We start from the raw sequence: 114,724 nt of genomic DNA on the forward strand, positions 1-114,724 counted from the left end.
CTACGAATGCGCCAAAAATGGGGCTGAAGTGAAAACGGGCACTGCTACGATTTCTGGTGCCGGAGCAACTGAGATCAAGGATATTCCTGCAGACGCACAGTGTACGGTTACTGAAGATGCCAAGAGCGCAGCTGTACCCGGATACTCACTGGTCATCGATTCGCTGAAGCCGGTTACTATCACTGCTGACACAACCCAGGTTGTTGAGGTGAACAACATCTACACCAAACAAACGGGATCTTTCAGCATTGAGAAGCAACTCATCGACAAAGACGGTGTTGCCGCAGGAAAGAAATTCACCTTTGGCTACACCTGTAAAAATGACGCTTTGAATGAAACCAAGGCTGGGACTGTGGGACCGATTGGTGCAGGGGAAACGGGCACAGTTACTGATATCGCTGCGGGATCGGTGTGTACGTTCACTGAGCAAAACGCAGACATCGAAGGTGCAGACCTCAAGACTTCTGGACTTGATTCGGTAACCATCGTGGACAACGGCACGTCTAAGGTCACTGTCACCAATGAGTACTCGGCGTGGCTTGCATCATTGAAGGTGAACAAGGAAATCACCGGAAGCAATGTGAAAACGCTGCAGGACAAGCTTTTCGAAGTTAACTACAAGTGCACTCTTGATGATTACTCCAAGAAAGGCACTGTGCAGGTATCTGCCAACCAGCCAGCTCTAATCGAAGGAATCCGCTCTGGGGCAACCTGTGTCCTTGAAGAAAACACAGATAAGGCAAAGTTTGATGGTTACAACTTTGAAGTAGATAAATCCACGGTGACGGTAAACCCCAAGATTGGTGGTAAAGATACAGTCGCAACCGCCACGCTGAAGAACCACTACAGTGTTCCCCCAACCCCGACGGAGACGGTCACCCCAACCCCGACGGAGACGACTACTAGTTCTGTTCCACCTGTAACTGTAACGACAACGACCACGCGGCCTGGAGGAATTCCGATTATTGTTCCAATCGTCCCAGGATCTAGCTCCTCTGGATCGAGCGACCGTGGTCTTAGTAGTGGTGGTAACTCGAGCACGGTGGTGAAACCAACTACAAGCATGCCGCAGCCTCCAACGGGCCACAAGGAAGCGCCGCGTAGTGGCAAGCAACTTGCTCAAACCGGTGCCCAGGTAGGCGGAGTCATTGCTTTTGGTGCGGTAATCCTGCTTGTTGGTTTGGCACTAGTTAAGCGAGGCCGCCAGCAGTAATAGTTCCGGCAACGAACTCGTAAGTGGTAAGGAGACCGGGTGGTGTAAGCTGCCCGGTCTTTTTGCATGTTTCCATCCGACGCCCCTGCGTAACCCGCGCTAGGCTGGCGCCATGGAACAGATGCGCACCCCGAACGAGGCTGTCGACCGGCTGATTTCTCTCTATGACCAGGCCACCGCGCGTGGTATCGAACTTCTGCAGCACGATACTGCTGAAGGATACGAGCAGGTGGTGTACCCCAAACTGGTTATTGAGGTAACCGAGTGGCGTCCTATTGATAGGACTGAGCCGTTCGGGTACGTCGATAAGCCTGGGCGTTATGCGGCGACCTTGTCCCGCCCGCGTCTCATGCGCGCCTACCTTTTGGAGCAGCTTGAGCGCCTTGCCGGCAACTACCCATGTCGCATCTACGTCGGCCCATCTGATGAGCAAATCCCACCCGAATACATTGACGACGCGCCCGAGGTGGAGCGCTCCCCGTCCTCGCGCTTGCCTCGTCCCTCGCTCGATGCTGTCGACGATGCCATTATCGACGGCGAATGGTTTGTATTCCATGGCCCGGAGCTGCCGCTGTTCCACTTCACCGCGCAGCGTTTTGACATCGCCTGCAAACGTATCGAGCACTACACGGGGCTGCCCATCGATACGGTGCAGAAATTTATCCTGTTCACTAACTATGAGATGCACACTACGGAATTCATCCGTTTCGGTAAGGCAGCGGGTGGCAGGTACACCTCGTTGAAAGTGCCGCGCGATGGCGTCCAAATGCCCCGATATGACCTATGCACCGACTCGGGCGACGGTATCACCATGATTAACATCGGTGTCGGCCCCTCTAATGCCAAAACCATCACCGACTGTCTCGCAGTTCTGCGCCCCGAATGCTGGGTCATGATTGGCCATTGCGCCGGCCTTGACGGGCGCATGCGTATCGGCGACCTCATTCTCGGTAACGCTTACCAACGCCGTGACCACATCCTCGATGGGCACTTGTCTAACGATGTTCCTATCCCCGCCATTCCCGAAGTGCAACGAGCCCTGGAATCCGCAGTCCGCGCGATCTATGGAGATGACACCGAACTCATGCGCACCGGTACTGTTCTCTCTACTGACGACCGTAACTGGGAGTGGCACACTCCACGAGCTCTATGGTCAGCTCTTCGCGGCTCTACCGCAGTAGCCGTTGATATGGAATCTTCAACCCTAGCTGCCAACGGTTACCGTTACCGTATACCCTATGGAACCTTACTTTCCGTCTCTGACCTGCCGCTACATGCCGTCCCGAAACTGCCCGCAGCGGCGCAAACCTTTTACTCGTCTTCCAAAGAAGCGCACGTTATGTGCGCCGTACAAGCAGTAGAAGCCTTAGCTGAAGACCCATCGCGACTTCGCACCAGGAAACTCCGGCGGACCATCGGGGAGGTGCCGTTCAGATAAAGCGTGTCGGATTTGGTAATGCAAACGGTACTTTTTCGGTCTGATCCGTCAGTTTCCATTACCAAATCCGGCACGGGGGCCTCTTTCTAGCCGACACGGACTTCTCACCCAGAATCCAAAACCGAAGCGGCGCCTGAGCATTCTTCGTAATCCCAATACGCGGACCACGCACAAACGGGACCTCGGTCTTGGGCAGCACGAGCTGGACCGGCTGCGAATTATCCTCGATCCGAAGGCCCAAGGCCTTGCCTAAATTACCGGGGCCGGAAGCGAGTTTGTGGGTGGGGACAGATCCGCGTCGAGAAACTGCGAGCTCTTGGCCTGCAACAATCTCGCCCGCGCGCAGCAACACCCCGCCGGAGCCACCAGGCGGATGACACACAATGTTGCCCGCCTTATGAATCCCGTAAGAATGATAGACATACATCAGTCCGGGCGGGCCAAACAGGGCAGCATTCGCCCTGGTAAGGCCCCGAGACGCATGAGAAGCAGGATCATCCTCACCTAGGTATGCCTCCACCTCCGTGAGTCTTATCGAAACCCCGTTCCAGGTGAACACAGCACCCAGCAACTCAGGGGCAACAACGTCGGCAGGTCGGGCGAAAAAGTCCATGCTCAGACACTAGGCGTGCCGGATTTGGTAATGCAAAGTGACGTTTTGACGGCTAAAAAGTCAGTTTCCATTACCAAATTCGGCGCCGGCTTTCTCTAACTTCCTCCGCACCCGCCGCATCAGATCTTGCTCCCTCCGGAGCATCCCTTTGGTCACGCGCATGACGTGCCAGCCTTGTTCTTCAAGGTAGGCGAGGATTTCGTTGTCGCGGTCGATGTTTTTCTGGTCGCCGTGGTGTTCGCCGTCGTAATAGATCGCGACTTTGAGGTGCACCCAAGCGAAATCGACGATGGTGACCAATGTTCCGTTTTCGTAGACTTCGTGTTGCGTCGTCCACCCGGGAAGTAGCCGTTTCAGCATGAGGCGAAGAGTGGTCTCTTGGGGCGAATCCGCGTTGGGCACCGAGAGCTTCATGAGGCGTTTGAGGCGCCGTTGACATAGGCGTCGTCGAGCAGCCTTGCGGACGGCTTGCAGTGTAACGCCTGCGTATCGACGCGCAGCGTCCAAAATCTGGACCGCACGGAGTTCGGTTAACCACAATCCTGTCACCTTCGCAGTCCAGTAAGTGATGCGTTCCCGCAGGACGTAAATCATGCAATCGATCGTGGCAGTTGCAGCATCAACGCAAATGAGGTCAGGAAAAATTCGGTCAAGACCAGTAACTTCTTGGAAGCGGACCCCTTTAATTAAATGGAGATGAGGGTTTTCTCGGACCCCGCGCGCCGGAGTATGTACCGTAGCCAACGGAATATCCCACCAATACGGCACCCCATGATAAGCAAGCGCCGCGAACCCACCAATAACACCAGAAGGAAAACGCAGATGAGCGGCGCGAACTCTAAAGAGCAAATCAGGAGGGGAAGCAGGAGAAGCGTAAACACCATGGGAAAAACGGTGCACGTGGTTGCGTCGGATAAGGGAAATTGAAAGTTGATGAGCCGGAGCAGGAAAAATTAAAGGGTTCATACTTATTTAGACTTGGCGGGAGCCGGAAAGGGTTCCATCAGACAAGGAACTTGTTGAATTTGGTAATGCAAAGTGACGTTTTGGCAGCTAAAAAGTCAGTTTCCATTACCAAATCCGGCACGGCAGTATCTTGGAAGACATGAACTTTCTCTTCGATCTCTACGGTGTCCTTTTGAAAACTCAGTCGGAGCAGGCGCTCCGGGCTTTGGAGCAGGTGACTGGGGCAACGGATGAGTTGTGGCCGGTGTATTGGGAGTTGCGCCCGGATTTTGATGCTGGTCGGGTGACGGCGGAGGAGTACTGGGACAAGGTGCAGAAGCGGCTGCATGTGGATCCGTTTGATATTCAGCAGGCGATTGATACGGATTATGCCGGTTGGTTGGAAGAGGATCCGGAGATGGTTGATTTGGTCCGCGGGTTGGCGAAGGACCATAGGGTGGGGTTGCTGTCGAATATTCCGGAGGGGCTTGCGCGTGAGGTGTTGAGGAAGCACACGTGGCTGCAGGATTTCGACAGTATTGCGATGTCGTATGACATTGGGGTGGAGAAGCCACAGCCGGAGGCTTATGCGAAGGCGTTGGAATTGTTGGGGACTTTGCCTGCGGAGACGCATTTTTTCGACGACAATGAAGCTAATGTGTGGGCTGCGGAGCGGTGTGGTTTGCAGGCGCATTTGTTTACTGGCATCGACACCTTGAAGGAAATATTGTGATCCTGGAATTCAATGGCAAGGCTCCGAAGATTCACCCGGATGCGTTTGTGGCTCCGAATGCGACGATTATCGGTGATGTGGAGATCGGTAAGGATGCCAGCATTTGGTACAACGTGGTGATCCGCGCGGATGTGAATAAGATCCGCATTGGTGAGCGCACGAATGTGCAGGATGGGTCAATTTTGCATGTGGATAGGGATGCACCGTGCATTCTTGGTGATGACGTCACGATCGGCCACATGGCCCTGATCCACGGTACGACGGTGGGTAATGGCACGTTGGTGGGGATGAAGTCGGGTCTGCTCAGCCGGTCGAAGATTGGTGAGGGGTGTCTTATTGCCGCTGGTGCGATTGTGCTTGAGGGGCAGGAAATCCCTGACCACACGTTGGCTGCGGGGATTCCGGCGAAGGTGAAGCGCGAGAATGATCGCGAGTTTGTCACCCATGCGGGCCATTACGTGGAGCTTTCCAAGGAGCACGGGCGCCTGTAGTTCCAGAAGGACGGCGCCAGCACCATACATACAAGGGTGCCGAGTATCACCAGTACTCCACCGGAGATGGTGGTGAAGGCGGGGCCGATCAGGCCCGAACTGTAGCCGTGGAGGAGGTCGCCGAAGCGCGGCCCACCCGCGACAACGATGAGGAAAATGCCTTGGATGCGTCCTTGGACGTGTTCGTCGGCGGATTCTTGCAGGATGGCGGAGCGGAACGCCATGCTGAACATGTCCATCATCCCGCCGAGAACCAGCATGAATAGGCAAAGCCACGCGAGGTGGGAGAGGACGCCAACCCCGGCGCCGATCACCGCTAGCCCCCAGGCGATGATCAGAACATAGACCGCTACTCCTTGCCGTGTCACCGTGCTGATCCAACCAGAAAATAGCCCACCCAGGACCGCCCCTAGCGCCATCGACGCGTACAACAAGGCCAGGATCGTCTCTCCCGAAGCAGGACCGCCGAAAGAAACGTGTGCGATCTCGGGGTAGAGGGCGCGCGGTAGGCCGAAAACCATCGCGATGAGGTCGGCGACCAGGGAAATCAGCAGGATAGGCTGCGTCGCGACGTATTTCACCCCGGCCACCACCGACGCCACGCCCGGCCCCGGACCGCCACCCGGCACTGCAGGCAGCTTCACGACGGCCCAAAGGGTGCTCAGCAAAGACAACGCATCGATCGCGTACAACCACGCAAAACCGGTAATCGGGATTAACGCTCCGGCCAGCAGGGGACCCACAATCGCGCCGAACTGCACCAAGGTCATGTTGAGCGCCGCCGCGGCGGCAAGCAGCCCCTTAGGGAGCAAACGCGGCATCAGCGCGGTGCGCGTAGGTTGATTCACCGCAAAAAACGCCTGCTGCAAAGAATAAGTCCCAAGTAGAAGCCACACGTTTGTGTTACCCATGACGGTCAGGACCCAAAACAGTGCAGTGGTGCCGATGAGGCCGAGAGTGGTCGCAAGCAGCACACGGCGCTTATCAAAGGCGTCGGCAATGGCGCCACCGTAGAGACCGAAAACGATGAGCGGAACCAAACCAAAAAGGCCGGTGAGGCCGACGTAACCAGAATCCTTCGTGATCGAGTAGATCTGCGCCGGGACGGCCACGACCGTCATCTGCCCGCCAATGACGGTGACTATGTTTGCCAGCCATAGGCGTCGGAAAGCAGGCGTGTGGAGCGGGCGAGTGTCGGCGAAGAACTTGGTCACGCCTTCGCCAACTCCAGCGGGTGAGCGTTGAACATCGACAGGGACAGCGCGTGGGTGATGGTGCGGAGCGTCTCCAGCTCGGGGCGGGTAAGCCGCAGCTTGACCTCGTCGTGGAACGCCTCGGTGAGCTGAGCGCGGATCCGATTGCGGTTCTCCGGGTTGATGAAATAGGAGCCGGAAAACACGATCTGCTTCGGACGATCCTGCTCAATCAGATAGGTCAGCCACTCATCCACAGACATGCTCGCCTCCGGGATGGATACGCCCGTCTTGCTGATATACGCCGCTGATGTAGTGTTATCCGAATACAGGACAAGCACGTCCTCCTCAGTGATGTCCTGCTGAGACTCCGCCAACGCGAGCGCAGACGCCGCATTACCGGTGATAGTGGGAACGTGGAACTCAAACTCGAGGCGCTCACGGATCGCAGTGAAATCATTCCAGTGCAGCGAGGCCGCGCTCAACGCAATACTTTTAATCGGCAGATGAAGATCACCCTTGATGCGGTAGATCGCAGCCACGATGTACTCCAACACATCCGCACACACGTGATTTTGGGCGAACTCGCTCACCACAACCTCACGAAGCAGGCGACCACGGGCATCAAAGCAACCGATAACAGCGTCATCCTTATCGAGCGCCACCCCAATGAAAGCGCCCGGCCACGACGCCAACTCCAGCGGCACCACGGGACGCCCCGGGCGAGACGTATTGATCAAATCGCGCCTCTCGCGGAGCAAGCCGGCATTAGCGAGAGCAGCAACGGCCCGGGTGATCGTCGGCTGCGACAGGCCGGTTGCCTTCACAAGCTCGCCCCGGCCCACATGGGGCGAACGCCGAACATGGTACAAAACCTGCGCAGCAGGAGTAGCCGGCTTTTCAAAAATTTGGCTGAACGCAAGTCTCATGATGAAAATTATAGATTCTGCTCAGGTGCAAGTTTGTTTCCTACGGGCAAAATTCTCTAATAGATCGGTTTTATAGCATTTGCTATCACAATCTGTCCTGGCAATCGTCGCTGAAAAAGCTAGACTATGCGCTTATGACTCGAGAGCCATCCCTACTCGACGCCACGTGCGACGCATACGTCCACGCCGTCGCAGCCGTATCACCGACCGACGCCACCGCATGGGGCATCCCCGGACACGACGACCAGCTCCAAGACTTTTCCCCTGCATACTGGGACAAACTTGCTGACCTTTCCCGAGACCTCCTTGCTGACGTCGACGCCTTCGACGACTGCACCGATGACTGCGACGACATTGATGACTTCGACGACGTCGATACCGTCACTGCCGCGGTGCTCCGCGACCGACTTGGACTCCAGCTGGATCTTCACCACCGCGCAGAAAACTACGCCCAGCTGAACAACCTGGCCTCCCCAGTCCAAACCATCCGAGACACCTTCTCCCTCATGTCCGACCAGGACGCCATCCGGGCCCGCCTGGCCAAGGTCCCCGCCGCGCTCAAGGGCTACCGCGAATCCCTCGCCCTCGCCGCCGGCCAAGGACGAGTCGCTGCACTACGCCAAGTAGAACTCCTCATCGCAGAATGCGGCAACGCCTCCTTCTACGACACCCTCGGGGCCCCCGAAGCGGAAGTGAAAGCCGTCAAGAAAGCCTTCGCTGAACTGGGAGAATGGCTCTCCGAGTGCCTCGCCTCCCATGCTCCGACCACCGACGCTGTCGGTCGGGAACGCTACGAGCTGTTCTCCCGCGAATTCGTCGGAGCGTCAGTAGATCTCGACGAAGCCTATGAGTGGGGCCTCGAAAGGCTGCGCGACATCATTGCCGCACAAGAATCCGTTGCACGACAACTGTACGGACCGGGAACCACCGTCCCGGAAGCAATCACCAAGCTCAACTCAGACCCCAAGTATCTGATCGAGGGCGTCGATAAGCTGCAGCAATGGATGCAAACCGCAGCCGACGAAGCAGTCGCCGCCTTCAACATTCCCGAAGAAATCCGTCGCATCGAGTGCTGCATCGATAAAGCCGGCACCGGTGGCATCTTCTACACCCCACCCACCGCCGACTTCTCCCGCCCCGGTCGCATGTGGTGGTCCGTCGCGCCGGGCGATAACACCTTCCACAAGTGGCAGGAACTCACCACCGTCTACCACGAAGGCGTCCCCGGCCACCACCTCCAAATCGGCTCCGCCATGCTCGCCCCGCTCAACCTCTGGCGCCGCGTCCCTTGCTGGAACTCCGGACACGGCGAAGGATGGGCGCTCTACGCCGAAAGCCTCATGGACGAACTCGGATACCTATCCGACCCCGGCATGAAAATGGGACTACTCGACGCCCAACGACTCCGCGCCGCCCGCGTTGTTCTCGACATCGGCGTCCATCTCGGCAAACACGTCCCCGACGGAATCAGCACCTGGGACGCCTCCTACGCGCGTAACTTCCTCCGCGAAAACTCCGCCATGAGCCCCGCTGCCCTCGAATTCGAACTCAACCGCTACCTCGGCTGGCCCGGACAAGCACCGTCCTACGCCCTCGGACAACGGCTCTGGCAACAACTGCGGGACGACGCCCTCGCTGCCGGCATGTCACTACAGGATTTCCACGCACGCGCGCTGTCCTATGGATCAATCCCGATGGAGATCCTTAGAGAGGAAGTCCTTGCCGGATTTGGTAAAGCAAACTGACGATTTTCCCGCTAAAAGTGCGGTTTGCATTACCAAATCCGACGCGCCAGTATCTTCGGCAAGTATCCCGCCACGAGCAAGATGGCGATGAGTCGGATGACTTGGATCGCGGCGATGGAAGGTCCGGCGTCGAATTCATCGGCGAGGGCTAAGACTGTTTCTAGCCCGCCGGGGCTGGTGGCGAGGTATGCCTCGAAGTATGAGGTATCCAGCCAGTGCATGATCCCAATGGCCATGATTGCGCAGGATCCCAGTAGCAGGAAGATGAAGATGAAGGTGGCCGGGAGCTGCTTGGCGAAGAATTTCAGCGCGGGGATCGAGAGCATGCCACCGGCGGTCCAGCCGATGATGACGAACGTGAAGATTTTGAGTTCTGTGGGCAGCGCTAGGGCAGAGGGGTGTGGAAAGAATTGGGCTAGGAGGATCGTGAGACCGATTGGCCCGATAATGCCGGGCGCAGGGAAACGTAGCAGTGTGGCCAGGGGTTCTGCGACGAGCACGATTGCCCCGATGGCGAGCAGCGGGATGAGTTCGTAGGGAACTTCCTGGTGGGAGATCGTTCCCCGGGGCACATCCATCAGTGGCACGAGCAGGGGCAGCGTGATCGTCACGGTGAGGAGCCGCAGGTATTGGGAAAGCGTGACATAGCGGAAGTCTGCGCCCATAGTCTCGGCGAGCACCGGCATGATAGAGGCCCCGCCAGCCAGCATGGATAGCACACCAGTCTCCCGAGAGATTGTTGGTTCGTGGCGGGAAAGGAGCATACCACCTGCGATACCGATGCCTACCGTCACCGCGGAAACCACAACACCAGGCAGGATGAAGTGCAACAGGTCCCCTGGGCTGGTGGCAACGATGGGGGCTGCCGCCATGACCGCAATGAGATTACGGCTGATCCTTTTGAGCAGAGAGTGCACCGGGAGCTCGGTGGACGTGTAGAGCGCCAGCGATGCGGAACCGACGATCGCACCCAGAATCCAAGCAGCGGGCACCCCGGCACGGTCGAAGAGAAAACCGCAGCCGAAAGTCAGTGCGATGACGATCGACCAGCGTGTAACCATAAGTTAAAATTCCTTTCCGTCACCTAGGTTAGGAGTAATCACGTTGGAATGGGGAATACTCATCGCAGGATCGATGGCTGCCGGTTGGGTCGATGCGATGATCGGAGGCGGAGGCCTCATCCTCATTCCGCTGCTCATGGCCGTATTTCCGGGCATGTCTCCAGCGATGGTCGTAGCGACCAACAAAGTCGCAGCAGTCACAGGCACCGCATCAGCGGCGGTGGCATACCTGAGGAAAGTTCCCGTGCCACGCCAGCTGGCGGTGGTGTTCATCCCGATCGCCGCGGTGTGTTCGGGCGTCGGTGCATTGATCGCAGCCATGATCTCCAAAGACGTGATGCGCCCCATGGTGATCGTGCTCATGCTGATCGTTGGCACAATTGTGGCGCTTCGGCCATCGTTCGGGCAGGGGGAATCGGAGGAAGCACCGTCGATAGGCAGGCGGGTGCTGACCTTGCTTGGGGTGGGCGCGATCGCATTTTATGACGGCATCTTCGGGCCCGGCACCGGCATGTTCCTGATCATGGTGTTCACCGGAATTTTGTCGCAAAATTTCCTGGCGTCCACCGCGCTGACCAAGGTGGTCAACACCGCCACGAATCTGGGTGCGCTGGTCGTTTTCGCAGTTGGCGGACACATTTGGTGGCAGCTTGGCCTCACGCTGGCCGCAGCGAACGTGGTCGGCGCGCAACTCGGTGCCCGGACGGTGCTCGGTGGCGGCACGCGCCTCATCCGCATCCTCTTACTGTGCACAGTTGTGATCATGTCCTGCTATTTGGGCTGGCAGCAGTGGGGTTGATCTCCTTCCTCTTCCAGCCTTGGGCGGTGCTGGGGTACGCGGTCGCACTATCAGTAAAGGCGCGCTGGGCGTGCGTGCCCGTCGCATGTGCCAGCTTAACCACACACCTGCTCAAACCCCTCTTCGCCGTCCCGCGGCCGGCCACTGCAACCGTGTATGAGGCTTCCTACTCTTTCCCTAGCGGACACGCCACAGCGATTGCTGCGTTGGCCTGCGTGATTGTTATGCTGTGGCCCCGGTGGTGGGTGGCCTGTGGCGCTGTAGCATTGGCGCTGCTTGTGGGCTATTCCCGCCTGTACTTGGGCGTGCACCGGCCAGTGGAAATCCTCGCTGGCTATGCGGTGGGATGTGCGTGGGTTTTTGCTGTAAGTAAAATTCGACATTTTTGCTCTGATACGGCATGAAAAACCGCGAAAATGCCGAATTTTACTTACGCTTCGTTAATGCTGTCGCCGGCGCCGACCACGGATCTTCCGGCCACGGGTGCTTCGGGTAGCGCCCGCGCATCTCGGCGCGCACGCCCCGGTAGGGGCCATTCCAGAAACTTGCTAAGTCATCGGTGACGGCCAGCGGCCGGCCCGCGGGGGAGAGCAGATGAAACTGCACCCGTACCTCACAGAACACCGGAGATTCGGCTAGGCCGAAGCATTCCTGCAGCTTGACCCGGCATACCGGGCGCCCGGAATCGTAGTGCAATGCGTGTGAGCGGCCACTCGGAACCTTCAGGCGCTCCGGGGCGAGCTCATCCAGGCGCGCAGCTTCAGGCCAGGGGAGGAGGGTTTTGAGGAAGTCGGCACCGACTGTGGCGCTGGAACCCGACCAGGTGCGGGTCAAGGATTCATCGGAAACATCTGGCCACGGCGCGCCCAGCTGAGCATGCAGGAACGCCAAGCGATCGCGCAGCGCCACGAACCCCTCGGAGGCGTGCAAAATGCCAAAACCCTGAGCGCGCACCGCATTAGTGAGAGCTTCTTCAATCTCCAAAGGAGAAAGCGCAACCGGGGTACTGGACAGCTCGATAGCGCCTGCCCGCCGCACCCGACGCCCCTTCACACGAGTGCCTTCCACCAGTGCAGACGTCTCCTCCACCACCGGAACCACCCGTAAAGCGTCCTCTTGGCTGAGCGCCGCAGCAGCGCGAATCACGCCACCGCTCTTGGTGCGAGACACCGCGGCGCAGGCAATCCACTCGGAGCCCAGGTCCGGGAAACCCAAGGTAGCGCGGGTGCCCGACGCCAGCTGGAACTCGTTTCCTGCTACCCGCCGTGCCACCCATTCCGGGTAGGCAAAGGCCGTGGTCAACCCGGGTTGGACAGCGCCGGAACCCGACAGTCTTTTCACCTCACGGGCTGGTGGCTGAATGCGGGCGATATCGCCGGAAGGTTGGTCAGCAAGCGCAGCCACCGTTCGGGCATCCCCAGTTTCTAACAGCGCCCGGCCCAGCCGGGGCGCCACCGGTAGCAGCGCTAACGAACGAGCAACCTGAGGATCATCCGCCCCTAAAGTGCGCAACGTTGCGAGTGCATCCTCGACCGAGGCTGCGGGCATCGGATCCAGCAGCGGTACGTCAAGCGAACCCCAGCATTTCAGGAACAGCACCGCCTGGGTGAGGTCAGCCGATTGGATTTCTGGGGTGGTGAAAGATTTGAACGCCTCATACTCACTGGAAGAATAGGCACGGATCACGCGGCCAGGTCCCTCGCGGCCCGCACGCCCAGCACGCTGGTCCGCAGAAGACCGGGAGATTGAAGCTGTGACCAGTCCCGTCATCCCGCGGGCGCGATCATAACGAGGTTCGCGTGCCAACCCCGAATCAATCACGGTGCGCACACCAGGAACGGTGATGGAGGACTCGGCCACATTCGTCGCCACGATTACGCGGGGAGCGTCGGTATAGAGCGCTGCATCTTGCTCCGCCAGGGACAGGCGCCCATGCAGCGGATACGCATCAATTTCCTCGCACACCCACGCGACTTCCCGCGCGCCGGGAACAAAGACCAACACCGAATGCGAACCAACATGAGACTCGGCGAGGCGCGCAAGCGCAGCGTAAAACGACCGCGTACCCTCCAGCCGGCCGGGAATCGACTGGTAAGAAATATCCAGCGGATGCAGCACAGCCGGGGTTTCCAGCACCGGCACGCCGCCGAGTAACTCGGAAAACCGGGCAGCATCCAGGGTGGCTGACATGGCGAAGAGAGCGAGATCGTCCCGAACTGAGCTCAGCTCAATGAGCATGCCAAGCACCAGGTCTGTGTCCAACCCGCGCTCGTGCACCTCGTCCACTACCACGGCAGACACGCCCTCCAAGAAGGGGTCCTGCAACAGTCGGCGCAACAACACTCCGGGAGTGACGAACTCCACCAGGTCCGAAGGCTGGGAAGCCCCGCGTACCGCGAATCCGACCGGAAGGCCCGACAGCGCACGAAGCCGCGCCGCGGCCGCCCGCACGGCAACTCGCCGAGGCGCCACCACCACGACACGGCCACCGACAGCATTAAACACCGCCGGCGGAACGAGCGTCGTTTTACCCGTGCCGGGCGGTGCTTGGATGACGGCGCTGTGGGCGTCGTGAAGCTCGGCGAGGATGCCCGAAACAGGCAGACCAGCGCCGATTTTTTCTAAATCAAACAAGCTTGTCTTGGATCTGACCAGCCAGCGCGTCCAGGTCGGAAGTGATGGAACGGTGCGCGCGTCGACGCTGCTCAGGGGTCATGAACTCCGCATTGTCCACGGCCTTATCCAGCTCATTCAGGCGCTCATCAGCATCAATCTTGAAACCGCGCGCAATCGGGGCATCCTCCAGATTCTTCCGCATCCCCGCAATACGCGCCTTAAGCGACGCGCCGTGGCCCGCGAACTGGGACATCTCTGCAGCCGAGATTCCCGCCTTTTGGGCGCGCTGCTTGGTGATCGCCTCCCGGATCTGCGTGGAAGCCTTATAAATCAACGGCAGCAAAATAGGGGTCAACATCCGGGCGGTCCCCAGGTAACGCTGGACCTTAGCCTTGTTAAACCTGCCGGCCTGAACACGCGCCAACTCGGTCTTGGCTAACTTTAGCTCCTGCTTACGCTTCGCCTTCAGGCCCTTGCTTTCTGCCTTGAGCAGCTTGTGTTCCTGCTTCGCGAGCAGCTTCTCCTGACGAACCTTAGCCTTCTGCGCGGCCTTCACCTCAGCCTTGGCACGAGCCTTCGCGGCCTTCACCTCAGCCTTAGTCTTCGCGCGGGCCTTACGCATCGACTCAAACACACCCATGGTTAACTCCCGAATACTTCGTAAAACTTTTGCTCCTTATTACCCTACCTGGGATATGGCAAAGTAGTTGTTGTGATTTCTCCGAGCGATCTAGTCGGCTGCCGCTACCGGTCCGTGCAGCGCTCAGCACACCCCGACGTTCCGCCGACCCCCGCGGGCCTCGCGCGACTGGAAAGAATTGAGAAAGCCCGCGCCGTGGTATTCGAATCATTGCCGGTCACGCCAGCGCGCGGGGACCGCGGCTACTTCGCTCGGGTTGATGCCGGGGACGATTTCTTCGACACCCTCGAAGCGATCGCCGCCGGGGCCACCCTCATCACCAACGCCGTGCTTAACGACGTCTCCATCGACATCCTCGTCGCCTTCAACGGAGGATACCTGCCCGTCATCATCACCAACCACCGAGCCGCCCGCCCCCACGCCGGTCGCCGTGTTTCTTACCTGGCCGTCCCCCGCCTCGGCCTCGGCAGCCCCCTGACCGGCGAATACAAGATCCGCCACCACGCCATCGATACGTACCGGCTCGCGATCGCCGGTCGCGCCCTCCAAGAAATGGATCTCGAACGCGGCTACGGCGGCGTCATCGGCCAAGACCGCACCCGCGCCTTCCTGGACCCGCTCCCGCCGCTTTACGACGCCCTCGACCGAGCCCTCCTAGTAGAAACACCCACCGCACCCAGACGCGTCAAAGAATGCGATTCCTGCAGGTACTGGCCCTATTGCTCTGAGCAATTGACCGCTTCTGACGATATTTCACTACTGCTCCCCGGGGACCGCGCGAACCCCTACCGAGAGATGGGACTTACCACCGTCTCGGCATTGGCTGCAGCGAACCTCGGCGACGCTTCCCGCATGGCCGTCGCGTTTCAAAACGGCGAGGTAGTGGTGCCCCGCGGGCCAGTAACCGCACCCCGCTTTGACGTGGAACTGGATATCGACCTCGAAAGCTATCTTGACCAAGGCGTCTACCTCTGGGGAGCATTCGACGGATCCACCTACCACGCCTTCACCGCGTGGTCGCTTTCCACAGAATCCGAAGCTTTCGCTGCATTCTGGGACTTCATATCTGGGGTTCGTGATGACGCTCTAGAGCAGGGCCTCACATTCGGGGCCTTCTGCTACTCCAACCACGGCGAAAACCACTGGCTACGTTCCGCCGCCCGCCGCTTCGCAGGCCAACCAGGGGTTCCCTCGTTGGAAGAGGTGGAAGACTTCATTGGCGCCCCCTACTGGATCGACATCTTCCAACTCGTCCGCAAACAATTCCTAGGCCCATTCGGGCTCGGACTGAAAGTCATCGCCCCCGCAGCAGGATACAACTACCACGTCGACGTCGACGGCGAATCCTCCGTCAATCTGTACCTCGCCGCCGCCTCCGGGGCAACGGACGCCCGCGAAGAACTACTGCAATACAACGAAGACGATTGCCGGGCCACCGCGGCTGTCAGAGAGTGGCTTGCCGGATTTGGTAATGCAAACTGACGTTTCTGGGCTTAAAAGTACGGTTTGCATTACCAGATTCGACATCTACATCTAGTAGTTCTCTCGCTTCTTCACCGCCGCAATGACTGCGTAGGTTACGGGCATCATGCAAACTTCGACACCGGTTTTCCACAGGAATCCGACCATGGTGTAGTTCACGGTGTCTGTAAAGGTGGTGATGCCGATGACGGGGGCTGCGATGAGGCAGAAGATGAGGGTGTCGCCAAACTCGCCGACCACTGTTGACGACAGCAGCCGCGCCCACAAAGACTTTTCGCCGGTTTTGGCTTTAAGTTTGACCAGGGTAAATGCGTTGAGTAGCTGTCCGACTAGGTAGCCGGCCAGGGAGGCGGCGACGATTCGGGGCACTAAGCCGAGTGTTTCGGCAAACGCCTGCTGGCCCTCGTAAAAGTCAGCTGCTGGCAGCGCAATAGCAATATAGAATGCAATGACTGCGATGAGCATGCCTGCGAAACCGGTCCAGATGGCGTTACGAGTCGCCTTAAACCCATAACATTCTGACAGCACATCACCGATGACGTATGCGGCTGGGAATAGGAAGAACGCGCCGTCGGTAATGATCGGTCCGAACGCTACGCCCTTGGATGCGGTGATGTTGGAGATGATGAAGATCGCCACGAACATGGCGAGGAAAACAGGGTAGTAGGAACGTTGGACAGTGATGTGGCGGGGTGTACTAGCGGGCGCAGCGGTGGCTACGCCCTCCCCAGACTTAGAAATATTCACTAGCATTAATTACCATGATCGGACGCTATGCACCCAGCCCGAGCGGGGATTTACACTTCGGCAACCTCCGTACCGCCTTGCTGGCCTGGCTGTTTGCGCGTCACGACGGCGGGGGCTTCGTACTTCGCGTTGAGGACGTTGATACTGGTCGTTCGTCTATGGAATCTGCTGAACGGCAACTTGAGGATCTTGCCGCGATTGGCCTGGACTGGGATGGTGAACCGCTCTACCAATCAACCCGAAGTGATGCCTACGCGACAGCGCTGGCTAGTTTGGACACCTACCCGTGCTATTGCTCGCGAAAGGAAATCCAGGAAGCATCTCGTGCTCCCCATGCGATTCCGGGATCCTACCCAGGGACCTGCCGAAACGGGGCAGTGGTGAATCCTGGAAAGTCTCCGTCGGTAAGGCTGCGCTCGTCGGTGGCGTCGTTTAGCGTGCAGGATTTCTTTGCCGGCTCCTACACCGGCGATGTTGATGACATGGTGTTGCGGCGTGGCGACGGTGACTGGGCCTACAACCTGGCCGTCGTCGTTGACGATGCTTACCAGGGCGTCACTCAAGTAGTACGGGGCGATGACCTGCTGCCCTCAGCGCCACGTCAGGCATATTTGGCATCTTTGTGGGGGCTTCCTGTCCCCGAGTATGTGCACGTGCCGTTGGTGCTGAATGCCGCGGGTAAGCGGTTAGCTAAACGCGATGGTGCCGTGACTTTGCGAGACATGGACCTATCCTGGGCCCGAGCAGAGCTCGCCCGTTCGATTGGGTTGCAGCCCGCCTCCCCAGCCGGACTGCTGGAGCAATTCGACCCTTCGAAACTGTCGCGGGAACCGGTGGTTTTTAAGAATCCAATTCCTGAATGAGCCGTCGCACGCGCTCATCGATATCATCACGAATCAGGCGCATCCGTGGCATTCCCGTGATGCCGTCGCGGGAGGGTTCCACAGTTATCCATCGCTCAATGGGCCCTGATACCTCTGCATCTTCACCGAGGACAATGACTCGATCCGCTGTGCGGAGAAGATCAGGATCGATCGGCTTCGGGATGCCACGGGACATATCAGCACCCGCTTCAGTAATGGCCGCTATGGATACCTGGTTCAGCCTGGTCCCCGGTTTCGTGCCTGCTGAATGGATGTCGAGTCGGTTCCCGGCGTACTTTTCGGCGAGCGCAGCTGCCATTTGGGATTTCCCGCCGTTGCCGACGCAGATGAACAGTACCTTTTTCAACGGAACAGTCCTTTCATAGCTTTCATCACGTACACCAGTGCGACCAGCACCGGAACTTCGATTAGTGGTCCGATAGTTCCGGCGAGTGCCTGCCCAGACGTCGCACCAAATGTGCCGATAGCCACCGCGATAGCGAGTTCAAAGTTGTTGCCTGCTGCGGTAAAAGCCACAGAAGCCGCTTGAGCGTAATCCATCCCAGACTTCCAGGAGACCAAGACTCCGATGAAGAACATCACGATGAAGTAGGTGAGTAACGGCAACGCCAATCGCGCCACCGCCCAAGGATTATCAGTGATCTGTTCGCCTTGTAGTGCAAACAGCAACACGATTGTGTACAGCAAACCGATGAGCGCCAGCGGTGAGATCCGAGGAATGAACTGGGTTTCATACCAGGTACGTCCTTTTAAGCGTTCGCCCCAGGTTCGGGACGACACACCGGCCAGGAGCGGAATGCCCAGAAACACTAGGACAGAGGTGACAATGGCCCAGAATGAGAATTCCGCCGATGTAGTGGACAGTCCCAGCCAGCCCGGAAGAATCTGCAAATAAAACCAACCCAGTACGCCGAACATCAATACCTGGAAGACGGAATTGACTGCCACGAGTACCGCAGTGGCTTCACTGTCACCGCAGGCGAGATCAGACCAGACAAGCACCATAGCGATACAGCGCGCTAAGCCGACAATAATCAAGCCTGTGCGTAGTTCTGGCTGGTTAGGGAGAAAAATCCAGGCCAGTGTAAACATGAAGGCCGGTCCGATGAGCCAGTTTAGAATGAGTGACACCGCTATGAGTCGGCGATCCGTGGTGATTTCGCGGGTTTTGTCGTAGCGAACCTTTGCCAGCGGTGGATACATCATGACGAGCAAACCGATGGCGATAGGGATGGAGACGCTGCCGACGTGGTAGGAGTTCAAGGCAGGAGAAAGGCCTGGAAATAAATTGCCCAATAACAATCCGAGGCCCATGGCGAGCATAATCCATACAGGCAGGAGTCGGTCGAGGAGTGACATGCGAAGCACCTTTACATATCGAAGTCTGTCAATATCTTAGTTTACATATTGATCAGAGTCAATATATGTTGGTTGTTATGGAATGCTGTTCTTTGTGTAACGGGCCGCTCTCCTCCGCGGATTCGGAAAAATTTGCGGCGCTGTTTAAGGTGCTCTCGGATCCGGTGCGACTCCAGCTGCTCTCTGAAATCGAAGCAGCCGGATGCGGGCCACTCACGGTTAGCGACCTAGTATCACGGACAACCCTGTCGCAGCCCACGGTGTCGCATCACCTCAAGCTGTTGACGGATGCTGGATTTCTCCGCAAAATCCGGAACGGGCGCACGATCACTCACGAAGTGATCCCCGAGCCCCTCGCAGAACTCCAAAAAGTCCTCAGCCTGGAATGATTACCGAAGGTTACGCCCCAACAGTGCGCTCAGCACGACAATCACGCCACTGAGCCCTGCGAGCCAACCGATAAGCCACCACCAGCCAAGCTGAAACATATGTCCAGACAGCCAGCCGACTAAGGAACTTCCTGCGTAGTAGTTGAAAACATACATACTTGACGCTTCTGCACGGTGAGATTTGGCCAGCAACCCCACCCAACTCGATGCCGTCGAATGCATGACAAAAAAGGCTGCTGTGAACACGAATAATGCCACGAGCAACAACAGTAATGAGCTCGTGCCAAGCCCCGGTAGGGACAGCAACATCAGCAGCGCCGACGCCAAAACTACGTGTTCCCGCCCAAACCGCTGCACCATCTTGCCGGCCCGCGCGGAACTCCACGTGCCTGACAAGTACATCAAAAAGAGCAAACCGACTAAGCCCTGCGACAGTCCAAACATCGACACCAGTCGAAAACCTAGGTAGTTGTATACCGACACGAACGTGCCCATCGCCAGGAAAGGAAGCACAAACAGCAGCACGAGTCGTGGGTTTTTCCAGTGTCCAAGCATCGCGTGAAATTCACTGCGGAAATGCAGTTCCTTCGGCCTAAAATTGCGCTGCTTAGGCAGTAGCATCCACACCGCGAGCGCCATCGCAAACGCGAACACAGCGTTTACGCCCATAGCCCACTGCCACGACGTGAACTCCAGCATTCCAGCCGGAATGAGACGACCGATCAGCCCACCGACAGTATTACCTGCGATATAGATGCCCATCGCGCGAGCAAGCTCTTCCCGGCCCATCTCTTCACTTAGCCAGGTCATCGCCACCGCTGGAGTGCCAGCAAAAAATAGGCCCTGAAGTGCGCGAATGGCGATGATGGCGTACGCATTAGTCAAGAATGGGATCACAAGCCCCAAAGCAGTGGCGGCTAGCAACGACCCCACCAGGATCCGCCCACGCCCAAAGCGCTCGGAAAGAATCGACGCCGGAACCACGCAGAGTGCGAGCATGCCGGTAGTCGCTGAAATGGTGAGAGCCGCAGTGGTCGGGGAGATCTGGAACACGGAGGCCAACGTCGGTAACAGTGCTTGAGTGCAATAAAGCCCGTTGAAAGTGGCGAGGCCGACGGCGAGCATGGCAATAATCGCTTTTTGGTCTCGTGTCATACTCATAAGTATATGGCGGGCATTGGAATGCTCTTTCAAAGGTCTGAAAGGAATAAGAATGTTGAATGAAAAGACAGCGATCCTCGCAATTCACTTGATGGGTGACATCGTTGCTGACGGCACCGCTTTTGGCAGCCTGTTCTACCCAGAGGTGGCTCGTCGTGATGTTATTGGTAAGTGCAATACGGCCTTTACTAAAGTGCGCGACGCTGGAGGCACGGTGGTTGCTCTACGCGTAGCCTTTCAGGACGACTACTCCGACCTCGCGCCACATATCCCGCTGCTTGCAATGGCACAACAGGCGGGGGCGCTCAAGGATGGATCTCCCGGTGCGGATATTGTGGCTGACGTAGAACTACACGATTCCGACATTGTTGTCACTCATACCCGACCCGGACCCTTTTCTTCCTCACACCTGGAGACGCTGCTCAAGGAACACGGGATTGAAAACGTCATCGTATGTGGGGTAGCAACTAACGCCTCAGTGGAATCAACAGTGAGAGAAGCGGCAGACCTGGGCTTCAACACGTTCTTACTGGAGGACGCCTGTTCGGCAGTTACGCCGGAAGCTCACGATGCCGCCGTGGAATCGATGCGGTTGTTTGCGCGGGTAATCACTACAGCCGACCTATAAAACGCACATCCGCCCCGCAGCTGATACACGGGGCGGATGTGCTAGGAGAGTTTACTTAGCAGCAGCGAAGCGCTGTGCAACCTCATCCCAGTTGAAGACGTTCCAGACAGCCTTGACGTAGTCTGCCTTGACGTTCTTGTACTGGAGGTAGAAAGCGTGCTCCCACATGTCCAGGAGGAGCAGTGGCTTCAGGTCGATGGAGAGGTTGCCCTGCTGGTCAGTCATCTGCTCGATAACTAGGCGTTCGCCCAGGCTGTCCCAAGCCAGCACCGCCCAGCCGGAGCCCTGCAGGCCAAGAGCTGCTGCTTCGAAGTGAGCCTGGAACTTCTCGAAGGAACCGAAGTCGCGGTCGATGGCGTCGGCAAGCTCGCCGGTTGGCTCGCCGCCAGCGTTAGGGCCAAGGTTCTTCCAGAACAGGGAGTGGTTGGTGTGGCCACCAAGGTTGAAAGCGAGGTCCTTGGACAGGGCGGTGACGACGGCGCCGATGGAACCATCGTTGCGAGCAGCCTCAAGCTTCTCCAAAGCAGCGTTAGCACCGTTGACGTAGTTCTGGTGGTGCTTGGTGTGGTGCAGCTCCATGATCTCAGCGGAGATGTGTGGCTCGAGAGCGTCGTATGCGTAGTCGAGCTGAGGAAGTTCGTACTTAGCCATGTGTTTTACCTTTCGTCGATTCAAACGTGTGCCACCCATGATAGGCGTGTTTGTGGATTCCGCAACGATATGATGGCGTATATGGGATTCTTGTTTGCTCCGAAACCTGTCATGGTCACCGCTGAAAACGCCTTGTCTGGCGGTTCGACACCAGTCAACCCCGCCCCAGCGCCCCACGCCGTGCTCGGAACTGCCCTGGATATGCCAGGAAATGACATCTTGATCGGTATCGGGTGTTTCTGGGGTGCCGAAAAATTGTTCTGGGAGATGCCCGGTGTGCTGTCGACATCCGTCGGCTACGCCGGCGGGTTCACCCCCAACCCGACCTACCGCGAAGTCTGCACTGGCCGCACCGGACATGCCGAGGTGGTCCGCGTGGTCTTCGACTGCCCGCTAGAGGACATCGTGCGCGCCGCCCTGGAAGCTCACGACCCAACGCAGGGATATCGCCAGGGCAATGACGTCGGCACGCAATACCGGTCGCTTATCTGCACCCACGAGCCTGAGAAGGTACGCCCGCTTGTCGACGCCTATGGCGCCAAACTCGCTGCCCACGGGTACCCAGCCATCACCACCGAGGTGACCGACATGCAGCCCTTCTACCTCGCTGAAGAAGAACACCAGCAGTACCTGCATAAAAACCCAGGAGGTTACTGCCCGGTGCATTCGACAGGCATCGCGTGCGGCTAGCCTAGTTCGACGCAGAAAACCCCGAGGGTGATGAGCGCAAGCCCTGCCATCATCTTTCGGCTAATGCGCTCATGGAAGAGGATTGCAGACAGCAGTGTGGTGGCGAGCAGCCCGAGGGCTGCCCAGAGTCCATAAGCAATGCTGAGGGGCATGCCTGATTTCAGGGTGAGTGCGAGGAAGAGGTAAGACACCACATACAGGATCGTTACAGGGAGGAAAATCCAGCGGTTACCGAAAGTCGCGACTCGCAGTAACAATGTGCCACAAACTTCTGAGGCGATAGCGGCCAGCAAGTAAATCATGCTTGTACCAGGTAAACGCCGACGACAATGAGAGCTAGCCCGAATGCTGCTAGCGGTGAGATCGGGTCATGGAACAGTGCAGTGGCGGCGATCGCGGTGAGTGCGACTCCAATCGCGGACCATAAGCCATAAGCGACACCAAGCCCCATGCCGGCTTTGAGGGTGCGGCTGAGAAAGAAGAACGCGCTGGCATAGCCCACCACCACAATCGGCCACAGAGCCACATGAGTGAGGGCGGGTTCAAGGCACAGTGTTGCGATCACTTCGCAGGCGATCGCGCCACCAAGATAAGCGTAAGTAAAATTCTGCATTTCGAGCCGTGGATTCCTTATTTTTCGGGCCGAAATGCAGAATTTTACTTACGCCTGAAGCTGCTCCACAACCTGAGCAAGGGTGCCAACTTGGTGTGCGGCAGGGGTGAAGGTGCCATCGACATTCTCGTTGTTCAGATTGACGGAGACCTGCGCACGGGTGGTGCGCATGGAGAAGTTGCCGAGGACGGTGCGTAGCTGGTCTACAACCCGGATGGCGCCGTCGTAGCCGTAAGAGATAAATCCAGCTGGTTTTCCTGCGAGCTCTACGCCGAGGGAGTCGATGGCGTTCTTTAAGGCTCCTAGAATGCCACGGTTATATTCGCCAGTGACAAATATGAATGCATCGTATTGCCCCATTGCGTTGCCCCAGGCCTGCTGTTCGGGGACGTCGTACTTTCCTTGTTGCGCCATCGGTGGGACGGATCCGGTGAATACTGGGAGGTTGAATTCCTTGAGGTCAACCAGTTCAGCGCCTTCGATGTGTGATAGCGCCCAGTCGGCTACCTGCTTGCCGAAGCGACCTTCGCGCACAGATCCAAGTACGATAGCGATTTTCATAGCTAGCTCCCAAAATGTTGACGTTTGAACAATGTAGATATTAGCACTGCGCTTTAGACAAGGTTTCAGGTGCGCTATTTATGTCGTGTTGTCTGGTAATACGAAAAAACCGCAACTGTCCGTGGGAGTACGCACTCTTTGGGGTTGCGGTTTGGGGGTTGGTGGGGTTACTGGCCCTTGAGCTTGTCCTTTGCTAGCTCCTGAGCGCGGTCTACATGCTCTTCGTGCTGGTGGTTGGTCTTGGCGTCGATAGCGTCGCCAGCCTTATCGATAGCCTGATCCACCTTATCTGGGTTGTTAGCTGCAGCTTCTTTAGCCTTGTCAAAAATTCCCATGTGTTATTCTCCTTAGATTTATGTTTGGGGATGCCCTCGATGCTAGAGATGTTTGGAGGGAACATGTATTCGATAGGGAGTGTGTCCTGGCGTTTTGACTGCATTTGAGACCGGATTGTGGCCTAACTGTGATACTTTATAGTCTTTTATTGCAGGTAGGTGCGCAGGATTGTTTGCGAACATAAGTTCTAATTTGGGTGGGGTGTGTTGGGACAGCATTTTAAAATAGGGCCATGAACGCTGAAATTAACGAAAAAGGACTTGTTACCTGCTCCGATGGGCGCATCAGGCCGAGGTGGGCGACAGCATCTGACTTAATGCAGGACTACTACGATTACGAATGGGGTAAGCCACTAACCACAGAGGACGATGCCTTTGAGCGGCTCGTACTAGAGGGGTTCCAAGCTGGGCTTTCTTGGGAAACCGTGTTGAAAAAGCGAGCGGCTTTTCGGGAAGCATTTGCGAACTTCCATGTTGATACCGTTGCTGATTACAACGAAGCCGACATTGAACGACTGCTGAACAACCCAGCCATCATCCGCAATAGAAAAAAGATTTGCGCTGCGATAACCAATGCTTGTTGTGTACAAGAACTGCGGGATGATGGCGGCTTACTCACATTCCTATCCAGTTTTGCACCCACCGAATGGAACCAACCGGAATCCCTTACTACTGCACAAACAACCTCAGCCGAATCCATAGCAATGTCAACTGCGCTTAAAGCTCGAGGTTTCAAGTTTGTTGGTCCCACCACTTGTTTTGCGCTCATGGAGGCCACAGGAATGATAAACAACCGCGTAGTTGGCTCGTCCGACCTAAAGTAGTGACTATGACAAAGACTGCACTGGTAACTGGAGCGTCAAGTGGCATTGGGGAAGCGACCGCTGAAGCGCTGGCTAAAGATGGCTGGCAAGTCATCGTTGCTGCTCGTCGTGTTGACCGTCTGAAGAGCATCGCGGATCGCATCGGAGGAACTGCTGTCGAACTTGATGTCACCGATATCGAATCTGTAACCCGACTGGCTGAGCAGATCGACTCCCTTGACCTACTCGTTAACAACGCAGGTGGTGCGAAAGGCCTCGATCCTATTGCCGACGCCGACGTCGACGATTGGCGTTGGATGTATGAAACCAACGTGATCGGCACCCTGAACGTCACTCGGGCACTGCTGGACAAACTGCTGAAAGCCGAAGGCACCATCATCAACATCGGCTCCATCGCAGCCTTCACCCCATACAAAGGTGGCGCTGGCTACAACGCCGCAAAGTTTGGCGTCCGTGCAATGACCACAGTGCTGCGCCAAGAAATGGAAGGCCAGCCACTGCGGATCACCGAAATCGATCCTGGCCGCGTAAAAACGGACTTCTCTCTCATCCGCTTCAAAGGGGACAAAGACAAAGCGGATGCCGTATACGCAGACAAGCTCAACCTCACTGCCGCGGACATCGCGGAAGCTGTCCGCTGGGTAGCCTCGCTACCAGCACATATGAACATTGAAAACATGACCATCAAACCAAGGGACCAAGTATGATCGTCACCACCACCAACTGCGTTGAGGGACGCGAAATCAGCCAATACCTCCGTGTCGTCGCTGGAGAAACCATCGTCGGCATCAATGCTTTCAAAGACTTCACCGCAGGATTTCGAAACATCGTTGGCGGTCGCGCAGAATCCTACGAGGGCGAAGCAGCTGCCGCCCGTGAAAATGCCCTCGCAGAGCTTGTACAACGGGCTCAGGAACTGGGCGCCGATGCAGTTGTAGGGGTGAGCTTGGACTATTCCGCCATGGGGCAAGCAAATAACATGCTCATGGTTAGTGCAACTGGTACTGCCGTAAAACTGGCGTAAGCTCCTTCACTATGTACGACGTCGGAATCAAAGACGAAACCATCAAACTAGGCCAGTTCATCAAGCTGGCCAACCTCGTAGAAACAGGCGGGGAAGCCAAGGAAGTCATCGCTGCCGGTAACGTCACCGTCAACGGTGAGGTAGACACCCGCCGCGGCAAAACACTACGACACGGTGATGTTGTGTGCATCGGCTCAAACTGCGCTAAAGTCACCGCTGCCGAAGACGACGACTACTTCGATGAAGCCACAGCCAACGATGACTTTGACTACGAAAAGTGGAGGAACATGTAGCCATGCCCGCATTCGAAGCACGCCACGGAATGCCGATCTGGGTAGAACTGTCTACCTCCGACATCCGCAAAACTTCCCGCTTCTACAGCGAAATCTTGGGCTGGGACACAAGTGACGATGCCGACTATCGCATTGCCCGCTCCCAAAACCTCCCCGTAGCAGGCTTTGTCGCCCAGGCCGAAGCCAGCACCCCAGACGCCTGGATCACCTACTTCTACACCGAAAACCTCGACAACACAGTACTGCGGGTCGCTGAACTCGGTGGCCGAGTACTCGTCGAACCAACCGAAGTAACACGTGGCACAATCGCGATCTGTGTCGATACAGCAGGCGCCCTGTTCGGGCTCATGCACACCGACGAGATCTTCGTTGCCGGGGGCGAACCAGGAACCTGCGCTTGGTACGAACTCACCGCGACAGCTAAATACGAGCGTGCCGTCGAATTTTACGAAGAGCTCTTCGGCTGGATGACTAACTCCTTGGGCAACGATAACGGCGACTTTAAGTACACCACCGTGCTGGAAGATGGGGCGCCGTTCGCGGGAATCTGGGATGCCGAAGGCCAATTCCCACCACAGGTTCCAAGTTTCTGGCAAACCTACCTTGGCGTGCTCAACGTGGATGAAGCAGCAAGCAAAGTCGCGGAACTCGGCGGCACCATCGTCCGGGAACCATGGGACTCCGACTTCGGTCGCATGGCACTGATCGCTGACTCTACTGGCGCCACCTTCACGCTTGCCCAGGTACCCGAGCCCATCGAGGAAGGACGCGAAGAAGACCCGCTCCAGGGGATCGACCTCAGCCAATTCCAGTGATCGAGCAGGTACTCGATTTTGTAGATCGAATCCCCGCGGGTCAAGTCGCCACCTACGGGGAAATCGGACATGCCGTTGGATGTAGCGCTCGTCAGGTAGGAAGAATCATGCGAGACCACGGCCACCAGACCAACTGGTGGCGCGTCGTCCGCGCCGATGGCACCAGCACTGTCGCAGAAAAAGCCCGCCCACACTGGATCACAGACGGGCTGCCACTCACAGAAAAAGGCGTAGATCTTAGGCGGATCTAGTACCCATTCAGAAACTCCGCCACAGCCTTAATTTCATCCCGTGCGGCGGCGGGGGTCTGAATCCAGTCGCCGTTTGGTCGGGTGAGGAGGTAATTGTCGTAGCCGGCATCTTCCACGAGTGGGCAACCGTCGGCGAGCCCCCAGGCGGTGGGTGCGAAGGATTTAGCCTCTGCCACCTGGTTTGTTACCAAGATGGTGGTGCCGGACAGCTGTGCGGCGGCTGCGACGAGCGGGTACCAGTAGTTGTCGGTGGCGGGGCCGTCTGGGCGTCCCCACGACGCAACGGCGGTGCGCCCAGTGGGGTGAGACGGGGTGAATAGCACGCCGAGCCCGTGTTCCGACAACCGAATTCCTTCGGAGTACAGCACGCCGGGCATCTCGTGATCCGCTGCGGCGCCGAGCTGCATCATTGCGGCGTGGGTGAGGCGATCGGGGAGGCGGGCCAGCCAATCCTCCTGGTCCGACAGTGGGTAGTGTTCCTCGAAATACCAGGTGATTTCCGCGAGCTGTTCTTCGGGAGTGAGTTCGCGGTCTTGACCACCGACAACAAAATCGTCCATAAAGTGGAGTATATGTTGTGCTTCGATACGACCCTCGGGCCCCTCACCGTGGTTTCCTCAGCAACAGGCATTAAGCAGGTGCTTTTCGACGCCCACAGCAGCGAAAACCCTACCCCCTTCGAACAACAAGCTAGGGCCGAAATCGTGGAATACCTCGCTGGTGAGCGGAAGATCTTTGAGGTGCCCTTGGATCGAGCTACGCCGAAAACCTTTGGAGACGAGGTGCGGCGGCAGTTGTCGTCGATAAGCTATGGCCAAACAAAAACCTACGGTGAGCTGGCGAAACAGCTGGGCAAGCCACATGCGGCTCGTGCGGTGGGGACGGCTTGTGCCCGGAATCCGCTGCCAATCCTGGTGCCATGCCATCGCGTGGTGGGGGCACATGGGTTGGGTGGTTACCTGGGCGGACTGGAGACGAAACAATACCTCCTTGAGCTGGAGCGCATACACTGGCGGTCATGAGTGGTGTAGCAGAAATTCTCGCAGCAGAACTGACCCCCAGTAAAGAAGAAGTTCTTCGTGCCTGGTGGCCAAACTTTCAAGAAAAAGGCGCTTTTCGCCTGGTAGATCCAGCGGGTGAGGTGGGGATCGACTTCGTTATCGGCACCGACGAGGCGGATCGCTACCTGCAGCTTCCCGTCACCTACCGCAGCGCGGAGCTCGACGGTGGCTCGGTGGGGCAGCTGGAACACAGCGTGTTAGGTACCCGCTACCTCACGAAGGCCACGTATGACCCTGTTGCCGTCGGGGAAATCGTGCGAGTCATCTTGGCAGGTGACAATGAAGCGCAGCGTAGCGACGCCAAACCCCAGATCCTTAAGATAAAGGGAAGCGGGCAGACTCCCTCCACGGAGGTCACCGAAGTGGTCATCGAAGACGCCTCTGAAGAACGCGTCTTTGCTAATGCCAAAATCAACGGCGTCGGTCGGTCCTTTGAGCTGCGCTTGCCACGCCGCCTGTTGCCTGTCAAGTATCTGCGTGCCTCCCGGGTGCCATCGCCCCGCAATATCACTGGTGTGTTCTCGGATTCGGAAGAACCATTGGTGATTGCGGAGCTCATCTGGCGAGACCTTTAAAGGAGGCTGGCCCACCACATCAGCAAGGATGCCAGCGCGCTGATTGCTAGGCCGGGGAGGGCCAGCATGAGTAGCTGGCTGATGCGGTATCGGCGGAGTGCCCGTGGGCCAGCGCCGACATCGTGCAATCGCTGGCGGTCCTGACGCGATTCGAATGTGGTCAGAGCCAGGATCGTGGCGACGATCGCGAAGACAAACACCACACAGAACGCGATCGTGGTTCCAGAAATGGCCCGCGTGACGGCGGAATGATTAGCCGCCGTCAGCTCCATGCCAGAGCGCTGGCTGAGGCGCTGCAGTTCGACCAGCTGCCAAGCGGAAGGGCTGTTCGGGAACAAACTACCCCGGTAAATCAGATGGCCCGACGCCATGTCTGGGGTGAGAAGCTCGCCCGGTCGTTCCATGCCGAGCTCCCTGGCAGACACAGGTGTTCTCTCAGCGAGCTTGGCTTTCGCCTGGTTCCGTACCTCCACCGGCAGGTTGAGCCGATCCAGGAGCTCTGGGGTGGTGACCAACTGTACATCACCGATCCCCAGGTCAATCCAGGGGCCTCCGTAGCCTTGTTGATCGGTCGGCCCAGCGCTGTATAGATCGATACGCGGCCCAAAATCCGCTTCGAGATCATCCAACGTTGCTGCGTAACCATCGGGTGTGGTTACTTCAATGTTGGGTGCTGCCAGCACACCTTCGGTCAGGACACCATCCGGTTCCATAAAGATGGTGGCCCACAATCCGATGCCCGTGGTCGCCAGGGTAGTGAGGACGATGGCGCCAATCGCGGCACTGCTGCGTCGAAAATGCCGAAAAGCATTGCGTGCCGCCATCGCCTCGAGCAGTGGCAGTCGTGGCGCGCACCAGCCCAGCAACGTTACAGCTGTCAACCCGCACAGTGCGCCACCCATCACAATGAGCATCACCCCGAGGACCAGCCACTGTGCGGTTGTAAAGATAAGTGCGATACCGCCGAGGAGGAGCACTGGACCGGGTATCGCTACCCAGCGCGGAGGGGTGCGACGCTGTCCGCCGAGTAACGGCAACTGGGAGGCCACCGCTGCCGCCAGGATCATCGGCGCGGAAAACAGTGCGCCCGCGTGATAATCCCAGCGCACTGAGCAGCCCAACAAATACTGGATTGTGGCCTCCGAGATAGCCCAGGATGAGAGCAAACCGAGGAAAACTCCCAGCGCTGCGAGCATCAGCCCCTCGGCTAGGAAGAGCAGACGAATAGCGCTACGACGCGCGCCGGTGCAGCTAAGTAATTCGAGGGTGTTACGCATTCGCGCATGTGCCACAGTGAAAATCGGTGCGGCCAGTCCCGCGGTGAGGATCAGGATGATTCCCCAGACCGGGGCAAACAGCACAGAGGTTACCAAGCCATGCGTGATGATGTTTCCCAAGCTTGGTGGCATGGGATCTGCACTGAACAGCTGGAGATATGTGGTTGGTGGCTGGTGCTCCACGAGCCACCAGTTGCTATCGAGGGAACTGAAGTCAGAGATGTTCGCGATGGCGTTCCGGTGATAGTGCAGGTCATGAACCGTAACGGGGACTCCGCCAACATTTACTGTGTCCCCGATGTCCACCCCGATCGCTCGCGCCGGATTCACCGGCAAGTCAATGGTGCCCGCAGGCGGGATACTCAGGTCCTCATTGGCGGCAGATTCGGGGAGCGCCGTAACCCAGAGCCTGGTCGAAAGGTCGCCAGAAGTGCCTTTCAAGTAGCCACGGAACACAGGGGAGAACCCGTCGCCGGGTGGTGAGTCAGTTTGCACGTAAGTGAGCGTGTTTTCCGGGTGCTCATCCAGATATATCGAAGTGGACAGCACACTGAAAAGGCTGACAAAGAAGGTCACGGGCAGCGCGAAAAGGAGCACTGCGACGAGTGATCTACCCCAGTACTTTCGGATGTCCCTCCAGGCCAGGCGGATCATTGCAGCTCACCGTCCTTCAAGTGCAGTGTGCGGTCGGCCCAGGCGGCGAGTCGCGGTTCATGGGTGACGAGTAGCCCGGAGGCACCGGCGTCGATTTTCTCCCGGAGCAGCCGGATGACCTTATCGGAGGTGGCGGTGTCGAGGGCGCCGGTGGGTTCGTCTGCGAGCAAGGTGGTACGGGACCCGATGAAGGCGCGGGCAATGGCAGCACGTTGTCGTTCACCTCCGGAGACATCGGACGGGAAGTGAGCAGCGACCTCAGCGAGTCCCAGCGCGGACAGTTCTTCCAGTGCGGCGGTACGGGCGCCGGATACTCCCGCGAGTTCCAGGGGAAGCGCGACGTTTTCGAGGAGAGTGAGGGAAGGAATCAGGTTGTAGTCCTGAAACACGAAGCCAAGCTTGTCGCGTCGCAGGTCAGCGCGCGCGTTCGGGGTGAGGTGGGAGCAGTCTAGACCGTCGATAAGCACCCGCCCGCTGGTCGGCATTTCCAGCAGCCCGGCGATGCGGAGCAGGGTGGTTTTCCCGGAGCCGGAGGGGCCCATGACCGCGACGAGTTCACCGGGTGCGACCTCGAGCGAGACGCCGCGGAGGATGGTGCGGGGGCGGGCGCCGTCGGTGACGGTGTAGGTGACATTGTCGAGCTTCATAGCTGTTCCTCCAGGTAGTCGAGCCAGCGGCTTTCCGCTTCGAGGTCAAAGATCTGTCGTTGCTTCAGCAGCTCCGCCGCCCCCTCCGCCGGGGTGCGCACGAGCTCACGCAGCCGAGCCATGTTTGCTTCCCGCTGAAGTTTGATAAGCGGCCCGCGCTCCTTCACGACGGCCATCCGAATCACCAACTCATCGCGGTCATCCGCCGGCTTCTCGACGGCCACTGCCAGCTCACGAGTAAGCTCCGCACGCCCCGTCGCGGTAAGCGAAAAAATGTCCGCTTTACCCTCCCGACCGGTGATCTCTACCAGGCCATCGCGCTGCAAACGCTTAACAGTTTGATACACCTGGCCAATGTTCAGCGGCCAGGTGCGGTCGGTGCGGTCATGGAAAGCATGTTGCAGCTGGGCGACCCCCATGGGGTGATCCACCAGCAGCGTCAGTAACGCGAATTTGACGGACATCGTTTTCAATCTCCTCCTTACTGAGTAAGTTTAGAGTTACCTGTCGGATTTGGTAATGCAAACTGACGTTTGAGCGGGTAAAAGTATGGTTTCCGTTACCAAATCCGGCACGGGAGTATCTTCGAAGCCATGCTCCACGTCGATGTCTCCTACGGTTACAAGCTGCCTTTGGGTTCGTTGGCTCGCGATTTTAAACCAGGAATGTATGGTTTCGCGGGGCCTAACGGTTCCGGAAAATCTACGTTGCTGCTGACTATCGCTGGTGAGCTGGCTCCCATCTCAGGGGAGGTGGTGTGTGCTGGGGAGCGGCCGATAGTGCGGATTGGTGATCCGATCTTTTATCCAGATCTGACGGTGGCTGAGCATTTGGAGTTGCTGCCGGTGCCTTTTGATCAGGTGGTTGACTCTTGGCAGCTGGGGGATTTGCTGCCACATCCGCCGATCTGGTTATCCAGCGGTCAGCGTCAGCGCGTGTTCTTGGCGTCGCAACTTTCGATTCCCGCCGATGTGAGCATTATTGACGAACCAGAGCGCCATTTGGATTCTGACTGGACTGATTTTCTTGCTGTTGAGCTGCGCGAACTATCCGGAGACCGGGTCGTTTTGGTTGCGTCCCACTCTCCGGCGATCTTGGCAGCGTGTGATGAAGTAATTGCCCTGTGATGTCCTTTTTAGAGAAGGTTTCGGGCTGGCTCTACCCGGTGGTGCTGGGAGGATTTGTTCTGGGCTTTGGTTGGAATGCGGTTGGTTGGCTGGAGCAGCGTTCCCACCTGGACGTGGCGGTGGTTCCTCGGGAGATGGCGCTTGTTGCGGCTGTCATAGCCGTCTGCCTTTTCATCGTATTGTTGGAAAAGATCATGCCGCTGCGGGCAATGGCTGAGCTGCGCTGGGTATATCGACAGCGCCCATACAACCGGATGCGCAGCTGGGACGCTGATTCTGTGCTGCAATTGATTGGCACGGGTTTATTCGGCCTTTTGGTGGGGGGCGAGCGTTGGGCAGCCACTGCTGGCAGTGTTGGCTCTCGGGGTGAGAGTGGCGTGGGGGATGCGTCGTAAAGCTAGCCTGGCGACCTTGCTGCAAGCTGGCCGCACCCGGACAATCGGCCTGGCCAGCCTGCATGTCCAAGACAATGAGCTTGCCTCCGAGGCCCTCGCCGCCACCTGGGTCTCCTGGCGCATCCTTGCGCGCGGCCCGCTCGTTGTGCGTCGCTACCTCAGGCGCTCCTAACTGTTGCTGCTCGGCGCACTGCACTTTACGACGGCCATTGCCACCGCCAACGCGTTAGGCCCAGCGGGACTCCTCGTCTTCGCGCTCGCCTGGACAGTGCTGGGAGCGGGAGTGTATCGGTGCGCTGACCTGCGCAAACTTCAGCGGTCAATGGTGTGGGAGATCGGGGTGGTTGTGGTGCATGCCCTGGTCGGGACGCTCTTTTGCGCCGTCATGTGGCATCTCACCTGGATCGGCGCCACAGCTCTGTTCGCAGCGTTCGCGTGTGGATCCTATCAGCGCGGACAGCCCCGACGGGTCACCAGGCTCACCTACGGCGATAGCGGCATGGGTATGTCCGCGCCACCCGAACTCATCGGTTACTACCTGCGCGGGTTGATGGTAGTGGTTCTTGCCGGATTTGGTAATGCAATCTGACGTTTGAACGGTCAAAAGTACGGTTTGCGTTACCAAATCCGACATCGGGAATCTCTACCAGATGCGAACCCGCTCGGCTTCCGGAATCGCCATTTCGCCGACCTCGAAGGCTTCGTAGAATTCGTCGATGTTGGCTGCGATCACGTTGCAACGGAACTCGGCAGGGGAGTGCGGATCGATGGCCAGGTACTGTTCGGCCATTTCCGGGCGGATCGCGGTGCGCCAGATTCGTGCCCAAGAAAGGAACAACTCGGGCAGTTCTTCACGGGAGCCGCCGGACATGAGATAGGCGGTGACAGCGATGCCGAGGCCACCCAGGTCGCCGATGTTTTCGCCTAGGGTGAACTCGCCGTTGACGCCCTTGATTCCTTCTCTACCGGCCAAAACGGACGGAATCAAGCCATCGAACTGGGTAACCAGCTTGGAAGTGAGCTCAGAGAACGCGGCTCGGTCTTCCTCGGTCCACCACGAGTTGAGGTTGCCATCGCCGTCGTAATGCGAGCCTTGGTCGTCGAAGCCATGGCCAATTTCGTGGCCGATGACTGCACCGATGGCGCCGAAGTTGACGGCGTCGGAGGCGGTGGGGTCGAAGAAGGGCGCCTGCAGGATCGCTGCCGGGAAGGTGATGTCGTTGACCACGGGGTTGTAGAACGCGTTGACGGTTTGTGGGGTGGTGACCCATTCGTCGCGATTCGCGGGCTTGCCCACCCTGGCCGCTTCGTAGTCGTGGTTGAACGCCGAAGCAGTGCGGATGTTGTCCAGCAGGCTATCCCCAAAGGTCAGCGCGTCAAAGGAGCGCCACTCGTTTGGATAGCCGATCTTGGCGCGGAACTTCGACAGCTTTTCCAGGGCGCGGGTGCGGGTTTCCGGAGTCATCCAGGTCAGGGCAGAAATGCGAGCTTCGTAGGCATCAAGCAAGCTGGCGACCAGACGGTCCATTTCCTCCTTATGCGCAGGAGGGAAATACTCGGCCACGTAAGCCTTGCCAATCTCCTCGCCCACCATGGATTCCACCAACTCCACGGCGCGCTTCCAGCGGTCACGCTGTTCGGTGGTGCCGGTAAGGACACGGCCGTAAAACTCCCAGTTGGCGCGGGAGATTTCCTCGGTGAGGTACGCCGCACGTTCACTCAAAATGTTCCACGTCAGCCAGGGCTTCCAGTCCTGAGACTCGAGCAGCTCAGCCAGAGTCGTGGTGAACGACGGCATCATGTTAATGACGCGGTACTCCGGAATACCTGCTGCTCGCAGGATTTCCTGGATCGGCTGCGGCAGTTCATCAAAGGCGCAGGGGTTGAAGGTCTTCTGTGCGTCGCGGGCTTCCACGTTGCTCCAGTGCGCGGCAGCAAGCTTTTTCTCCAGCTCAATCACAGCCGGGGCCAGATCGGACTTGCCGAGGAACTCAAGCATACGGGCCACGTGCTGTTCATAGGCGGTCAAAATCTCTGGGTATTCGCGGTAGTAGGCTTCGTCGGGAAGCCCCAGCCCGGCTTGGTAGAGGTACACCAAGGATTCCTCGGAGGCCGAATCCTTGGCGATGTATGCGCCGATCGGCGCGGAAACACCGGTGCGCCAGAGTTTGCCCAGCGCCTCGGTCAGCGGGAGTTCCATGAGCCCGAAGTCAGCGTCGAGGGGACCAACGCCGAGGGTGTTCAAAGTCTCAACATCCATGAAGCCGGTGTAGAGCGGATGGTCCTTGACCAGCTCGTGGACTGCAGCTTCGGCATCGTCGCGCAGCTTATGGAAAGTGCCATCTACGGCGCGATCATCAGGGATGACGTGGCTGGCAAGCCAGCTGCCATTGACGTGTTGATAGAGATTGTCCATACCGCACTATTCTAGTGTTCATGCCGTCTTACCGACTGAAACCCCGCCTCCAGGTTTGGAAAATCACAGGCCTCGTCGCGGCGTTGCTCATCATTCCTAACGCAGTAGACCCCATCGTTCCCGACCTTGACGACGATCGAGCTCAAGTGAAACTAGGGGAAAAAGCCTCTGATTGGGAGATCCCCCTCGAGTGGCCCGACGGTGGTCCCTTGGTGTGCGAAAAAGACGACGACTCGATGTACACATCTTGGCTCTGTGAAGGAGCGACAGTCTCCAGCATCGTGATGGACAATGTCATCGACCAGAAAAACTCGCTTAAGCGTGGAATACGTGCGATGACCATTTCGGAACCAAAACTGGGGTCCTTTGCCTATGAAGGCAATGTGCTGTTGTACGAGACCAAAGATGCGATTGCACTATCGCAACAAGGTGTCGGCGATCAAGAAGGAAAAACATTGGTCGTGGTGGTGAGCGGAGAACAGCAAGATCCGTACACAGACTTGGTCCTCCACAACCTTCGCGGTAACGAGGATAAGCGCCCAGACCTGAACGAGATTGGAACAGCAGCGTGAATAAAACCCTCTTGATGTGGCTGTTAGCTGTCATTGTGCTCCCCGCGACCGTCGTGGCCGTGCTTGCCAATGCGTTGCTTTCCTCCGTTGGCACCTGGGTGGGCCTGTTGTTTGGTGCGTTGTACCTGGTAGCAGGTACATTGCTGTTTCGCGCCGGTCCGCTGTGGCCCAACGCCGGGTCGTTATGGTGGCTCAGCTGTGTGGCATGGGGAGCGGGGATGTCCGTAGCCCTGGTTTTTCCCGCATCCACTGGCTGGACAAACATCACTGACAAGTTGGGCTGGGAGCCCGTCGCAGCGTCATTCTCGGGAGCTTACCCGGAGGAGCTTTCCAAAGCGTTTGGGGTTGTCATTATTTTGTATGCCTTCCGTAAACTCAATCGACCTTGGCACGGTTTTGTCACCGGCGGCCTGGTTGGCTTGGGGTTTGAGGTGCATGAAAATGTGATTTATGGCGCAACGGGCGCGCTTCTCGACCCCAACAGTGATTTCAACGGCGCTGTGGAAATGTGGTTTACCAGAATGGTGGCCGGACCTGGCCTGCATATCGTGTTCACAGCTCTTGCCGGGTGGGGCATTGGCTTGGCGATGTTCCGTCGTGACTCTTTGCGGGGGCTGTGGTGGGTTGTTGCTGGTCTATTGCTGCATTTTGTGTGGAATATTTTGTGGCCTTCGGAGTTCTGGCTCGTTGTGCACTATGTCGCGCTGACGATTTTGATATACCCGTTGTTCATCTGGGTGTATTGGCAGGCGGTGCGTGCAAAGAAAACTGACAATTCTTACGTGTTACTCGCGTGACTTGTGTGAAAGTTGTGTACCTTTGTTGTCATGCATATTACTCGACGGACACGACAGGCACTCCTTCCACTGCTGTTATCTGCCACTTTCCTGCTCGCCCCCGGGGCGGTAGCTGATAGCCACAAGGCGCCTTCCGGCGTCGACGTTGCCAGCTGGCAAGGCTCCATCGACTGGGCCACGGTGAACCAATCGCAAGAGTTCGCTATCGTCAAGGCAACCGAAGGCATCGGCTACCAAAACCCGCAATACACACACGATATTCAGCAGGCAAAAGCCAACGGCCTGACCGTCGGGGCCTACCACTACGCTCGTCCCGGCTCTGAACCAGCAGCCCAAGCTGCAGAATTTGCGAAGGCATACAGCGCACACCAGCAGGATCTGCCACCAGTAATGGACCTGGAACAAACCGACGGGCTAGGTCCTGCACAACTAAAAGACTGGACACGCACCTTCCTGAAGGAAACTGAACGCCTCACCGGCCGCAAACCTATCGTTTACACCTACCGCTACTTCTGGCAACAGGATATGGAGAACACCACAGAGTTCGCCCACTACCCACTATGGTTTGCGGCATACCAAAACGATGTTCCTGATAATCTCCCCGGAGGCTGGGAACAGATGGCTTTTTGGCAGCGCACCGGCGACGGCCGAGTCACCGGCATCAACACCCCGGTGGATATGAACCTCTTCAACGGCACCCCAGACCAGCTGAGGGGATTCTCCGGCTTCGGTGGCGTTCTCCGCCCAGGAGAAGTAGTAGCAGCAGACCGCAACCTAGGTGAATCCAACAAGCAGCTGATCGCTGCACTCCTAGCAGCTGCCGGCGCAATGGGCATTATGCCAGCTGACCAGGCCGGAGGAATGGCCGAACAGCTCGGAAGTGCAGCCGGCCTGGAAGGCGATGCCGCCGGCGCACTAGGTGGCCTGGTGAAAGACCTCGGTGGCAACCTACCCGTCGGTGACCTGAACACCATGCTTCAAGGCGACTACACCATCGGTGACCTACTGCTCCTGCTCAATGCCGCTGGCCACCACAATCCTTAACCGGTATTCGTTGACACAATGAAAAAGTGGGGTTAAGTAGCAAAAGTGTGTCTGAATTTTGCAGGAAAGCCAGGTCAGAGCATGTAAACAGGTGCTGCATATTGTTTCGGGCCTTATAAACCCACAAATCTTGTTCAATACCGCGAGTGATACCGCACCTGTACCAAAAGGTGAGGTTACCTAACTCCGGTGGCTAAGAACCGACCCGATGCCCGATCTGCCAGGGACAAAAAGCACCACAGGTGGCGATGCACCACAACCAGAGCTGATCACACACGCGGCGAACTTTTCGGGCCTTCCTGCTTATGCTGTCGGCTTAGCCGCAATGACCGATGCTGCAGCCTCGTGAGGTATCTTCCGATGGAGTCTGGGCCGCAGGTTCGCTTATTGATGCCTTCTGCACCGCCGACCCCTACCCGCGTAAATGATCAGGTCTTTATCGAGGGGACCTCTACTGCAGCAGGGTGCTTACTCATCGCATCCCTCCTCGACCACGTAGTGTGCTGGCACTGGGGCAAACGAAACCCACGCCAACCGGGAAACCGGCCGACCGGTCCTGTTGCGTCAACGGCTATGCCAGCTGACTACCAACGCACCAGTGCTTGGCCGGGCACGCATTGTGCTGCTTAACCCTGCAAAACCCGGGAAGCATTCCCCGGGTCTCGGTGATATTTTAGGCTTCACACCTGCTATTTCACTGTTTTGGGCCCGAGATCCGGGAAATGCTTCCCGGGTTTTAGGAAGAAACTTCAGGGTCCGTGATCAGAGCCCCCAGAAGTGCAGTAGCAATTCAAAAGTGTCCGACCTGTGACACGCCGACCAGACACACATTTTGCTACTTAACCCGAAAAAGTCCCCAATGGATGGGGACTTCGGTGTCTCAACCCGCTGTCGGATAATCCCTGACAGCGGGTTTTGCTATGACTACAACACCATCACGCCGAGTGGCGCGGGGATAGGGCGTCGATAAGCACAGCAAACGTGCGTGACTTACCGATACCCGAAGACTACTCCGCGGTCTGCATCCTCCCCGGGTTCCACAGGCCGGAGCGCTGGATCGTTTCGTGATGGATTACAGCAACGTCGGGGACTTGTCCGCGGACGTTGGTGCGTGGCGAGTACCGGGTGATGGAGCCCCAGTCGCGGTGCCAGTCGTTCTTAAGGTAGCCAGGGATTTCGATGGAGGTGTTGACGGCTTCCGTCACACCCAGCACGCCACCGCCGGCGTAGTCCATCACTGGCGACAGCGTAACTTTACCTGGGTGATCTGGTGCGATGCGGTACTTCGGCAGCTCGGCGACACCGGCGTAGTGGCCGAAGGTGCGCTGGCATGGGAACTGGAGTGCAACCGCCCAGTCGAGCAGGCCGGGATCTTCGGAGCCGATGACCTCGTTGAGGGATTTAAGCTCTGGGACACGTGGGGGCAGGAACGCCAGCCACTGTTCTGGGTCCAGGTTTCGGTCTTCTGCGACGATACGGACGGCGTTAGCTTCGGCAGGGATCTGATCCATCGGTACGCGCAGGTTGCGCCAGGATGGGGTAGGGCCAATATCGAGCGGTTCAATTTCGCCGCGGCCAGTGACCTGGGAGTCATTGACGGTGGCGTACTCAAGGACCAGCTTCTGACCCTTTTGTTCCACACCGTTGATGTCGTGGTGGTAAATGCGACCAGCTGCGGAAATCACCACGATAGGGGTGGTTTCCGAACGCTGTGGCAGGGCGTACCACGCGGTAGTGACCTCAGCTGGGAACTGTGGTCCTTCCGTGTAGGAGCCGACGAGCGGGATTTTCTTGTAATCCAGGTCGAACGGGAGGGATGCGCGGGAGCCATTCACACCGACATCCGAGCGAACACCGCCGGAGTTACCGGTGGTTTGGCCGCCGCCGATTTCGGTAGTGGAGTCCGATGCAGTCGCGCCACCGATGGTGCCCTCCGACTTATCGATACCCACAGACTCAGTATCGATAGTGGCCGGGATGTTGTTGGCGTCAAACCCTCGGTTGCTCACCTCCAGGGAGGTGCCCAGCTCGGAGCCGTCCAGTGGGGTGAGGAAGGAATCATTGGAGTTGGTCTCCAGCATCGCGTCATTCGCCAGCGCGCAGTGGTTGCCCACCGCAGAACGGAAATTACCAAGCCCCACGGAGTACGCCGGGTACTGCGACACAAAGCCCTTGCCCAGGCTGAGGACGGTAAAGACCATCACCAGGGCGGAGACAACGGCGATAGGAGAGGCGGCCAGGCCCTGGAACCGCTCTAGGCGCGCGCTTCTCGACGCCTTCAGCTGATCCAGTTCGCCAGCGGCCTCCGCTTGTGCGGTGCGCACGTCAGACACGAAGGACTGCACCACGCCGATGAACAGCACGAGCAGCGAGATCGCCAGCATCACGCTGGACGCTTCGATGCCTTTGAGCTGGACAGTCTTGTCATACCATGGCACCCCGAAGCTGGAGACGTACCACCAGCCATTAGGTCCGGAAAGACAGAACGCCAGGATGAACAGGATGCCACCGAACAGCAAGGTGCGGGAGCGGGCAGATTTCAGCGCCATGTGCGACAGCGCAACGGCAGCCAGGCCAGCCATGGCGGCGCCAATGCCGGCCCACACACCGAAGTGGTGAGTCCACTTGGTTGGGGTGAACATCATGAAGAACAAAGTGCCCAGGAAGACGAGCAGCAAGCGCATCGACGGGCCCTGCGCCGAGCCCGGCACCCGCCCATTTCGCAGCATGGATGCCAGTACCAGCGCCACGGAGACGAACACCATGATCACCGCGAAGCGGCGGGTGAACGAGCCGTCCACGGTCTGGCCCATCAAGGACTCGTAGCGCACCCACTCCTGGTACCAGGACAACGCCGGACCCTTTTCCGCACGAACCCTGATCGCTTCGATCACGGTGGTGAGCGTCTGGTCACCGAACACTGCCAACAAAATCGCCGTGCCGGAGGCAAGGAACGGCGCCACCATAGCCAGCACAGCGCTGAAGGTGCCCTTACCGCCGTGCGGAGCACCCAACAGCGGCAGGCGTCGATAAACGATGCGAATCAGGCTGGACAGGCCAGCGAGTAGCGCCGCAACAGCCATCAGGCCCGTCGGTCCGGCCCCCAGAGACAACGTCGCCACGATGACTGCCAGAGCTGCCGGCAACAAGCGAGAGGTAGCGATAGCGCGTTCCATGCACACCCAGGTCAGCAGAGCACCAAGGGCGATCACTGGCTCCGGGCGGGTGCCGTTGTTGTAGACGATCCAGAAGCTTAGGAAGCTGAACGCCGCAGTCCAGTGCGCGACACGACGGTCACCAATCCGGGTACCCAATCGCGGCAGCACCTCACGCGTAATGAGCAACCACACGATCCAGCCAGCGAGCAGGCCAGGCAGGCGCATCCAAATGGAGCTAGTAGAAATGCGCGCCATCACGGCGAGCAGATCGTAGTACGGGGCGCCGAACGGAGACTCTGGCACGCCAAACCAGCGGTAGTAGTTCGCCATGTAACCCGAATCGTGTGACAGGCGAGCCATGGTGAGAAGGTAGCCGTCGTCAGCAGTGTTTGCACCAATGAAGTGCCACAGCAGCAGCACGGCACCGACCAAGGCGTCGAGAGGCTTAAGCTTCCACCACTCCGGTGGGAAGAAACTCCGCGAGGTGCGTCCATCCAGGGTGTCGAAGCGGTGCAGGCACCACAGCGACACCATCGTCAGCGCCAGGCCCAGCCACATCGCGATGTACTTAATCGCGCTCGGGCTAGAGGTAAACCGTGAGTTCACCTCCACGTGGGCGGACAGGCCATCGATGCGCTCATCACCCGGAAGATCCGTGTAAATACCAGTGAGCTGCGGGCGGTAATCGCCCTTAATGGTCTCAGACTTGTTGCCGAAGGACACCGTGGTTTTCTCTACTGTGGAAGATACCTTCAACACGCCGTCGGTAGGCAGGTTAGACTTCGGGACGCTCAGCGGGACGCGGTCACGAACCACCACGTCCAAGCCCTGCGCCGTCCAGCGCACGAACAACCCGCGCGCCGTAGCGTCCTTAGAATCAGCAGGAAGCGTACCGAGCACCATCCACTGGTTCTCCGGCATCTTCTTCGTCGCAGCCACCGGAACTTCCAGGTTGATCTCCTGTGGCGCGTAGGACAACAGCGGTGCGTTGACGCTGTTTAGGCCGTTCTGGGGCCAGTCAAACGAGGATTGTGTTTGGCTGACCGGCAGGAACGGTGTGAGGACGAAAAGTAGAAATCCGACGAGACCAGAAATGATCGCGGTGGATTTTAACCAGTTCGGGGCTTGTTTCGCTGCTTTTGACACAAACAAATACTTTACGTCACTGGCTTAACAACTACCACAAGCGGACCGATCTGCTTGACATACCAACCTTCGAAAACCGCTGGATTAAAGAAAACCCCACGGAATCGGACATTCGGATTATTCGGGTAAATGTCCTCAGCCAGATCGTACTTCCAGGTGCTCTTCGGATCCGAGGCATCACCATGAAGGATGAACACATCCGGCGACCGCCACGGAGCCTTCTGCAACTCCGCCTGGAACCGCTGCGGGTCCTTCAGATCCGTATGGGAACGGGTGGCCCACTCTTCAATGAGCTTATTGCGCTCCTCAAACCGGCCGAGCGGATTAGCGTAGTGGCCGGTAAAAGCCTGGAAACCATAATAAGGGTAGAAGGACATGAAGTCCTTCACATCTGTGAGGACGACCGTGCTCGTTGGCTGGTACCCCTCAGACTGGATAAAAGAGTCGATCTCAGCGAAGTATTTCGCGGAATCCGCCGGGAAGCGATCCGCGCGATCACCGTAGCCATCGGTATCGGTGTAGGCCAAGTCAATGGCCACCCGAGCATGGTTGGGGATGCGCTGCACATAGGAGACCCCCGCCGCGAAGAGGATTACCGCCATCGCCGCGGAAATCTGAATGCGGGCCCGGGCAGACAGCTGCTCTGGCCAGACACGTGGCAGGCCATTAAGCCGCAGGTCAGCAATGCCCAGCACTCCGGCAGTAGCCAAAATCAACGTCACCAGGATGTCCAGCCGGAACCCCAGCAGCGTATTTCCGGACAGCGTGAACACCATCGACGCCACAATCCACCCGTAGACAATGACAAGGGTAATTCCGAGGGAACGCACATCGTGATCCTGGAAACGGAACACCAGGAAACCCAGGCCGATCAGGCACAACAGCCCAATCAGCGTGAAGGAAAAGAAGGGGAGCGGCAATTGCGTGCCCTCCCACGGCAAGTAATGGGTAGCGCTGGAATTACTGATCGGGGCGCCCCGGAGGATCTGCCACAGGTATGGCCCCCACACCACCAGCGCGATCAACGACGAGCTGATACCCACCACTGCCAGCTTGAGCACCGGCTGGAACGAACGCTCAATCAGCAACGCGTACATCAAAGCAATCACCACCACGCTCATCGCGATGGCTGCCGTGAAGATCGTGTACGTTGCCGCGGAAAGACCAAGGTACACAGCGAGGGCAGTGGCCGCCGGCCAACTGTTATCCATAGTGCGTGACATGAGCACAGCAGCAGCCGGGATACCCAAAGCGACAATGCCCGCATAGGGTTCCTCCGGACTCATCACCAGGAAAATCGCGATGCTGACTAGGGCAATCGTCACAGCAATCGGCAGGCTTCCCGTCAGACGCTGCCACAGGGGCACCAGCACGCACGCCACAGCACCGATGGAAACCAAGGCCCACGGTTGGTAGGCCTCCCACCCGGGCAGACCTAACAGATTCGCTAGGCGCGCACCGAGCCAGAACCAACCACCAGGGTAGAACGAGGGCATCCCCTCATAGTTCATGTCCGGCAAACCCGGCTCTGCAGCCAGACGAGTCAAGAACTGGGTGCGAAACCCCTGGTCAATTGTGACGCCGTCCAGGTACAGGCGCGTCGCGGACAACGGCAGCCCGACGGAGGTCACCACGATAGCCGCCGGAGACAGGTATGTGACTAGGTAGGTCAGCAGGACGCGCCAGCGCGGGGGCTTGGCCCCCTTGTGGGCGTCACGAAGCCAGAAAAAAACGAGCGCGCCGACGGCGACGAGGACCATGATGGACCCGGCCGTCGATAAGGCGCGCGAAACGTATGAACCACCAAACGCCGGCAGGTTGGTGGTCTTAAGCACCAACCAACATGCCAGCGTAAACAGGGCGCTGCCGAGCCCGGTGGCGAACATCGCGAGGACAGTGGTGCGGATACTGAGTTTGTCAGCGGTGTAGTTCTCGGCGACGTTCATTATCTCTCTTTGTTACAACGGCAGCTTACGGAAAATAGGTTTCGGAATGTGTTGCAGAACCAGCATCACCGCCTGGAACGCAGGGTGAACCCACAGCTCGCTCTTACGATCCAGCACGCCCGCCACCACTGCCTTCGCCACGTCTTCGCGGTTCACAGTGAGCGGGGCTTCCTTAACTCCTGCGCTCATCTTAGTGCGCACCTGACCCGGACGAACAACCAGAACGTTGACGCCGAAGTCACGCAGTGCCTCACCGAGCTGAGTGAAGAAACCATCAAAGCCGGCCTTGGTGGAGCCGTACACAAAGTTAGAACGACGCACCTTCACGCCCGCCACGGAGCTCAGCGCAACGATGGTGCCGTGCTGCTGCTTCTTCAGACGCTCCGCAAGCAGCGTACCGACGGACACCGCACCGGTGAAATTAATCTGGGCAGCTTCCACAGCCTTCGCCTGGTTCTGCCACTGCTCCTCATTGTCACCGAGGACGCCGAATGCCACAATGGCGACGTCAATATCGCCCGTGATCTGCTCGAAAACCGCAGGGTGGGAATCGAAATCGACCGCATCGAACTCGATGAACTCCGCCGTGCCGCCACGCTTCTCGACGGCCTGAATAGCCTTCTCTGGACGCGTGCGGTTAGCCAGAGTGACCTTCGCCGCACCGCGGTCGAGAAACTCCTCAACAATGGCAAGTCCAATGTCAGAATTGCCACCGAAGAGCACAATGTGCTGGGGCTTTCCTACTGCGTTAAGCATTTACTTTCCTCCCAATTCGAGGCGACGGGACATATCGGACGCGAAGACACCGGTCGGGTCGATCTCATTACGGATCTTGAGCCAATCAGCCATGCCCGGGTACATCTGGTGGAAATTCTCCGCCGAGGTGCGGGATTCCTTAGCCAGGTACAGGCGGCCACCGAACTCCATGACTCGTTTGTCCAACTCATCCAGGAACTGGCCCAGGCCCGGCTTGATTGGGAAGTCCACGCAGACGTTCCAGCCAGGCATTGGGTAGGACAGTGGAGCCTTGTTGCCCTCACCGAACAGCTTGAACACATTCAGCGCAGAGTAGTGGCCGGACTTCTGGATGTCCTTGACAATCTCCTTGAACGGCTCCACAGCCTCGCGCGGAACCACGAACTGGTACTGCAAGAAACCCTTCTTGCCGTAGCCGCGGTTCCACTCGCCGATCAGGTCCAGTGGCTGGTAGAACTGCGTCAGGTTCTGCACTTGGTTCTTGTAGGTGCCGGACTTGAGCCACCACAGCTCGCCGATGGCGATCATGGACAGCTTGTTCATGGTGAAGGACGGGAAGATGTCTGGCACGGTGACCAGCTGCGGGGCGTTGAACTTCAGCGGATCCTTCGCCAGCTTCGGGCTGAGCTCCTCCAGCTGAGCGAGGGTAGCCAGGGAGCCGCGGGAGATAGCTGCGCGACCGAGCTTTGGCTCTGGGGAGATCGCGTCGAACCAGGCGGAAGAGTAGGTGTAGTTCTTCTCGGAGCCGTCGGAGTGGAACTCGATGGTCTCATCCAGATTCGCGGTCAGGTCGCCGTCGGCAATGAAGTAGGCCGTTTCGGTGCGGGTCATCTTGATGCGTGCCCGCAGGATGATGCCGGTCAGTCCCATGCCACCCACGGTGGCCCAGAACAGCTCACCATTCGGATCGTCCGGGGTGCCTTCTGGCTCCAGGTGCAGGATGCGGCCGTCCGCCACCAGCAGTTCCATGGACACCACGTGATCGCCGAAGGAGCCAGCGGAGTGGTGGTTCTTGCCGTGGATATCTGGTCCGATAGCGCCACCGATGGTCACCTGTCGGGTGCCGGGAAGGACGGGGACCCACAGGCCGTATGGCAAGGCCGCCTTCATCAGCTGATCGAGGGTCACACCACCGTCTACGTCGACGATGGCGGTTTCCGTGTCGATGGAGTGGATCTGGTTCAGCGGCTGCATGTCGATGACAAGGCCACCAGCATTCTGGGCAGGGTCGCCGTAGGAGCGTCCCATGCCACGTGCGATCACACCGCGGTCGTTCTTCTCGGCAGCTTCCTTGACTGCGCGGACGATCTGCTCCACGTCTGGGGTGGACAATACCTGCGCAGTTGTCGGGGCGGTACGACCCCAACCTGTCAGTACTTGTTGTTTAATCACGCCATCAAGGCTACCCCCTGTTTCGGCCGGGTGGCTGTCCCCATTCTGGGGGATCGCTCACATTTGGCTGGGCCTGCGCACTAATACAGGTCCAGGAGGTCCTTGATTTCGGTGGGAAGATCGTCCTGCGTGGTGATGGTGGGGCCATCATAGTTTTCGAGGATTTCGTAGACCCGCACCCGGTCCTGGGAATCCAAAAGAGGCAGTTCCTGCGCCAGCATCATGGTCAGCTCGTTGCTCAACGGCGTGTTGGTCATGGTGGCGGCGGTGTGTTCGGTGGGGGCCTTCTTCTTCAAAAATCCAAACATGAGGCCATACTAGTAGCTATGGATGATCTGATTCTTGCTACTTCGGTGGGGCTTGCCACTGCGCTTCGGAAACCATGGCAGCGCGTCGCTACGCTTGCTGCTGGCGTGGGGACGGTGGCCTACATTAATTCGACTGATGATGACCCCAACAACGACCCTGCTGTTGTTATTGACAGGGTAAAGCAGCGCATTGGCGATATTGGAGACACACCCGGGCCGGAGTCGGATGCTCCTGCGGGGGATTTAGGCTCGCCACTGCGCACGTGGGCGATTGTTGGCGGTCTTGCGCTAGCTGTTGTCGGCGCAGCTAAAGCGGAAAAGTACCTGCTCAAGCGCCCCGTGGCGCGTATCATGGCGGGCTGTGCGACGGGCACTGCCACATACTTGTGCTGCCAAAGCGTCACTTAGCCTTTAGCATCACAAGATGTGAGCTTCGTACCAGTAACTGACCCAGCACGGCAGCGCCCGTTGCGTCGCGAGCCTGCGGCGCCGGGACACGCGTTGCTGATTCAGGCTGCTGCGGCCGGATGTTGGCGTCGGCTCCGGGTCCCGGCAGATATTGGGATGGAGCGTTTCGCTCGGATTATCCAGCTTGCCTTCGATGTTGTGGAGCCTGCCGAACACGCATTCCTACAGTTGGATGGCTCGGAGCAGGGAGCGCCGGTGGTCATGCCGGCGCCGACTTTGGTGCGTTTCGATGCCGTCGGAACCCCGTCGGAAACAGTGACTTTGGGGGAGCTGCTGCGCGTCGCTGACCTGCGATTTTTATCTAGGTTTGCGGATCCTCTGGTTATCGATATCTCGTTAGTATCAGAGATTCAGCGCTCTCCGCGCCTGGAAACACTGTGCATTGATGGTGAGGGAACGCTCGAGCAAGGATTTTTTGACATTAAAGCGGTCAACCGCGAGCTTGATGCCGAGCGGTGGGTGTTTGCCAAGATGGCTGAGGTCAAACCCAGCCTGCAGGACCTGATTTTCCGCACTGGGATGTGGGAGACCGCCCAGCTCATTGCGTTTTTGAACATCGACTCCCCGGCGGATGTCACCGAGTCAGAGGCCGCGAAGATGATTGAGCCGGTACTCTCTGACGCGCGTCTGGTGGAGCTGCTCGACCTCGATGACACCCGACTCGGCCTCACCACTGCCCTTGATACTTGGCATCACATTGCTCACCGCCTCCCTTTGGAGCGTGATACTCGCGGCAATGACGCTGCCTGGCTGCGACTCATCGCTCTGATCTCTTCTATGCCGTTTGGTGCCGCGACGACGTTCATCCTGGAAGGCATGGCGTGGACGGGTCAGCGGACGACGCTCGCAGAGGTGGATTCACTCACCCGGCAGACGATGGACGTACTCCGTGCGCTGGGGATCATTGTGGGCGACGACCTGGTGCTCGGCGGTGTGCTGTCTAAGCCGCGCCGGGAGTTTCTCCGGATGATCCTCCACTCTTCTTAAGTGATTTCACTACCCTGGGCACTATGCGTTCCTTGATTTTGTGGGCTGGGGTCCGGGGCGCAGACGTGTACCGGCACATTGGGGTTAATGACACGATGTGCCTCGGCGAGTTGTCCCGGGTCCTGAACATCAGCTTCGGCTTTGACCCGGCTGAGCCTGCGACCTTCCCTGGCCACAATCCTGCTGACCGCATCCCTGACGAGTTCACGTACGAGTGGGGGCTGTGGACCGTCGACGTGCGGGTTGTTGATGCCTACCCCCGCGACGAGGGCACCCCGCGCGCCCTGTGCATTGGTGGGGCAGGCTCGCTTGACGACGACTTCAACCTCGCAACCGTGAACACCGAACTTACGGGTCGCGAGACTGTCTCAGCCGTGCTTTCCCTCGCGCACCCGGAACTGCGGGAGTTGATCGAGCGTGGTTCGCTCTACGACTTCGTCCCGCTGCTGCAGGCCATTGACCTGCGCCAAGCTTTGCAACCAGCCTCGGAGTTTCCTTTGGAGTCTGATCCGGCTGCCCGGGACGCCTACTGGGCGATGGTGTTGGTGCTGTCCTGCTTTAGCGATCCAGACATGTCCGATCAGCTCCTGGAAGGCACCATGGCTTCCCTCGGCTGGGTTGAGGACGATGGTTCTCCCCTCACAGCGGCCGCGATCCGCGCGCTGTGCTCGTCGTCCCTTGCCCGGCTCGCCGAACTGGGAGCCTACGGGCGACACGCCAAATCCCCAGTCGACCGCCTAGAGATTTATCGGAACCTGCTCGCGGGGTAGGCTATCTGCTCGTGGATATGAAAACCCAGGGCTACCGCTTCATCATTTCCGGCGTCATCTCGGCCGTTGTTGACTGGGGTGTTACTGCTCTCACCCAGTTCCTGTTCGGATTCGCGGCATCCCGTGCCCGCCTCGTCGGCTTCATCTTCGGCACGATCACCGCCTACATGATCAACCGGCGCTGGACCTTCCAAGCAGACCACTCCTGGAAGCGCCTGTTCTACGTGGCGGTCCTCTACACCGTCACCGGCTGGCTCAACATGACGCTGTACGCCTGGGGATTCCACCTGCTCGAGCCTCACACGCCGCGACTTGTTGCCTCCATCGGCGCATTTGTTTTCGCGCAGGGCATCGCCACAGTGATCAACTTCTTCGCGCAGCGGATGTTTATTTTTAAGCAGCCCAAGAGCGTCATCGTGGTGGAGCAAACCCCATAGGAAGGGCAACATTGCTAGTGAACCGAGAGAACCTCATTGTTCGCTACGTTTTGGTCGGAGTGTTGTATGCCTATTGGGTGATTCCGCCTCTGGTCCTTGTGGAAAGCTATATTGCTTGGTTGCTTGCTGTCATCGGCGCCGTGGTTGTGGGATACGTGGCTCGTAAGGCACGGCTGTGGCATTCGTTATTTGTCAGCGGATGCGTGGCCTTTGCCTGGGGCAGGTTCACGATCTACGCTGTGGATCCGTCGGTAGCGTTCGCCGCCCCCAGTACCGTGGTCGCATTAGTTGTGCTCGGTTTTTGTGGCATCTCGGCGATTCAAGAGAGCGAACGCGAAGATTAGTTCGCCCGGGAAACAGGGTGCTCTTCCGGCCCCGAGATTGGAGGGCCAGGCGCACGGCCCCGAGATTACGGTCCCTAGATCGCCCCAAAAATGTCCTCACCATCCCGAACTTCGGGAGGGTAATGTCGGGGCGAACATACAAACAGCTTCACACGCCCGGAAATGACGCTCCAAGAGAGCGAACGCGAACCCTAAGGTCGCTCAAACCTCTCATTACGCCCCATCTTGTGCAGCCTTAGCCATTCGCGGAAACCGGCAAAGTCCCGCTCCTGCACGAGGAAGAACCACGCAAAGCGGGCGTATTCCTGGGGCAGGAGTTTGCGCATGCCGGGCTGGTTCATGAGGTAGCCGCGGTTGCGGTAGGTGAAGAAGCGCTTGGCTTCGGAGGACGGGTATTGGGTGTGCATTTTGCCACCCAAAATTGGCTTGAATTCGTCGGAGCCATTGGGGTGGAGATATGCGCAGGTCAGGCAGGTGCCGAAGGGGAGCCCGGAGCGGACGAGGCGGCGGTGGTATTCGACTTCGTCGCCACGGATGAAGAGGCGGTAGTCCGGCACACCGATTTGTTCCATGGCTTTGGCGGAGATCAGCGCACCGTTGAACAGGGACGCGATGCCGGGCAGGAAGCCGCTGCCGAGTTCCGCACGAGACCGGCGCCAGCTGAGGCCACGGCGGAGCGGGAAAGCCAGTTCAGAAGGCGCTGCTTTGTCCACCACGACTGGGGATACTTCCGCCAGGCCGTGCTCAAGGGCGCACTCGTACAAGGAAGCCAGAACGTCCGGCCCCTCGGGACGGCCGTCGTCGTCGGCGCACCAGATGGCGTCGGCCCCCAGCGCGAGCGCTGTGAGGAAACCGTAGGCGAAGCCGCCCGCGCCACCGAGGTTGGTGCGGGACGGCAGGTATACTCCGCGGGAACCGCACGCCTGAGTGACCAGCGACGCCACGGCGTCTTCGCAGCCGTTGTCCACGACGATGATCCACTCGACGGGGCGGGTCTGTGCAGCCACCACTTCGAGGGATTCGCGCAGCATATTGACGCGCTGGTGCGTCACAATCACCGCGGCGACGCGGTCAGTCTTGGAGAGCATTAGGCTTCCTCTTCCATTCGCTTGATCAGGCGACGAACATGGTCGGCGGCGCCTTTACCTTCGTATGCTTCCACGATCTCGGGGACGGTGCCAGCTTGGCGGATGGTGCCGTGGTCGACCCAGAGGGCGGTGTCACAGAGCTGCGCGAGGAAGTCGTTGGAGTGAGAGGCGAACACTAGGATGCCGGAGCGCTCCACCAGCTCTTGCAGACGGGAGCGGGCCTTAGCCATGAAGGCGGCGTCGACGGCGCCGATGCCTTCGTCGAGGAGCAGGATTTCCGGTTCGATGGAGGTGACCACGCCGAGCGCTAGGCGGATGCGCATGCCGGTGGAGTAGGTGCGCAGTGGCATGGCCAGGTATTCGCCGAGCTCGGAGAACTCCGCGATCTCATCCATCTTCGCTTTCATCTGCTTGCGGGTCTGGCCGAGGAAGAGACCACGGATGATGATGTTTTCGTAGCCGGAGATCTCCGGGTCCATACCCACGCCCAGGTCAAAGACGGGTGCGACGCGGCCGCGGATGTGCGCGGAGCCGCGGGTGGGTTCGTAGATGCCGGACAGCAGGCGAAGCAGGGTGGATTTGCCGGCGCCGTTGTGCCCGACGAGCCCCACGCGGTCGCCTTCCCGTAGGTGCAGGTTGACGTCGCGGAGTGCTTCCACCACCACGGTGTTGTTGGAGTTTCGTCCAATCGCACCGCCAGCGGCGCCGAGGAAGGCCTTTTTCATGGAGCGGGACTTGGCATCGAAGATGGGGAAGTCGACGCAGGCGTTGTGTGTATCAATTGAAACCATCGAGTTCTCCTTACACCCAGTAGCTCACGCGGTAGCGCCATTGTTTCATCGCCAGCATCGCCAGGATGAGGCCACCTGCGGTGCAGCTGAGGACGACATACCAGTGGTAGGCGGGAAGCGGTGCACCGATCAGTGGCGCGCGGACCACTTCCATGTAGTGGTACAGCGGATTGAGCTCGACGATGCGGGCTCGGGTTGCCATCTCCGGTCCGGCGGTTTTGAGGGTGGTAGTGGTCCAGACGATAGGCGTGACGTAGAACAGCAGCTGCACCAGCGCTTCCAGCAGCGGTGCCACGTCGCGGTAGCGGGTAGCGATAATGCCGAAGAACATCGACACCCACACGCCGTTGACGATCAGCAGGATAAGCGCGGGGATTGCGAGTAGCAGGTCCCAACCGAGGGGGCGGGGGAAGATCAGCATCAGCAGCACCCAGATCACCATGTTGTGCAGCAGGAAAAGCGTTTGGCGCCACACCAGGCGGTACACGTGGACTGAGAGAGCGGAGGGGAGCTGCTTAATGAGGCCTTCGTTGTCGATGAAGATGTCGGCGCCTTCTTTAATGGCACCGGAAATAAATCCCCACATGATCAGGCCGACAGTGACGTGAGGCAGGAATTCCGCGAGCGGGATCCTAAACAGCAGCGAGTACAGCAGGCCGAGGGCGAGCGCCATGACACCCGTAGCAATGGTGATCCAAAGGGGGCCCAGCACGGAGCGTCGGTAACGCTGCTTGATGTCCTGCCAGCCGAGCTGCAACCACAGTTCGTGCTGGTTGAAACCGCGCACGAGGTCGTTCCACGCTGCGGTTAAGGTCATGGATCGGGATGCTGGCGCGTCGGTGGCATCGACGCGGGTCATCCGCTCGAGAACTGCTGCTTTGTCTGACACTCCTATGAGCCTAGCTGTAGCTGTATGCTTTACGAGGTAAGTGGGTGCCTATCCTGAGGAGTTTTTATGTTTGACGTCGCGTACGCGAGAGGTCACTACACCTCGCTGAGCGATGGTTGGACGTATCTGAATGCCCACGTGCATGCGCAAATTCCCGAGCGAGTATCTTCTGCTGTGTCGACGGCGTTTCGCACCTCTGCGCTTCTCGACGCCCGCATCCCCACCTCTGGTAGCCATTCGCGCTCTCAGGAAAACCGCTCCAGTCTGGGGGTGAGCCATGTTGCGGCTGCCCGCGTGGCGGTTGCTGATCTGGTGGGCTCTGTTCCAGAACGCGTGGTTTTGGGGGCTAACAAGCAGATTTTGCTGAACTGTTTGGCGGAGGCGCTGCAGCCACGTTTGCGGCGTACTACCCAGATGGTGCTGAACCGAGTTGACCCAGAGTCGACCAATGAGCCGTTTCTTCGTCGTGATGCGTCCGTGGTGTGGGCGGAACCTGATCTGGGGACCGGTGAGTTGCCGGCCTGGCAATACGAAGAGGTGGTCAACGGTTCCACACGACTGGTAATGGTCCCTGCGGCCCATGCCCTCACCGGAACAGTGACGAAAATCTCAGAAATTTCAGATATTGTGCGGGCAAAATCCCGGGCTTGGCTGGTGGTTGATGCCTCCGCTGTGGCTGCCTACCGGCCGATCTCCATTGATGACTGGGGTGCGGATGTCGTGGTGGTTGACTTCGCCAAGATGGGCGGGCCACAGTTTGCCGCTCTGGTATTTCGTGACACCTCCATGTTCCCGCTGCTCAAGTCCCTCAATAGTGCTGCTCCGGCGGATTCCGCTGCGAAGCTAGAAATCGGTGAGTTGTCCCCTGGCCTGGCAGGAGGTGTCAGCGCGATCGTCGATCACTTCGCGGGATTGGTGGAAAGTGGTGGCACGAGGAGCACTCGGCTGCAGCGATCCATGGTGGAAGTTGATCGTTATTCGCGTCAGCTCACTCGCCATTTGCTCAATTCCTTGCTTGGTCTGCCGAAGGTGCACGTGCTGGGCATTACCGGCGAAGCTGCTGGTAAGGACGCGCTCTATTTGGATCGCGTGCCACGGATATCTTTCATGGTGAATGGAGTTCCGGCAGCGACGGTACAGAAGCGACTGCTCACTAATGGTTTGGTGACGGAACTGAGCCCGCGTGACCCGCTGCTTGAGGCGATGGGTGCTTTCGAGGAAGGCGGTGCCATCACGGTCGGCTTGGCGCCGTACAACACCATGAATGACATTGACCAGCTCACTCGGGTGTTGGCGTCGCTCGCATAGGCTGGCGTGCTTCGTGGCGCCACCAGCTGATCGTCACCCCGAGGAGAACCACCATCAACACGTTGCGGGTGGTGAGGGCGAGGGTGGGCAGGAAGTCCGGGTCGTTCGTCATTAAGCTGTCGTAGTGACCTGGATAGACGTACTGCGTTAGCCAGGTGATGAGAAGCACCAGCACTGCATTGATCCGCGCGTGCTTCGCGTGAGTGAAGCAGAGACTCACGGCTGTGATCGGGGCGAGCCACACCATGTACTGCGGGGAGAAAACCTTGTTCGTCACCAGCACCGCAACGATCAGCACCATGGACAGCGCGATGGATTCCCAGGAGCGCCAGGTGTGTTTGCTTAGGCGACGCAGCACGATGAGCGCAGCGGCCAACACGGTCAAGTAAAGGGCGATGTTAGCCAATTGCGTAGCGACGTCCACCCCTGGGCCCGTGATCTCGAAGCTTTTCGATTCCGCATAGCGAACCGTGTATTCGCCGCCGCCCGTGGACGCCAGCACCATGAAAGGTGTGGCAGCTATCGATTCGATCTGCAGCCCCCGATCAGACTGGTATTGCAACGGTGACAGCAGTCGATCAACCCCCTGGGTGAGGATGGTCACCAGCGCCATGGCGACGAGCGTGCCACCAAAAACACTGATACGCAGCCACGATTGCTTGCTCTTTATGCTCCCCACCAGCACCGTTGCCAGGACACCTGGCCACAACTTCATCATCGTGGCGGCGCCGAGGAACGCAGCTGAGACTTTCGGGTGCCGCGCCAGCAAGTACGCAAACACGCCCACCAGCAGGCCAGGGATGAGGTCGAGGCGGGTGAGGTAGATCGGGCCAACCACAAAACCGAAAGCCACCCAAAATGCGCCCGCTAAGTAGTGCTTTCTGTGAATGAGGACAGCCAAAAAGAGCAGGTCAAGCACCAAGATGAAGCCGACGTACCAGTATTCGACCCCGGACTGGGTGTCCGGGGCGAAGCGATCAATCAGCCGGATGAGCCACAGATTTGCCTCCGGGTATTCCTTCAAAGCCACCTGGCCGGTGCGCTCCTTGGCGATCTCCGAGAAGTAATAGTGGACATCGCCGAAAATCCAGCGCTGACGCCCGAAGGTCTGTTTGACCATCAACCAACGGCTCAGCGCCCAACCCGAAAGCAGAATCAGAAAAGGCACATTTACCGATACTAGGCGACAGTGAGAATAATCTTCCCAGTGACAGCGCCTTCCTTGAGCAGCTGGTGTGCCTTTTCGGCCTCAGCCAACGGGAGGGTGGTGCTTAAGTGATGCTTGATCTGGCCGTCGTTAAGCAGCGGCCATACGGTCGCTTCGGTATCGCGCACGATGCGGGCCTTGTCGGCGAGGTCGCGGGCGCGCAGGGCGGTTGCGGAGATGCTACCGCGTTTGGTGAGCAGCCGACCGATGTTCAGCTCGCCCTTCACGCCGCCCTGCATGCCGATGATGACGAGGTGGCCGTCCATCGCCAAGGCTTTGACATTCTGATCCAAGTACTTCGCGCCCATAATGTCCAGGATCACGTCGCACTTATTCTTCATCACCTCAGCGAAATCCTCCTCCTTGTAGTTAATGAGGATGTCCGCACCAAGTTCCTGACAGGTAGCAAGCTTTTCGGCGCTGCCTGCCGTCACCGCGACAGTGCAGCCAAGGGCCTTCGCATACTGAATCGCAAAGGTGCCAATGCCACCCGCACCACCGTGGATCAGCAACGTGTTGCTCTGCTTGAGGCCCGCCAGCTGCATATTTGAATGCACCGTGCAGGCCACCTCCACGATCGCCGCAGCCTCAGTGGTGGTCCAACCTTCCGGAATGCTCAGCAACTGGCCCTCAGGGACAGCCACGAACTCCGCATAACCACCACCAGCCAGCAGACAAGCAACCTTTTCGCCCTTCTCACGGGACGTTGTGCCAGGGTCAGCAATCTCCCCCGCGCACTCCAACCCCATAATCTCGCTCGCACCTGGAGGAGGCGGGTAGTGGCCCGCAGCCTGCAACACATCACCGCGATTCACACCCGCGGCATGAACCTTCACCAGCACCTCCCCATCCTTCAGCTCAGGCGTTGGGACTTCCGTGAGAGTAAGTTTTTCCTGGATTTCAATAGCACGCATGCCCTCAAGGGTAGCCAAAATAGCAATTGCGCACGCCCATACGTTATTATTTTCTGCACTGCCCCTTTTGGGGAAGGTCGAGTCCCTTTTTGGGGCCGATGGAAGTATGGCAGAGCGGCCGAATGCACTGGTCTTGAAAACCAGCGATGGGAAACCATCCGGGGGTTCAAATCCCTCTACTTCCGCCAAATGCAAAACCCCTGTTCAGTGTTGAGCGGGGGTTTGTTCTGTTTTGGGGTGGGGCAGATGACAGCGGATAGCTATTAGGTTCTGGGCGAGCAATCCCTACGCCTATCCCATTGATCCACCAGGTGATATGGCAGTTGACTTGATAGGGATTTGTTGCGCACGACAAATCCCTATCATGCGTCTGCCCGCGGTGGGCTCGCTACACCACAGAAATCAAGCGAAATGCATCAAAGTGATTGTCACTGCTCACTCTAGGAAGGTTTGTGTAGGGAAACTTTAAGGTTTCCTTGAGGAAAGATTTTAGATAGCGCCCCCGGTTGGCGGTTTTCGGTACTTGATTCGTACTTCTCTAGGGGCGATGGTTTCGTTTTCGGGGGTATAAACTTGCGGGAAAACATCACCATACCGGGGGTTTTGGTAAAAGGTTCACTAGAAGGTGTGGGTTGTAGTACGCTACAAGAATTCCAATGAGTAAATGATAAAAGACTTAACAGTCATGCCACAGTAAAGAAGGCGCATCATGAACGTGCAGCTCAGGGAGGCTACTCGCTCCTTTGTCACGCTGGGATTGCTTGCCATGTATTTGCTGTTGCGTGCCGTGGTGCTGGTGGATTCTGCTGAGACAGCATTTGTTGTATGGCTCATGATTGGATGCAGCGTGGCCGCATGGCTCAGTATGTGGGTGCTGCTTCGTCCCCTCGCTCCCATTGCTATGTCGATATCAGCAGCGAGCTACATCGTCGGGATGCTTATTCGCGCTGGTCATGAAACACACCTATGGGCGTTTCCCATGGAGTACGGAGCCACGGCAGACTCCTGGCCGTTCGCCCAGCTAATGACCGTGGTGGCTTACGCGTTGCTCGCCTACGTAGTGTGGAAGCATCACATTGGCCACCGGTTCCTCCACCTACACATCATGGCGTTCATTGTGCTGGTTGTGATAAGAACAGTGGCCACTGATCAGGCCAACCTCGGCCTGTTTACATCTATCGTGCTGCTGCGCGACCTGATCGGAGGCACCCTGTACATCGCGCTAGCAATCACGTTTTACCTGTACGGCAGGCAGTGTCTGGAAAATGCGAAGCTGCAACAGGTGAGGGAGTTGGGGGATAGCGTCGTTAAGCAGGCGCGCATTTAACGCAGTGGCCCCAGTAGCTCCTCGGTGGCAGCCTCATCCCACAACACCACTGATCCGACCTCGGTGTCGGCGAAACCGTCCAGTGGAATAGTTTCCGTCCGGGTGCCACCCTTCAGAGCCAGCGCGACCCGCGCTAGATGCCATGCGTGATCGTCCTCGTCCACAATGAATGCCGAACCTGTATGGGAAATCAGAGGAATAGTGCGCAGCGGATTCGCGATTGTGGCGGGGGAGGTCGCCTTGTCCATTAGCGCAGCAAAGAATTTCCGTTGGCGCGCGACACGATCCAAATCTCCCATCGGGGTGGCGCGGGTGCGGACATAACTGAGCGCCGTTGGGCCGTCCATCTCCTGGCATCCCGCATCGAGGTACAAGCTAATCACATCGTCCGCAATAGGCTCATCGACGCAAATCTCCACGCCACCGACTGCATCAACCATGCCCGAAAAACCACCGAAACCAATCTCGGCATAGTGGTCAATCCGCAGTCCTGTGGCCTGCTCTACGGTCTGGGTCAGCAGCTGCGGACCACCGGTAGTGAAGGCAGAGTTGATTTTGTTCTGGCCATAGCCCGGAATGTTCACATAGGAATCGCGCGGAATCGAAATGAGTGTCGGCTGGCCCGAAGTCGGAATATGCAGCAACATAATCGTGTCCGTACGGCCCACACCAATATCGCCACCTGTGTTCAGCTTCGCTATCTCGTCCTCGCTCAAGCCTTGGCGCGAATCAGAACCCACAAGCAGCCAGTTCACCCCGGCAGTATTGCTGATTCTCTGAGCAGGCAGCGCCTCCACTCGAGTGAGCTTTGTATCCGCCCACACGAAGGATCCGACCAGTGCAACCGCCAGGAGCACAGCAAGTGTCATGACACCACGGAGACAGCCGACAGTACGTGGGGTCTTCCGCCGCTTCTTTACCGGCGGATTGTAGGGCTGTGGCTGATAGCGCTGTGGGCGGGATTGCTGCTGCGGTGGGGGAAAATACTGTCGGGGTTGGGAAGCAGGCCGCTGCCCCGGGGCTGGGTACTGCTGGGCAGGCCGCTGCCCCGCAGCGGGATATTGCTGAGTAGGGCGCGGTTGTTCCTCGCGCCGGGGACGACGCTGAGGTGGCTGCGTCATCCGCGTGTTCGGTCGCTTGCGCACTGGCCGCCCGTAGCGGTCAAGAATGGGACGCCCGTAGCGGTCGCGTGCTACGTCGTCACCAAAGTTGTCGGAATGCTTGCCACCTTCGGTCATGGTTATTAAGGGTAACGCTTTATCTCCAGGTAGTGCACTGTTGCCTGAGCCAGGCGGCGGCGTCGGCTTCTGGATCTTCGGTTGTGACGTCGGGTTGGATGGGATCATCGGAGAACTCTTCTCCGGTGCGGGCACGGTCTTTTGCGGTGGTGATCATCAGGCCGGCGCCGTCGTAGAGGTCGATTACGACGTTGCCGGACGCGTATCCTGCGGTGGGGGCTCCGAAGCTGCGGGAGTTTGGCAGTCCGCGGAACGCGAGCATGGTTGCTTCACCAGAGGAGGCGGTATCGGCGTCGGTAAGCACGGCGGTAGGGACGTCCCGCTTGCCGCCGTTAGTGGTGGTCGGGGTGCCACCGCCTTTGACGGCGTTGCCTTCTACGGTGACCTGGGTAGTGGCCGTCCGTGAGACGAATTCCAAGGCGGTGCCGTCAGGCAGGAGCGGGCTGAGGCCGCCGAGCATAGGGCCCATGTCGCCGCCCCCGTTGCCACGCAGGTCGATGATGGCTCCGCAGCGGGCGTGCTCGTGAATGCCGTCGGTGAGAATGGTGGCGTAGGAGGGGCCGGCCTCGCCACGGCTGAGCGCGGGGAGTTTGAGGTAGGCGAGCTCGCCACGCTTTTCGACGACCGGCATCTCCGCAGAATCCACAGTGCTTAATTCGTTGTCACTTGGGGCGAGGAAGTTCGAATGCTTACCGCCACCAGCTTTGAGTGCTGCGCGTAGCGGCTCGTATGTGTCCTCAAAGCTCTTGGCGGTTGTCGCAGCCTCCAGGGCAACGTCTTTGGCCTGCGTGAACTCTGGGGAATCGGCATTGATGGCCAAGGTTTCCACGATGGCTAACGCATCTTTGGCATAACGCTCAGGGGAAGGTTTCACCAGGTAGCGGATTTTTCCAGTGGTGATCCCAGTGAGCATGGGGCCATAAAGGTAGCCACCGAGGGCTGCGGCAATGATGAATAACGCGACGAATGAAAGCAAGATTTTACGTAACACTGAACAAATCTCCTGGTTGACAATTGAGTGCTTCGCAGAGCGCTGCAAGGGTGGTGAAGCGGACAGCTTTTGCCCGGTTGTTTTTCAGGACGGAGAGGTTGACCGCGGTGATATCGACTAGTTTCGACAGTTCCGCCAGAGTCATGCCTTTTTCTTCCAACATTCGATCGAGGTGGCAAATGACCTCCATTTAAATCAGGCCCTCCTGATCTTCCTGCATTTTCACGGCGCGGTTAAGAGCGATGGCCGTAACGGTCAAAACCATCATCAGGATGTACATCGGGATGAAGGCAGGATCGTCCACGCCATTGGGGAGCGCGTTGCGCTGGACGCCTTCGGTGGCGGACACCCAGTTGTTACCCGTCATCTCGAAGAATTGGCCGAAGAAGTAGGCCAGTGCCGCCCAGCTGGCAACTTTGAACATCTTTACGTTGGTGCGATTGAAGAAATCGCCCTTGAGGAAGTTGCGGCCCGCGAGAAGCAAAGTCACGCACAGTGCGATGCTGGCAATCGTCTTGATGACGAAGCTGCTGAGGAAAATGGCTGGCTGCCCTTCCTTGAGGGCCTCCAGAGGAATGTGAATGCTCTTGACATCGGAGACCAGTAGGCCGATCGGGCTGGAAAGCTCTTGGAAAAATACGAGCCGGAAGATGCTTACACCGATGAGGAACAGAATGAAGGTGTAGCCGAAGTTGGCAGCGCTGATGCCGCGGAGGGCTTTCTTGTCCATGGTTCTTATCCAATCTTGTATCGTTTTTCGATGTATTGACTTTCATTGTATCGATAAACGATATGGAGTCAAGGGGGTTATGCTTCCCGAGAATTAGCCCAAGGGAGCCGCAAGGAAGCTACAGGGAGCCATAAAACAACTAGCTAGTGCTGCTCGATGCGAACCATCTGGCTTTTGGCCTCTTCTGGCGAGACTAAACGGAGCCGGGTAATGAGTGATGTGCCCGAAATGTTCAGTAAGGTGCTGATGAGGGTCATCCGCAGGTCTGCTGGTAGGTGGGAAAAGGGGCCACTGGATTGCAGTGTTGCTAGGCCGTGGGCGGTGGCCCATAGGTTTAAAGATGCTTCGAAAATCTGAATTGTTGATGGGGGAGTGCCAGATACTTCCAGCACTTGTCGGGTGGTGTCAAACAGAAATTGCATGGCTTCGCCCATTGGTACGTCGGGGCTGCTGTCGGGCATGATGGACTGTTCGTAGATGAGGGTGTAGACATCAAAATGCTTTGGGAAAGACACCGCTAACCCGATATATGCTGCGCCGATAGCTTTGCTGAGTTCGAAGGGGTGCGGCGTGTTGGACAGCTGACCAAACTGCGCCATGAGGTGCATTTTCATGGTGGCACCCAGGTGGTCGCAGAGCTGATGTTGGAAGGATTGGTCGGGTGCGAGTAGCTGGCGGGCAGTGTGCAGGGGAATGTTGGCCGAGGCTGCGGCGCGTTCCACGGTTAGTAGGTTGATGCCCTCCTGGTGCACGACTCTAACGGCGCCTTCGAAAAGCCGCTCCCGCAACGCACTGGCCTTATCGACGCCTAATTCAGTAGAAGGCAGTAGGTCACTTCGATATGTGTGGGGCGCGAGTTCAAAGGCATTCCCCTCTGGCAGCACGATCCGACAGGCGTGAATGACATGGTTGATTACGGCGTTGAACAGTAGCTTTCGTCCACTTTTGCTCAGCCGTCTTGTTGCGCCTTGGCAGTGTAGGTGCGTGATGCCGTGAATCCCGGAATAGAGCACCACGGTGGCCGCTGACCAGAGCCAAGGGGATTGGGGAGACCCTAGCTCGCGCATGTAATTGCGGGTGATCTCTAGCAGTCGAGCAAACACTGGATCTATCGGGAGCGTGTCCAGGTCAGCCTCAAAATCTGTTGGAAAAACGCAGGTGCGGGCCAAGGAGTTGTATGCAGTGAAGTGCAGTGGGGATGTCGATGCGAACGAAAGGTAGCCGTCCGCAAACTGGGTCGCTGCTTGCTCGAAGTCGGCTGTATCGATCGACGACGGGAGATGGGAGTTCAAACGCTGTGTGCATTGGGCCAACAGCTCTTCACGGAATGACTCTTCAGTGGGGAACACGTCCTGGGCGTCGTTTAGTGGTACGCCCACCGCAGCAGCTACCTGTTTTAGATTCACAGATGTGCCGTCTAGTCCTGATGCCCTTCGGATTCCTTCAGTGATTAATTGCTGACGGAGCTGTGAAAGCGCATGCTTGTGTTCCATCTCCATAATTTGAGAGTATCCCGAATGATCACATTTGAAAAATGTTTGCGGGAAAAATAACTAGAAAAAGGCCTGGTAACCGACAAATGCAACGGCGTCGATAAGAAAATGCCCAATGATAAGCGGCCACACCCGACCGAACTTGAGGAAGAACCACCCGTAGACGAGGCCCATGATGATGTTGCCGAAACCCGCGGAGAGTCCTTGATACAGGTGGTAGCTGCCACGCAACGCTGCTGTGCACGCGAGGATCAGCCATGTTGGTAGGCCTAGCCCACGCATCCGGGTGACTAACCAGCCGACCACCACTACTTCCTCGCCAAAAGCGTTGGCGAAGGACCACAACAGCAGCACCGGCACCGCCCACCAGGACTCGAACCCGGAGGGGATCACTTCTTTGGTCAGCCCGAAGTGCAGCGCCCCGAAGTAAAACGCTAGGCCGGGCAGCCCAATGAGGGCCGCGAGCCCGGCGCCGGAAAGTAGGTCGTGGCGTCGGAAAGAAGGCAACCGGATCCCATCGCCAGCGAGGAAAAACAATGCCAGCAGTCCCCAGGCCACCAGCACAAACGCCGAGCATAACTGCAGTGAGTAATCGAGCCACAATGAGCTAGCCATGGGTTTGTTTAAGGTGACGCTTTGCTCGTTCAGAGGTCCGTTGAAGAGGGAATCGATCAGGCGCAGCAGGGACCGTACTCCGCTCATACCGAAGGTGATGCTGAGCATTAGGAAGATTTCCCACTGAATCCGCTTATGAACCATGCAATTCCTCCGCGAGCGCGAGCAATGCAGGAACCTCGGCCCGAATGGCTCCCAGATGAATGGAGCGATCAGCGAACGGGATCGAGATGCCTGCCCACCCGGTGATGTTAAACAGGGTGCACCATGGTGTCCACCGGGTTTGCTCGGCGAAGTCCTCGGCGGGCGCTAGCGCGGAGAAGTGCCCGATCGGTGGCGGGTCAAACGCCAGAGTCGGGGTGAGTAGCACGTCAACGTCCCAGGCTGCGCGCACCACCGCCCCCAACGCCAAGCACTTATCGACGGCCACTGCCCGCTCACCATCCGTCAACCGTCGGCCCCGGTCCCGCAGAAACTCCACGATGGGGCTCGCTTCTCCCTCGATCTTCCGGCACATCCCGGAAAGCATTGTGCCGAACGCCTCAAAGTAAGAAGCATCGTAGGCGGGGTCGAGTGGGACAACGTCGTGTCCTAGGTCAGAGAGTGCGTCTGCTGCTTTGTCGCAGGCAGCGCGCCATTCAGGGGCTACGGATCCATCTCCGTGCAGGGGCTCCACAAGCACTCCGACCCGCAGCCGTCGCGTGGCCAGCGGCACGCCGTGCATCATGGCCTGATCTCGCACCGAACCAGTGATGAATCCTTGTGCCGTGAGCTTGCCACCAGCATTGTTGTGGGGCGGTTTGTATCCGACCACACCACAGGCTGCTGCGGGAACGCGAATGGAACCGCCACCATCGGATGCGTGGGCCACTCGCACCAGGCCACGAGCCACCGCCACAGCAGCACCACCGGAGGAACCACCAGGAGTGCACCCAGGAAACAACGGGTTGTCCACCGCAGGCATGCCCACTGGCTCGGTGTACGCCGTCATGCCCAGCTCGCTCGTAGCGGTTTTCCCTACGATCCGTGCGCCCCGTTGCTGCAGCGCCACCACAAACGGATCTGACGGTTCGAGCACGCGCCGCGTCACGGATCCGTAGGTGGTGGGCATGCCGGACACCGGCATGAGATCTTTGATGGGGAGGAGGATTCCGGAGAGGGGGCCGTCGGTAAGCGGCGGAGGCGTGGTAGCCACGTGGACAAAACCCGACTGCGCCGGGGTGAGCCCTGCAACACGGGAAAGGAACTCCTCAAACATATATCCAGACTAGGGTAGAAAGACATGACTACTTCCGTTGCCTACCTCGGCCCGCAGGGCACGTTCACTGAAATGGCTGCGCTGCGCCTCATGCCAGACGCGGAACTGGTGCCCGTAGACAGCCCCGCGGAAGCGATTGCGGCCCCCACAGACTTTGCTGTGGTGGCGATCGAAAACTCGGTGGACGGCCCCGTCACCCCCACCTTCGATGCCCTGGCCAGCATTGATACCACCCAAATCTACGCAGAAACCGACATCGAGGTCGCCTTCGCCATTATGCGCTCAGCCACCTCCGGCACGAGTACCTTGGCTACGCACCCCGTCGCCTGGCAGCAAGTCAAGGGTTGGGTGGCGCAGAATCTTCCTGGGGTGAAATTCGTCCCTGCCAGCTCCAACGCCGACGCTGCCCGGATGGTAGCCGACGGCGAAGCCGACTATGCCGCAGCACCAGCCCGAGCCGCGGAAATTTATGGGCTGGACACGGTCGCGGAGAATGTGGCTGATGTTAAGGGAGCGCGAACCAGGTTTGTGCTCGTCGGTAAGCGGGGGCGCCCTACCGCCCGAACCGGCAACGACCGCACCTCAGTCGCCTTCACCCTCCCCAACGTGCCCGGCTCGCTGGTGCGCGCGCTCAACGAATTCGCCGTGCGCGGCGTCGATCTCACCCGCATCGAATCCCGCCCCACCCGAGAAGGACTTGGCACCTACCGCTTCTACGCAGACATCGCCGGGCATATCGACGACATTCCCGTAGCCGAAGCCCTCCGCGCCCTCTACCTCCACGCCGAGCACATGCACTATCTCGGCTCCTGGCCTGCAGCCACCGACAACACAGGGGATACTGGCACTGACATGCTCCAGCGCATCGCTGACGCCGACGCCTACGTCACCCGACTAAAAACAGGAGACTACTAATGGGACGCATCATCCTGCTGCGCCACGGCCAAACCCACTCCAATCTCAACCGTGTCCTCGACACCCGCCCACCTGGAGCCGAGCTGACCGACCTCGGCCGGGAACAAGCAACCACCGTTGGCCTTGAACTCGCTGAACTTTGCGGCGTCGGCCACGGAAACTTCGGTCGCCTTCGGCTCCTAGCCTCCTCCATCGCGATCCGTGCCCAACAAACCGCAGTCCGCGTCGCAGCCTCCATCGAAGCAACTGCCGGCCTACCAGCCGATTCGCTACCCATCGACGTCCGCATGGGCATCCACGAAATCTCCGCCGGTAACCTCCAAGGCGCCCAAGGCGAAGAAGCCGCCGCCCTCTACACCGACGCCTTCCGAGGATGGCTCGGCGGCGACGCCGACGCACGCTTGCCCGAAGGTGAAAACTACCGCAACGTGCTGGAACGTTACCAGCCAGTAATCGAAGACATCGCCAATTCTCTCGGCGAAGATGACGACGCCATCATCGTCTCCCACGGCGCCGCCATCCGCGTCGTCTCCACCCACGCCTGCGGCGTCGACCCCGACTTCGCCTTCGGCGCCTACCTGCCCAACTGCCGATTCGTCATACTCAACCCGGACGGCAAGGAATTCGGCCAATGGAAAGTCGAGCGCTGGGCGGACACAGCGGTGCAGCTTTAGGGTGGGCGAATTTGTGGTTCTGTTTGACCGTCGCCGAGGTACCCTCAGGCAGTCAGTGAAACAGCAAATAGCTCCTCTCGGTCTTATGCCGGGAAGAGCTATGCTATCTGGGGAATGCCTTTTATTTTGTCATCTTCGCCTAGACCTAACGTTCACGGGCATACTGAGTGAGCCAAAAGGCTACTGCGGCGAGAACGAGGCACACAGTGGCGAGTGCTCCGTACAGCAAGAGTCTATCTGCGAAGCTTGCGACAGCAGTTGCTGCAAGAGGGCTACCCAAATGAGTTTTGCGATAGAGGTTGTAGCTGCCGTTAAGCACTCCCAGCATGGATGCAAAGCTCCCACAAAGGGCAAGGTATCCAATCGTTCTTAGGGTGTTATGTGATGGCATTGCTCTCCACGAAATGCGCCACTAACAAACAAGCGAGCACACATCATTCCTGGTTGTATGTTCAGATTGTGAATTCCTTGGTCGCCGACCATACCCCATGCGCATCCCAAGTGATTACCGTTGGAATGAGTAGCTACGATATGGCCGTTGATGTCACGGTTTGATAGTCGATCCGGTAATTGCAAATGTTGGCAGCAGTCGTGTAGGTGGCTGTTTCGAAATCAATATGAGTTCCGGATCCATTGATTCGATGGAAGATTTGTCCGCTAGGAATGTTAACCTGTGCGCCGAAAACATCTGCCATAAAGCCCGGAACAAATGCGTATCCCGCAGCGCTCCGAAGTTGCTGGTCCGCCTCGCTGTTTGGGGAAACATAGTCGTAGCGAGAAGGGTCTGTGGACTGAACTGTTCCTCCGAGGACTGTCTCTCCTGCATTTAAGCGATGGTCTGCATCAAGTTCTGTGCTGTGGGCGAGTGGGCCTTGAAGAGCGCTGACTACGGTTACTAGCGCTAAAGTTTTTTTTGGCGATGCTCATTGGAATTCCTTTCTATTAACGGGCATCGCTTTGATGGTAACTCGAAAAATTCTTATTGGCAATAACTTTCTAATGCTAAAATCTGAAATTCAGCCGTGCTATCCCCAACCGAGGGCGTGGAGTTCGTCGTCATCGAGGCCGAAGTAGTGGCCGATTTCGTGGACGACTGTGATGGTGACTTGTTCGATGAGTTCGTCTTCGGTGGTGCAGTAGTCCTGGAGGGCGCCGCGGTAGATCCAGATGGCGTCGGGGAGGTGCGCGGAGTAGTCGCTGGTGCGTTCGGGGAGTGCGACACCTTCGTAGAGTCCGAGGATGTGGGGGCCGTCGGGGTGGTAGTCCTCGATGAGGATGACCGTGTTTTCGAGTCGGCTGAGGAGCTCGCGGGGGACTCGGTCTAGTCCTTGGTCCACGAGCTCCTCGAAGCGTTCCTCGGAGACTTCGATCATGGTTCGCGGAGTGGGTTCCGGGTTGGCTGTGGCGGAGGTGGGGCGCCGTCGATGGTGAAGGCGTCCTTGGCTGAGCCCTGGAGGACCGAGAAGTTGCCGGCGTCGTTGGGCTTGAACAGTGCGCAGTTGACTGTGTGGGAGCCTCCGATCCAGGAGTTGGTGTTGATCGAGGTCCAGAACAGTTGCAGCGTGGAGTTGTAGAGGGCGTCGTCGCCACCGAGGTATTCGTGCGCTGCGGTCAGGCATTGTTCGTGGAGGAACTCGTCTTGCTCTTCCACTGTTGGCACGGTGTCGGGGAAGTGCTCCTTGAGGTTGATTTCCTTGGTTACCTCGAAGGAGTGGTCCTGCCCGCAGTCGACGGTTTGGGTGGAGCGAGCCGGGTCTACCAGGACGCAGGTGCCTTCCGGGTGGGTGCGTGACTGGTCTTGCTCTGTCGCACTGCCGGCGGTGAGCATCGGGATTCCGTTCTCGCCAGCAACTTGGAGGCCGCACAGCATGGTGCGGTCACCAGCTGCCCACGCTTCGGGAGGCGGGAGAATCGGGGCGATAGAGTAGCGACCCAGCGGATCGAACTGGCCTTTGAGGTATTCGATAGTGGGGCCCTTGCATAGCTCTTCGCGCAGTTGCGCCTGTCGAGTAACGTCCGGGGCGGGGGCCTTCGGGCCGAACTCCGACGACGGGTACGCAGCCAGGTTCTCACGCGATGCCACTTCGTAGCGATGTTCCGACGAGCAATCTGTCTGGCCAAAGTTCGCAAAACTACCGTCCGGATTGACATCCCACGTCAGGCAGCTGCCGGTATCTGCGGTGGTGAAAGGTGCCGCCTCGCGCGCAGGCTTAACGACGCCACCACTGGAATTGGAGCCAGGTTTTGGCGTCGGTAAGCCTGCAGATTGCGCAGAGTAGCCACCTATGCCGCATGCCGTGGCCAGCGCCATAATCAACGCAGCACGCACTGCCACGGAGCTACGCCAAGAATTCTGAGTAGTCATCAGATCCAATTGTGCCTAACCGATAGCCCAAAATCACATCTGGGCGCGAGTGACATGAGTCTTCAAAGTGTAGCGATCAGTCCGATAAAGCGAACTGCACCACTCCACTGCCAGGCCGTTCGACTGCGACTGGCGCACAATTTTCAACAGTGCGGTGCCGGGATCGACGTCGAGAAGCTCAGCAACCTCCTCGGTGGCATTGACCGCTGTCGCCGTCTGAATAGCATCAGTGACGGGCACGTTATACTCACTGGCCAAAATCGCGTACACCGAATTGTAAACATCGTTTTCCAACAGGTCAGGGACGTGCTTTGAGTTATACCACGCATCGTCAATCGCGTAGGGGATGCCGTTGCCTAACCGCAGACGGCGCAAATGAGTATGCGTCGCAGTCGAGCCGAAAAACTCTGCCACCTCAGCAGGGGCCGCGGCCCGAGCGGAAAGTAAAATCTTGCTCGAGGACTGCAGCTGCTGCGCTGCCATCTCCTGCGAAAACGATGCCAAATGCAATCGCGACACCAACGGGCTCGGAGCCACAAACGTACCTTTGCCACGAGCCCGCTTTAACACCCCTGATGCCACCAAATCACCAATCGCCCGCCGCACTGTAATGCGAGACACCCCATACGTCTCCTCCAATACCCGCTCGCCAGGCAACATGTCGCCAGGCGCGAGCTGCGTGGTGCACAGCTGCTCCAATATTTCACGCAGCTGGGCATGCTTAGGCTTCGAAGGGTCATCCAGGGCGGTGGCAGGTAAATCCGCTGCACTATTCAGAGCAGTCATACTATTAACAATACGCCCTACTGGTTATGACCACCGGGTTGACTGGTGAGTTACTGGTCACTTTTGGTGGTGGGGTTCTTGGTTCTCCCCGACATCACGGCCCCGACATTACCCTCCCGAAGTTCGGGGTCTTTGGGGGCATTCTCGGGGTCGTAATGTCGGGGCCTTGGTTCTAGTAGCGCCACCAGTCAAGTCGTAACACCCCAGTTATCCCACTGGCCCCAACAATCCCGCAACGTGCCTATGAATGAGGCTCGTTGCTCTTCTCCCCGACATTACCCTCCCGAAGTTCGGGGTGGCGGACCCATTTTTGGGGCATTCTCGGGGCCGTAATGTCGGGGCCTTAGCTTCGGCGACCCAATCTCGGGGCCGTAATGTCGGGGCCTTAGCTTCGGCCACCCAATCTCGGGGCCGTAATGTCGGGGGCGTGGGAAACCCGCAGCAATCTAGCCAGCCAACAAGCCCCCGTAGCCCAATCTGATAATGGCCTGGCGAGGCTGCCGAGGGATGCTGAAATGCGCTAGGGTTGACTACGTGATTGATCTCAAATTTCTCCGTGAAAACCCTGATGTTGTGCGTGCGTCCCAGGTCACTCGTGGGGAGGATCCAGCGCTGGTAGATGAGCTGCTTGCCGCTGATGAAGCACGCCGTGAAGCGATCCTTGCCGCGGATACTTTGCGTGGCGAGCAGAAGGCTTTTGGTAAGAAGATTGGCCAGGCCTCTCCGGAAGATCGCCCTGCTTTGTTGGAGGGTTCCAATGAGCTGAAGGAAAAGGTCAAGGACGCGGAGAAGGCGCAGGCTGAGGCTGAGCAAAAGGTCTTTGATCTGCAGATGCGGATCGACAACATTGTGGTTGGCGCTCCCGCTGGTGGCGAGGATGACTTTGTTGTCCTGGAGCATATTGGCGAGCCTACGAAGTTTGACTTTGAGCCGAAGGATCACTTGGAGCTGGGTGAGTCTTTGGGGCTTATTGATATGGAACGCGGCGCGAAGATTTCGGGCGCCCGTTTCTACTTCCTCACTGGTTATGGTGCGATGCTGCAGTTGGGCATGTTGAATTTGGCTGCGCAGAAGGCGATTGCTAACGGTTTCCAGTTGATGATCCCACCGGTGTTGGTTCGTCCTGAGGTTATGCAGGGCACTGGTTTCTTGGGCCAGCATGCGGATGAGGTGTACTACCTGGAGAAGGACGATATGTTCCTCGTCGGCACCTCTGAGGTTGCGCTGGCTGGCTACCACCAGGGCGAGATCATTGATTTGTCGCAGGGCCCGAAGCGGTATGCGGGCTGGTCGAGCTGCTTCCGCCGTGAGGCTGGTTCGCACGGCAAGGACACGCGCGGTATTTTGCGTGTCCACCAGTTCGACAAGCTGGAGATGTTCTCCTACTGCAAGCCTGAGGAAGCTGAGGCTGAGCACCAGCGACTGCTAAGCATGGAGCGCGAGATGCTCGCAGCGGTGGAGGTTCCGTACCGCATCATCGATGTTGCTGGCGGCGACCTTGGTTCTTCCGCAGCACGCAAGTTTGATACCGAGGCGTGGATTCCAACCCAAAACACGTACCGAGAGCTCACTTCAACTTCTAACTGCACCACGTTCCAGGCACGTCGCCTGCAGGTCCGTTATCGCGATGAGCAGGGTAAAGCACAGATTGCCGCTACGCTGAACGGTACGCTGGCCACTACGCGTTGGCTGGTAGCGATTCTGGAAAATAACCAGCAGGCGGATGGCTCTGTGGTCGTGCCGGAGGCGCTGCGTCCATACGTTGGTAAGGAAGTTCTTGAGCCGATTAAGTAGGGGTAGCATGTCCACCTTCGAGTTTCGTCGTTGCGGTGTGGCCTTCCTGCCGAAGGGGTTCGAGCCAGCTACTGCGCACCCGGAGAAAAAGGAGCCGTTTTACGGCAGTATTGTCCGCGTGGTGCGGCTCATGCTGCGTGCCCAGGGCATCAAGGTGTATGTCGAAGGCGCTGAACGTGTTCCTGCTTCGGGTGGCGCGCTGCTTGCCTTCAATCACACGGGCTACTTCGACTTCATTCTTGGAGGTGTCCCTGCATGGGCGAACGCGAAGCGTCTCGTTCGCTTCATGGCCAAGCGCGAGATTTTTGATATTCCGCTGGTCGGTAGTGCGATGCGGAAGATGCACCACATCAGTGTGGACCGTGCGGCAGGCGCGCAGTCGCTTGACGACGCCGTAGCCTCCCTCACAGCAGGCAACCTCGTTGGCATTTTCCCGGAAGCCACCATTTCTCGCAGCTTTGAGATCAAGGAATTGAAAAGCGGCGCCGCCCGAATCGCGTATAACGCCGACGTGCCACTGATCCCGGTGGTGATCTGGGGCTCTCAGCGGATTTGGACGAAGGATCTGCCGAAGAACCTCGTGCGTCCGAAGGTGCCGGTGTGGATCCGGGTGGGTGAACCCCTGCAACTCACTGGCGATGCGGATGTAGACACCGCTGCGTTGAAAACACAGCTGACTGAGCTGCTGGCCCAGCTTCGGAAAGACTATTCAGCAAAGTTTGGTCCTATTTCGCCAGGGCAGCCGTGGATGCCGGAATCGATGGGCGGGAATGCACCCTCCCCGAAACGCGCTGCGCTTCTAGCGTTGGAGGAACAGGAGCGTCGTCAAGTTGCGCGAGAGCGTAAGCGGGAGAAAAAGCTGCGCCGCCTGGACCTGCGGGCCGACCGCAAGGCAATGGACGTGTTGCGCTCGCGCGGCTGGTTCGGCCGGATGAAGGCCCGCATCGCCGCCGCGATTGAGGAGCGACGTGGTCACTGAGCCGCCGTTGCTCATCGCCAGCGACGTTGATGGCACGCTTATCGACGACCATGAGCGCATCCCCGACACCGTGCGCAGCGCAATCCGACGCGCAGTAACCGGCGGGGCCGTATTCGCCCTCGCCACCGGCCGACCACCACGGTGGATACACCCAATCCTGGAACAGCTAGCCCTCACGCCCGTGTGCGTGTGCGCGAACGGCGCCATCGTCTACGACGCTGCCACCGACACCATGCTTGACGTATGCAACCTCGCCCCCGAGGCCTTGCGAGCCATTGCCACCACGGTCGAAGCAGTGCTCGCACCGTACGGCGGCGCAGGTTTTGCTGTCGAGCGAGCCGGGACCTCCGCCTGGGCACCAGAAAACGAACTATTTCTCGTGTCGCCAACCTACGTGCCCGCCTGGTTCTCCGAAGACAATGGCATGGTGGACCTAGACACTTTGTTGTCACAGCCAGCGATCAAACTCCTCATCCGAAACGAAACGCTCAGCTCAGCGGAGATCTTCGACCTGGTGGCGCCACACATTCCCTCCCACCTTGCCCACGTCACCTTCTCCATCCCGGACGGGTTACTGGAAGTGGCCGCCCCAGGAATTACGAAGGCGCGGGGAGTGCAATACCTAGCCTCCCGAATTGGAGCGAGCCCAGCCGATGTCATTGCTTTTGGCGACATGCCCAACGACATCGAAATGCTCCAGTGGGCAGGGCACGGCGTGGCCATGGCCAATGCAGTACCGGAGCTGCGCGCAGTCGCAGATGAGATCACCGAAAGTAACAACGACGGCGGAATCGCCACCGTGCTGCAACGGTGGTTCTGAGGCAAAACAAGTTTTGCTCACAGAAATAAAATATGCGAAATATATGCTATTTAGGGGACGCATGTATGGAAACTGAGAATATTTTAGGAAAACTCTCGTATGTGTATTAGTATAGTTCCATATGCTTCTAATCTGCCCTCGCCGTTGGGTAGTGGCTACCTATAGAGGAAATCAAATGAAGAGTTCGCAGCAGGCCTCGCGTGTTTTTCAAAAAATGTTGGCCCTCATGTGCGGCCTGGCGCTCATGACGAGCGGTACGATGAATATCGCATACGCGCAGGAAACGACTCCAATGTCGACGCCTTCACCGCAAACCGCCCCGGAGGAGGAAACGACACCGAACGCAACCGCGGAGCCAACTCTGCCAGCGCTAGAGCAACCGATCCTCACACCACCGGAAACCGCCACCCCCACCGTTGCGCCCCTGGTCCACACATACCGGGCGGAAACAGAAAGTAAAGTTGCAGACGGCGAGGCTGCCAAAAACAAAGTAGTGCTTACGCTGGACCCGGCGCTGCTCGTAGATGGCATTGTGAGCATTGAACGCGATAAAGATGGCGTTGAATTTCTTGGGCACGGGTCTGTGCTGCTTAATGGGCACCCTTTGCCAGAGGAAGATGCAGCTTCGATGCCTGAAGGGGAATCGCGAGGTGCCCGTATTGCCGTTAAGCTTCCTGAGGCAAGTTGGACAGTGGGAGACCATCTAGAGATTCAGTATGCAACCATTGAGGCGGATGCGGGTTCGGAATGGCGCCTGGTGAAAGACGGGGCAGAAGTCTTTTCCCTTCGGGACGACATGTCACATGCGGTGGAAGTTAGTGACCCGACTAGTGTCACAGCGCAAACCACCACGACAAAAGCGCATCAGGTCCAAGTTCCCTCAAAAGACAAATTTAACAACGGAAAATGCGCAAATTCCTATGTTGGCAATATCTACTTTTACGCACCAGCCAATGTAAAAGCTACTCGCATTACAGTCAAGCGAACGACGGCGCTTAACCTGTACATTCCTCCTACTACGCAGTTCAATAGCGATACTCCTAATATTAAGGTCGCTGAATTTGAGCGTATGTATCGAAATGAATACAAGCCGCTATGGAATGATATTCGCCACAAAGAAATGGTGGTTAGATCTATTGATGATAAAACTCTAGAAATTATCATTCCTGGCGGGATCACCATGGAAAAAGGGGAATATGTCAAGCTGACAAATGCTTTTTCCTACTGTTCTGCTGGTGCTCCAGACAGAGATAACCTTGAAATTGCTGTCACTGGCGATACCCAAGACGGTGGTTTTTGTGAAGCGCGCCCACGGTACACCTTCCCAGCCCGTAACCTTGGGAACTCGGAAATCGGTCGGTTGAGAACTGTCGATGGCGATGGCAACGGTAACCTCGTAGCTTCGCCATGGGATACCCTGAAAGGGGTTTCTGAGTCTGGAGGAAGTGATCCTTACCGGGTCTTTTTCCGGCCGAACGGCAACGATAATGAATATGTGCTGCGACACGTGCCCTACCAAGGAACCGTCACGGACGGTTCCTTGGTAGTACCGCGCAAACCGAAGCGGGAGCTGTCCCAAATCGAGCGTGATAACGGCACCAATGTGTACGTCTCTGAATCAAAAGCAAATGGCCAGGTGCGTTGGAAGTCATACGTTGCGCGGCAGGATACCGGCACCGGTAGCTTTGTGCGCCTTGGAGGGCCGAACCAGGAAACCGGATGGATTATCAACTCATTGGCCTTTAATCCGCAAGACAACTGGTTATATGCAATCAGTCAAGGACGGTTAGGTGAAGACTGGGGTCGGTTAGCTGGGCAGACCGTGCAGGGGGATGCTCAGAATCGGTTCCGGCCAGTAATTACGGCAGAAGACCCATGCTTTCCTGCAGGGCATTTGCTTCAAATTGATCCCGAGACTGGTGAAGTCTATAACCTGGGGCGGGTAACCCCGAACGTGGCGAGTAAGGAGTACGCTTTCCAAGGCAAAAAACAGGCATATTGGCCTAACGACCTATGGGGTGGAATCAATGTCGGAGGCATCGACAAAGACGGAAACTACTACGTTGCCAACGCTTCAAGGTCTGGAACTGGAGCAGTGTACAAAGTCAACCTGAATGATGTCACCGCTACGCCCACAGACAATGGTAGAAAATGGCTCGCAAGCGGGATCCGGTTAGACAATGACTGGAATGACGTGCGCGATCGCTCCGGCCGAGCATGGTCAGAAGACTGGACGCCACTTTTCGTTCCAGAAAATCCGTCATGTCAGCCACAAACTAATTCGCCTTGTAAACAACGCCAAGCTGGAAACTACATGTGGGGGATTAGCAATGGCTGGAACTCCCAAAATGGAGTGTGGATCGAGCGAATCAACCTGACTGATGGCAGTGTGCAGCGTTGGGATATCACTAATATTCGCACGCCCTCTGGTCAAGGTATTTCGAAACCTAATCAGTGGGGTAGAGCTTGGACAGTTGGCAACGGCCTGCTTGGATTTGCTACAGCCAGTGTCGGCGCGAACGATAACGTTCTTCGCATCAAAGTGAGTGACCCCGAATCAAGCAACCCGTCGTTCCAGCTCATCTCGGTCAATGCCGTAGCAACCGCTTCCTACAACTCAAACGGCACCAGTTCCGTGGGGTTTGAGGAAAATGTTGTAGACCTGCAGATCAAGAAGACGCGTGCTGACATCACAGATCGAGATGGAAAATCGAGGATCAAGTGGGAAATCCAGGTCCGAAATGCCAGCGAGAAAAATGCTAGTACTGGGTTTACCGTGTTTGACACCATCCCTAAGGGATATCAAGTGGTTCGCCTGGAGTCGGGTAACTCCTGGGAGCAGGTTTCTGACGGTAAAAGTGTCCGCTTTGGACGTTGGTCGGCTTTCGTAAAGAAAGTAAATGACAATTTCGTCATTGAAGGGCATCACGGTTCCTTGATAGCTGGCTATACCGCGACCTTCTCGATCATCGCAGAACCAATTAACAATCTGGCTCCCCCTAAAGAATGCGTCGAAAATGTAGCTGGTGTCATCGGCATTGACCGTGACCCAAATACCAAGAAGATTGAGGTAGGAGCGAACGGCAAGGATGCGTTTGGTAACTCTTCTGGGGCATACGGCGACCTGAACTATATCGGAAAAACGTATTCGGATATCGCCTCGGATGACTATTGCCGCAGTCGCCTCACTGTAATCAAACACGTCGAAGAAAACAATGTGAAAACTGAGAAGGTTAATGGATGGGCGTTTACCGCAGCAACCTCTGGCGATCAACCCATTCTGTTGGATGCTGGTAGTGGTGCCAAGCCTGAAGCCGTGAATGCTTCGACCTTAATTACAGGGCAGACCGGGCAAGGAAAATCTACTCACCCACAAGGTCAGGTGTCGTGGATCATCAATTCGATGGACGAACAAAAGATTCGCGTTACGGAAGATCTTGCTGGGCACGATGGTTTTAAGTTCAATTCTGTCCAATGTTCATTGGACGGTAAGAATCAAAATGCGACTGTAGCGAGCACAAAAGATAAACCGGAGTTTGTTGTCACCGTCCCTAAAACAGCGAAGGTCACCTGCGAGGTTTGGAATGTGAAGCAACCAGAAGAAGGCACCATCGCGATCCAGAAAGCGACCTACGATCCAGCAACAAAAGGGCCAATTAATACAGGCAACTTGGTCGGCTGGGCTTTTGAACTGCGAAAGAAGGACGCAACAACCCCTGCGATCGAGCTGAAACCAGGTGATGGGACAAATACAGCAAAAGTTACCCCTGGCACCTACGTTCTAGTAGAGACGAAAGCGCCTGCAAACCACAGTCTCCTGCCACAACCCATCGAGTTCACCATCAAGCGCGGTAAGGACGCAAACCTGGAACTAGCTGATGTTGCCAATGGTGGCGGAGTTGTCACATTTGAAAACCCAAATGCCCAACGGCCGAACATTATTCTCACCGTCGCAGACCCCCAGACTGGTACTTTGCCAAAAACTGGTGGCAGCGGTGTAGCGATTCCGGCACTACTGGGAGTGATGCTAGTTCTGATAGGGGCGGTGTTGACACGGCGTCGTAAAGCGCACAGCGCTTAAATAGGGTGACGGCAGTTAGACTGTCCACCATGACTTCAACCGACAAGGAACTGCCCAGCTTCATGCAGCACCCGGACAAGGTGGACCGGATTCTCTTCGCAACCCTCATGATCATGGCGATATTCGGGTTTGCGCTGATCCCGTTCCGGGCAGTACTCCTGCTAGAGCACACGTTCTTGTACACGTGGCTCTCCGGTTCGAGTCTGTCGGTGCTTATTTTGGCTGCGCAAAATCCGGATCGACCAGTGTTCCTAGGGTTCGTGGTGCTGGTGGCGGCACTTTCTATGGTGAAGTTTCTGCCCTTGTACTACTGGATGGGGAAGAAATGGGGCCCGGAGTTCATCACCATGAGCTTTGGAGGTCACCCGCCCCGCTGGTTCCGGAAACTGGAAGGATTCATTTACCGGCGCATTGATGTGAGCTTGTTTGCTTCCTATATCCCGTTTTCGCCGATTCCCGCGACGATCGTGGTGGCGATTGGCGGTATAGCCAAGGTGAAAGGCTGGCTCGTGGGCATCTACGTGGTGGTGTTCGCGACGATGCTGAAATGTTTCTACCTGTATTTGGGCTTGCGGTTCGGCGAAGGGATTCAGTCTTCGCTGGAGACCATCGACAAATATGTCATGCGGATAACCCTGGCACTGATTGCGTGGATGTTCATTTCCATTTGGTGGAAGAACAAGAAGAAGGCGCAGTAGGCTCAGGGCCGGGAAACCCGGGAAGCATTTCCCGGATCTCGGAGGAAAAACAGGAAAACAGCACAAGTGCAGCCCTAAAAAGCGCCGAAACCCGGGAAACGCTTCCCGGGTTTCGCACAGAGTAACACTACTCAGTGTGGCGCAGCAGCTAGCAGCTACATGTGGATCTGAGTTTGGTTGGTGGCTGGATCGTAGGTGATGTAGCCGTGCTCGAAGTCCATTCGGGTGAGGCCGCCATCTGCGTATTCGTCGCTGGTTGGCAGGCCGAGTGGGCCTGCGTCGAGGCCCTGCTGGATCCACGCGTCACCGATTGCGCCGTGAACGGCGTGGGTGCCGGTGGCAGGTGACTTGACTACAGCGCCGTTTTCGAATGCCTCGAAGGTAACTGGGTTTTCGACGTCGGCCGCGTACTGGACTGGCCCCTTGGATGCACCCAGCACTCCCTTGGCAAGTGCTGCCACCTTCGCGATGTCAGGGTCAGAGGAGAGCGCTTGGGCGTTGTTGATGGTGCCTGGGATGTCGGAGATCTTCAGGCCAGCGATCTTTGGCACGCCTCCGTCGACGGTGATCCCGGCTGGGAGTTTGCCGCTTTTTGCTAGGAAGCCGAATACGAGCGTGGCGAGGGTGCCTGCGACGCCGAGGATCGAGTTCAGGTCGCCACCGGCTGCTTGGCCGAGCATGCCGAGGAGATTACCGATGGTGTTTGCGGGTTGGGCCCCCTGAGCGGCGGGTTGAGCGCCTTGAGCAGCTGGTGCGGTGTTGTCCAGTGCGATAGGTGCGGTGTTCACAGGTGCGCTGGGTGCGCTAGCGGAGCCGCCGATGCTGGCGTATTTTTGGGCTGCGATGTCGCGAATGCGCCCCATTTGGGCGTAGCCGGCGTCGCCTGGGCAGGTGGTGGTGCCGACATCGCGGTGCGCGAAGATGTTCGGCAGGGTCACTGCTTGGCCCTGTGGGTATTTGGAGTAACTGGTGCCTTCGGAGTAGTGGGTGTCGGAGCCCTTGGGGTCAAAGCCGGCGACTTTGGCGCGCCAGCCTGCGAGTTCACCGACGGACTTGATTTGTGCGTCGGAGGGGGTGACGGTGGAGTAGTCGCCCATCATGGAGATTGCCCAGGTGTTTTCGTTGAAGCCGCCGGCGTGTGCGCCCATGATGGGCTTGTTGATTCCGCCGTAGCGGCCTTCGAAGATGTTGCCGTACTTGTCGACCAGGGAGTGGTATCCGACGTCGCACCAGCCAAGGTTTGCGCCGTGGTACTGGTAAATGCCACGGACGATGCCGGCGGATTGGGCTTCGGTGTAGTTGTTGGAGCCGGCGGTGTGGTGGATGGTGATGGCGTTGACTTCGTCAGAGTAGTCGGGGCTGGCCTGGCAGTTCGTGCGGATCGATTCGTCGGCGCCCCAGCCTGAGCGGGAAATGATGCGTGGCATGCCGTCGGAGTCGGCCATCAGGTCGATTCCGGCGACGGGCGTGCTGGTGCCACCGTCGATGAATACGGCTTCCAGCCCGGCGTTTGTTACCTCGGCGACGGGCTTGATGTCGCCGTAGTTGGTGGGAAGGGCAGGCAGGCCTGCTGGCTTATCGACGGCCAGGTCCGCATTCTCTACCGGTGCTTCCGCAGGCTGCTCGCCCACGAGATCGACGCCGACGAGAGATACCTGCACCCGCTTGGTGGGCTCGATGTAGACGAGCTCGGTGCCGTTCTTCCCGGAATTGCCGTACTCAGGTTCTGGCTCTGCGTCGAACCATTCGGTCCAGGTGCCGTCGGCACGCTGGCCACGGAAGTGGGCAACAACGTCCTGTTGTCCCGGCCAGGTGAGTGCGAACATGGAGAACTCTTTGTCGCGGGTGAATTCTTTGACCGCGCGTGGTCCGGCGGTTTCGCCTTGGCCGGTGACGGCCGGATCATCGACGACTACGGTTTCGCCATCACTGAACGCGGCGGTTTCCATGGATGCTGCTACGGGGGCGATCCCCTCGGTTTGGGTGGGGCGGATATCGCCTTTCACACCCAGTGCCGCTGAAGCGACAAGGGCGGTGGATAGCAAAATCGCCCACGCCGGGCGTGAGGTCGAAGTGCGAAGAGTTCGTCGTTGCAGCACTATGTTCTCCCTGGTAATGCACACTGGTGCAGCTGTGACAATAGTTATCAGCTGTTCATAATAGTGCAATATTGTGATTGATGATAGTCGAGTGACAAATTTTTTCTTGTGGGGGAGAAAGAATCTCCTGGCTCCGGCCAGGGATCCTGTCGGAACAGCGATAGCCAACTACGCTCTGTAGACATGACTTATGACTTGATTGTGGTGGGCTCTGGCCTGTTTGGATTAACGGTTGCTGAGCAGGCGGCGAGCCGGCTGGGTAAGAAGGTTCTGGTCGTCGAAAAGCGGGCGCATCTCGGCGGAAATGCCTATTCCGAGGCGGAGCCAGAAACTGGGATTGAAATTCATAAGTACGGGGCGCACCTGTTCCACACCTCCAACAAGCGGGTCTGGAACTACGTGAACCAATTCACCTCGTTTACGGACTATCAGCACCGCGTCTTTGCTATGCACAAGGGCACCGCCTACCAGTTCCCAATGGGGCTCGGGCTCATCAACCAGTTCTTCGGCAAGTACTACTCGCCGGAAGAAGCGAAGAAGCTGATCGCCTCGCAGGCCTCCGAAATCTCCGTTGATGAGGCCACCAACCTGGAAGAAAAGGCCATCGCTCTCATCGGTCGCCCGCTTTACGAGGCCTTCGTCCGTGACTACACCGCAAAGCAGTGGCAGACCGACCCGAAGGAGCTGCCGGCCGGCAACATCACCCGCCTGCCAGTGCGCTACACCTTCAACAACCGCTACTTCAATGACACCTACGAAGGCCTGCCTGTTGACGGTTATGCAGCGTGGCTGGAGAAGATGGCTGAGTCTGACCTGATCGAAGTGCGCCTGAACACCGACTGGTTTGAAGTACGCGATTCTATTAGGGCCGAGTCCCCTGATGCACCGGTCGTCTACACCGGCCCGCTCGACCGCTACTTTGGCTACTCCGAAGGCAAGCTCGGCTGGCGCACCCTGGACTTCTCCATCGAGGTCCTCGAAGTTGGCGACTTCCAGGGCACCCCGGTGATGAACTACAACGACGCCGACGTACCATTCACCCGTATACACGAGTTCCGCCACTTCCATCCAGAGCGTGCCGACAAGTACCCGACGGATAAGACCGTCATTATGAAGGAGTACTCGCGCTTCGCTGAGGGGGACGATGAGCCGTACTACCCAATCAACACCCCAGCCGACCGCGAGATGCTGCTGAAGTATCGCGAGCTTGCCGAAGCCGAAGAAGGAGTGTTCTTCGGTGGTCGCCTCGGCACCTACCAGTACCTGGACATGCACATGGCCATCGCGTCCGCGCTGTCCATGTTCGACAACAAATTGGAAGAGCTACTGAAGTAGCAGGACCTGCGCAAATTTAGCGTACGGATGGGATTTTTTAAGTCGAAATCGTCCCATCTGTACGCTTTATTTGGCTTCGGGACATTTTCTGCTTTGATTCCCACCTAGTTGATGAGTAAAGTTAACAGCAGGTTAACAACAAGGTTCCTCTAGGTTAATTGTGGGGGCCTGGGAGAGGGAAACATGTCTCACCGTGATTTTGAAATCGTCCGTGAGGATCTGCACCGCCGGTACGGTCATGTGGTCGATGAGGTCACCATCAATGGCGTGGTGGACGATACTATCGCTGAGCAACAGGCTTCTGCCAAGCTCACCGCCTTTCTACCGGTTTTTGTGGAGCGTTTTGCCACCGAAAAACTCGAAGGCCTGGTCGAAGGTAAGGAAACCAACCCACGCAAAGAAGTTCTCTTTGCCTGCGAACGCAATGCCGGACGCTCCCAACTTGCCTCCGCCATCATGCGTCACCTCGTAGGGGACGACGTGTTCGTCCGTTCCGTCGGTTTGAAGGCCCGCGGTGGGATTAATCCCACCGTCATCGAGGTGCTCAAGGAACGCGGAATCAGCACCGAAGGGCTGTACCAAAAGGAAATCACCCCGCGGGTATCTCACCGGGCTGATGTAGTTGTTTTGTTGGGGATCGACGAAATTCCCGGCATCCCAGGAGACCGCTACATCCGTTGGGAGATCGCGGATCCCGAGGGGGCTTCCATCGAAGAAATCCGCACCATTGCCGACGCAATCGAAGCGAAAATTCGCGAGTTGCTGCCACAGCTTGAAGTGGCAGTGCCTGCCTAGACCCGCCACACCGTTATTCTCCGGGGAGCTACCTTGATGCAAGGTCGCTCCCTTTTTGCGCGCCCTCGCACGAGAGCACACCTAGAACAACTACGCTGGTAATCATCCCAAACTTAGAAAGGCTGGACATGAGCGAGAGCAAAGCGGTAGAGCAATTGCAGCGAGTTCTGCTGCCAAAACGCGGCGAACCGCACGATGTGCGTACCCTTTACCTGCTTGAAGCGGAACAGAACAAAGAGCGAGCCACCTGGTCAGACAGGTTTTCCCTGACCATCCCGGCTGGTGCAGAGGTATCCTTCCAGACCTACTTCAACGCCTTCGCCGCTAGCTATTGGCGACGCTGGTCACAACTAAGCTCGGTGATCCTCAAGGTAGACATCGACGGTGAAGCCCGAGTCGATATCTACCGTTCCAAGATCGACGGCTCCCGTATCGCCGTCGAAGGTGACCTCGTGAGCGGTACCGGTGAGTTTGAAATCTCCCTCGCTCCGTTTGAAGACGGGGGCTGGATTTGGTTCGACATCACGGCTGAGACTGACAGCGTCGTAAAGCAAGCTGGCTGGTGGGCGCCACAAGCCCCGCAGGCGCAGACCATGCCGAACGGCGCCCAGGTCGGACCGTTCGACAAGCGCGTCACCGTCGGCATTCCGACCTTCAACCGCCCTGCCGACGCCGTCGCTGCCCTGGAAGCGCTGGCATCCGACCCTGAGGTCGACGCCGTGATCGATACCGTCATCATGCCGGACCAGGGCAACAAACACCCCGCTGACGAGCCCGGCTATGAGGCAGCCACCGCACACTTTGGCGACCGATTCTTCGAGTTCCGTCAAGGCAACCTCGGTGGCTCCGGCGGCTACTCCCGCATCATGTTCGAAGCTCTCGGCGGCGTAGACGGCACCGGAGCAGCAGGCGCAAAGAAATCCCCGTATATCCTCTACATGGACGATGACATTGCCATCGAACCGGATTCCATCCTCCGCGCCTTGCAGGCAGCCCGCTACGCCAAGAGCCCCACGCTCATCGGCGGCCAGATGCTCAACCTGCAGGAACGCAGCCACCTGCACTCCATGGGCGAGGTAGTGGGACGCCACGACTTCATGTGGACCTCCGCACCATACGTGCACTACGACCACGACTTTGCCAAGCACCCGCTCTCCGATCGCGGTAAGCCAGGCGACAAGCCCGACGCACCAAACTCCCGTGACCTACACCGCCGCATCGACGTGGACTACAACGGCTGGTGGATGACCATGATCCCGCGCGTCGTTGCAGAAGAGATCGGCCAACCGCTGCCGCTGTTCATTAAGTGGGACGACGCCGAATTCGGTCTCCGCGCCGGGGACCACGGCTACCCAACCGCCACCTGGCCGGGCATCGCCATCTGGCACATGGCTTGGTCCGACAAAGACGACGCCATCGACTGGCAGGCCTACTTCCACCTGCGCAACCGCCTTATCGTCGCAGCACTGCAGCACACGGGGCCGGTGGATGGAATCATCAAGTCGATGCAAAAGGCCACCATCAAGCACCTGGTCTGCATGGAATACTCCACCGTCGCCATCCAAAACGAGGCCATGAAGGATTTCCTCGCCGGCCCAAACCAGCTGTTCGACATCCTGGAAACCTCGCTGCCACGCATCAACGCGATCCGCAAAACCTACCCGGACGCAGTAGTCATGCCAACTGCCGCTGACCTGCCGAAACCATCTGGCGCGCCGGGCGTTCCGAGCAAGGACATCGGTGGCCGCTCTGCCAAGCCAATCAAGGCTGTGTGGGCACTCAAGGGCTTGCTGCACTCCCTGACCAAGGAAGATCGCAAGCACCACGAAGTGCCACAGGCGAACCTGGCACCGATCAACGCACGTTGGTTCTCGCTCTCGCGTCTCGACGGCGCCACCGTCACCACCGCAGACGGTCGGGGAGTGGTCTACCGCAAACGTGACCGCGACAAGGCCAAGGAACTGCTGCAAGAGTCCCGCCGCCTGCAGAAGGAAGTGGCGGAGCGATTCGCAGAAATGCAAGACAAGTACCGCGCTGCCCACAAGCACCTGACCAGCCGCGAGGCATGGGGAGAAATCTTTAATGACTAAAGAATCCGACATCCTGGTCGCGATCCAGGATCAGCTCTACCGGGAACCCTACATCCAGGTAGCGCGCGGGATGAGCCTGTTCGGTGAGCATGCTGCGGGCTGGCTGGGAATGGGTGTTGTGGGGATGGCCGTCGATAAGCGGCGGCGCCGGAAGTGGGCGGCACTGACCGCGTCGGCGTTTGCTAGCCACGCCGCGTCCGTCGTCATCAAACGCGTGGTTCGACGCCCGCGCCCTACCGACGCACGCCTCACCATCGGCGTGGGCACCCCCAGCCAGCTGAGCTTTCCGTCCTCGCACGCGACCTCAACGACCGCAGCTCTCACTTCGCTCGCGTTGTTGACTCGGTCACCTCTGCCCCTCGTTGGTGTGCCTGCGATGATGCTCTCGCGTATGGTACTTGGAGTTCACTACCCAACGGACGTGGCGGCTGGTGCCATCCTCGGCGCATCCACCGCACTCCTCGCGGACAAGCTTGAAAAGAGGAACGCATGACCATGGAGCAGCGCTTCGGCGACTCGGAACCGCACACCGAGGGCATCGACACGATGAAGAAGCGCCAGCCGCCGAAAAACCTCTTCGACGGCATGATCAAGGCACTGCGCCCCAAGCAGTGGGTGAAAAACGTCCTAGTCGTGGCAGCTCCAGCAGCCGCTGGGGCCGACGCTCTGCTCAGCCAGCGCACGCTTATCGACGTCGCACTGGCCTTCATCGCATTCTGCATGGCAGCCTCGGCCATCTACCTCATCAACGACGCCCGCGATGTCGAAGCCGACCGCGCACACCCGACTAAACGATTCCGCCCCATCGCTGCGGGTGTCCTCCCTGTTAGCCTCGCGTACTTCATGGCCGCCGTGCTCATGGCTGCCGCGCTCGGAATCTCCTTCCTAGCTACCGCAGGTATGTCCTTGGCGATCATCGTTACGATCTACCTAGCACTCCAATTGGGCTACTGCTTCGGGTGGAAACACCAACCTGTGATCGATATTGCACTTGTCTCCTCGGGATTCATGCTGCGCACCATGGCCGGTGGTGTCGCTGCAGGCATCGTCCTGTCCCAATGGTTCCTCCTCGTGGCCGCTTTCGGTTCCCTCTTCATGGCCTCCGGCAAGCGCTACGCAGAAATCCTTTTGGCCGAAAAAACCGGCGCGAAAATCCGCAAATCCCTCGAAGGATACACCCCTACTTACCTGCGCTTTGTCTGGACATTGTCCGCAACGGCCGTGGTGATGTCCTACGCGCTGTGGGGCTTTGATATGGGTCGCGAATCCGAAAAAATCGCTGCGATTTGGTACCAAATTTCCATGGTTCCATTTACCATCGCGATCCTGCGCTTCGCAGCCGATGTGGACCGTGGCGACGGTGGGGCACCAGACGAGTTGGCACTCACAGACCGCACTCTACAAACCCTGGCTATCCTGTGGATTCTCTGCATTGTAATGGCCGTGTACGTTTCACCGATGTTATAACTGCTTGCCTACTTCTGGATTTCGTGTAGGTTAAGTTACGATCTGATAAAGAACTTCGAGGAGAACCATGTCAATTGCAAAGCGTCTGCGCAGTGCAGGACGGAAAATCACTTCGGTAGCGCTTGCTGCTGTCACCGCGGCAGGTCTGGCCGTCGCCGGTTCTGGTGTTGCACATGCTGATAATCGCGATTGGCTGCGCCCAGACGCCACCGGTACCTGCGACTGGGACCCAGCAATGTACTGGGTACAGCGTTGCGACGTCTGGTCCGAATCCATGGGACGCACCATCCCTGTCCTGATTCAGCCAGCACAGCGTGGCGGTGACGCAGGCTTCTACCTCCTCGACGGCATGCGCGCCGACAACAACCAGACCGGTTGGACCAAGTACTCCAACGCCCCACAGGCATACGAGAACTCCAACATCACCCTGATCATGCCAGTCGGTGGTGCAGGTTCCTTCTACGCAGACTGGGATGAGCCAGCACTCGTCTCCTCGAACTCCAGCGGAGGCCCAGTTACTTACCGTTGGGAAACCTTCCTGACCAGCGAACTGCCAGGCTACCTGCAGCAGCACTTCGGCGTTAACCCAGGCCGCAACTCCATCGCCGGCCTGTCCATGGGTGGTACCGCCGCACTGAACCTAGCCGCACGCCACCCAGGCCAGTTCCAGCAGGCAATGTCCTGGTCCGGCTACCTGCACACTACCGCACCAGGCATGCAGTCCCTGCTCCGCATCGCACTCATCGACACCGGTGGATTCAACCTGAACGCAATGTTCGGCGCCACCATGAACCCACGCCGCTTCGAAAACGACCCGTACCACAACCTCGAAGGCCTCCGCGGCAAGGACGTCTACATCTCCGCCGCAACCGGCAACTGGACCCAAGCCGACATGAACCTTGCCCTCAACGACCGTATCGTCGGCTGGGGACTCGAAGCACTGGCCAACATGTCTACCAAGAAATGGGAGCAAAAGGCCCGCAGCATGGGCCTGAACGTCACCGCTGACTACCAGCCAGCAGGCGTCCACAACTGGGGCATCTGGAACGAACAGATGTGGAAGACCCGTGACCGCGTCCTCGACGTCATGGGCGCCTGGTAAAACGCACTTTTAAGCCCCCGGCAGGGTTCACCTGCCGGGGTTTCGGCGTTATTGGGGTGCTGGTTGGTGGGGTGTTGTGCGTTGTTCCCGACATTACCCTCCCGAAGTTCGGGGTGAAGGGGCGTTTTTGGGGCAACCTCGGGGGCGTAATGTCGGGGCGGTTGCGACAGGCGGGCAACCTCGGGGACGTAATGTCGGGGCGATGGTTGTGGCCGAAGCGGCAGATGAAGAACTCCTCGTTTTATTGGTGTGTCACACCCCAAAAGTCTAAAGTTGAACTTAAACTTGAGTCCAACCTGACGGCTGATCCATTTGGCCCACACCAAGTGGCTGCTCGGCCTGAAGCGGCGAAAAAATTCATAAGGCGTCACGCCTTCCGGAAGCGGGGAACTTTCGGAAAATGTGGCCCGCAGATATCAGTCTCTGTCTCGCATATGAGGTGGGGACTAGTTCCAGCTGAAAACATACTAAGTCTAAGGAATTTTCATGCGCGAAACTCGCTCTGCTCGGCGACGTTCCCTGTTCCGCACCCTGGCTGCCGTGCCGGTTGCGTTGGCGTTAACTACGTCGACGGCTTCCCCTGCACTGGCACAGAGTGTTTCTTCTGGTGTGTCCAGTGGCCTTCCGGGCACTGATTACCTGAAGCCGGGAGAGGTGCCGCAGCGTACCCCAATTAAGACCGATCACCCAAAGATTGAGGGTTTGCCGGCAGGTGTGTCGGTGGACCGTGTTGAGTGGCTCACTGACCGTCGTGTGGCGGTGTTCATTAAGTCGGCTGTGATGCCGGAGCAGTTGATGCAGGTTCAGATTTTGTTGGCCCGCGACTGGCACTCAAACCCAACGATGAAGTTCCCAGAGGTGTGGGCGCTGGATGGCCTGCGCGCAGTGGATACGGAAAATGGCTGGACCATTCACACCAACATTGAGCAGTTCTATGCCGACAAGAATGTGAATGTGATTCTGCCGGTCGGTGGCGAGGCGTCCTTCTACACCGACTGGGAAGGTCCTGCCAACGGCAAGAACTACAAGTGGGAGTCTTTCCTGCTTAATGAGCTGCCAGCTGTCCTAGACAACGGTTACCGGTCTAGCGGTCAGCGCGCTATCACTGGCCTGTCCATGGGTGGCACTGCCGCAATGAACCTTGCTCAGCATCGTCCAGACATGTTCAATTTCGTGGGTTCCTTCTCTGGTTACCTGGACACCACCTCCCCAGGAATGCCGGAGATGCTGCGGGCTGCCATGGTTGAGGGCGGCGGATACGACGTCAACAACATGTGGGGTGCGCCGGTGAACCAGCGATGGATCGACAACGATCCAAAGCTCGGAATTGATGCGCTCAAGGGTAAGACCGTGTATGTATCGGCAGGCAGTGGACGCGATGACTTCGGCGAGCCAGGCTCTGTCGCAACCGGACCGGCCAATGAGGCTGGCAAGGGTCTCGAGGTGGTTTCTCGGATGACTACCCAAACCTTCGTTGACCGAGCAAAGAAGGACAATGTGCCAGTCATTGCTCAGTTCCGCCCATCTGGCGTCCACAACTGGCCGTACTGGCAGTTCGAGATGGCTCAGGCTTGGCCATACATTGCGGACTCCATGGGGATGAAGAAGGAAGACCGTGGTTCGGACTGCACCACAGTTGGTGCGATTGCGGATCTGACCAAGGGCGGCCAGTGGGGCTCCTGCCTGAATGATGAGTATGACGTCAAGGGCGGTCGGGCTCAGGACTTCCGCGCAGGCCGCGCATACTGGTCCCCAGAGACCGGGGCTCATATCTTGATTGGCCGTATCGGTGCTCGCTTCACCGAGATGGGTGCTACTGATTCCTGGCTCGGCTTCCCGATCTCTAACGAGGAAGCTACCCCTGATGGCAAGGGACGCTACGTCCACTTCCAGAACGGCTCCATCTACTGGACCCACGAGACCAACGCCGTGGAAATCCCTCGTGACATGTTCGAGGCGTTCGGTCGCCAGGGTTATGAAGCTGGCGTGCTTGGCTACCCAGTTGACGTGCCAAAGCAGGTCAACGGCAATTTGGTCCAGCAGTTCCAGGGTGGTTACGTGGTTCGTAACAGCAAGGGCGAGGCGTTCTTCGTCCGCGGCGAAATTGCGAAGCACTACGGTGAACTGAAGACGGCGTCGTCGAAGCTGGGTGCACCAGTCTCCGATGAGTTCTTGATTCCGGGCGGTGCCCTGCAGAACTTTGAGCATGGCACCATGTACTGGAGTGCCGCTACGGGTGCGCACTTCATTCTCAACGGCGACATTCGCGATGCGTGGGGCAAAACCGGGTGGGAGAATGGCCCATTCGGCTGGCCAATTGCTGACCAGGAAGCAATTCCAGCCGGTGGTGAGCAAATGAAGTTCCAGCACGGCACCATCAAACAGCTCAATGGCCAAATTGTTGAGGAGCGACGCTAGATGCGTAACACCGCAACCGTAGTCGCACTCGCCGCTGTCGCGCTCACACTGGGCGCGTGCGGTGGGGGTGCGACCGTAGACAATGAAAAAGCTACACCGTCGACCGTGGCGCCGCTGGCGAAGGTGCCGGGGGTTGAGGGCACTCCGGCGTCGACAAGCCCGGCAAAGCCCCCACGCAGCGGCGGTGAGGCAGCAGCCCCCGCGCCGCGCGACGAGGCCGTGCAGGAAGTAAGCGCCTTGCCGACGCCCGCCCCACGCCCCGACAAGGAACAAAAGCTCCTTGATGACCTGAAAAAGCAGGGCATCAAGGTGGAAGGCGTCGAAGACCAAATGGTGAGCGTCGCCGACGGGATCTGTACCCAAGAAAAGGACAACCCAACGGTGGGCGCAGTATCGGGTCAGCTCATTGAGCAGCAGCGCACCGACAAGAAACCAGAAGAAGTAGCGGACATCCTTGTGAAATCCGCGAAAGGGGCGTACTGCTAACGTATGCGAAAAATTCTCACTGTCATCGTGACGCTGATCCTGCTCGTCGTAGTTGGCGCGGGTGTGATCAACTGGCTCAACAGCACCGGCAAGAGCCCGCTTCCTACCGAACCGGGAGAAACGCCCACGTCAGAGGCGGCCCAGCCCGACTGGTGCCCGAACGTGGAAGTGATCGCGGCACCAGGAACCTGGGAATCCTCCCCTGAGGACGACCCCATCAACCCGACCGCGAACCCAGCGTCGTTCATGCTGACAGTGACCCAGCCCCTCCAGCAGCGGTACAGCCCAGACGACGTGAAAGTGTGGACGCTGCCGTACACGGCACAGTTCCAGAACGTCAACGCGATGCACGAGATGCCTTATGACCAGTCACGTCAGGAAGGCACCTCGAAGCTGGAGAATGAGCTGCGCATCATGCATAGGGATTGCCCGAAGACCGAATTCGTGTTGATGGGCTTCTCGCAGGGTGCCGTGATCGTCGGAGACATTGCTAACCAGATTGGCGCCGGGCAGGGCGTCATTCCTGCGGACAGTGTTCGAGGCGTCGCGGTCGTAGCGGACGGGCGCCGTGAGCCTGGTGTGGGCCAGGCTCAGGGTAACCCCGTCTCCGGTGTGGGCGCGGAGGTGTCCCTGGAGCTGCTGAATCCGCTTACCCAGCACATCATGCCTGGCGCTACCATGCGTGGCCCACGCGCCGGTGGCTACGGGGCCCTGCAGGATCGGGTGATGGACATTTGTGCCCCAGATGACCACATCTGCGACGCCCCACTAGGGGTGGGCAATGCCATTGCCCGCGCACAGGCACTCATCGCCGCGAATGCCGTGCACGCGCAATACGCCACCAACCCGAACGTCTTCCCGGGGTCGACCACCACCCAGTGGCTCATCGACTGGGCCGCCGGGCTTATCGACGCCTCGTAGCCGCTTAGCTGAATGCCACCTCGGTCGTTGTTAATGGAGGCCGGGGTGGTTTTTGGTATCTCGGGCGCGAACAAATTGCCTGCATAACTGGCTCAAGGCAGGTAAACTCTTCGCTTAACAAAACTTTCCAGAAGAAATAGTTTTGCTTCGCAAAGCAATCTGGGTAAAGTGACCTCACGAAATGACACGCGACCTTTAAGGACACATATGGATATCAATGCAGCAATGGGCCGGTTCTTCGATGAAACTGGCAATATTGTCCTCCCTCCTGAGTTCACTCTCGCAGCTATGTGTGAGCTGATGTACCAGGCGGATGCTGCTGCTGGCGGTAAGGACCGCGAAGTACTGCGCTTTTGGGATTACGCGGATTCTCGCGAGGGACAGCTGATGTCCTTCACTCGCGAGCAGGTCAACACCCGCATCAAGGCGGTGGCTGCGCGTCTGCAGCAGACCGGCCAGCTCGGTGACCGTGTCGCAATCCTGGCGGGTAACAGCCCGGAATATGTGTTCTCCTTCCTGGGTGCCCTCTACGCTGGCATGGTGCCGGTGCCACTGTATGACCCAGCTGAGCCGGGCCACACGGATCACCTGACCGCGGTGATCGGCGATTCCAAGCCTAAGTTCGCCCTCACCAATTCCAAGAGCGCAGCCGCCACCCGTAAGTTCTTCGCGGCAACCCCTGCGGCGGAGCGCCCACGCATCCTCTCAGTGGATTCCCTCCCGGACTCCACCGCCGAGGCCTTTGTGAACCCGATGACTAACCCTGAGGTGCTGGCGATGCTGAAGGAGTCTAAGACGGCTCCGGTAGATTCGGTGGCATTCCTGCAGTACACCTCCGGTTCCACCCGCACCCCAGCTGGTGTGGTGTTGACCAACCGCAACATCATGACCAACGTGCTGCAGATTTTCCGTGCTGCACAGCTTAAGCACCCGATGCGCCTTGCACTGTGGATCCCGCTGCACCACGACATGGGCATGATCCTGTCCGCCTTCGTCACCATCCTTGGCGTGGGCCTGGACTTGATGCGCCCACGCGACTTCCTGCAGCAGCCATCTCGCTGGATCGAGCAGCTGAACCGCCGCGAGGGCGACGCCAACGTGTACTCCGTGGTCCCGAACTTCGCATTGGAGCTCGGCGCACGCTATGGCATGCCAAAGGATGTCGACGTTGACCTGTCGGCTGTAGACGGTCTGATCATTGGCTCTGAGCCGGTGACCGAGAAGGCCGTCGATTCCTTCTTCCAGGTGTACGGCGAGAAGGGCTTGAACCGGCTCGCCCTGCGCCCAACTTACGGCCTGGCGGAGGCAACCCTGCTGGTATCCACCCCTCAGACGGACGAGCGTCCGCTGTTCAAGCGCTTTGACCGCGAGGCGCTCGCGGAAGGACGCGTGGAGCTCAGCGACGGCGGCACTGCATTCGCTGCAGTTGGCCAGCCAATTCAGCCAATGGCGATGATCCTGGTCAACCCAGAGACTCGCGAGGAAATCGAAGACGGACAGATCGGTGAGTTCTGGTGCCATGGCGCCAACATGGCACAGGGCTACCTGGGCCGTGATGAGGAAACCGCCACCACCTTCCACAACAAGCTGGCGAAGAAGCTGGACAAGGGATCCCGTGCCGAAGGCGTCGCAGAGGATGCGATCTGGATGGCTACCGGTGACTTGGGAACCTTCATTGACGGCCAGATCTACCTCACCGGCCGACTCAAGGACCTCATCGTTATCGCTGGTCGCAACCACTACCCGCAGGACATTGAACACACTGTCCAGACCGCGAGCGAGCAGGTGCGCCCAGACAGCGTTGCTGCGTTCGCGATCGAGGGGGAGGACGTCGAAAAGCTGGTTATTATCGCCGAGCGTGACATTGACCGCACTGAGGACGGCGACGCTGCAGCCATCGACGCGATCCGTTCCGCGGTGACCGCCCAGCATGGTGTTAATCCTCACGACGTGCGGATCGTGGCGCCTGATGAGATTAAGCGCTCCTCGAGCGGTAAGATTGCACGCAGGGTGGTGCGCAAAGCGTACCTTGAGGAAAGCTAGGTGCCACTGTAACGATTTGTAACAAAATCGAGACAAGTACCTAGAGAGCCCTTCTATGTCCTCTCAATTGAGAAGATGGAGAAGGGCCTTTTAGTAATGTCCGTAAATCGATCGAAGAAGGTAGGCTGCCGGCATGGACTCCACGCAGGAAAGCACCGGGATGAATGTCTCTGAGCTGAAAGAGTGGCTGCGTAGTTGGGTGGTAGCCACGACCGGTTTACCTGCAGAAGAGATCACGGACGACAAATCTCTCCAAAACTTCGGTTTGAGCTCCCGTGATGTGGTGCTGCTTTCCGGAGAGCTGGAAAACCTGCTGGGGGTTCAGCTGGACGCCACCGTCGCCTACGAATACCCCACCATCGGGGCACTCGCACAGCGCCTTATCGACGGCGCATCCACCCGCACCCTCACCGCCAAGGGGCGACGCAACGTAGCCGCCACGACCGGCGCGCACGACATTGCCATCGTGGGCATGGCTACCCGTTTCCCCGGCGCCGCGAACGCCGACGAGTTCTGGGACCTGTTGGTGTCCGGTGTGGACGCCACCTCTGACTTGCCAATGGGGCGCTGGTCCGAATACTCCGCCGACGAAGTGATGACGGAAAAGATCGCGGAAAACAATGTCCGTGGCGGTTACATCCAGGACATCGGCACTTTTGATGCGGAGTTTTTCGGTATTTCCCCAGTGGAAGCTGCGAACATGGATCCGCAGCAGCGGTTTGCGCTCGAACTGACCTGGGAAGCGTTGGAACACGCGCACATCCCGGCAAGTTCGCTGAAGGGCGGGTCCGTTGGCGTGTTCATCGGTTCCTCCAATGTTGACTACGGAATGATCATCGTCGCTGACCCAGCTGAGGCGCACCCGTACGCGCTTACTGGTACAGCCAGCTCGATCATCCCGAACCGTGTGTCCTACGCCTTCGATTTCCGCGGACCTTCCGTATCCGTGGACACCGCATGCTCGTCCAGCCTCGTGGCCATTCACGACGCCGTCCGCGCGCTGCGTACCGGCGATGCTGACCTTGCCATTGCCGGTGGTGTGAACATCCTGGCCTCCCCATTCGTTTCCACAGCTTTCGGTGAGCTGGGCGTGATCAGCCCCACGGGCAAGATTCACGCATTTTCGGATGATGCTGACGGATTCGTCCGTGCCGACGGCGCGGGCCTGTTTGTGCTCAAGCGGGTAGAGGAAGCCATTGCCGACGGAGACAACATCCTCGGTGTGATCAAGGGCTCTGCGGTGAACTCCGACGGCCACTCCAACGGTCTGACGGCGCCGAACCCGGAAGCACAGGTTGACGTGCTGGAACGCGCCTACGCCGATGCCGGCATTGATCCGACCATCGTGGACTACGTTGAAGCACACGGCACGGGAACCATCCTCGGTGATCCGATCGAAGCATCGGCGTTGGGGGCGGTGCTCGGCAAGGGCCGTGACATCGCAGAACCGACTCTGCTGGGCTCCGCGAAGTCCAACATCGGACACTCTGAATCCGCAGCCGGGGCCGCTGGCCTAGCCAAGGTGTTGCTGGGCATGCGCAACGGCGTGATCCCGCCGAGCATCAACTTTGCCGGGCCGAACCGCTACATCGACTTTGACGCCGAACACCTGGAAATCGTGGAAGACCCACGGGAGTGGCCGGAATACTCTGGCAAGAAGCTCGCTGGTGTATCTGGATTCGGTTTCGGTGGCACCAACGCACACCTGGTGGTGCAGGAGTTTGACCCAGCGGAATACGAACAGAAGCCACAGCAGGACAGCCAGCTGGAAGGCGTGCTGTTGCCGGTGAGCGGATTGCTGCCATCGCGGCGTCGGCAAGCAGCGGCAGACCTGGCGGACTTCCTGGAAGGGCGACCGGATGCGGACCTGGTGAAAGTGGGACGCTCCCTCGCGCGCCGCAACCATGGCCGCTCCCGCGCCACGGTTGATGCCAGCACGGTGGACGAGGCCGTCAAGCGCTTGCGCAAGGTGGCGGAAGGCAAGAAGAGTGTCGGTATCAATGCTGCTGACGCGCCTGCCACACACGGGCCGGTGTTCGTCTACTCCGGTTTCGGTTCGCAGCACCGCAAGATGGCGAAGGACATGCTGGAGCTGTCGCCGATGTTCGCGCAGCGACTGGCGGAACTCAACACGCTGATTGAGTTCGAGTCCGGCTGGTCCCTCCTGGACATCATCGCTGACGACGCCCAAACGTACGACACGGAGACCGCGCAGGTCGCCATCACCGCGATCCAGATTGCCCTCACGGACTACCTCGCTGCGTTCGGAGCGAAGCCAGCCGCCGTCGTGGGCATGTCCATGGGTGAAATCGCCGCAGCATACGCCGCAGGTGGCCTCACTGATGTCGACGCGATGCGCATCGCCTCACACCGCTCCCGCCTGATGGGAGAGGGCGAAAAATCCCTGCCCGAAGACCAGCTCGGCGCGATGGCTGTGGTGGAGTTCTCCGCTGAAGACCTGGAGAGCTTCATCGCAGAGCACCCCGAGTACGAAGGCATCGAGCCAGCCGTTTACGCCGGTCCAGGCATGACCACCGTCGGAGGTCCGCGTGAGGCTGTGATGAACCTCGTAGAGTACCTGGATGGCGAGGGTAAATTCGCGCGCGCCCTCGACGTCAAGGGCGCTGGCCACACCTCCGCCGTGGAGCCACTGCTGGGAGAGTTGGCGGCGGAAACCGCTGACATCGAGCCACGCCCCACCACGATCCCGCTGTTCAGCTCGGTGGATAAGGGAGTGGTCTACCCAGCCGGTTCCGTCATCCACGACTCCGACTACTGGCTCCGCTGCACCCGCGGGAGTGTCTGGTTCTTGGAAGCCACCCAACAGGTGTTCGCAGCTGGGCACAGCACGTTGGTGGAGATTTCCCCGAACCCAGTCGCTCTCATGGGCATGATGAACACTGCCTTCTCCGTTGGAGCGGCTGATTCGCAACTCCTCTACGCGCTCAAGCGGAAGGTCCCGGCCGCAGACTCGCTGCGCGACCTGCTGGCGAAGCTGTACGTGGGTGGTGCAGACATAAACTTCGACCTTCTCTACGGCGATGGCGCTCGCCTCGATGCGCCACACATCACCTGGAAGCACCAGCGCTACTGGACCGCAGCGCGCCCGTCGTCCTCCGGAAGCGTCGGAATGCCAGGTCACAAGGTGTCCCTTCCGGACGGTTCCGTTGCATTTTCCACCCTTGCTGAGCTGGTGCCAAGCACCGAAGCCCTCATGGAGTCTGCAGTCGTCGCGCTCGACGCCGCCGCCACCCTGGTGGCCACCGAAGAACGCGCCCCGCTGCCCCCAACTGGCGAAGTAACCACCCTCGCGCACAAGAACCTGGGCGGCATTACCTTGTCGGTGTACCGCAAGCTTGGCGACGCCATGTCCCTCGTCGCTGAAGGCTTCGCAGCATCCTCTGCTGCTGCACCCGCCACAACTGTTGACGAACCAACCCGAGTGGTAGCGCCACGCGTGACGGATGAAATCGACATCGACGCTGTCCACTGGGATCCTACTTCTGGAGAAACTGTGGAACAGCGGATGCGCTCCATTGTCTCCGAGGCCATGGGCTACGACATTGAGGATCTCCCCCGGGAGCTTCCGCTGATCGACCTTGGCCTGGACTCCCTCATGGGCATGCGCATCAAGAACCGCATCGAGCACGATTTCCAGATCCCTGAGCTGCAAGTTCAGGCCCTTCGGGACGCATCAGTTGCCGACGTGGTGGCAATGGTGGAAGACATGGTGGCAGGCCGGGAACAAGTTGACGACGTGGCTCCAGCTGCGGGCGTCGAAAAGCCAGTGGCCAGGAAGGGTGGCGTGGGCGTGGCCCCGCGTGACGCCTCCGAGCGCCTCGTCTTCGCCACCTGGGCCACCATCACCGGTGCCGCAGCCGCTGGCGTGACCTCCGAGTTGCCGGAACTGGTGGGGACGCAGGCCGCCGACATTGCCGCGCGACTGAGCGAACGTTCCGGCGCGGTGGTCACCGAAGATGACGTCCTCGCCGCGGAAACCCTGGAACCGCTGGCAAATCTTGTCCGCGAGGGGCTCGAGACCGAAGTCGAAGGCAACATCCGTGTCCTGCGCGCCCGCCCAGAAGGATCCCGCAAACCAGCCGTATTCATGTTCCACCCAGCTGGCGGCTCCTCCGTGGTGTACCAGCCACTCATGCGACGCCTGCCGGAAGACGTACCGGTGTACGGCGTGGAGCGCCTCGAAGGGCCACTGACTGAGCGCGCCGCTGCGTACCTTGATGAGATCAAGCAGTACTCCGACGGCCTGCCCATCGTGCTCGGCGGTTGGAGCTTCGGCGGCGCCCTCGCCTATGAAGTAGCGCACCAGCTGAAGGACACCGATGTTGAGGTAGCACTGGTTGCGCTGCTCGACACCGTCCAACCAGCAGAAACCGTGCCAGATACGCCGGAGGAAACCCGCGCCCGGTGGGAACGCTACCAAGCCTTTGCCAAGAAGACCTACGGCCTGGACTTCCCAGTACCATTCGATCTGCTGGAAACCGCAGGCGAAGACGCGCTGCTTACCATGCTGGCGGAGTTCCTCGCCACCACCGACGCCTCCGAACACGGCCTGTCCGCCGGCGTCCTAGAACACCAGCGGGCCTCCTTTGTAGACAACCGCATTCTGGACAAGATCGACTTCACCCAATGGGCTGGAGTGAAAGTCCCAGTGATCCTGTTCCGGGCGGAGCGCATGCACGACGGCGCGATCGAATTGGAGCCACGCTACGCCACGATTAATGAAGATGGTGGCTGGTCGGCTATCGTGGAAGAGTTAGAGATCGTTCACCTGCATGGTGATCACCTTGCGGTGGTGGATGAGCCGGAAATCGCCACGGTCGGGGCGCACCTGACCCGGCGGATTACGGAGCTGACTTAAGACGTAGAAACGAGTAGCTTAGAAACGTGACTGGAAAAACGACAGCAGATAAACTCGCTGATCTCCGAGCACGCCTGGAAAAAGCGAAAGATCCAGGTAGTGAGCGGGCGCGAGCGCGACGTGACGAGGCCGGCCTTACCACGCCACGTCAGCGCATCGACCGTCTGCTGGATCCAGGCTCATTCGTAGAAATCGGTGCGCTTGGCCGAACCCCCGACGATCCTGAAGCGCCATACTCAGACGGTGTGGTCACTGGCTACGGTCGCATCGAGGGGCGCCCAGTGGTGATCTACGCACACGACAAAACCGTCTACGGTGGCTCTGTCGGTGAAACGTTCGGCCGAAAAGTCTGCGAGGTCATGGATATGGCCATCCGCGTGGGCTGCCCTGTGATTGGTATTCAAGACTCCGGTGGCGCGCGTATTCAGGACGCAGTGACCTCCTTGGCTATGTATTCGGAGATTGCGCGTCGTCAATTGCCGCTGTCCGGCCGTAGCCCGCAGATTTCCATCATGATGGGTAAGTCCGCTGGTGGCGCCGTGTACGCCCCAGTGACCACCGACTTTGTGGTTGCTGTGGATGAGCGCGCCGAAATGTATGTCACAGGCCCAGCCGTGATTAAGGAAGTTACCGGCGAAAACATCACCTCCGCGGAGCTCGGCGGCGCCCGCCAGCAGGAGCTTAACGGCAACGTGTCCTACGTGGCGAAGGACGAGGACGACGCCTTCAACTACGTCAAGGATCTCCTCGATCATCTCCCGCTCACCTGCAACGACCCCGGCCCGGAGTTTTGGGCTCCTTCCGACGAGGACGTCGCATTCACCGACGGGCTCGACCTGTTCATGCCGAACGACACCAACGCCGGCTACGACATGCACGACCTCATCGCGAAGCTGTTCGACGCCAACGACTTCCTCGAAGTGCAGCCAAACTTCGCGCAGAACCTGATCGTGGGCTTTGCGCGTATCGACGGCAAGTCCGTCGGCGTGATCGCGAACCAGCCACTCGTTTATGCTGGCTGCATTGACGCAGATGCTGCCGACAAGGGCGCCCGCTTCATCCGCATCTGCGACGCCTACAACATCCCGCTCGTCTACCTGGTGGACACCCCGGGCTACCTCCCGGGTGTGGCGCAAGAAAAAGCTGGCCTCATTCACCGTGGCGCAAAGTTCGCATTCGCACTGGTAGAAGCCACGGTGCCGAAGGTATCCCTGATCGTGCGCAAGGCCTACGGCGGAGCGTATGCAGTGATGGGGTCCAAGAACCTCTCCGGTGACATCAACCTCGCGTGGCCAACTGCGCAGATCGCCGTAATGGGATCTGCTGCTGCCGTTGTGATGATCCAGGGTAAGCAGCTGGCGAAGATTGAAGACGAAAACCAGCGTGCCTACATGAAGAAAGTCTTCATGGACTTCTACGACGAGAACATGACTTCTCCGTATGTCGCCGCCGAGCGTGGCTATATTGACGCGATGATCGAACCGAATCAGACGAGGTTGGCGCTGCGTCAGGCTCTACGTCAACTCGCCACTAAAACCGAGCGTGACCTGCCGAAGAAACACACCATCATGCCGATGTAACGTTCTCGTTGTATATTGCGACAGAGCTGTTAGAGTACACAGCTGATAGAAAGTGAAAGGGCACAAATAATGCTGAGCACCGTTGTGGATGTAATCGGAGACCTCTTCGGCATGTTCTTCATGCTCGTCAACCAGGTCCGTGCGACGCTGTCTCGCTAAATAGCTAGCGAATCTTCAAAGCTCCCGCGCCTCTTTTTGAGGGTGGGAGCTTTTTCATGAGGTTGGGGAGTTTTGGGGGCTGGTCCGAGATCCGGGTTTCTGGTCACACCAAGGGTAAAACCCAAGGTCAGTTACCAGGTAGTCTTCTAAAACTCGGGTTTCGGTGCTGGCCCAAAATCCCAGCAACCCCTAAGCTTTGCGGATAACCCGCGCAGCTCCACGCCAGCCGAGCAACAGTAGGCCAGACATGACTGTGGCGACGATGATGAAGGAAATGTGTGGCACGCGCCCGTTGTTACCTGCCCAGATCCCGAGTCCACAGACTACGGAACACACCCAAACAACACTGCCGGCGGCGAAAGAAGCTGGTGGGCTGGTGATGAAGCGGAGTAGCACCCAGCCGAGGATGACTCCGATGAGGAATGGCCACCAGGTGTCCAGGATGTTGATGAATGTGAAAGGCTCTGCTTTGTGCGCCATGCGTGCGAACACCGCGAAAAGAAAAATGGCGATGACGTCGAGCAGGAAATATTTCATTGTGTCTCCTTTAGTCCCACTAGATACACTACCCAGCCGATTGCGGTGGCGAGGATGAAGGACACCATGCGGTACACCAGGACGGCGGCGAGGGCGGTGGCAGCGGTGAGCCCTGTGGCTACGAGGGAGGCGGTGAGCGCGGCTTCTAACGGGCCTAATCCGCCCGGGGTCACGCCGGTGGCGCCGACAATCTTGGCGGAAAGGAAAGCGAGGGTAATACCGGGAAGAGTAGGGGAGGAGGTCACGGCCATGACTGCCGCCCACAGCGACGCCAGGTCAAGGAGGCGGTTGAGTAGGGACATCAAGGAGACGGAAGCGAAGCGGGGAAAGGTGAGTCGCACGACTTGCAGTTGATGGATCTGTTTTACTACTGCCGCCATGCCAGCGTCGGGGGTGCGACGCAGCAGCCGATTGAACACCGGGAGGACTAGACCTGCACAGCGTTCCAGGAACAGCGGGTTGTTGGCGGCCCAGTAGACCAGGAATGCCAGTAGCGCCATGCCGGCGCCCACGAGGAGGAGAGACCAGAGCGAGAATGTTGCCCCGAGGAGGAGTACCGCGCCGAGGCCGAGGAGGACGAGCCAGAGCGTCGATAAAGCGCCGGAAAGCACTACAAACCAGCTGATAACCATGACGGACGCGCCCCACGCCCGCTGCACCTTGAACTGCAACACGGTGGAGAGCGCCGGCCCGCCGGGGAGACTGTTCGACCAGGAGTTAGCAGCGAGCACCAACGCCAATGCTTGCCGACGCCCCACCGCCACACCCCCGGCCCGCAGCAGCTCCACCATGACTTCAGCCATCGCGACGAACGACAGCGCACACAGCACAACCGTGAGCACCACCCACGGTAGGGACGCTGTGCGCACCGCGGCGATTCCTTGGGCGATGAAGTCGAGCTGGTCGCGGAAGAAAAAGGCCGCCGCGCCGAGGAGCGCGACGGTGATGATGACGCGTGCCCAGCGAGCACGAAACAGCTTGCCGAGCGCGTCCACTAGTTGCCTTCTTCCCTCAGGCGTTTCATCAGTTCAGCGAAGGGGACCAAGTTTTCGTCAGAGATGGTGGAGCGTCCGCCACGAATTGCGGCGTTGTGGACGGAAACGTCGTGCACCGACATCTCCCGTGGCACAGGCGCCGGTGTAGGCGCTGGATCAGGTTCAGGCGCAGGCTCTGACGCGGGCGATGGAACAAGGGCCGGCTGAGGGGCAGGCTTAGCAACCGGAGCGATGACGGGCTCCTTGCCGTGTCCCATCCGCTCGGACGCCAGCTTGACCCACTGCGGCGCCCACCAGTTGTCTTCACGGAGCAGGTGCATGACGGCTGGGACGAGCATCATGCGGATGATCGTCGCGTCGAGGATGAGGGCCGCGATCATGCCGAAGGCGATGTACTTCATCATGACGATGTTGGAGAACCCGAAGGCGCCACACACCACGATCATGATGAGCGCAGCGGCGGTGATGATGGAACCGGTGTGTGCGGTGCCGTACTTGATGGCGTGGTCTGTGGCGTCGCCCCGATTGCGGGACTCCACCATGCGGGAGACCAGGAATACTTCGTAGTCGGTGGAGAGGCCGTAGACGATGGCCACGATCAGCACCAGCACCGGAGACATCAGTGGCCCTGCGGTGAAGTCGAAGAGCGTTCCGCCGAGGCCGTCAACGAACATCGCCGTCAGGATGCCGAGCGTCGCGCCGAGACCAAGCACCGTCATGATGATCGCCTTTGCCGGCAGGATCAGTGAACCAAACACCAGCGCCATGAGCACAAACGTAGCGATGATGATGTACAGCGCCATCCACGGCAACTTATCGAACAACGCCTCGATCGACTCAACTTCCAGCGCCGGGGTGCCACCGATATAGACGTTCACCCCCTCGGGGACGTCTATCGCACGCAATTGCTTCACGACGGCATCGTTGTTCTCACGATCCACGATCCCCGCAGAAAGCACAGTGGTGCCGTCCTTGGTGGGGTGGGAAGGCGAGAACCGTCCGGTCAGCCCTTCCACGGCATTGGCCTGCTGGTAGATCTGCACCAGCTGATTGTTGTCTGCCTCGGTGACCACGAGCTTGATGGGCTCGGTGCGGAAGTCGGGGAAGGAAGAATCGAAGGTGCTTTGGGCAGCGCGCACCTCGTCGGATGGCGGCAGGTAGGTTTCATTGATCCCGCCGAACTTCACTCCCGTCAGCGGGATGGTCAGGCCAAGCAACACGGCGATGATACCGGCAGCGACGAGCCTGGAGTGCTTCATGGACCAAGCGGGGATGCGTGCCCAAATGGTCTGTTCCCACAGGGACTCGTCCTTAGCGGTCTTGCGGATCGCCCACTTGTCGATGTTCTTCCCCAGCATGCCGAACAGTGCGGGAAGGACCGTGACGGACAGGAACGCAGCGAGTCCCACAGCGGAGATCGCGCCATAGGCGATGGATTTAAGGAAGGCTTGTGGGAAAACGAACAGGCCCGAGAGGGCCACGATCACCATGAGTGCGGAGAACACGACAGTTTGCCCAGCGGTAGCCACGGTGGTCGCCACAGCCGGTTTGATGTCTTTACCCGCGGCCATTTCCTCGCGGAACCGAGAGACCATGAACAGGCCGTAGTCGATGGCCAGGCCCAAGCCCAGAAGCGTCACCACGGATTGCGCAAACACGTTCACCTGGGCTTGTGCAGCCAGAACGGACAGGACTCCCAGGGAACCCGCGATGGACAGGATACCGACCACCAGCGGCATGACGGCAGCGACCACGGACCCGAAAACAATCAGCAGCAACAGCGCGACCAATGGCAGAGCAAACAGCTCAGCACGTTTGATGTCGCCGCTCATGCCGTCGTCAAGCGCGTCGGCGACGGCGGTGGCACCAGCGACCCTCGTGGTGACCTCGCCGGGCAGGGCGTCGGTAAGCACTGCGTCCTCCACGGCGCGGTAGGACTTCAGAGTTTGCTCGCCGTCGCCCTTCAACCCCACGGCGGCGAACGCGGTCCGCTTGTCCGGGGTGATCAGCTTCGGGTTTTGCTTATCAAAATAGCTGGTGACGTGGGCGATATGATCGGGGTGCTGCTCCTTGAGCTGCGTGAGGTGCTGCTGCGCCGCCGTTATCACGGCAGGGTCATCCACCGACTTGCCCTCGGGGGCCTCAAACAAAATGATGACGTCACCAGAGTTGTCACGCCCGAAGGTATCCAACTCGATGCGGGCAGCTGCGCTCGAGGAGGAATGGGGATCGTCCCAGCCTTCTTGGCTCATGCGATCACCAAGTTTGGTGCCCTGAAAAGCGAATAGCCCCAAGATAGCTGCGACGATCAAGATCGGCACAGTGATGCGAAAGCGATAGGCAATCTCGCCCCAACGATAGAACACAGGTTTCCTTTCGTTCCGCCAGCGGTTAGCGGGAAGATAGCAGCGCGGACAGAGGACGGAACGGCTGCAGCCACGCGCCTTCCTGTGGGAGCGAATCCAGGTTGATACGCGGCAGCGGTTCGCGGAACACACCTGGGATCTCTTCCAGATCAATGAATTTAATTGCCTCGTGGCTGACCGCCCACGATGCGTGCTCGTGGAAACCGATCACCGTCGCCGGAATGTCCTGCTGGACCAGCTTCTCCAGCAACTCGCGGAAATTCTGCCCATCAGCAGACGCCACGATAACGCCCTGGAGGATCCCCTCGTTGAAGCGACGCTTGATGTGCTCCAACATGTCCGGATCCACATCGGAATCTTCGCCTACCTTCGGCTTGGCAAAGACCGCGAAACCTACGTTACGCAGGGCTTCCACCCAGGGACGCATGACGTCTGCGCCACCGTGCGGGACGTTGGTAAACACGGTGGCTTCCGGTTCGATATGTTCGCCGACCTCTGCAGATAGTTCAGCGCCACGGTTTAGGAGCCAGCGACCGATGGCGTCGAAACGCGGGCGGTACGCTGCGGTAGGGCGACCCCCGAGGATGGCGCCCAACCCCATGTCGATGTTCGGAGCATCCCATACCAGCAGCAAAGTCTGCGGTGGTTCGAAGTCCTGTGGGTGATCGGAGTAGTTGTGCATGAATTCGTGAGCAGACATGGTTACGCCTCCTGCGCTGGTGCGTCGGTGCGCTGCCAGAGGAACTCAGTGATCACATGCTCTTTTTCCAGGCCCTTGCCTTCGAATTTGGTGATTACTTGGCGGTCCGTGAGCTGCGGGCACTCCGGCCACGGCCAGCCCTTGAACTCGAGCAACGGCTCCACATGGACCAATTCTTGGATCCATTCCGCGTAGTCAGCGTGGTCGGTGGCCACGTGAAGAACACCACCTGGCTTCAGGCGAGTGGCGATCAGATGCAGCACACCGGACTGGATGATGCGGCGCTTGTGGTGGCGTGCCTTCGGCCATGGGTCTGGGAAGTAAATGCGGACACCATCGAGCGACTGCTCTGGCAGCATGCGGTTGAGAACTTCGACGCCGTCGCCACGTACGAGCCGGATGTTGCTGAGGTTTTCGCGGACCGCAGCGCCCATCAGCTTAGCCAGGCCCGGCTTGTAGATTTCACAAGCAATGATGTTCGTGTCTGCTTCGAGTGGTGCCATGGCGGCGGTAGAAGTGCCGGTGCCGGAGCCGATTTCGAGGATCGTCTTAGCTCCGGTGCGACCGAACCATTCGTCTAGGTCAATGACCTCGTCGGCGAGAACTTTGCCCATGGCTGGCCAGTTCTCGTCCCACATCTTGGTTTGATTGGGGGTTAGGGTTCCGCGACGGAAACTCATGGAGCCCAGGCGCGGGTAGTCCAAGCCGTCGTTGAATTCGGACTGGAGCGGGCGACCGAAAGGGACGTTGCCAACAGTGGTGCCGTGCGAATCGGAATGAGAAGAATCAGTATTATGCATCGCTGTCTATTTTGCCTTTCCGCCGGTCAAGACACAACATGCAGCTAAAACTTGCAGCTGCGCAGAAAGTGGGGTGCAATGGCGGGCAAAGGTTGTTGTTTCAGTGGGGGCTGAAAATTGGGGGACATTGGACTTTCACAATTGCGGGAGATAGCTGCCCGGCACGACTCGCGCCCTGAGGTGGCTGCGGCGCTGCGGCGCAGCCGGGAAATACCTCGGGTAGGTGCGTGCACGCTTGAGGTAGCGTTGCCGATCGAGCTTCCCGACGCCCACAGCGTCCAGCTCACCTGGCCCGCTATTGGGGTGGACGTGGACGTGATTTTCCTGGTGCATGATGGGCCGCTCAGCGCGCGGGTGCGCGACCGGATAGCGGCGGGACCAGCGGAGTTTGTGCTGGTGCCTCGGGCTGCAGAGATCGCGGCGGCGTGGGAAAGCTTGGACCCGGAGGTTATTGAGCGGGCGCGGGCCCGCAGCTTGTGGCAGGCGCTGGCGGCGATGGGGATTGCCGTTCCGGCTGCGCAGAGCAGTGGTGGACAGGCCGCATCCTGCAGTGTGTCGGTGGTGGGGCCAGTAGCCGAAGACCGCGAGCGGGTAGCCATGCAGCTTCACGACGCCGGATTCACCCTCGTCGCTAGCCCCGCAGCCGATGTGGTGGTGGCGGTCGCACCGACCACAGGCTGGGGAGCTGCTGATTTTACGCAGCTAGACAGTGTTTTTGCGCAAGTAGGGCGGGTGGTTGCTACCGCTCCAGTTCCGCGCCAGGTGTGTCCTGAAGTGTGGGTTGTGACTGAGGAAAACCTTGCCGATGCGGTTTCTCGGTGTGTCGCCTTGCCTCCGCTTGCCCCGCTGCCGACTGCGGTGCCAGGGGCCTGGGAAAAGGGTGCGGCCCGGTTGGAACGAGTGGGCGGGCACACCGGTTGGGTGGTTCCACTGAGCGACGCACTGGTTATAACCGCTATTACGTTTGTGGGGTTCTCTCGACTTATACACGGGGAGCTTGCCATGATCTTTGCAGTCATTGTGGGGACAATTCGTGCCTGGGTCAGGCTCCGAGTGGGTGGGGGCGCTAGTTCGGTGGTTGGGGCGCCTCGCGACTCTCGACCTGGTGCGTGGGTGCGCCGGAAACTGGCGGGACAAGTGCGGGGGTGAATGAGGGAATGAATTGGCTCACGGTTGTTGAACAGCTGTTAGGTGTTGAGGGTGGTGGCGGCGTTAGCCCCGAGAGCTGGGACCTTGGTGCGGATGCACACTATGAGTATGACGAGCAAGGGGTCACGGTATTTGCCGATCTTGACGGCGACGGTCAGATCGACCAGGTCTCCCGAATGGAGTTTTCCGGACATTCCTGCACGTTGTCCATCGATGACGGGGGTTGGGGAAGTTGGATTGAAGAATCCCCTGAAAGGGGGGAAGAAAATGAGGGATGGGCCACACAGACGGCTGTGGAATACCCAAAAGGATGGGGGTAGCTTACCGGTAATGACAAATTGTGGTCGTTGTCTCATTCGGGAACTGCAAAAGTAGTGCGCATGTGACTAGTCTTGATGAGGAGAACGTAATACGAGCCGGTATTCGGCGACCCTAAACGATACGAAGCCAGTTACCGAAAAGTCAGGAGAAACAATGACCGCTGCTGCGATTAAGGGTCTTGTGGGCGAAGCCCCAACCAACAACGAAGAGATGCTGAGCTGGATTGCGGATGCGGTCGAGTTGTTCACCCCAGAAAAGGTTGTCTTTGCAGACGGCTCCGAAGAAGAGTGGGCTCGCCTGAGCCAGGAGCTTGTCGACGCAGGAACCTTCATCAAGCTGAACGAAGAGAAGCGACCAAACTCCTTCCTCGCTCGCTCGAACCCATCTGACGTGGCTCGCGTTGAGTCCCGTACCTTCATCTGCACCGAGACCGAAGACGGTGCCGGCCCAACCAACAACTGGGCTCCTCCAGCTGCAATGAAGGAAGAAATGCTGGAGCACTACAAGGGCTGCATGAAGGGCCGCACCATGTACGTGGTCCCATTCTGCATGGGCCCTATCAATGACCCAGAACCAAAGCTGGGCGTGCAGCTTACCGACTCCGCTTACGTTGTTATGTCCATGCGCATCATGACCCGCATGGGTAAGGAAGCGCTGGACAAGATCGGCGAGAACGGCGATTTCGTCCGCGCGCTGCACTCCGTGGGTGCTCCTCTGGAGCCAGGTCAGGAAGATGTTCCTTGGCCATGCAACGAGACCAAGTACATTACCCAGTTCCCTGAGACTCGTGAGATCTGGTCCTACGGTTCCGGCTACGGCGGAAACGCCATCCTGGCTAAGAAGTGCTACGCGCTGCGTATTGCTTCCGCGATGGCTCACGACGAAGGCTGGATGGCCGAGCACATGCTCATCCTGAAGCTGAACTCCCCAGAGGGCAAGTCCTACCACGTTGCTGCTGCATTCCCATCCGCATGTGGCAAGACCAACCTGGCTATGCTCCAGCCAACTATTGAAGGCTGGACCGCTGAGGTCGTCGGTGACGACATCGCTTGGCTGCACATCCGCGAGGACGGTCGCCTGTACGCCGTCAACCCAGAGAACGGCTTCTTCGGCGTTGCCCCTGGCACCAACTACGCCTCTAACCCGAACGCGATGCGCACCATGGAGACAGGCAACGCAATCTTCACTAACGTTGCCCTGACCGACGATGGCGATGTGTGGTGGGAAGGCCTCGAGGGCGAGCCACAACACCTCATCGACTGGAAGGGTAACGACTGGACCCCAGAATCCGGCGAGCTGTCCTCCCACCCGAACTCCCGCTACTGTGTGCCAATTTCCCAGTGCCCAGTTGCCGCACCTGAGTACGACGACTGGAAGGGTGTCCCACTGGATGCCATCCTGTTCGGTGGCCGTCGCCCAGACACCGTGCCACTGGTCACCCAGGCATTCGACTGGGAGCACGGCACCATGATCGGCGCCCTGCTGGCCTCCGGCCAGACCGCCGCTTCCGCGGAAGCTAAGGTCGGTGCCCTGCGCCACGACCCAATGGCAATGCTGCCATTCATCGGCTACAACGCCGGCGAGTACCTGCAGCACTGGATCGACATGGGTCGCAAGGGTGGCGACAAGATGCCAGCTATCTTCCTGGTCAACTGGTTCCGTCGTGGCGAAGATGGTCGCTTCCTGTGGCCAGGCTTCGGTGACAACTCCCGCGTCCTCAAGTGGATCGTGGACCGTGTCGAAGGACGCGTCGAGGCTGACGAGACCGTCGCAGGCCTCACCGCCCGCGTTGAAGACCTGGACCTGACCGGCCTGGATACCCCAGAAGAGGACGTCAAGGAAGCTCTCACCGCACCTGCAGAACAGTGGGCACGCGACATTGCCGACAACGAAGAGTGGCTGACCTTCCTGGGGCCAAAGGTTCCAGCTGAGGTACACGCTCAGTTCGACGCACTGAAGAAGCGCATCGCAGACGCCAAGTAACCTTGGACCGCCAAATTTGGCGTACCGATGGGACGAAAATCGCGAAAATCGTCCCATCCGTACGCTAAATCTGGCGGTTTTTCTGTATTACGATCACTAGGTTGCTCACTAAAAACTCCCTCAACACCGGCACTTTCACGAGCCACCATGCCCACCGCGGGTGATAACGAGGGAAAAGCCCGACACATGTGCCTCCGCGCACGGACTGGGCCCAATGGATACCTTCGGCGCAGGAGACATCGAAAAGCGATTCGCCGAAGACATTTTTCGGAGGCTTGCCGTGCACCCGGCTGTAGCGGTCCCGGGCCCACGCCCCACCTACGTAGTGCTGCCACAACCCGGTTTCGTGACCACCGAAGGGGCCGAGCCAGATGGTGTAGCTGAGTACTACTAGTCCGCCGGGCCGGGTGACGCGCAGCATCTCTTCACCCATGCGCCACGGATCTGGAATGTGCTCTGCCACGTTGGAGGAGAAGGTTAGATCGAACGACGAGGTGGCGAATGGCAGGCATTGCCCGTCGGCGCGCACGGCAGTCGGGGTCGGAAGGCTGGAGCTGTGTAGTTCGGCGGTAGAAGGTTCGACGCTGATATAGGAGCAGTTGTTGGCAGCGAACTCCGCACCGAAATAGCCGGGGCCTCCTCCCACATCGAGCACCGCAGCACCTGTGAGTGGCTGGTGTTTCACGTCGTGGTGGAGCGCGTCCAGTTGGGTGAAGGTGTCAGCAGCTAACCCGTGGTAGAACTCGTCGGGGTGGGTTTGTTCTTTGGGGAAGGAACGCAGCAGTCGGAGCGAGCGCCCGAGAGTTGCGAGACGTCGGGTGTGATGGAGCTTGGGCACACCAGCATTGTAGGCTGTCCACAGAGATGAATATTTTATTGCTGTGTTGGCGGGATACTGCGCATCCGCAGGGTGGCGGTAGTGAGCGTTATCTGGAGCGTGTTGCGGAGTATGCGGCGCGCCGGGGACACCGGGTTATGTATCGCACGGCTGCGGTGAGCCGGAAGCCTGCCCGGGAAACAAAGGGCGGGGTGGAGTTTCGGCGTCGGGGTGGCCGGATGTCGGTGTATGTGACTGCGGCACTGGAAATGCTCATGGGCGTGTACCGGGATGTTGACGTGGTGGTAGACACCCAAAATGGGATCCCGTTTTTTGCGAAGTGGTGGCTGCGTCGGCCGACCGTTGTGCTGACTCATCACTGCCATCGCGAGCAGTGGCCGGTTGCTGGGCCGGTGTTGGCGCGCCTGGGCTGGTTTTTGGAAGGCACCGTCGCGCCGTTTGCTTACCGACGCTCCCAGTACATCACCGTCTCCGAACCCTCGGCACGGGAGCTGACGGAACTTGGGGTCAATCGGGAGCGGATCGCGATTGTCCGCAATGGTTTGGATCCTGTGCCCGCATTCACGCCCCTGGCCGAGGACGGCAGGGTCCACCTGGTGACGTTGTCGCGCCTGGTGCCCCACAAGCAGATCGAGCACGCAATGGACGTGGTGGCGGCCCTCGCGCCACACCACGATGTGGTCCTGGACGTGATCGGTTCCGGCTGGTGGGAAGACGAACTTCGCCAGTACGCCCGGGAGGTTGGGGTGGATAGCCGGGTGGTGTTCCACGGGCACGTATCAGAAGAAACCAAACATGCGCTGCTGGCGCGCGCAGCGGTGCACCTGATGCCGAGCCGGAAGGAGGGCTGGGGCTTGGCCGTCATGGAAGCCGGACAGCACGGGGTACCAACGGTGGGTTATTCCAGCTCGGCGGGGCTGCGGGACTCCGTGATCGATGGCGAGACTGGGCTGCTCGTGCGGGATAAAGCCGGGCTGATTCAGGCGGTGTACGAGATGACTTTGGACGAGGGGCGTCGGCAAGCCTTGGGCGAGGCCGCGCGACTCAGGGCGCGGGAGTTTTCCTGGGCGCACACCGGGGCAGACTTCCTCCAGGTCGTCGCAGCGGTAGCACACTCGCAACGCCCGTCGCGAGCCAGCCGAGCAGCAGAATCAACCCGAGATACCACCGCCAAGTAGGCGGTTGGGGATCCCCGATGGGAGTGAGCTGGCCGTCAGCGTAGATCGAGTCAATACCCATACCGCGCAGCCCCGCGGTATCGCCCCGCTGCCACAGCTGGTGTGCCTCGACGAACCGCGAGGACGGGTAATCGACGGGAACGCCATCAACCGTGAGCGCACCGTTTTCCACCACGGCGATCGCCTTGGGCAGTGGGTGTGCGGTGGGGGTGCCGTCGATAAGCGTGAGCGTGGTGAGCTCCGGAACGAACACCTCCCGCCCCGCTGCCTCAGTGTGAAGCTCACCCAGCAGCGCAGGCTCCGGCACCGGCCGCAGCTTCTCGACGGCTATCGGCGCGTCCCACACCTGCCCTAGCGCAGCGCAGAGAGCAACCACCGCGAGTGCTCGCGGACGCACTTGCGCTGCCAGGAACACATACGCCGGAATGGCAAAGAGCAGCAGTTTGTGCGAATCGCGAAACAGGGCGGCACCAGGCACCCGAGCACTCAGTAATCTCGCCACATCCGGCACGAACGCCAGCGCAACCGTCAGTGCCAGCGCGAGCGCCCCCAAAGCCGCGAGCCGCCGCGGAATCCGGTGGGAAAACAGCACCAAAATCCCAAAAAGCATCACGCCCAAGACGGCCCACCCGGAGTCCCGAGAAGCGGGCACAGCGGCAGAATTCCAGATACCGCCCAAACCCAACACCGCCCCCACGGTGCCCACCCACTGCTCAGCGCGGGCCGAAAACAGTGCGCCACCAGCAGGAAGCGCGGTCGCGGGGGATAGCAGACTAGGAACGAGCCACGGGGCGGAGAGCGCTGCGCCCCACACGGCAAGCAACCACCGGCGGCTCAGCAGCACCGCCACCGCCGTCGAGACCACCGCGCCCGTTGGGGTGAGCGAGGCCAACCACAATGCCGGAAGGAGAACCCGCCACCTGCCAGTCAGCGCCCACACGGCGATCCCGGGCAGCAGCCACGCGGCGATCACCAGGCTCCACTGGCCCTGCAGCAGCCGCTCCACCACAAACGGGTTGACCAGTGTGACCGTCAGGGCGAGCAGCGTCCCGAGCACGCCGGCCCGGGTATGTTTCGCAACGGCCGCCGCGCCCCACGCACCCCACACCGAGCCCACGAGCAGCAGCCCTCGAGCCACCCAAGAAGCAGGAAGGACAAAACCCAGCAGCGCCAATGCTCCGTCCTGGGGTGCATTCCGGGCGGGCACATCCCCAAAACCCAGGGCCGACTGGTGCAACGCCATGTGGTCAAACACGGACATGTCCCGGTACAGCAACACCCCAGGGGCGGCGAGTGACCACAACAAGCCACCGATCAGCACCGCTGACCAGCACACGAAAAGTGCACGTCTAACCATCATGTCCAATGAGGGCACGGCGCAGGAAGATCACACCGAGGAAAACGCTGACAGCGGAGCCGACCGTGGTGAGCAACAAACCGATCTCCACCCATTTCAGGGTGCGGAGTCCCTCGTGGGCACGGTTCCACATCTGCTGTTTGGTGCTTTCATCCCACCGCAATGTTGCGGAGAACAAAGTCCGGGAGCTGTCTGTGTCCGACGCAGCTTCCGCATCGTCACGGGCGAGGAAAATACGCGGGATTTCAACGCTGTCCACAATGGTCCCGGTTTTAGGTTCCACCCAGAGCGTGCGCGTCATGGTGTAGTACTGGTTCAGCACCACGGTGCTGGGTCCGGATAACCCCGTGCTGGCCAGTTCTTCTTCGGAGTAGAACTGGCGGGCGGGGCCTTTGATGGTGCCGATGCCGAGCTGAATAGGGCTGAGCTTTTGGTGGAACCGGTATACCTTGGCGCCACGTAGCTGCTCCGCATCGTGGAAATCAATCGGGGTGGAGGTACCTGAGTACTTGTCAAAGAACTGGTAGCTGCGGAATTCGGTGGCAAAGGGGAAGGAATACTGTAATCCTTCTCGGGTTTTGTTGGTGAATTCGCGGGAGAACCCAGGGATGGGGGAAGTCGCGGTGAGAGAGGAGGCGGGCTCATCCACGGGGAAGGAGGAATGCCGCACCAGGCGCACTTCGTCTTGGGAATCGAACAGCACCTCACCGCTTTCTAGAGTGAGCTGCTCCGTCACGCTGTAACGCACCTCTTTGCGCTTTTCCGCTGGTGTGCTGGTGATTGTTTTGGAGGCGGTGGCGGTCGAGCGGTGCACGTAGCAGCTCAGATCGCTGGTGTCCGGGTTGAGGCAGCGCGGATCAGCCACCACTGGTGTGCCCTGCTCCCAGGCTTGTTGGTCGAACCTGACGGCTTCGGCGGGCTCGGTGCTGGTGCGGATCGACGCGTTCACCGGCAACAGTCGAACCTGGAACGTGGCGAGTGTTGGTCCCACGGCACGCAACGACAACAGGACCAGTGCGAGCGCGAATGCGATCACAGCTTGAGTCTTTTTCGTCACGATCTGAGCCTTTCCGTTAGGATCCAGGTACGACGCACACAGCGGGTGAGGGAGGACGTAGCGAGTGCCAACAGCTCAAGCTTACTTAACGCACCGCTCCTTCATCGCACCCCTCGAAGGGTTACGCGCCGTCGCGGCCTTCGGCATCATGCTCACCCACGTCTCCTTCCAGACCGGTGGCAACCCCGCCTCGGTGCTCGCACGTTTCGATTTCTTTGTCCCCGTCTTCTTCGCGTTATCTGCGTTTGTGCTGTGGCGGCGTTACGACGGCAATGCCCGCCGCTACTACTGGCACCGGGCGGTACGCATCTTGCCCGCCTACCTGGTGACCGTCGCTTCCGTGTTCCTGCTGCTCCCCGACGCTTTCGGCTCCAGCCTCCCGATGATCCTCGCCAACCTGACGCTGACCCAGATTTACGTCCCAGACGCCCTCGCGCCGGGCCTGACGCACCTGTGGTCACTGTGCGTGGAGGTGGCGTTCTACGTGGTGCTGCCGCTGATTGCGCTGGCGTTACGACGCCTCCCCTCACGAACCCGAGTGCTGGCGATTTTCCTGTTTTCCCTGCTCAGTTTGGGCTGGGCGTTTGTACCCTTCGTGGAAGCAACCCCAGCACCTGGCTTGCCGAACCTACAGATCTTCCCAATTTCCTACACCTGCTGGTTCGCGGTCGGCATGATCGCCGCTGAGCTGGAGGGGCGGGTTCGTATCCCCGGACCCGCATATCTGTATTGGGGGTTGGCGCTGGTGGTGGCGTGGGGAGCCGCACAACCTTGGTTCGGTCCCCTGGGGCTGACCCATCCGACGCCGTGGGAGTTTATGCGTCGTGTTCTCGCCGGTATGACCTTCGGGGCGTTGGTGTTTCTGCCGGTGGCGTTGGGTCGGGGCGCCGGGTTCCTCACCTCGGGGCCGATGCAGCACCTGGGCAAATGGTCATATGCCATCTTCCTGTGGCACGTGCCGATGCTTGCCTGGGCGTTTCCGTTGCTCGGGGTGGCACAATTCTCCGGGCAGTTCTGGCAGGTTCTCGCCGTGACCGTGGCCTTGGCGGTCCCAGTATCCGCAGCTAGCTACTACTTTGTGGAGGAACCTGCCCGGCGGCTATTGGGGCGGGTGGCGTCCGTCCGGCAACACCAACGCCGTGAGGCTCACACAGCAGGCGAGGGTCACGAACCACTGGTCGCCCGCGTAGGAGGCGCTCGGCCACGGGGCATGGGCGAGCCACAGTCCAGCCAACCCAACCCCTAGCGCGGCAAGCGCGGGCCTGGTCACCAGGGTGAAACGCAGGATTACCCAGGCTAACGCTGCGGCAATGATGGCCCACATTCCACCCACGAGGCCCAGTGCCACGGCACCGAACACTACCGGGAACCCGGTGGGACGCAGCGGAACTTGCACATCTCCGCGTCGTCGCCACCACAGACACCCGATCACGGTCACAACGGCAGCAAAAAGGCCCCCGAACAGCGATGCTCGGTAGGGGCGATCACCTGTGAAGGCGAGCGATACCGGGCCGTGGACTCCGGCGGGGATGAGGAATGCTTGGGTATCGGCGTCGATAAGCTGCGGAGCGACGTCCACCCCGCCGACAGTGGCGCGCAGGCCCTCGTTGTACGCGCGGCCGGTGACTAGGATGCGGTCTTCGGATGCCGGTGGAACATCGCGCGAAATGGGCAATGGTGCTGGTGGTGGCGCATAGTCCGGGGTGGTGAGGGTGATCCAGGAGGCGGTGGTGGATAGCTCGTGCATGCCGGCGGGCAGGGTCACTGAGTCGCCGCAGGAGAGGGGGGAGCTGTCGAGAAGGAAATCGTCGGTGACCCCGGATGGGTTCGCGGTGCGGGGATCTTCGTCGCAAGAGGAAGCATCGACCGTCACTGTTATGTCCCGCGGGGCGGTGAAACGGCGCTGGATTAAGTCGGTATCCACAAACACGCGCTGGAACAGGAACTTCTGCACTTCAGGCGAGGTGTTCGGTACTTCCAGGACGCGGCTGATGTCGTGCCCCAGCAGCCGGACATCTGCCAGACCCGCTGGAGAAGCGGAGGCACCGAGCGTGATCGTGAGGGACGAGGTTTCGCCAGCTAATTCCACCCGCAGTTTCTGCCCTGGCCTGGCGAATCGATGCAGCGTGGTGGAATCGCTGCTGATAGTGAGCACCACGGGCGCCCCAGTGGTCACTATTTCAAGGACAGGGTCCGTGGCGGGCTCCCTAATGGTCAACGTTTCGCCCTCCTGGTGTCCCGGCGCTGGGAACCAGGCCGTGTCCAGCGAGCCGTCGACTGCAGCCGTAGCGGAGCGCGCTGGGTTGGCGCCACCGAAAGCGGTGGCATCAGCGGCGGAGGACGATACCGAGATCGGGTTCGGGGATACAGTGGCCAGTGGCCCGCGCGAGGGGTAGTCCCGCACCTTGTTGCGCACGTCGTCGCCCTCATCTGGGGGCGCCAAGGGCGCAGATTGCGCGTTCCACACCGTGCCGTAGTTCCGGGACACCAGCTGCGGGGTGTCCGTGACCACCGTCGCGTCGGAAGCCACCAGGTCATAGGCGCCGGGGTCCAACAACGCAAGGGATTCGCCACCACCGGCTACCTTTTGGGTGCCCGTCACCAGATGCATCGAATGCGAAAGGTTGAACTCGACAATGTCCACCTCGCCGAAGGAATGCACCGGCAGGCCTTGTTTCTTGAAAGAATCACTTAAAGCGCGGGAGCCGGTCGAACCGATGAGATCATGGCGGATCACTGCGGCGCCGATCCCCAGTCGCGCGAACCCCTCCGGGGTCGGGTGTGCCATCAGTCCGTCCAAACCCCGGATTGCTTCTGGCGGGATCAATGGGACGGCGTCGCGTACCACCCACGGGACACCCAGAAGCGGCTGCAGCGGCTCGTCGCGCGTCCACCCCCAGTCCTGCCTGGCAAACGACGACTGTGGCAGGATCACCGTCCGGGTCCCGGCAGCGTTTTCGTTCAACCACGCCGCCGCCTCGTGCCAGTAACCCGGCACTTGCTCGAACCCGCCACGGGGCGCCAGGCGCCCACTCCACGCCGGCGCCAGCGAACTCACCGCAAGCAGGCACAGGAGCGCGGTTGCGGTTGTGCGCCGCCCGGCGTCGTCAAGCCTTAGCGACGACGCTGCGTGCACAAACCCAATCACCAGCGGCACCCGCACCAACACATCAAATTTGTGCGCGTTGCGCAGTGGCGCCCCCATCCCATCAAGGAACGCCAACACCTGACCACCAAAGGGGCCATGCGCGCTGCCCAAGATCACTACGCCGCAGAGCAACATGATGATCCACAGGCGCTGCCGAGCAAGGGCAAGCCCCGCCAGTCCCAGCGCCGCCACCGCGACCGTGAGCAGCACAAAATACGGGCTGGTAGCCAGCACCGTGCCGGCGATCCGCTCAGAATCGGCAAATGGAGCCCAGGAAGTAGTGCCACGCAGCACTTCCACCAGTGACAGCCACCGGGTGGTGACGTAGCTGCTCTCAATGAAATCTGTGAACGGCGGGGAATATCTGCCCAGGATTATCAGCGGGCCCAGCCACCAGATGGACACGAGGCAACAACCGGCCAACCACAGCGCCAGTGGCCGCCAGGCGCGCGCCACCAGAAGAGTGACAAACACCGGAAGGCACGCCGCAGCGGTGGCCGTAGCATTCACCGCCCCCATGCAGGCCACCGCGATCACGGAACCGGCCACCCCACGCGTGG

Annotated in this window: 107 protein-coding genes, 1 tRNA gene and 1 pseudogene (2 of these 109 cut by a window edge); 58 read left to right on the forward strand and 51 right to left on the reverse strand. The window is 59.0% G+C overall.

Translation table 11 applies throughout. From position 1 onward, the window contains the following. Positions 1 to 1,213, forward strand: the end of a protein-coding gene (locus HW450_RS08175) for a DUF5979 domain-containing protein (RefSeq protein WP_182385157.1). 1,352 nt of this gene lie to the left of the window's left edge; 1,213 of the gene's 2,565 nt are visible here — the last part of the coding sequence; its start codon lies off the left edge, out of view; it ends in the stop codon at positions 1,211 to 1,213. A 112-nt stretch (positions 1,214 to 1,325) separates the two neighbouring features. Then, entirely contained in the window at positions 1,326 to 2,651 is a 1,326-nt protein-coding gene (gene amn, locus HW450_RS08180) for an AMP nucleosidase (protein WP_182385158.1), read from the forward strand. A 58-nt stretch (positions 2,652 to 2,709) separates the two neighbouring features. Here amn and HW450_RS08185 read toward each other — a convergent pair whose 3' ends face one another. After that, positions 2,710 to 3,264, reverse strand: a complete 555-nt coding sequence (locus tag HW450_RS08185; RefSeq protein ID WP_182385159.1) for a DNA-3-methyladenine glycosylase — start codon at positions 3,262 to 3,264, stop codon at positions 2,710 to 2,712. 60 nt (positions 3,265 to 3,324) lie between these two features. Next, positions 3,325 to 3,858 carry an endonuclease domain-containing protein gene (locus HW450_RS08190; RefSeq protein WP_182385160.1) on the reverse strand — a complete coding sequence of 178 codons (534 nt, stop codon included), beginning with the start codon at positions 3,856 to 3,858 and terminating at the stop codon, positions 3,325 to 3,327. A gap of 511 nt (positions 3,859 to 4,369) precedes the next feature. Here HW450_RS08190 and HW450_RS08195 point away from each other — a divergent pair. Then, entirely contained in the window at positions 4,370 to 4,942 is a 573-nt protein-coding gene (locus tag HW450_RS08195; RefSeq protein ID WP_182385161.1) for an HAD family hydrolase, read from the forward strand. Beyond that, entirely contained in the window at positions 4,936 to 5,433 is a 498-nt protein-coding gene (locus HW450_RS08200) for a gamma carbonic anhydrase family protein (RefSeq protein ID WP_182387446.1), read from the forward strand. The genes HW450_RS08195 and HW450_RS08200 overlap by 7 nt, the downstream gene beginning before the upstream one ends. Here HW450_RS08200 and HW450_RS08205 read toward each other — a convergent pair. Beyond that, complete coding sequence (locus HW450_RS08205; protein ID WP_182385162.1) at positions 5,397 to 6,647, reverse strand: MFS transporter; 1,251 nt, start codon at positions 6,645 to 6,647, stop codon at positions 5,397 to 5,399. The genes HW450_RS08200 and HW450_RS08205 overlap by 37 nt on opposite strands. Next, complete coding sequence (locus HW450_RS08210; protein ID WP_182385163.1) at positions 6,644 to 7,555, reverse strand: MarR family transcriptional regulator; 912 nt, start codon at positions 7,553 to 7,555, stop codon at positions 6,644 to 6,646. Before HW450_RS08210 ends, HW450_RS08205 begins: the two co-directional genes overlap by 4 nt. A gap of 134 nt (positions 7,556 to 7,689) precedes the next feature. On the opposite strand from HW450_RS08210, the gene HW450_RS08215 reads away from it, so the two are divergent. Then, on the forward strand, positions 7,690 to 9,300 hold the full coding sequence (locus HW450_RS08215) for a DUF885 domain-containing protein (protein ID WP_182385164.1): 1,611 nt from the start codon (positions 7,690 to 7,692) through the stop codon (positions 9,298 to 9,300). 29 nt (positions 9,301 to 9,329) lie between these two features. On the opposite strand, the gene HW450_RS08220 is transcribed toward HW450_RS08215, so the two are convergent. Then, on the reverse strand, positions 9,330 to 10,361 hold the full coding sequence (locus HW450_RS08220; protein ID WP_182385165.1) for an AbrB family transcriptional regulator: 1,032 nt from the start codon (positions 10,359 to 10,361) through the stop codon (positions 9,330 to 9,332). A 43-nt stretch (positions 10,362 to 10,404) separates the two neighbouring features. Between HW450_RS08220 and HW450_RS08225 the strand changes: the two genes are divergently transcribed. Together HW450_RS08225 and HW450_RS08230 are read left to right on the forward strand one after the other, a co-directional pair. Continuing rightward, positions 10,405 to 11,160 carry a TSUP family transporter gene (locus HW450_RS08225; protein WP_343158746.1) on the forward strand — a complete coding sequence of 252 codons (756 nt, stop codon included), beginning with the start codon at positions 10,405 to 10,407 and terminating at the stop codon, positions 11,158 to 11,160. After that, the gene (locus HW450_RS08230; RefSeq protein ID WP_182385166.1) at positions 11,151 to 11,564 is read left to right on the forward strand and encodes a phosphatase PAP2 family protein; all 414 of its coding nucleotides are present in this window, start codon (positions 11,151 to 11,153) and stop codon (positions 11,562 to 11,564) included. Before HW450_RS08225 ends, HW450_RS08230 begins: the two co-directional genes overlap by 10 nt. 22 nt (positions 11,565 to 11,586) lie before the next feature. Here HW450_RS08230 and HW450_RS08235 read toward each other — a convergent pair whose 3' ends face one another. Next, positions 11,587 to 13,794 (reverse strand): ATP-dependent RNA helicase, encoded by a 2,208-nt coding sequence (locus tag HW450_RS08235; protein ID WP_182385167.1) that lies wholly within the window; start codon positions 13,792 to 13,794, stop codon positions 11,587 to 11,589. Then, positions 13,787 to 14,416: a DUF6474 family protein gene (locus HW450_RS08240; RefSeq protein ID WP_182385168.1), complete on the reverse strand. Its 630-nt coding sequence runs from the start codon at positions 14,414 to 14,416 to the stop codon at positions 13,787 to 13,789. Before HW450_RS08240 ends, HW450_RS08235 begins: the two co-directional genes overlap by 8 nt. Before the next feature lie 72 nt (positions 14,417 to 14,488). Between HW450_RS08240 and HW450_RS08245 the strand changes: the two genes are divergently transcribed. After that, positions 14,489 to 15,898, forward strand: coding sequence for a TM0106 family RecB-like putative nuclease (locus tag HW450_RS08245; protein WP_182385169.1), 1,410 nt, complete (start codon positions 14,489 to 14,491; stop codon positions 15,896 to 15,898). Between the two features lie 51 nt (positions 15,899 to 15,949). Here HW450_RS08245 and HW450_RS08250 read toward each other — a convergent pair whose 3' ends face one another. Next, entirely contained in the window at positions 15,950 to 16,651 is a 702-nt protein-coding gene (locus HW450_RS08250) for a queuosine precursor transporter (RefSeq protein WP_182385170.1), read from the reverse strand. An 8-nt stretch (positions 16,652 to 16,659) separates the two neighbouring features. Here HW450_RS08250 and gluQRS point away from each other — a divergent pair, with 8 nt between their 5' ends. Continuing rightward, a complete protein-coding gene (gene gluQRS, locus HW450_RS08255; protein ID WP_182385171.1) occupies positions 16,660 to 17,508 on the forward strand; it encodes a tRNA glutamyl-Q(34) synthetase GluQRS in 849 nt (282 codons plus the stop codon). Here the strand turns inward: gluQRS and HW450_RS08260 are convergent. Together HW450_RS08260 and arsB are read right to left on the reverse strand one after the other, a co-directional pair. After that, positions 17,486 to 17,875, reverse strand: coding sequence for an arsenate-mycothiol transferase ArsC (locus HW450_RS08260; RefSeq protein WP_407926221.1), 390 nt, complete (start codon positions 17,873 to 17,875; stop codon positions 17,486 to 17,488). The genes gluQRS and HW450_RS08260 overlap by 23 nt on opposite strands. Next, a complete protein-coding gene (gene arsB, locus HW450_RS08265; protein WP_182385172.1) occupies positions 17,872 to 18,888 on the reverse strand; it encodes an ACR3 family arsenite efflux transporter in 1,017 nt (338 codons plus the stop codon). The genes HW450_RS08260 and arsB overlap by 4 nt, the downstream gene beginning before the upstream one ends. 77 nt (positions 18,889 to 18,965) lie before the next feature. On the opposite strand from arsB, the gene HW450_RS08270 reads away from it, so the two are divergent. After that, positions 18,966 to 19,277: an ArsR/SmtB family transcription factor gene (locus HW450_RS08270; RefSeq protein ID WP_331251762.1), complete on the forward strand. Its 312-nt coding sequence runs from the start codon at positions 18,966 to 18,968 to the stop codon at positions 19,275 to 19,277. Here HW450_RS08270 and HW450_RS08275 read toward each other — a convergent pair whose 3' ends face one another. Further along, a complete protein-coding gene (locus HW450_RS08275; RefSeq protein WP_232843218.1) occupies positions 19,278 to 20,432 on the reverse strand; it encodes an MFS transporter in 1,155 nt (384 codons plus the stop codon). It lies immediately after the preceding gene. Positions 20,433 to 20,490: 58 nt separating this feature from the next. On the opposite strand from HW450_RS08275, the gene HW450_RS08280 reads away from it, so the two are divergent. Continuing rightward, a complete protein-coding gene (locus tag HW450_RS08280; RefSeq protein ID WP_182385175.1) occupies positions 20,491 to 21,066 on the forward strand; it encodes a cysteine hydrolase family protein in 576 nt (191 codons plus the stop codon). A gap of 51 nt (positions 21,067 to 21,117) precedes the next feature. On the opposite strand, the gene HW450_RS08285 is transcribed toward HW450_RS08280, so the two are convergent. After that, positions 21,118 to 21,717: a superoxide dismutase gene (locus HW450_RS08285; protein ID WP_182385176.1), complete on the reverse strand. Its 600-nt coding sequence runs from the start codon at positions 21,715 to 21,717 to the stop codon at positions 21,118 to 21,120. 81 nt (positions 21,718 to 21,798) lie between these two features. On the opposite strand from HW450_RS08285, the gene msrA reads away from it, so the two are divergent. Next, positions 21,799 to 22,407 carry a peptide-methionine (S)-S-oxide reductase MsrA gene (gene msrA, locus HW450_RS08290; protein ID WP_182385177.1) on the forward strand — a complete coding sequence of 203 codons (609 nt, stop codon included), beginning with the start codon at positions 21,799 to 21,801 and terminating at the stop codon, positions 22,405 to 22,407. On the opposite strand, the gene HW450_RS08295 is transcribed toward msrA, so the two are convergent. The 4 genes from HW450_RS08295 to HW450_RS08310 all read right to left on the reverse strand — a co-directional run bounded on the left by HW450_RS08295 (position 22,404) and on the right by HW450_RS08310 (position 23,916). Next, positions 22,404 to 22,709 (reverse strand): DMT family transporter, encoded by a 306-nt coding sequence (locus HW450_RS08295; protein ID WP_182385178.1) that lies wholly within the window; start codon positions 22,707 to 22,709, stop codon positions 22,404 to 22,406. The genes msrA and HW450_RS08295 overlap by 4 nt on opposite strands. Then, positions 22,706 to 23,020 carry a DMT family transporter gene (locus HW450_RS08300; RefSeq protein ID WP_182385179.1) on the reverse strand — a complete coding sequence of 105 codons (315 nt, stop codon included), beginning with the start codon at positions 23,018 to 23,020 and terminating at the stop codon, positions 22,706 to 22,708. The genes HW450_RS08295 and HW450_RS08300 overlap by 4 nt, the downstream gene beginning before the upstream one ends. A 48-nt stretch (positions 23,021 to 23,068) precedes the next feature. Next, entirely contained in the window at positions 23,069 to 23,581 is a 513-nt protein-coding gene (locus HW450_RS08305) for an NADPH-dependent FMN reductase (protein WP_182385180.1), read from the reverse strand. A gap of 167 nt (positions 23,582 to 23,748) precedes the next feature. Beyond that, entirely contained in the window at positions 23,749 to 23,916 is a 168-nt protein-coding gene (locus HW450_RS08310) for an antitoxin (RefSeq protein ID WP_182385181.1), read from the reverse strand. A gap of 233 nt (positions 23,917 to 24,149) precedes the next feature. Between HW450_RS08310 and HW450_RS08315 the strand changes: the two genes are divergently transcribed. From HW450_RS08315 to HW450_RS08340, 6 genes are read left to right on the forward strand one after another with little or no spacing between them, the layout of a single operon-like run. Next, positions 24,150 to 24,740 carry a DNA-3-methyladenine glycosylase I gene (locus HW450_RS08315; protein WP_182385182.1) on the forward strand — a complete coding sequence of 197 codons (591 nt, stop codon included), beginning with the start codon at positions 24,150 to 24,152 and terminating at the stop codon, positions 24,738 to 24,740. 5 nt (positions 24,741 to 24,745) lie between these two features. Further along, a complete protein-coding gene (locus HW450_RS08320; protein ID WP_182385183.1) occupies positions 24,746 to 25,447 on the forward strand; it encodes an SDR family oxidoreductase in 702 nt (233 codons plus the stop codon). Next, positions 25,444 to 25,764: a YbjQ family protein gene (locus HW450_RS08325; protein WP_182385184.1), complete on the forward strand. Its 321-nt coding sequence runs from the start codon at positions 25,444 to 25,446 to the stop codon at positions 25,762 to 25,764. The genes HW450_RS08320 and HW450_RS08325 overlap by 4 nt, the downstream gene beginning before the upstream one ends. Before the next feature lie 11 nt (positions 25,765 to 25,775). Beyond that, positions 25,776 to 26,057 carry an RNA-binding S4 domain-containing protein gene (locus HW450_RS08330; RefSeq protein WP_182385185.1) on the forward strand — a complete coding sequence of 94 codons (282 nt, stop codon included), beginning with the start codon at positions 25,776 to 25,778 and terminating at the stop codon, positions 26,055 to 26,057. Between the two features lie 2 nt (positions 26,058 to 26,059). Continuing rightward, a complete protein-coding gene (locus HW450_RS08335) occupies positions 26,060 to 26,872 on the forward strand; it encodes a VOC family protein (RefSeq protein WP_182385186.1) in 813 nt (270 codons plus the stop codon). Continuing rightward, complete coding sequence (locus HW450_RS08340) at positions 26,869 to 27,123, forward strand: MGMT family protein (protein ID WP_232843219.1); 255 nt, start codon at positions 26,869 to 26,871, stop codon at positions 27,121 to 27,123. Before HW450_RS08335 ends, HW450_RS08340 begins: the two co-directional genes overlap by 4 nt. Here HW450_RS08340 and HW450_RS08345 read toward each other — a convergent pair. After that, positions 27,120 to 27,683 (reverse strand): hypothetical protein, encoded by a 564-nt coding sequence (locus HW450_RS08345; RefSeq protein ID WP_182385187.1) that lies wholly within the window; start codon positions 27,681 to 27,683, stop codon positions 27,120 to 27,122. The two genes, HW450_RS08340 and HW450_RS08345, sit on opposite strands and share 4 nt — an antisense overlap. A 12-nt stretch (positions 27,684 to 27,695) precedes the next feature. Here HW450_RS08345 and HW450_RS08350 point away from each other — a divergent pair, with 12 nt between their 5' ends. Both HW450_RS08350 and HW450_RS08355 read left to right on the forward strand, forming a co-directional pair. Beyond that, entirely contained in the window at positions 27,696 to 28,145 is a 450-nt protein-coding gene (locus tag HW450_RS08350; RefSeq protein ID WP_182385188.1) for a methylated-DNA--[protein]-cysteine S-methyltransferase, read from the forward strand. Beyond that, positions 28,142 to 28,759 (forward strand): CG0192 family protein, encoded by a 618-nt coding sequence (locus HW450_RS08355; protein ID WP_182385189.1) that lies wholly within the window; start codon positions 28,142 to 28,144, stop codon positions 28,757 to 28,759. Before HW450_RS08350 ends, HW450_RS08355 begins: the two co-directional genes overlap by 4 nt. On the opposite strand, the gene HW450_RS08360 is transcribed toward HW450_RS08355, so the two are convergent. The 3 genes from HW450_RS08360 to HW450_RS08370 are packed head-to-tail and all read right to left on the reverse strand — an operon-like array spanning position 28,756 to position 31,801. Then, positions 28,756 to 30,690, reverse strand: a complete 1,935-nt coding sequence (locus HW450_RS08360; protein WP_182385190.1) for an ABC transporter permease — start codon at positions 30,688 to 30,690, stop codon at positions 28,756 to 28,758. The two genes, HW450_RS08355 and HW450_RS08360, sit on opposite strands and share 4 nt — an antisense overlap. After that, entirely contained in the window at positions 30,687 to 31,337 is a 651-nt protein-coding gene (locus tag HW450_RS08365) for an ABC transporter ATP-binding protein (protein ID WP_182385191.1), read from the reverse strand. Before HW450_RS08365 ends, HW450_RS08360 begins: the two co-directional genes overlap by 4 nt. Then, positions 31,334 to 31,801 carry a PadR family transcriptional regulator gene (locus tag HW450_RS08370; RefSeq protein ID WP_182385192.1) on the reverse strand — a complete coding sequence of 156 codons (468 nt, stop codon included), beginning with the start codon at positions 31,799 to 31,801 and terminating at the stop codon, positions 31,334 to 31,336. The genes HW450_RS08365 and HW450_RS08370 overlap by 4 nt, the downstream gene beginning before the upstream one ends. Before the next feature lie 129 nt (positions 31,802 to 31,930). Between HW450_RS08370 and HW450_RS08375 the strand changes: the two genes are divergently transcribed. Genes HW450_RS08375 through HW450_RS08390 form a run of 4 tightly spaced genes read left to right on the forward strand, consistent with a single transcriptional unit; the run spans position 31,931 to position 33,448 of the window. Beyond that, entirely contained in the window at positions 31,931 to 32,464 is a 534-nt protein-coding gene (locus HW450_RS08375; RefSeq protein ID WP_182385193.1) for an ABC transporter ATP-binding protein, read from the forward strand. After that, positions 32,464 to 32,859 (forward strand): hypothetical protein, encoded by a 396-nt coding sequence (locus HW450_RS08380; RefSeq protein WP_182385194.1) that lies wholly within the window; start codon positions 32,464 to 32,466, stop codon positions 32,857 to 32,859. Before HW450_RS08375 ends, HW450_RS08380 begins: the two co-directional genes overlap by 1 nt. Next, complete coding sequence (locus HW450_RS08385; RefSeq protein WP_182385195.1) at positions 32,849 to 33,031, forward strand: hypothetical protein; 183 nt, start codon at positions 32,849 to 32,851, stop codon at positions 33,029 to 33,031. The genes HW450_RS08380 and HW450_RS08385 overlap by 11 nt, the downstream gene beginning before the upstream one ends. Before the next feature lie 3 nt (positions 33,032 to 33,034). Then, complete coding sequence (locus HW450_RS08390; protein WP_182385196.1) at positions 33,035 to 33,448, forward strand: hypothetical protein; 414 nt, start codon at positions 33,035 to 33,037, stop codon at positions 33,446 to 33,448. 54 nt (positions 33,449 to 33,502) lie between these two features. Here HW450_RS08390 and HW450_RS08395 read toward each other — a convergent pair whose 3' ends face one another. After that, on the reverse strand, positions 33,503 to 35,275 hold the full coding sequence (locus HW450_RS08395) for a M13 family metallopeptidase (RefSeq protein ID WP_182385197.1): 1,773 nt from the start codon (positions 35,273 to 35,275) through the stop codon (positions 33,503 to 33,505). A 20-nt stretch (positions 35,276 to 35,295) separates the two neighbouring features. Here HW450_RS08395 and HW450_RS08400 point away from each other — a divergent pair, with 20 nt between their 5' ends. Genes HW450_RS08400 through HW450_RS08410 form a run of 3 tightly spaced genes read left to right on the forward strand, consistent with a single transcriptional unit; the run spans position 35,296 to position 37,688 of the window. Then, positions 35,296 to 35,847 carry a hypothetical protein gene (locus tag HW450_RS08400; RefSeq protein ID WP_182385198.1) on the forward strand — a complete coding sequence of 184 codons (552 nt, stop codon included), beginning with the start codon at positions 35,296 to 35,298 and terminating at the stop codon, positions 35,845 to 35,847. After that, a complete protein-coding gene (locus HW450_RS08405) occupies positions 35,844 to 36,644 on the forward strand; it encodes a PrsW family intramembrane metalloprotease (protein WP_182385199.1) in 801 nt (266 codons plus the stop codon). Before HW450_RS08400 ends, HW450_RS08405 begins: the two co-directional genes overlap by 4 nt. Positions 36,645 to 36,674: 30 nt before the next feature. Then, the gene (locus HW450_RS08410; RefSeq protein ID WP_182385200.1) at positions 36,675 to 37,688 is read left to right on the forward strand and encodes a glycoside hydrolase family 25 protein; all 1,014 of its coding nucleotides are present in this window, start codon (positions 36,675 to 36,677) and stop codon (positions 37,686 to 37,688) included. Positions 37,689 to 38,695: 1,007 nt separating this feature from the next. On the opposite strand, the gene HW450_RS08415 is transcribed toward HW450_RS08410, so the two are convergent. The 5 genes from HW450_RS08415 to HW450_RS08435 all read right to left on the reverse strand — a co-directional run bounded on the left by HW450_RS08415 (position 38,696) and on the right by HW450_RS08435 (position 46,394). After that, positions 38,696 to 41,992: an arabinosyltransferase domain-containing protein gene (locus HW450_RS08415; protein ID WP_232843220.1), complete on the reverse strand. Its 3,297-nt coding sequence runs from the start codon at positions 41,990 to 41,992 to the stop codon at positions 38,696 to 38,698. An 11-nt stretch (positions 41,993 to 42,003) separates the two neighbouring features. After that, on the reverse strand, positions 42,004 to 43,938 hold the full coding sequence (locus tag HW450_RS08420) for a galactan 5-O-arabinofuranosyltransferase (RefSeq protein ID WP_182385202.1): 1,935 nt from the start codon (positions 43,936 to 43,938) through the stop codon (positions 42,004 to 42,006). Positions 43,939 to 43,950: 12 nt separating this feature from the next. Continuing rightward, positions 43,951 to 44,694 carry a decaprenylphospho-beta-D-erythro-pentofuranosid-2-ulose 2-reductase gene (locus HW450_RS08425; RefSeq protein WP_182385203.1) on the reverse strand — a complete coding sequence of 248 codons (744 nt, stop codon included), beginning with the start codon at positions 44,692 to 44,694 and terminating at the stop codon, positions 43,951 to 43,953. Further along, on the reverse strand, positions 44,695 to 46,086 hold the full coding sequence (locus HW450_RS08430) for an FAD-binding oxidoreductase (protein WP_182385204.1): 1,392 nt from the start codon (positions 46,084 to 46,086) through the stop codon (positions 44,695 to 44,697). A gap of 80 nt (positions 46,087 to 46,166) precedes the next feature. Beyond that, complete coding sequence (locus tag HW450_RS08435; protein WP_182385205.1) at positions 46,167 to 46,394, reverse strand: hypothetical protein; 228 nt, start codon at positions 46,392 to 46,394, stop codon at positions 46,167 to 46,169. An 18-nt stretch (positions 46,395 to 46,412) separates the two neighbouring features. Here HW450_RS08435 and HW450_RS08440 point away from each other — a divergent pair, with 18 nt between their 5' ends. Genes HW450_RS08440 through HW450_RS08460 form a run of 5 tightly spaced genes read left to right on the forward strand, consistent with a single transcriptional unit; the run spans position 46,413 to position 49,400 of the window. Next, positions 46,413 to 46,802 (forward strand): hypothetical protein, encoded by a 390-nt coding sequence (locus HW450_RS08440; RefSeq protein ID WP_182385206.1) that lies wholly within the window; start codon positions 46,413 to 46,415, stop codon positions 46,800 to 46,802. Positions 46,803 to 46,820: 18 nt separating this feature from the next. Then, positions 46,821 to 47,849 carry a hypothetical protein gene (locus HW450_RS08445; RefSeq protein WP_182385207.1) on the forward strand — a complete coding sequence of 343 codons (1,029 nt, stop codon included), beginning with the start codon at positions 46,821 to 46,823 and terminating at the stop codon, positions 47,847 to 47,849. A gap of 23 nt (positions 47,850 to 47,872) precedes the next feature. Beyond that, complete coding sequence (locus tag HW450_RS08450) at positions 47,873 to 48,619, forward strand: hypothetical protein (RefSeq protein WP_182385208.1); 747 nt, start codon at positions 47,873 to 47,875, stop codon at positions 48,617 to 48,619. Between the two features lie 17 nt (positions 48,620 to 48,636). Next, positions 48,637 to 49,056 carry a GtrA family protein gene (locus tag HW450_RS08455; protein WP_182387454.1) on the forward strand — a complete coding sequence of 140 codons (420 nt, stop codon included), beginning with the start codon at positions 48,637 to 48,639 and terminating at the stop codon, positions 49,054 to 49,056. Between the two features lie 17 nt (positions 49,057 to 49,073). After that, entirely contained in the window at positions 49,074 to 49,400 is a 327-nt protein-coding gene (locus HW450_RS08460) for a hypothetical protein (RefSeq protein ID WP_182385209.1), read from the forward strand. Positions 49,401 to 49,591: 191 nt separating this feature from the next. Here the strand turns inward: HW450_RS08460 and glfT1 are convergent, their stop codons facing one another. The 3 genes from glfT1 to wzm are packed head-to-tail and all read right to left on the reverse strand — an operon-like array spanning position 49,592 to position 52,138. Then, positions 49,592 to 50,488 (reverse strand): galactofuranosyltransferase GlfT1, encoded by an 897-nt coding sequence (gene glfT1, locus HW450_RS08465; RefSeq protein WP_182385210.1) that lies wholly within the window; start codon positions 50,486 to 50,488, stop codon positions 49,592 to 49,594. Continuing rightward, positions 50,488 to 51,279: a galactan export ABC transporter ATP-binding subunit Wzt/RfbE gene (gene wzt, locus HW450_RS08470; RefSeq protein ID WP_182385211.1), complete on the reverse strand. Its 792-nt coding sequence runs from the start codon at positions 51,277 to 51,279 to the stop codon at positions 50,488 to 50,490. Before wzt ends, glfT1 begins: the two co-directional genes overlap by 1 nt. A gap of 10 nt (positions 51,280 to 51,289) precedes the next feature. Then, positions 51,290 to 52,138 (reverse strand): galactan export ABC transporter permease subunit Wzm/RfbD, encoded by an 849-nt coding sequence (wzm, locus tag HW450_RS08475; protein ID WP_182387455.1) that lies wholly within the window; start codon positions 52,136 to 52,138, stop codon positions 51,290 to 51,292. A 96-nt stretch (positions 52,139 to 52,234) separates the two neighbouring features. On the opposite strand from wzm, the gene HW450_RS08480 reads away from it, so the two are divergent. Next, a complete protein-coding gene (locus HW450_RS08480; protein ID WP_182385212.1) occupies positions 52,235 to 53,476 on the forward strand; it encodes an aminotransferase class V-fold PLP-dependent enzyme in 1,242 nt (413 codons plus the stop codon). On the opposite strand, the gene HW450_RS08485 is transcribed toward HW450_RS08480, so the two are convergent. After that, positions 53,448 to 54,644 carry a glycosyltransferase 87 family protein gene (locus HW450_RS08485; protein WP_182385213.1) on the reverse strand — a complete coding sequence of 399 codons (1,197 nt, stop codon included), beginning with the start codon at positions 54,642 to 54,644 and terminating at the stop codon, positions 53,448 to 53,450. The two genes, HW450_RS08480 and HW450_RS08485, sit on opposite strands and share 29 nt — an antisense overlap. 11 nt (positions 54,645 to 54,655) lie before the next feature. Continuing rightward, a complete protein-coding gene (locus HW450_RS08490) occupies positions 54,656 to 55,597 on the reverse strand; it encodes an NAD(P)H-quinone oxidoreductase (RefSeq protein WP_182385214.1) in 942 nt (313 codons plus the stop codon). A gap of 100 nt (positions 55,598 to 55,697) precedes the next feature. Between HW450_RS08490 and HW450_RS08495 the strand changes: the two genes are divergently transcribed. Beyond that, positions 55,698 to 55,785: transfer RNA gene (locus HW450_RS08495), tRNA-Ser, on the forward strand. 521 nt (positions 55,786 to 56,306) lie between these two features. Beyond that, positions 56,307 to 56,924 carry a hypothetical protein gene (locus HW450_RS08500; RefSeq protein ID WP_182385215.1) on the forward strand — a complete coding sequence of 206 codons (618 nt, stop codon included), beginning with the start codon at positions 56,307 to 56,309 and terminating at the stop codon, positions 56,922 to 56,924. Here HW450_RS08500 and HW450_RS08505 read toward each other — a convergent pair. The 7 genes from HW450_RS08505 to HW450_RS08535 form a co-directional block, all read right to left on the reverse strand. After that, a complete protein-coding gene (locus HW450_RS08505) occupies positions 56,921 to 58,162 on the reverse strand; it encodes an LCP family protein (protein ID WP_182385216.1) in 1,242 nt (413 codons plus the stop codon). The two genes, HW450_RS08500 and HW450_RS08505, sit on opposite strands and share 4 nt — an antisense overlap. 19 nt (positions 58,163 to 58,181) lie before the next feature. Next, complete coding sequence (locus tag HW450_RS13100; RefSeq protein ID WP_182385217.1) at positions 58,182 to 59,153, reverse strand: S41 family peptidase; 972 nt, start codon at positions 59,151 to 59,153, stop codon at positions 58,182 to 58,184. Continuing rightward, entirely contained in the window at positions 59,143 to 59,343 is a 201-nt protein-coding gene (locus tag HW450_RS08515) for a helix-turn-helix domain-containing protein (RefSeq protein WP_182385218.1), read from the reverse strand. The genes HW450_RS13100 and HW450_RS08515 overlap by 11 nt, the downstream gene beginning before the upstream one ends. Next, positions 59,344 to 59,883, reverse strand: coding sequence for a DUF2975 domain-containing protein (locus tag HW450_RS08520; protein ID WP_182385219.1), 540 nt, complete (start codon positions 59,881 to 59,883; stop codon positions 59,344 to 59,346). Positions 59,884 to 60,026: 143 nt separating this feature from the next. Further along, positions 60,027 to 61,289, reverse strand: coding sequence for a TetR-like C-terminal domain-containing protein (locus HW450_RS08525; RefSeq protein ID WP_182385220.1), 1,263 nt, complete (start codon positions 61,287 to 61,289; stop codon positions 60,027 to 60,029). 147 nt (positions 61,290 to 61,436) lie between these two features. After that, on the reverse strand, positions 61,437 to 62,135 hold the full coding sequence (locus HW450_RS08530) for a CPBP family intramembrane glutamic endopeptidase (protein WP_182385221.1): 699 nt from the start codon (positions 62,133 to 62,135) through the stop codon (positions 61,437 to 61,439). Then, positions 62,125 to 63,249 (reverse strand): amidase, encoded by a 1,125-nt coding sequence (locus HW450_RS08535; protein WP_182385222.1) that lies wholly within the window; start codon positions 63,247 to 63,249, stop codon positions 62,125 to 62,127. The genes HW450_RS08530 and HW450_RS08535 overlap by 11 nt, the downstream gene beginning before the upstream one ends. Positions 63,250 to 63,273: 24 nt before the next feature. Here HW450_RS08535 and pheA point away from each other — a divergent pair, with 24 nt between their 5' ends. Beyond that, positions 63,274 to 64,164 carry a prephenate dehydratase gene (gene pheA, locus HW450_RS08540; RefSeq protein ID WP_182385223.1) on the forward strand — a complete coding sequence of 297 codons (891 nt, stop codon included), beginning with the start codon at positions 63,274 to 63,276 and terminating at the stop codon, positions 64,162 to 64,164. Beyond that, positions 64,164 to 64,838 (forward strand): histidine phosphatase family protein, encoded by a 675-nt coding sequence (locus tag HW450_RS08545; RefSeq protein WP_182385224.1) that lies wholly within the window; start codon positions 64,164 to 64,166, stop codon positions 64,836 to 64,838. The genes pheA and HW450_RS08545 overlap by 1 nt, the downstream gene beginning before the upstream one ends. Positions 64,839 to 65,863: 1,025 nt before the next feature. Here the strand turns inward: HW450_RS08545 and HW450_RS08550 are convergent. From HW450_RS08550 to HW450_RS08560, 3 genes are read right to left on the reverse strand one after another with little or no spacing between them, the layout of a single operon-like run. Then, a complete protein-coding gene (locus HW450_RS08550) occupies positions 65,864 to 66,211 on the reverse strand; it encodes a metallopeptidase family protein (protein WP_182385225.1) in 348 nt (115 codons plus the stop codon). Continuing rightward, on the reverse strand, positions 66,208 to 67,203 hold the full coding sequence (locus HW450_RS08555; protein ID WP_182385226.1) for a septum formation family protein: 996 nt from the start codon (positions 67,201 to 67,203) through the stop codon (positions 66,208 to 66,210). Before HW450_RS08555 ends, HW450_RS08550 begins: the two co-directional genes overlap by 4 nt. Before the next feature lie 33 nt (positions 67,204 to 67,236). Continuing rightward, complete coding sequence (locus HW450_RS08560; RefSeq protein ID WP_182385227.1) at positions 67,237 to 67,989, reverse strand: GntR family transcriptional regulator; 753 nt, start codon at positions 67,987 to 67,989, stop codon at positions 67,237 to 67,239. Between the two features lie 534 nt (positions 67,990 to 68,523). Between HW450_RS08560 and serS the strand changes: the two genes are divergently transcribed. The 5 genes from serS to HW450_RS08585 all read left to right on the forward strand — a co-directional run bounded on the left by serS (position 68,524) and on the right by HW450_RS08585 (position 76,361). After that, positions 68,524 to 69,783, forward strand: coding sequence for a serine--tRNA ligase (gene serS / locus HW450_RS08565; RefSeq protein ID WP_182385228.1), 1,260 nt, complete (start codon positions 68,524 to 68,526; stop codon positions 69,781 to 69,783). Between the two features lie 7 nt (positions 69,784 to 69,790). Next, positions 69,791 to 70,762 (forward strand): lysophospholipid acyltransferase family protein, encoded by a 972-nt coding sequence (locus tag HW450_RS08570; protein WP_182385229.1) that lies wholly within the window; start codon positions 69,791 to 69,793, stop codon positions 70,760 to 70,762. Continuing rightward, positions 70,752 to 71,582 (forward strand): HAD family hydrolase, encoded by an 831-nt coding sequence (locus HW450_RS08575; RefSeq protein ID WP_182385230.1) that lies wholly within the window; start codon positions 70,752 to 70,754, stop codon positions 71,580 to 71,582. The genes HW450_RS08570 and HW450_RS08575 overlap by 11 nt, the downstream gene beginning before the upstream one ends. Positions 71,583 to 71,757: 175 nt before the next feature. After that, a complete protein-coding gene (locus tag HW450_RS08580; protein WP_182385231.1) occupies positions 71,758 to 75,663 on the forward strand; it encodes a DUF6923 family protein in 3,906 nt (1,301 codons plus the stop codon). 29 nt (positions 75,664 to 75,692) lie between these two features. Further along, positions 75,693 to 76,361: a hypothetical protein gene (locus HW450_RS08585; RefSeq protein WP_182385232.1), complete on the forward strand. Its 669-nt coding sequence runs from the start codon at positions 75,693 to 75,695 to the stop codon at positions 76,359 to 76,361. Positions 76,362 to 76,516: 155 nt separating this feature from the next. Here the strand turns inward: HW450_RS08585 and HW450_RS08590 are convergent, their stop codons facing one another. Further along, positions 76,517 to 78,460, reverse strand: a complete 1,944-nt coding sequence (locus tag HW450_RS08590) for an N-acetylmuramoyl-L-alanine amidase (RefSeq protein ID WP_182385233.1) — start codon at positions 78,458 to 78,460, stop codon at positions 76,517 to 76,519. Positions 78,461 to 78,643: 183 nt separating this feature from the next. Between HW450_RS08590 and glf the strand changes: the two genes are divergently transcribed. The 12 genes from glf to HW450_RS08650 all read left to right on the forward strand — a co-directional run bounded on the left by glf (position 78,644) and on the right by HW450_RS08650 (position 97,576). After that, positions 78,644 to 79,795, forward strand: coding sequence for a UDP-galactopyranose mutase (gene glf / locus HW450_RS08595; protein WP_182385234.1), 1,152 nt, complete (start codon positions 78,644 to 78,646; stop codon positions 79,793 to 79,795). A 183-nt stretch (positions 79,796 to 79,978) separates the two neighbouring features. Beyond that, positions 79,979 to 80,590, forward strand: coding sequence for an arsenate-mycothiol transferase ArsC (locus tag HW450_RS08600; protein WP_232843221.1), 612 nt, complete (start codon positions 79,979 to 79,981; stop codon positions 80,588 to 80,590). A gap of 128 nt (positions 80,591 to 80,718) precedes the next feature. Then, positions 80,719 to 82,680, forward strand: a complete 1,962-nt coding sequence (locus HW450_RS08605; protein ID WP_182385235.1) for a glycosyltransferase — start codon at positions 80,719 to 80,721, stop codon at positions 82,678 to 82,680. After that, positions 82,673 to 83,173, forward strand: a complete 501-nt coding sequence (locus HW450_RS08610) for a phosphatase PAP2 family protein (protein WP_182385236.1) — start codon at positions 82,673 to 82,675, stop codon at positions 83,171 to 83,173. Before HW450_RS08605 ends, HW450_RS08610 begins: the two co-directional genes overlap by 8 nt. Then, complete coding sequence (locus HW450_RS08615) at positions 83,170 to 84,147, forward strand: decaprenyl-phosphate phosphoribosyltransferase (RefSeq protein ID WP_182385237.1); 978 nt, start codon at positions 83,170 to 83,172, stop codon at positions 84,145 to 84,147. The genes HW450_RS08610 and HW450_RS08615 overlap by 4 nt, the downstream gene beginning before the upstream one ends. A gap of 67 nt (positions 84,148 to 84,214) precedes the next feature. Continuing rightward, positions 84,215 to 85,249, forward strand: a complete 1,035-nt coding sequence (locus tag HW450_RS08620) for an alpha/beta hydrolase (RefSeq protein WP_182385238.1) — start codon at positions 84,215 to 84,217, stop codon at positions 85,247 to 85,249. Between the two features lie 486 nt (positions 85,250 to 85,735). Further along, positions 85,736 to 87,667, forward strand: coding sequence for an alpha/beta hydrolase-fold protein (locus tag HW450_RS08625; RefSeq protein ID WP_182385239.1), 1,932 nt, complete (start codon positions 85,736 to 85,738; stop codon positions 87,665 to 87,667). Further along, on the forward strand, positions 87,668 to 88,153 hold the full coding sequence (locus HW450_RS08630) for a DUF732 domain-containing protein (protein ID WP_182385240.1): 486 nt from the start codon (positions 87,668 to 87,670) through the stop codon (positions 88,151 to 88,153). Positions 88,154 to 88,156: 3 nt separating this feature from the next. Next, a complete protein-coding gene (locus HW450_RS08635) occupies positions 88,157 to 89,074 on the forward strand; it encodes a cutinase family protein (protein WP_182385241.1) in 918 nt (305 codons plus the stop codon). Positions 89,075 to 89,281: 207 nt separating this feature from the next. After that, positions 89,282 to 91,117 carry a FadD32-like long-chain-fatty-acid--AMP ligase gene (locus tag HW450_RS08640; protein WP_182385242.1) on the forward strand — a complete coding sequence of 612 codons (1,836 nt, stop codon included), beginning with the start codon at positions 89,282 to 89,284 and terminating at the stop codon, positions 91,115 to 91,117. A 133-nt stretch (positions 91,118 to 91,250) separates the two neighbouring features. After that, complete coding sequence (locus tag HW450_RS08645) at positions 91,251 to 95,996, forward strand: type I polyketide synthase (protein WP_182385243.1); 4,746 nt, start codon at positions 91,251 to 91,253, stop codon at positions 95,994 to 95,996. A gap of 26 nt (positions 95,997 to 96,022) precedes the next feature. Then, complete coding sequence (locus tag HW450_RS08650) at positions 96,023 to 97,576, forward strand: acyl-CoA carboxylase subunit beta (RefSeq protein ID WP_182385244.1); 1,554 nt, start codon at positions 96,023 to 96,025, stop codon at positions 97,574 to 97,576. A 348-nt stretch (positions 97,577 to 97,924) separates the two neighbouring features. On the opposite strand, the gene HW450_RS08655 is transcribed toward HW450_RS08650, so the two are convergent. From HW450_RS08655 to trmB, 5 genes are read right to left on the reverse strand one after another with little or no spacing between them, the layout of a single operon-like run. Further along, the gene (locus HW450_RS08655) at positions 97,925 to 98,272 is read right to left on the reverse strand and encodes a DUF3054 domain-containing protein (RefSeq protein ID WP_182385245.1); all 348 of its coding nucleotides are present in this window, start codon (positions 98,270 to 98,272) and stop codon (positions 97,925 to 97,927) included. Continuing rightward, a complete protein-coding gene (locus HW450_RS08660) occupies positions 98,269 to 99,267 on the reverse strand; it encodes a lysylphosphatidylglycerol synthase transmembrane domain-containing protein (protein WP_232843222.1) in 999 nt (332 codons plus the stop codon). The genes HW450_RS08655 and HW450_RS08660 overlap by 4 nt, the downstream gene beginning before the upstream one ends. Then, complete coding sequence (locus HW450_RS08665) at positions 99,267 to 101,633, reverse strand: MMPL family transporter (RefSeq protein ID WP_182385246.1); 2,367 nt, start codon at positions 101,631 to 101,633, stop codon at positions 99,267 to 99,269. Before HW450_RS08665 ends, HW450_RS08660 begins: the two co-directional genes overlap by 1 nt. Positions 101,634 to 101,658: 25 nt before the next feature. After that, the gene (locus HW450_RS08670; RefSeq protein WP_182385247.1) at positions 101,659 to 102,333 is read right to left on the reverse strand and encodes an NYN domain-containing protein; all 675 of its coding nucleotides are present in this window, start codon (positions 102,331 to 102,333) and stop codon (positions 101,659 to 101,661) included. A 2-nt stretch (positions 102,334 to 102,335) separates the two neighbouring features. Further along, on the reverse strand, positions 102,336 to 103,133 hold the full coding sequence (gene trmB, locus HW450_RS08675; protein ID WP_182385248.1) for a tRNA (guanosine(46)-N7)-methyltransferase TrmB: 798 nt from the start codon (positions 103,131 to 103,133) through the stop codon (positions 102,336 to 102,338). Positions 103,134 to 103,274: 141 nt separating this feature from the next. Here trmB and HW450_RS08680 point away from each other — a divergent pair, with 141 nt between their 5' ends. Further along, positions 103,275 to 104,282, forward strand: coding sequence for a hypothetical protein (locus HW450_RS08680; RefSeq protein ID WP_182385249.1), 1,008 nt, complete (start codon positions 103,275 to 103,277; stop codon positions 104,280 to 104,282). Positions 104,283 to 104,320: 38 nt separating this feature from the next. On the opposite strand, the gene HW450_RS08685 is transcribed toward HW450_RS08680, so the two are convergent. Continuing rightward, entirely contained in the window at positions 104,321 to 104,476 is a 156-nt protein-coding gene (locus HW450_RS08685; protein ID WP_182385250.1) for a hypothetical protein, read from the reverse strand. Positions 104,477 to 104,756: 280 nt separating this feature from the next. On the opposite strand from HW450_RS08685, the gene HW450_RS08690 reads away from it, so the two are divergent. Further along, the gene (locus tag HW450_RS08690) at positions 104,757 to 106,586 is read left to right on the forward strand and encodes a phosphoenolpyruvate carboxykinase (GTP) (RefSeq protein ID WP_182385251.1); all 1,830 of its coding nucleotides are present in this window, start codon (positions 104,757 to 104,759) and stop codon (positions 106,584 to 106,586) included. Between the two features lie 64 nt (positions 106,587 to 106,650). On the opposite strand, the gene HW450_RS08695 is transcribed toward HW450_RS08690, so the two are convergent. Further along, positions 106,651 to 107,424 carry a class I SAM-dependent methyltransferase gene (locus HW450_RS08695; RefSeq protein ID WP_182385252.1) on the reverse strand — a complete coding sequence of 258 codons (774 nt, stop codon included), beginning with the start codon at positions 107,422 to 107,424 and terminating at the stop codon, positions 106,651 to 106,653. A gap of 26 nt (positions 107,425 to 107,450) precedes the next feature. On the opposite strand from HW450_RS08695, the gene HW450_RS08700 reads away from it, so the two are divergent. Next, a complete protein-coding gene (locus HW450_RS08700; RefSeq protein ID WP_182385253.1) occupies positions 107,451 to 108,602 on the forward strand; it encodes a glycosyltransferase family 4 protein in 1,152 nt (383 codons plus the stop codon). A gap of 1,349 nt (positions 108,603 to 109,951) precedes the next feature. On the opposite strand, the gene HW450_RS08705 is transcribed toward HW450_RS08700, so the two are convergent. Next, positions 109,952 to 111,016 carry a DUF3068 domain-containing protein gene (locus HW450_RS08705; RefSeq protein WP_182385254.1) on the reverse strand — a complete coding sequence of 355 codons (1,065 nt, stop codon included), beginning with the start codon at positions 111,014 to 111,016 and terminating at the stop codon, positions 109,952 to 109,954. Between the two features lie 64 nt (positions 111,017 to 111,080). On the opposite strand from HW450_RS08705, the pseudogene HW450_RS08710 reads away from it, so the two are divergent. After that, positions 111,081 to 112,064 (forward strand): annotated as a pseudogene (locus HW450_RS08710) (acyltransferase family protein); the annotation flags it as partial. A 51-nt stretch (positions 112,065 to 112,115) separates the two neighbouring features. Here the strand turns inward: HW450_RS08710 and HW450_RS13250 are convergent. Further along, a protein-coding gene (locus HW450_RS13250; RefSeq protein ID WP_407926226.1) for an alpha-(1->3)-arabinofuranosyltransferase domain-containing protein crosses the window boundary here: on the reverse strand, positions 112,116 to 114,724 show its 3' portion. 478 nt of this gene lie beyond the right edge of the window; only the last 2,609 of its 3,087 coding nucleotides appear in the window; its start codon lies beyond the right edge, outside the window; its stop codon occupies positions 112,116 to 112,118.

Source organism: Corynebacterium hindlerae, assembly GCF_014117265.1.
Classification (GTDB): domain Bacteria; phylum Actinomycetota; class Actinomycetes; order Mycobacteriales; family Mycobacteriaceae; genus Corynebacterium; species Corynebacterium hindlerae.

What these genes read in the sequence shown, in the direction of transcription:
- gluQRS (WP_182385171.1), top strand. Translation starts at nt 16,660, where the DNA reads ATGATCGGACGCTATGCACCCAGCCCGAGCGGGGATTTACACTTCGGC.
- HW450_RS08285 (WP_182385176.1), bottom strand. Translation starts at nt 21,717, where the DNA reads ATGGCTAAGTACGAACTTCCTCAGCTCGACTACGCATACGACGCTCTC.
- HW450_RS08640 (WP_182385242.1), top strand. Translation starts at nt 89,282, where the DNA reads ATGGATATCAATGCAGCAATGGGCCGGTTCTTCGATGAAACTGGCAAT.
- HW450_RS08185 (WP_182385159.1), bottom strand. Translation starts at nt 3,264, where the DNA reads ATGGACTTTTTCGCCCGACCTGCCGACGTTGTTGCCCCTGAGTTGCTG.
- HW450_RS08345 (WP_182385187.1), bottom strand. Translation starts at nt 27,683, where the DNA reads ATGGACGATTTTGTTGTCGGTGGTCAAGACCGCGAACTCACTCCCGAA.
- msrA (WP_182385177.1), top strand. Translation starts at nt 21,799, where the DNA reads ATGGGATTCTTGTTTGCTCCGAAACCTGTCATGGTCACCGCTGAAAAC.
- HW450_RS08410 (WP_182385200.1), top strand. Translation starts at nt 36,675, where the DNA reads ATGCATATTACTCGACGGACACGACAGGCACTCCTTCCACTGCTGTTA.
- HW450_RS08240 (WP_182385168.1), bottom strand. Translation starts at nt 14,416, where the DNA reads ATGGGTGTGTTTGAGTCGATGCGTAAGGCCCGCGCGAAGACTAAGGCT.
- HW450_RS08355 (WP_182385189.1), top strand. Translation starts at nt 28,142, where the DNA reads ATGAGTGGTGTAGCAGAAATTCTCGCAGCAGAACTGACCCCCAGTAAA.
- HW450_RS08440 (WP_182385206.1), top strand. Translation starts at nt 46,413, where the DNA reads ATGGATGATCTGATTCTTGCTACTTCGGTGGGGCTTGCCACTGCGCTT.
- HW450_RS08395 (WP_182385197.1), bottom strand. Translation starts at nt 35,275, where the DNA reads ATGGACAATCTCTATCAACACGTCAATGGCAGCTGGCTTGCCAGCCAC.
- HW450_RS08600 (WP_232843221.1), top strand. Translation starts at nt 79,979, where the DNA reads ATGTCTCACCGTGATTTTGAAATCGTCCGTGAGGATCTGCACCGCCGG.
- HW450_RS08685 (WP_182385250.1), bottom strand. Translation starts at nt 104,476, where the DNA reads ATGTCCGGAAAACTCCATTCGGGAGACCTGGTCGATCTGACCGTCGCC.
- HW450_RS08610 (WP_182385236.1), top strand. Translation starts at nt 82,673, where the DNA reads ATGACTAAAGAATCCGACATCCTGGTCGCGATCCAGGATCAGCTCTAC.
- HW450_RS08515 (WP_182385218.1), bottom strand. Translation starts at nt 59,343, where the DNA reads ATGGAGGTCATTTGCCACCTCGATCGAATGTTGGAAGAAAAAGGCATG.
- HW450_RS08690 (WP_182385251.1), top strand. Translation starts at nt 104,757, where the DNA reads ATGACCGCTGCTGCGATTAAGGGTCTTGTGGGCGAAGCCCCAACCAAC.
- HW450_RS08550 (WP_182385225.1), bottom strand. Translation starts at nt 66,211, where the DNA reads ATGATCGAAGTCTCCGAGGAACGCTTCGAGGAGCTCGTGGACCAAGGA.
- HW450_RS08580 (WP_182385231.1), top strand. Translation starts at nt 71,758, where the DNA reads ATGAAGAGTTCGCAGCAGGCCTCGCGTGTTTTTCAAAAAATGTTGGCC.
- arsB (WP_182385172.1), bottom strand. Translation starts at nt 18,888, where the DNA reads ATGTCACTCCTCGACCGACTCCTGCCTGTATGGATTATGCTCGCCATG.
- HW450_RS08505 (WP_182385216.1), bottom strand. Translation starts at nt 58,162, where the DNA reads ATGACCGAAGGTGGCAAGCATTCCGACAACTTTGGTGACGACGTAGCA.
- HW450_RS08250 (WP_182385170.1), bottom strand. Translation starts at nt 16,651, where the DNA reads ATGCTAGTGAATATTTCTAAGTCTGGGGAGGGCGTAGCCACCGCTGCG.
- wzm (WP_182387455.1), bottom strand. Translation starts at nt 52,138, where the DNA reads ATGACCCGCGTCGATGCCACCGACGCGCCAGCATCCCGATCCATGACC.
- HW450_RS08700 (WP_182385253.1), top strand. Translation starts at nt 107,451, where the DNA reads ATGAATATTTTATTGCTGTGTTGGCGGGATACTGCGCATCCGCAGGGT.
- HW450_RS08305 (WP_182385180.1), bottom strand. Translation starts at nt 23,581, where the DNA reads ATGAAAATCGCTATCGTACTTGGATCTGTGCGCGAAGGTCGCTTCGGC.
- HW450_RS08630 (WP_182385240.1), top strand. Translation starts at nt 87,668, where the DNA reads ATGCGTAACACCGCAACCGTAGTCGCACTCGCCGCTGTCGCGCTCACA.
- HW450_RS08215 (WP_182385164.1), top strand. Translation starts at nt 7,690, where the DNA reads ATGACTCGAGAGCCATCCCTACTCGACGCCACGTGCGACGCATACGTC.
- glf (WP_182385234.1), top strand. Translation starts at nt 78,644, where the DNA reads ATGACTTATGACTTGATTGTGGTGGGCTCTGGCCTGTTTGGATTAACG.
- HW450_RS08420 (WP_182385202.1), bottom strand. Translation starts at nt 43,938, where the DNA reads ATGAACGTCGCCGAGAACTACACCGCTGACAAACTCAGTATCCGCACC.
- HW450_RS08270 (WP_331251762.1), top strand. Translation starts at nt 18,966, where the DNA reads ATGGAATGCTGTTCTTTGTGTAACGGGCCGCTCTCCTCCGCGGATTCG.
- HW450_RS08500 (WP_182385215.1), top strand. Translation starts at nt 56,307, where the DNA reads ATGAACGTGCAGCTCAGGGAGGCTACTCGCTCCTTTGTCACGCTGGGA.
- glfT1 (WP_182385210.1), bottom strand. Translation starts at nt 50,488, where the DNA reads ATGCTCTCCAAGACTGACCGCGTCGCCGCGGTGATTGTGACGCACCAG.
- HW450_RS08625 (WP_182385239.1), top strand. Translation starts at nt 85,736, where the DNA reads ATGCGCGAAACTCGCTCTGCTCGGCGACGTTCCCTGTTCCGCACCCTG.
- HW450_RS08300 (WP_182385179.1), bottom strand. Translation starts at nt 23,020, where the DNA reads ATGCAGAATTTTACTTACGCTTATCTTGGTGGCGCGATCGCCTGCGAA.
- HW450_RS08570 (WP_182385229.1), top strand. Translation starts at nt 69,791, where the DNA reads ATGTCCACCTTCGAGTTTCGTCGTTGCGGTGTGGCCTTCCTGCCGAAG.
- trmB (WP_182385248.1), bottom strand. Translation starts at nt 103,133, where the DNA reads ATGCATAATACTGATTCTTCTCATTCCGATTCGCACGGCACCACTGTT.
- HW450_RS08365 (WP_182385191.1), bottom strand. Translation starts at nt 31,337, where the DNA reads ATGAAGCTCGACAATGTCACCTACACCGTCACCGACGGCGCCCGCCCC.
- HW450_RS08560 (WP_182385227.1), bottom strand. Translation starts at nt 67,989, where the DNA reads ATGACTGCTCTGAATAGTGCAGCGGATTTACCTGCCACCGCCCTGGAT.
- HW450_RS08210 (WP_182385163.1), bottom strand. Translation starts at nt 7,555, where the DNA reads ATGAGACTTGCGTTCAGCCAAATTTTTGAAAAGCCGGCTACTCCTGCT.
- HW450_RS08555 (WP_182385226.1), bottom strand. Translation starts at nt 67,203, where the DNA reads ATGACTACTCAGAATTCTTGGCGTAGCTCCGTGGCAGTGCGTGCTGCG.
- HW450_RS08530 (WP_182385221.1), bottom strand. Translation starts at nt 62,135, where the DNA reads ATGGTTCATAAGCGGATTCAGTGGGAAATCTTCCTAATGCTCAGCATC.
- HW450_RS08400 (WP_182385198.1), top strand. Translation starts at nt 35,296, where the DNA reads ATGCCGTCTTACCGACTGAAACCCCGCCTCCAGGTTTGGAAAATCACA.
- HW450_RS08655 (WP_182385245.1), bottom strand. Translation starts at nt 98,272, where the DNA reads ATGAAATATTTCCTGCTCGACGTCATCGCCATTTTTCTTTTCGCGGTG.
- pheA (WP_182385223.1), top strand. Translation starts at nt 63,274, where the DNA reads ATGACTACTTCCGTTGCCTACCTCGGCCCGCAGGGCACGTTCACTGAA.
- HW450_RS08330 (WP_182385185.1), top strand. Translation starts at nt 25,776, where the DNA reads ATGTACGACGTCGGAATCAAAGACGAAACCATCAAACTAGGCCAGTTC.
- HW450_RS08320 (WP_182385183.1), top strand. Translation starts at nt 24,746, where the DNA reads ATGACAAAGACTGCACTGGTAACTGGAGCGTCAAGTGGCATTGGGGAA.
- HW450_RS08280 (WP_182385175.1), top strand. Translation starts at nt 20,491, where the DNA reads ATGTTGAATGAAAAGACAGCGATCCTCGCAATTCACTTGATGGGTGAC.
- HW450_RS08425 (WP_182385203.1), bottom strand. Translation starts at nt 44,694, where the DNA reads ATGCTTAACGCAGTAGGAAAGCCCCAGCACATTGTGCTCTTCGGTGGC.
- HW450_RS08315 (WP_182385182.1), top strand. Translation starts at nt 24,150, where the DNA reads ATGAACGCTGAAATTAACGAAAAAGGACTTGTTACCTGCTCCGATGGG.
- HW450_RS08295 (WP_182385178.1), bottom strand. Translation starts at nt 22,709, where the DNA reads ATGATTTACTTGCTGGCCGCTATCGCCTCAGAAGTTTGTGGCACATTG.
- HW450_RS08350 (WP_182385188.1), top strand. Translation starts at nt 27,696, where the DNA reads ATGTTGTGCTTCGATACGACCCTCGGGCCCCTCACCGTGGTTTCCTCA.
- HW450_RS08535 (WP_182385222.1), bottom strand. Translation starts at nt 63,249, where the DNA reads ATGTTTGAGGAGTTCCTTTCCCGTGTTGCAGGGCTCACCCCGGCGCAG.
- HW450_RS08220 (WP_182385165.1), bottom strand. Translation starts at nt 10,361, where the DNA reads ATGGTTACACGCTGGTCGATCGTCATCGCACTGACTTTCGGCTGCGGT.
- HW450_RS08275 (WP_232843218.1), bottom strand. Translation starts at nt 20,432, where the DNA reads ATGACACGAGACCAAAAAGCGATTATTGCCATGCTCGCCGTCGGCCTC.
- HW450_RS08620 (WP_182385238.1), top strand. Translation starts at nt 84,215, where the DNA reads ATGTCAATTGCAAAGCGTCTGCGCAGTGCAGGACGGAAAATCACTTCG.
- HW450_RS08670 (WP_182385247.1), bottom strand. Translation starts at nt 102,333, where the DNA reads ATGTCTGCTCACGAATTCATGCACAACTACTCCGATCACCCACAGGAC.
- HW450_RS08380 (WP_182385194.1), top strand. Translation starts at nt 32,464, where the DNA reads ATGTCCTTTTTAGAGAAGGTTTCGGGCTGGCTCTACCCGGTGGTGCTG.
- HW450_RS08435 (WP_182385205.1), bottom strand. Translation starts at nt 46,394, where the DNA reads ATGTTTGGATTTTTGAAGAAGAAGGCCCCCACCGAACACACCGCCGCC.
- HW450_RS08545 (WP_182385224.1), top strand. Translation starts at nt 64,164, where the DNA reads ATGGGACGCATCATCCTGCTGCGCCACGGCCAAACCCACTCCAATCTC.
- HW450_RS08310 (WP_182385181.1), bottom strand. Translation starts at nt 23,916, where the DNA reads ATGGGAATTTTTGACAAGGCTAAAGAAGCTGCAGCTAACAACCCAGAT.
- HW450_RS08450 (WP_182385208.1), top strand. Translation starts at nt 47,873, where the DNA reads ATGCGTTCCTTGATTTTGTGGGCTGGGGTCCGGGGCGCAGACGTGTAC.
- HW450_RS08605 (WP_182385235.1), top strand. Translation starts at nt 80,719, where the DNA reads ATGAGCGAGAGCAAAGCGGTAGAGCAATTGCAGCGAGTTCTGCTGCCA.
- HW450_RS08615 (WP_182385237.1), top strand. Translation starts at nt 83,170, where the DNA reads ATGACCATGGAGCAGCGCTTCGGCGACTCGGAACCGCACACCGAGGGC.
- HW450_RS08335 (WP_182385186.1), top strand. Translation starts at nt 26,060, where the DNA reads ATGCCCGCATTCGAAGCACGCCACGGAATGCCGATCTGGGTAGAACTG.
- HW450_RS08520 (WP_182385219.1), bottom strand. Translation starts at nt 59,883, where the DNA reads ATGGACAAGAAAGCCCTCCGCGGCATCAGCGCTGCCAACTTCGGCTAC.
- HW450_RS08385 (WP_182385195.1), top strand. Translation starts at nt 32,849, where the DNA reads ATGCGTCGTAAAGCTAGCCTGGCGACCTTGCTGCAAGCTGGCCGCACC.
- wzt (WP_182385211.1), bottom strand. Translation starts at nt 51,279, where the DNA reads ATGGTTTCAATTGATACACACAACGCCTGCGTCGACTTCCCCATCTTC.
- HW450_RS08480 (WP_182385212.1), top strand. Translation starts at nt 52,235, where the DNA reads ATGTTTGACGTCGCGTACGCGAGAGGTCACTACACCTCGCTGAGCGAT.
- HW450_RS08325 (WP_182385184.1), top strand. Translation starts at nt 25,444, where the DNA reads ATGATCGTCACCACCACCAACTGCGTTGAGGGACGCGAAATCAGCCAA.
- HW450_RS08370 (WP_182385192.1), bottom strand. Translation starts at nt 31,801, where the DNA reads ATGTCCGTCAAATTCGCGTTACTGACGCTGCTGGTGGATCACCCCATG.
- HW450_RS08375 (WP_182385193.1), top strand. Translation starts at nt 31,931, where the DNA reads ATGCTCCACGTCGATGTCTCCTACGGTTACAAGCTGCCTTTGGGTTCG.
- HW450_RS08645 (WP_182385243.1), top strand. Translation starts at nt 91,251, where the DNA reads ATGGACTCCACGCAGGAAAGCACCGGGATGAATGTCTCTGAGCTGAAA.
- HW450_RS08455 (WP_182387454.1), top strand. Translation starts at nt 48,637, where the DNA reads ATGAAAACCCAGGGCTACCGCTTCATCATTTCCGGCGTCATCTCGGCC.
- HW450_RS08635 (WP_182385241.1), top strand. Translation starts at nt 88,157, where the DNA reads ATGCGAAAAATTCTCACTGTCATCGTGACGCTGATCCTGCTCGTCGTA.
- HW450_RS08585 (WP_182385232.1), top strand. Translation starts at nt 75,693, where the DNA reads ATGACTTCAACCGACAAGGAACTGCCCAGCTTCATGCAGCACCCGGAC.
- HW450_RS08360 (WP_182385190.1), bottom strand. Translation starts at nt 30,690, where the DNA reads ATGATCCGCCTGGCCTGGAGGGACATCCGAAAGTACTGGGGTAGATCA.
- HW450_RS08190 (WP_182385160.1), bottom strand. Translation starts at nt 3,858, where the DNA reads ATGATTTACGTCCTGCGGGAACGCATCACTTACTGGACTGCGAAGGTG.
- HW450_RS08490 (WP_182385214.1), bottom strand. Translation starts at nt 55,597, where the DNA reads ATGCGTGCTATTGAAATCCAGGAAAAACTTACTCTCACGGAAGTCCCA.
- amn (WP_182385158.1), top strand. Translation starts at nt 1,326, where the DNA reads ATGGAACAGATGCGCACCCCGAACGAGGCTGTCGACCGGCTGATTTCT.
- HW450_RS08195 (WP_182385161.1), top strand. Translation starts at nt 4,370, where the DNA reads ATGAACTTTCTCTTCGATCTCTACGGTGTCCTTTTGAAAACTCAGTCG.